The organism is Streptomyces sp. CS113, from assembly GCF_002188365.1.
Lineage (GTDB): Bacteria > Actinomycetota > Actinomycetes > Streptomycetales > Streptomycetaceae > Streptomyces > Streptomyces tendae.
This window is the reverse complement of the sequence record NZ_KZ195574.1, coordinates 8,543,926-8,659,268: the sequence shown is the minus strand read 5'-3', so window position 1 is coordinate 8,659,268 and position 115,343 is coordinate 8,543,926. Positions and strand designations below refer to the sequence as shown.

General features: G+C 71.8%; 91 protein-coding genes and 3 pseudogenes. 39 read left to right on the top strand and 55 right to left on the bottom strand.

The features are described from left to right. Window positions 1-71 precede the first annotated feature (71 nt). The 4 genes and pseudogenes from B9W62_RS39110 to B9W62_RS39090 all read right to left on the bottom strand — a co-directional run bounded on the left by B9W62_RS39110 (window position 72) and on the right by B9W62_RS39090 (window position 2,869). The gene (locus tag B9W62_RS39110; RefSeq protein ID WP_087811629.1) at window positions 72-827 is read right to left on the bottom strand and encodes a class I SAM-dependent methyltransferase; all 756 of its coding nucleotides are present in this window, start codon (window positions 825-827) and stop codon (window positions 72-74) included. A gap of 651 nt (window positions 828-1,478) precedes the next feature. Continuing rightward, window positions 1,479-2,072, bottom strand: a complete 594-nt coding sequence (locus B9W62_RS39100; protein WP_087811628.1) for a hypothetical protein — start codon at window positions 2,070-2,072, stop codon at window positions 1,479-1,481. 189 nt (window positions 2,073-2,261) lie between these two features. Further along, window positions 2,262-2,396: pseudogene (locus tag B9W62_RS41075) on the bottom strand (IS5/IS1182 family transposase); the annotation flags it as partial. 101 nt (window positions 2,397-2,497) lie between these two features. Then, window positions 2,498-2,869, bottom strand: a complete 372-nt coding sequence (locus tag B9W62_RS39090) for a MerR family transcriptional regulator (RefSeq protein WP_087811627.1) — start codon at window positions 2,867-2,869, stop codon at window positions 2,498-2,500. 168 nt (window positions 2,870-3,037) lie between these two features. On the opposite strand from B9W62_RS39090, the gene B9W62_RS39085 reads away from it, so the two are divergent. Beyond that, window positions 3,038-3,970, top strand: coding sequence for an alcohol dehydrogenase catalytic domain-containing protein (locus B9W62_RS39085; RefSeq protein WP_087811626.1), 933 nt, complete (start codon window positions 3,038-3,040; stop codon window positions 3,968-3,970). A 500-nt stretch (window positions 3,971-4,470) separates the two neighbouring features. Here the strand turns inward: B9W62_RS39085 and B9W62_RS39075 are convergent, their stop codons facing one another. After that, on the bottom strand, window positions 4,471-5,067 hold the full coding sequence (locus B9W62_RS39075; protein ID WP_087811624.1) for a TetR family transcriptional regulator: 597 nt from the start codon (window positions 5,065-5,067) through the stop codon (window positions 4,471-4,473). A gap of 107 nt (window positions 5,068-5,174) precedes the next feature. Here B9W62_RS39075 and B9W62_RS39070 point away from each other — a divergent pair, with 107 nt between their 5' ends. The 6 genes from B9W62_RS39070 (at window position 5,175) to B9W62_RS39040 (ending at window position 12,882) form a co-directional block, all read left to right on the top strand. Further along, entirely contained in the window at window positions 5,175-6,080 is a 906-nt protein-coding gene (locus tag B9W62_RS39070) for a carbon-nitrogen hydrolase family protein (protein ID WP_087811623.1), read from the top strand. Beyond that, complete coding sequence (locus B9W62_RS39065) at window positions 6,077-7,444, top strand: APC family permease (RefSeq protein ID WP_087811622.1); 1,368 nt, start codon at window positions 6,077-6,079, stop codon at window positions 7,442-7,444. The genes B9W62_RS39070 and B9W62_RS39065 overlap by 4 nt, the downstream gene beginning before the upstream one ends. Before the next feature lie 279 nt (window positions 7,445-7,723). Further along, a complete protein-coding gene (locus B9W62_RS39060; RefSeq protein WP_087811621.1) occupies window positions 7,724-8,293 on the top strand; it encodes a hypothetical protein in 570 nt (189 codons plus the stop codon). A gap of 157 nt (window positions 8,294-8,450) precedes the next feature. Beyond that, window positions 8,451-9,026 carry a hypothetical protein gene (locus B9W62_RS39055; RefSeq protein WP_087811620.1) on the top strand — a complete coding sequence of 192 codons (576 nt, stop codon included), beginning with the start codon at window positions 8,451-8,453 and terminating at the stop codon, window positions 9,024-9,026. A 488-nt stretch (window positions 9,027-9,514) separates the two neighbouring features. After that, window positions 9,515-11,149 (top strand): ribosomal protection-like ABC-F family protein, encoded by a 1,635-nt coding sequence (gene abc-f, locus B9W62_RS39045; RefSeq protein WP_087811618.1) that lies wholly within the window; start codon window positions 9,515-9,517, stop codon window positions 11,147-11,149. Window positions 11,150-11,229: 80 nt separating this feature from the next. Beyond that, window positions 11,230-12,882 carry an ABC-F family ATP-binding cassette domain-containing protein gene (locus B9W62_RS39040; protein WP_087811617.1) on the top strand — a complete coding sequence of 551 codons (1,653 nt, stop codon included), beginning with the start codon at window positions 11,230-11,232 and terminating at the stop codon, window positions 12,880-12,882. Between the two features lie 140 nt (window positions 12,883-13,022). Here B9W62_RS39040 and B9W62_RS39035 read toward each other — a convergent pair whose 3' ends face one another. Further along, entirely contained in the window at window positions 13,023-13,814 is a 792-nt protein-coding gene (locus tag B9W62_RS39035; protein WP_087811616.1) for a GNAT family N-acetyltransferase, read from the bottom strand. A 279-nt stretch (window positions 13,815-14,093) separates the two neighbouring features. Here B9W62_RS39035 and lanA point away from each other — a divergent pair, with 279 nt between their 5' ends. The 3 genes from lanA to B9W62_RS39020 all read left to right on the top strand — a co-directional run bounded on the left by lanA (window position 14,094) and on the right by B9W62_RS39020 (window position 18,918). Further along, a complete protein-coding gene (lanA, locus tag B9W62_RS39030; RefSeq protein ID WP_087812317.1) occupies window positions 14,094-14,255 on the top strand; it encodes an SCO0268 family class II lanthipeptide in 162 nt (53 codons plus the stop codon). A gap of 83 nt (window positions 14,256-14,338) precedes the next feature. Then, window positions 14,339-17,476, top strand: coding sequence for a lantibiotic dehydratase (locus B9W62_RS39025; RefSeq protein WP_087811615.1), 3,138 nt, complete (start codon window positions 14,339-14,341; stop codon window positions 17,474-17,476). Then, on the top strand, window positions 17,473-18,918 hold the full coding sequence (locus tag B9W62_RS39020; RefSeq protein WP_087811614.1) for a lanthionine synthetase C family protein: 1,446 nt from the start codon (window positions 17,473-17,475) through the stop codon (window positions 18,916-18,918). The genes B9W62_RS39025 and B9W62_RS39020 overlap by 4 nt, the downstream gene beginning before the upstream one ends. A gap of 65 nt (window positions 18,919-18,983) precedes the next feature. On the opposite strand, the gene B9W62_RS39015 is transcribed toward B9W62_RS39020, so the two are convergent. The 4 genes from B9W62_RS39015 to B9W62_RS39000 all read right to left on the bottom strand — a co-directional run bounded on the left by B9W62_RS39015 (window position 18,984) and on the right by B9W62_RS39000 (window position 34,381). After that, window positions 18,984-25,517 (bottom strand): type I polyketide synthase, encoded by a 6,534-nt coding sequence (locus B9W62_RS39015; RefSeq protein WP_087811613.1) that lies wholly within the window; start codon window positions 25,515-25,517, stop codon window positions 18,984-18,986. A 59-nt stretch (window positions 25,518-25,576) separates the two neighbouring features. Further along, window positions 25,577-31,555 (bottom strand): type I polyketide synthase, encoded by a 5,979-nt coding sequence (locus B9W62_RS39010; RefSeq protein WP_087811612.1) that lies wholly within the window; start codon window positions 31,553-31,555, stop codon window positions 25,577-25,579. Window positions 31,556-31,599: 44 nt separating this feature from the next. Then, entirely contained in the window at window positions 31,600-33,183 is a 1,584-nt protein-coding gene (locus tag B9W62_RS39005) for a PfaD family polyunsaturated fatty acid/polyketide biosynthesis protein (RefSeq protein WP_256976738.1), read from the bottom strand. A gap of 64 nt (window positions 33,184-33,247) precedes the next feature. Then, the gene (locus tag B9W62_RS39000) at window positions 33,248-34,381 is read right to left on the bottom strand and encodes an SDR family oxidoreductase (protein WP_087812315.1); all 1,134 of its coding nucleotides are present in this window, start codon (window positions 34,379-34,381) and stop codon (window positions 33,248-33,250) included. A gap of 407 nt (window positions 34,382-34,788) precedes the next feature. On the opposite strand from B9W62_RS39000, the gene B9W62_RS38995 reads away from it, so the two are divergent. Next, window positions 34,789-36,057 (top strand): wax ester/triacylglycerol synthase domain-containing protein, encoded by a 1,269-nt coding sequence (locus B9W62_RS38995; protein ID WP_087811611.1) that lies wholly within the window; start codon window positions 34,789-34,791, stop codon window positions 36,055-36,057. A gap of 580 nt (window positions 36,058-36,637) precedes the next feature. Here B9W62_RS38995 and B9W62_RS38990 read toward each other — a convergent pair. Next, the gene (locus B9W62_RS38990; protein ID WP_256976822.1) at window positions 36,638-37,594 is read right to left on the bottom strand and encodes an alpha/beta hydrolase; all 957 of its coding nucleotides are present in this window, start codon (window positions 37,592-37,594) and stop codon (window positions 36,638-36,640) included. Between the two features lie 66 nt (window positions 37,595-37,660). Between B9W62_RS38990 and B9W62_RS38985 the strand changes: the two genes are divergently transcribed. Continuing rightward, window positions 37,661-38,074, top strand: a complete 414-nt coding sequence (locus tag B9W62_RS38985) for a MarR family winged helix-turn-helix transcriptional regulator (protein ID WP_087811609.1) — start codon at window positions 37,661-37,663, stop codon at window positions 38,072-38,074. Between the two features lie 335 nt (window positions 38,075-38,409). Continuing rightward, window positions 38,410-38,742, top strand: coding sequence for a type II toxin-antitoxin system PemK/MazF family toxin (locus tag B9W62_RS38980; RefSeq protein WP_087811608.1), 333 nt, complete (start codon window positions 38,410-38,412; stop codon window positions 38,740-38,742). A 98-nt stretch (window positions 38,743-38,840) separates the two neighbouring features. Here B9W62_RS38980 and B9W62_RS38975 read toward each other — a convergent pair whose 3' ends face one another. Then, window positions 38,841-39,524, bottom strand: coding sequence for a TetR/AcrR family transcriptional regulator (locus tag B9W62_RS38975; RefSeq protein WP_087811607.1), 684 nt, complete (start codon window positions 39,522-39,524; stop codon window positions 38,841-38,843). Between the two features lie 451 nt (window positions 39,525-39,975). Here B9W62_RS38975 and B9W62_RS38970 point away from each other — a divergent pair, with 451 nt between their 5' ends. Further along, entirely contained in the window at window positions 39,976-40,902 is a 927-nt protein-coding gene (locus tag B9W62_RS38970; RefSeq protein WP_179235899.1) for an oxidoreductase, read from the top strand. 468 nt (window positions 40,903-41,370) lie between these two features. On the opposite strand, the gene B9W62_RS38960 is transcribed toward B9W62_RS38970, so the two are convergent. Together B9W62_RS38960 and B9W62_RS38955 are read right to left on the bottom strand one after the other, a co-directional pair. Beyond that, window positions 41,371-42,279 carry an alpha/beta hydrolase gene (locus B9W62_RS38960; protein ID WP_179235897.1) on the bottom strand — a complete coding sequence of 303 codons (909 nt, stop codon included), beginning with the start codon at window positions 42,277-42,279 and terminating at the stop codon, window positions 41,371-41,373. A gap of 252 nt (window positions 42,280-42,531) precedes the next feature. After that, window positions 42,532-42,915, bottom strand: a complete 384-nt coding sequence (locus tag B9W62_RS38955; RefSeq protein WP_256976736.1) for a TetR family transcriptional regulator C-terminal domain-containing protein — start codon at window positions 42,913-42,915, stop codon at window positions 42,532-42,534. Here B9W62_RS38955 and B9W62_RS38950 point away from each other — a divergent pair, their 5' ends adjacent. Beyond that, window positions 42,916-43,413, top strand: coding sequence for an SDR family NAD(P)-dependent oxidoreductase (locus tag B9W62_RS38950; protein WP_256976735.1), 498 nt, complete (start codon window positions 42,916-42,918; stop codon window positions 43,411-43,413). Window positions 43,414-43,427: 14 nt separating this feature from the next. After that, the gene (locus B9W62_RS38945) at window positions 43,428-44,177 is read left to right on the top strand and encodes an SDR family oxidoreductase (protein WP_087811604.1); all 750 of its coding nucleotides are present in this window, start codon (window positions 43,428-43,430) and stop codon (window positions 44,175-44,177) included. Window positions 44,178-44,252: 75 nt separating this feature from the next. Here B9W62_RS38945 and B9W62_RS38940 read toward each other — a convergent pair whose 3' ends face one another. After that, a complete protein-coding gene (locus B9W62_RS38940; RefSeq protein ID WP_179235895.1) occupies window positions 44,253-45,236 on the bottom strand; it encodes a tetratricopeptide repeat protein in 984 nt (327 codons plus the stop codon). Window positions 45,237-45,420: 184 nt separating this feature from the next. Between B9W62_RS38940 and B9W62_RS41070 the strand changes: the two are divergent. Beyond that, window positions 45,421-45,522: pseudogene (locus tag B9W62_RS41070) on the top strand (IS5/IS1182 family transposase); the annotation flags it as partial. Window positions 45,523-45,620: 98 nt separating this feature from the next. Here B9W62_RS41070 and B9W62_RS38935 read toward each other — a convergent pair. Next, entirely contained in the window at window positions 45,621-46,934 is a 1,314-nt protein-coding gene (locus B9W62_RS38935) for a hypothetical protein (RefSeq protein WP_087811603.1), read from the bottom strand. A gap of 188 nt (window positions 46,935-47,122) precedes the next feature. Here B9W62_RS38935 and B9W62_RS38930 point away from each other — a divergent pair, with 188 nt between their 5' ends. Then, entirely contained in the window at window positions 47,123-48,394 is a 1,272-nt protein-coding gene (locus tag B9W62_RS38930) for an alpha-L-fucosidase (RefSeq protein ID WP_087811602.1), read from the top strand. Window positions 48,395-48,451: 57 nt separating this feature from the next. On the opposite strand, the gene B9W62_RS38925 is transcribed toward B9W62_RS38930, so the two are convergent. The 3 genes from B9W62_RS38925 to B9W62_RS38915 all read right to left on the bottom strand — a co-directional run bounded on the left by B9W62_RS38925 (window position 48,452) and on the right by B9W62_RS38915 (window position 50,989). Continuing rightward, on the bottom strand, window positions 48,452-49,387 hold the full coding sequence (locus tag B9W62_RS38925; protein WP_087811601.1) for a MerR family transcriptional regulator: 936 nt from the start codon (window positions 49,385-49,387) through the stop codon (window positions 48,452-48,454). An 83-nt stretch (window positions 49,388-49,470) separates the two neighbouring features. Then, window positions 49,471-50,415, bottom strand: a complete 945-nt coding sequence (locus B9W62_RS38920; RefSeq protein WP_087811600.1) for an ADP-ribosylglycohydrolase family protein — start codon at window positions 50,413-50,415, stop codon at window positions 49,471-49,473. Between the two features lie 4 nt (window positions 50,416-50,419). After that, the gene (locus B9W62_RS38915) at window positions 50,420-50,989 is read right to left on the bottom strand and encodes a TetR/AcrR family transcriptional regulator (protein ID WP_087811599.1); all 570 of its coding nucleotides are present in this window, start codon (window positions 50,987-50,989) and stop codon (window positions 50,420-50,422) included. A gap of 90 nt (window positions 50,990-51,079) precedes the next feature. Between B9W62_RS38915 and B9W62_RS38910 the strand changes: the two genes are divergently transcribed. Continuing rightward, window positions 51,080-51,679: a TetR/AcrR family transcriptional regulator gene (locus tag B9W62_RS38910; RefSeq protein WP_087811598.1), complete on the top strand. Its 600-nt coding sequence runs from the start codon at window positions 51,080-51,082 to the stop codon at window positions 51,677-51,679. Between the two features lie 93 nt (window positions 51,680-51,772). Here the strand turns inward: B9W62_RS38910 and B9W62_RS38905 are convergent, their stop codons facing one another. Beyond that, window positions 51,773-52,636 carry a LysR family transcriptional regulator gene (locus B9W62_RS38905; RefSeq protein WP_087812312.1) on the bottom strand — a complete coding sequence of 288 codons (864 nt, stop codon included), beginning with the start codon at window positions 52,634-52,636 and terminating at the stop codon, window positions 51,773-51,775. A gap of 93 nt (window positions 52,637-52,729) precedes the next feature. Between B9W62_RS38905 and B9W62_RS38900 the strand changes: the two genes are divergently transcribed. Then, a complete protein-coding gene (locus tag B9W62_RS38900; RefSeq protein ID WP_087811597.1) occupies window positions 52,730-53,614 on the top strand; it encodes an aldo/keto reductase family oxidoreductase in 885 nt (294 codons plus the stop codon). A 69-nt stretch (window positions 53,615-53,683) separates the two neighbouring features. Here the strand turns inward: B9W62_RS38900 and B9W62_RS38895 are convergent, their stop codons facing one another. Then, entirely contained in the window at window positions 53,684-54,271 is a 588-nt protein-coding gene (locus tag B9W62_RS38895) for a TetR/AcrR family transcriptional regulator (RefSeq protein ID WP_256976734.1), read from the bottom strand. Window positions 54,272-54,366: 95 nt separating this feature from the next. Between B9W62_RS38895 and B9W62_RS38890 the strand changes: the two genes are divergently transcribed. Together B9W62_RS38890 and B9W62_RS38885 are read left to right on the top strand one after the other, a co-directional pair. Then, window positions 54,367-55,344 (top strand): NADP-dependent oxidoreductase, encoded by a 978-nt coding sequence (locus B9W62_RS38890; RefSeq protein ID WP_087811595.1) that lies wholly within the window; start codon window positions 54,367-54,369, stop codon window positions 55,342-55,344. Window positions 55,345-55,752: 408 nt separating this feature from the next. Next, on the top strand, window positions 55,753-57,918 hold the full coding sequence (locus tag B9W62_RS38885; protein ID WP_087811594.1) for a bifunctional glycosyltransferase/CDP-glycerol:glycerophosphate glycerophosphotransferase: 2,166 nt from the start codon (window positions 55,753-55,755) through the stop codon (window positions 57,916-57,918). A 50-nt stretch (window positions 57,919-57,968) separates the two neighbouring features. On the opposite strand, the gene B9W62_RS38880 is transcribed toward B9W62_RS38885, so the two are convergent. Beyond that, window positions 57,969-58,895, bottom strand: a complete 927-nt coding sequence (locus B9W62_RS38880; RefSeq protein WP_087811593.1) for a LysR family transcriptional regulator — start codon at window positions 58,893-58,895, stop codon at window positions 57,969-57,971. Window positions 58,896-59,052: 157 nt separating this feature from the next. On the opposite strand from B9W62_RS38880, the gene B9W62_RS38875 reads away from it, so the two are divergent. After that, on the top strand, window positions 59,053-59,796 hold the full coding sequence (locus tag B9W62_RS38875) for an SDR family oxidoreductase (protein WP_087811592.1): 744 nt from the start codon (window positions 59,053-59,055) through the stop codon (window positions 59,794-59,796). 97 nt (window positions 59,797-59,893) lie between these two features. Here the strand turns inward: B9W62_RS38875 and B9W62_RS38870 are convergent, their stop codons facing one another. From B9W62_RS38870 to B9W62_RS38845, 6 genes are all read right to left on the bottom strand, one after another. Continuing rightward, a complete protein-coding gene (locus tag B9W62_RS38870; protein WP_087811591.1) occupies window positions 59,894-62,158 on the bottom strand; it encodes an MMPL family transporter in 2,265 nt (754 codons plus the stop codon). A 164-nt stretch (window positions 62,159-62,322) separates the two neighbouring features. Further along, window positions 62,323-63,840, bottom strand: coding sequence for a sensor histidine kinase (locus B9W62_RS38865; protein WP_087811590.1), 1,518 nt, complete (start codon window positions 63,838-63,840; stop codon window positions 62,323-62,325). Next, window positions 63,837-64,541 carry a response regulator transcription factor gene (locus B9W62_RS38860; RefSeq protein WP_087811589.1) on the bottom strand — a complete coding sequence of 235 codons (705 nt, stop codon included), beginning with the start codon at window positions 64,539-64,541 and terminating at the stop codon, window positions 63,837-63,839. The genes B9W62_RS38865 and B9W62_RS38860 overlap by 4 nt, the downstream gene beginning before the upstream one ends. Window positions 64,542-64,589: 48 nt before the next feature. Further along, window positions 64,590-65,480, bottom strand: coding sequence for an ABC transporter permease (locus B9W62_RS38855; RefSeq protein ID WP_087811588.1), 891 nt, complete (start codon window positions 65,478-65,480; stop codon window positions 64,590-64,592). After that, a complete protein-coding gene (locus B9W62_RS38850) occupies window positions 65,477-66,406 on the bottom strand; it encodes an ABC transporter ATP-binding protein (protein ID WP_087811587.1) in 930 nt (309 codons plus the stop codon). The genes B9W62_RS38855 and B9W62_RS38850 overlap by 4 nt, the downstream gene beginning before the upstream one ends. Window positions 66,407-66,907: 501 nt before the next feature. Then, window positions 66,908-67,795: a helix-turn-helix transcriptional regulator gene (locus B9W62_RS38845; RefSeq protein WP_087811586.1), complete on the bottom strand. Its 888-nt coding sequence runs from the start codon at window positions 67,793-67,795 to the stop codon at window positions 66,908-66,910. A 188-nt stretch (window positions 67,796-67,983) separates the two neighbouring features. Between B9W62_RS38845 and B9W62_RS38840 the strand changes: the two genes are divergently transcribed. Continuing rightward, on the top strand, window positions 67,984-68,745 hold the full coding sequence (locus B9W62_RS38840; protein WP_087811585.1) for an SDR family oxidoreductase: 762 nt from the start codon (window positions 67,984-67,986) through the stop codon (window positions 68,743-68,745). A gap of 225 nt (window positions 68,746-68,970) precedes the next feature. Here the strand turns inward: B9W62_RS38840 and B9W62_RS38835 are convergent, their stop codons facing one another. From B9W62_RS38835 to B9W62_RS38820, 4 genes are read right to left on the bottom strand one after another with little or no spacing between them, the layout of a single operon-like run. Next, window positions 68,971-69,837, bottom strand: coding sequence for an ABC transporter permease (locus tag B9W62_RS38835; RefSeq protein ID WP_256976733.1), 867 nt, complete (start codon window positions 69,835-69,837; stop codon window positions 68,971-68,973). Next, on the bottom strand, window positions 69,834-70,679 hold the full coding sequence (locus B9W62_RS38830; protein ID WP_087812311.1) for an ABC transporter ATP-binding protein: 846 nt from the start codon (window positions 70,677-70,679) through the stop codon (window positions 69,834-69,836). Before B9W62_RS38830 ends, B9W62_RS38835 begins: the two co-directional genes overlap by 4 nt. A gap of 50 nt (window positions 70,680-70,729) precedes the next feature. Next, window positions 70,730-71,068: a transcriptional regulator gene (locus B9W62_RS38825; protein WP_087811583.1), complete on the bottom strand. Its 339-nt coding sequence runs from the start codon at window positions 71,066-71,068 to the stop codon at window positions 70,730-70,732. Continuing rightward, window positions 71,065-71,436, bottom strand: a complete 372-nt coding sequence (locus B9W62_RS38820) for a hypothetical protein (protein ID WP_306426471.1) — start codon at window positions 71,434-71,436, stop codon at window positions 71,065-71,067. The genes B9W62_RS38825 and B9W62_RS38820 overlap by 4 nt, the downstream gene beginning before the upstream one ends. Before the next feature lie 305 nt (window positions 71,437-71,741). Here B9W62_RS38820 and B9W62_RS38815 point away from each other — a divergent pair, with 305 nt between their 5' ends. Next, a complete protein-coding gene (locus B9W62_RS38815) occupies window positions 71,742-72,347 on the top strand; it encodes a dihydrofolate reductase family protein (protein ID WP_087811582.1) in 606 nt (201 codons plus the stop codon). Window positions 72,348-72,397: 50 nt separating this feature from the next. On the opposite strand, the gene B9W62_RS38810 is transcribed toward B9W62_RS38815, so the two are convergent. After that, window positions 72,398-73,036, bottom strand: a complete 639-nt coding sequence (locus tag B9W62_RS38810) for a TetR/AcrR family transcriptional regulator (protein WP_087811581.1) — start codon at window positions 73,034-73,036, stop codon at window positions 72,398-72,400. A 156-nt stretch (window positions 73,037-73,192) separates the two neighbouring features. On the opposite strand from B9W62_RS38810, the gene B9W62_RS38805 reads away from it, so the two are divergent. Next, window positions 73,193-74,161 carry a hypothetical protein gene (locus B9W62_RS38805; protein WP_087812310.1) on the top strand — a complete coding sequence of 323 codons (969 nt, stop codon included), beginning with the start codon at window positions 73,193-73,195 and terminating at the stop codon, window positions 74,159-74,161. A gap of 141 nt (window positions 74,162-74,302) precedes the next feature. Here the strand turns inward: B9W62_RS38805 and B9W62_RS38800 are convergent, their stop codons facing one another. Both B9W62_RS38800 and B9W62_RS38795 read right to left on the bottom strand, forming a co-directional pair. Further along, window positions 74,303-75,505 carry a serine hydrolase domain-containing protein gene (locus B9W62_RS38800; RefSeq protein ID WP_179235893.1) on the bottom strand — a complete coding sequence of 401 codons (1,203 nt, stop codon included), beginning with the start codon at window positions 75,503-75,505 and terminating at the stop codon, window positions 74,303-74,305. 104 nt (window positions 75,506-75,609) lie between these two features. Continuing rightward, window positions 75,610-76,254 carry a TetR/AcrR family transcriptional regulator gene (locus B9W62_RS38795; protein ID WP_179235891.1) on the bottom strand — a complete coding sequence of 215 codons (645 nt, stop codon included), beginning with the start codon at window positions 76,252-76,254 and terminating at the stop codon, window positions 75,610-75,612. 114 nt (window positions 76,255-76,368) lie between these two features. On the opposite strand from B9W62_RS38795, the gene B9W62_RS38790 reads away from it, so the two are divergent. The 4 genes from B9W62_RS38790 (at window position 76,369) to B9W62_RS38775 (ending at window position 82,570) form a co-directional block, all read left to right on the top strand. Next, the gene (locus B9W62_RS38790; RefSeq protein WP_087811579.1) at window positions 76,369-77,925 is read left to right on the top strand and encodes an acyl-CoA synthetase; all 1,557 of its coding nucleotides are present in this window, start codon (window positions 76,369-76,371) and stop codon (window positions 77,923-77,925) included. Between the two features lie 15 nt (window positions 77,926-77,940). Continuing rightward, the gene (locus tag B9W62_RS38785; RefSeq protein ID WP_087811578.1) at window positions 77,941-79,110 is read left to right on the top strand and encodes an acyl-CoA dehydrogenase family protein; all 1,170 of its coding nucleotides are present in this window, start codon (window positions 77,941-77,943) and stop codon (window positions 79,108-79,110) included. Window positions 79,111-79,171: 61 nt separating this feature from the next. Continuing rightward, the gene (locus B9W62_RS38780; protein WP_087811577.1) at window positions 79,172-80,527 is read left to right on the top strand and encodes an MFS transporter; all 1,356 of its coding nucleotides are present in this window, start codon (window positions 79,172-79,174) and stop codon (window positions 80,525-80,527) included. A gap of 96 nt (window positions 80,528-80,623) precedes the next feature. Continuing rightward, window positions 80,624-82,570, top strand: coding sequence for an alkyl/aryl-sulfatase (locus B9W62_RS38775; protein WP_087811576.1), 1,947 nt, complete (start codon window positions 80,624-80,626; stop codon window positions 82,568-82,570). Between the two features lie 58 nt (window positions 82,571-82,628). Here B9W62_RS38775 and B9W62_RS38770 read toward each other — a convergent pair whose 3' ends face one another. Next, window positions 82,629-83,078 (bottom strand): spore-associated protein, encoded by a 450-nt coding sequence (locus tag B9W62_RS38770; protein ID WP_087811575.1) that lies wholly within the window; start codon window positions 83,076-83,078, stop codon window positions 82,629-82,631. 171 nt (window positions 83,079-83,249) lie between these two features. Continuing rightward, window positions 83,250-83,612, bottom strand: coding sequence for a winged helix-turn-helix transcriptional regulator (locus B9W62_RS38765; protein WP_087811574.1), 363 nt, complete (start codon window positions 83,610-83,612; stop codon window positions 83,250-83,252). A 73-nt stretch (window positions 83,613-83,685) separates the two neighbouring features. On the opposite strand from B9W62_RS38765, the gene B9W62_RS38760 reads away from it, so the two are divergent. Continuing rightward, window positions 83,686-84,372, top strand: a complete 687-nt coding sequence (locus B9W62_RS38760; RefSeq protein WP_256976732.1) for an NADPH-dependent F420 reductase — start codon at window positions 83,686-83,688, stop codon at window positions 84,370-84,372. Between the two features lie 99 nt (window positions 84,373-84,471). On the opposite strand, the gene B9W62_RS38755 is transcribed toward B9W62_RS38760, so the two are convergent. After that, window positions 84,472-85,401: a LysR family transcriptional regulator gene (locus B9W62_RS38755; RefSeq protein WP_087811572.1), complete on the bottom strand. Its 930-nt coding sequence runs from the start codon at window positions 85,399-85,401 to the stop codon at window positions 84,472-84,474. Between the two features lie 121 nt (window positions 85,402-85,522). Here B9W62_RS38755 and B9W62_RS38750 point away from each other — a divergent pair, with 121 nt between their 5' ends. Beyond that, window positions 85,523-86,035: a DapH/DapD/GlmU-related protein gene (locus tag B9W62_RS38750; protein ID WP_087811571.1), complete on the top strand. Its 513-nt coding sequence runs from the start codon at window positions 85,523-85,525 to the stop codon at window positions 86,033-86,035. Between the two features lie 35 nt (window positions 86,036-86,070). Here the strand turns inward: B9W62_RS38750 and B9W62_RS38745 are convergent, their stop codons facing one another. Both B9W62_RS38745 and B9W62_RS38740 read right to left on the bottom strand, forming a co-directional pair. Next, the gene (locus tag B9W62_RS38745; protein WP_087811570.1) at window positions 86,071-86,976 is read right to left on the bottom strand and encodes an arginase family protein; all 906 of its coding nucleotides are present in this window, start codon (window positions 86,974-86,976) and stop codon (window positions 86,071-86,073) included. 74 nt (window positions 86,977-87,050) lie between these two features. Next, complete coding sequence (locus tag B9W62_RS38740) at window positions 87,051-87,821, bottom strand: SOS response-associated peptidase (protein ID WP_087811569.1); 771 nt, start codon at window positions 87,819-87,821, stop codon at window positions 87,051-87,053. A gap of 207 nt (window positions 87,822-88,028) precedes the next feature. Between B9W62_RS38740 and lepB the strand changes: the two genes are divergently transcribed. Next, window positions 88,029-88,694, top strand: coding sequence for a signal peptidase I (lepB, locus tag B9W62_RS38735; protein ID WP_179235889.1), 666 nt, complete (start codon window positions 88,029-88,031; stop codon window positions 88,692-88,694). A 111-nt stretch (window positions 88,695-88,805) separates the two neighbouring features. On the opposite strand, the gene asnB is transcribed toward lepB, so the two are convergent. Together asnB and B9W62_RS38725 are read right to left on the bottom strand one after the other, a co-directional pair. Then, entirely contained in the window at window positions 88,806-90,647 is a 1,842-nt protein-coding gene (gene asnB, locus B9W62_RS38730; RefSeq protein WP_087811567.1) for an asparagine synthase (glutamine-hydrolyzing), read from the bottom strand. Window positions 90,648-91,092: 445 nt separating this feature from the next. Continuing rightward, window positions 91,093-91,968 (bottom strand): PhzF family phenazine biosynthesis isomerase, encoded by an 876-nt coding sequence (locus B9W62_RS38725; RefSeq protein WP_087811566.1) that lies wholly within the window; start codon window positions 91,966-91,968, stop codon window positions 91,093-91,095. Window positions 91,969-92,462: 494 nt separating this feature from the next. On the opposite strand from B9W62_RS38725, the gene B9W62_RS38720 reads away from it, so the two are divergent. Beyond that, window positions 92,463-93,836, top strand: coding sequence for a serine hydrolase domain-containing protein (locus B9W62_RS38720; RefSeq protein ID WP_087811565.1), 1,374 nt, complete (start codon window positions 92,463-92,465; stop codon window positions 93,834-93,836). Here the strand turns inward: B9W62_RS38720 and B9W62_RS38715 are convergent. After that, a complete protein-coding gene (locus B9W62_RS38715; RefSeq protein WP_087811564.1) occupies window positions 93,811-94,689 on the bottom strand; it encodes a helix-turn-helix transcriptional regulator in 879 nt (292 codons plus the stop codon). The genes B9W62_RS38720 and B9W62_RS38715 overlap by 26 nt on opposite strands. A gap of 147 nt (window positions 94,690-94,836) precedes the next feature. Here B9W62_RS38715 and B9W62_RS38710 point away from each other — a divergent pair, with 147 nt between their 5' ends. Continuing rightward, window positions 94,837-95,790 (top strand): aldo/keto reductase, encoded by a 954-nt coding sequence (locus B9W62_RS38710; protein WP_087811563.1) that lies wholly within the window; start codon window positions 94,837-94,839, stop codon window positions 95,788-95,790. Window positions 95,791-96,268: 478 nt separating this feature from the next. Here B9W62_RS38710 and B9W62_RS38700 read toward each other — a convergent pair whose 3' ends face one another. Further along, window positions 96,269-97,138: an alpha/beta fold hydrolase gene (locus tag B9W62_RS38700; protein ID WP_087811562.1), complete on the bottom strand. Its 870-nt coding sequence runs from the start codon at window positions 97,136-97,138 to the stop codon at window positions 96,269-96,271. 511 nt (window positions 97,139-97,649) lie between these two features. On the opposite strand from B9W62_RS38700, the pseudogene B9W62_RS38695 reads away from it, so the two are divergent. Together B9W62_RS38695 and B9W62_RS38690 are read left to right on the top strand one after the other, a co-directional pair. Beyond that, window positions 97,650-98,881: pseudogene (locus B9W62_RS38695) on the top strand (methyltransferase). 93 nt (window positions 98,882-98,974) lie between these two features. Continuing rightward, window positions 98,975-99,928 carry an SDR family NAD(P)-dependent oxidoreductase gene (locus tag B9W62_RS38690; protein WP_179235887.1) on the top strand — a complete coding sequence of 318 codons (954 nt, stop codon included), beginning with the start codon at window positions 98,975-98,977 and terminating at the stop codon, window positions 99,926-99,928. A gap of 42 nt (window positions 99,929-99,970) precedes the next feature. On the opposite strand, the gene B9W62_RS38685 is transcribed toward B9W62_RS38690, so the two are convergent. Together B9W62_RS38685 and B9W62_RS38680 are read right to left on the bottom strand one after the other, a co-directional pair. Further along, complete coding sequence (locus B9W62_RS38685; protein WP_087811561.1) at window positions 99,971-100,771, bottom strand: nucleoside hydrolase; 801 nt, start codon at window positions 100,769-100,771, stop codon at window positions 99,971-99,973. Between the two features lie 241 nt (window positions 100,772-101,012). Then, complete coding sequence (locus B9W62_RS38680) at window positions 101,013-102,323, bottom strand: phytase (RefSeq protein WP_087811560.1); 1,311 nt, start codon at window positions 102,321-102,323, stop codon at window positions 101,013-101,015. Between the two features lie 519 nt (window positions 102,324-102,842). On the opposite strand from B9W62_RS38680, the gene B9W62_RS38675 reads away from it, so the two are divergent. Beyond that, entirely contained in the window at window positions 102,843-104,381 is a 1,539-nt protein-coding gene (locus B9W62_RS38675; RefSeq protein WP_256976731.1) for a PP2C family protein-serine/threonine phosphatase, read from the top strand. A gap of 19 nt (window positions 104,382-104,400) precedes the next feature. Here B9W62_RS38675 and B9W62_RS38670 read toward each other — a convergent pair whose 3' ends face one another. From B9W62_RS38670 to B9W62_RS38645, 6 genes are all read right to left on the bottom strand, one after another. Next, window positions 104,401-105,273 (bottom strand): ABC transporter ATP-binding protein, encoded by an 873-nt coding sequence (locus B9W62_RS38670; RefSeq protein ID WP_087811558.1) that lies wholly within the window; start codon window positions 105,271-105,273, stop codon window positions 104,401-104,403. Then, entirely contained in the window at window positions 105,270-106,259 is a 990-nt protein-coding gene (locus B9W62_RS38665) for an ABC transporter ATP-binding protein (protein WP_087811557.1), read from the bottom strand. Before B9W62_RS38665 ends, B9W62_RS38670 begins: the two co-directional genes overlap by 4 nt. 7 nt (window positions 106,260-106,266) lie before the next feature. Beyond that, the gene (locus tag B9W62_RS38660) at window positions 106,267-107,124 is read right to left on the bottom strand and encodes an ABC transporter permease (RefSeq protein WP_087811556.1); all 858 of its coding nucleotides are present in this window, start codon (window positions 107,122-107,124) and stop codon (window positions 106,267-106,269) included. Next, window positions 107,121-108,074, bottom strand: a complete 954-nt coding sequence (locus B9W62_RS38655; RefSeq protein ID WP_087811555.1) for an ABC transporter permease — start codon at window positions 108,072-108,074, stop codon at window positions 107,121-107,123. The genes B9W62_RS38660 and B9W62_RS38655 overlap by 4 nt, the downstream gene beginning before the upstream one ends. A 3-nt stretch (window positions 108,075-108,077) precedes the next feature. Continuing rightward, window positions 108,078-109,718, bottom strand: a complete 1,641-nt coding sequence (locus tag B9W62_RS38650) for an ABC transporter substrate-binding protein (RefSeq protein ID WP_087811554.1) — start codon at window positions 109,716-109,718, stop codon at window positions 108,078-108,080. Between the two features lie 82 nt (window positions 109,719-109,800). After that, window positions 109,801-110,943, bottom strand: coding sequence for a C45 family autoproteolytic acyltransferase/hydrolase (locus B9W62_RS38645; protein ID WP_087811553.1), 1,143 nt, complete (start codon window positions 110,941-110,943; stop codon window positions 109,801-109,803). Between the two features lie 111 nt (window positions 110,944-111,054). On the opposite strand from B9W62_RS38645, the gene B9W62_RS38640 reads away from it, so the two are divergent. Beyond that, window positions 111,055-111,951, top strand: coding sequence for a MurR/RpiR family transcriptional regulator (locus B9W62_RS38640; protein WP_087811552.1), 897 nt, complete (start codon window positions 111,055-111,057; stop codon window positions 111,949-111,951). 75 nt (window positions 111,952-112,026) lie between these two features. Here the strand turns inward: B9W62_RS38640 and B9W62_RS38635 are convergent, their stop codons facing one another. From B9W62_RS38635 to B9W62_RS38625, 3 genes are all read right to left on the bottom strand, one after another. Next, window positions 112,027-113,784: a lysyl oxidase family protein gene (locus tag B9W62_RS38635; protein WP_087811551.1), complete on the bottom strand. Its 1,758-nt coding sequence runs from the start codon at window positions 113,782-113,784 to the stop codon at window positions 112,027-112,029. Window positions 113,785-114,124: 340 nt separating this feature from the next. Then, window positions 114,125-114,634, bottom strand: coding sequence for a 2'-5' RNA ligase family protein (locus tag B9W62_RS38630; protein ID WP_087811550.1), 510 nt, complete (start codon window positions 114,632-114,634; stop codon window positions 114,125-114,127). A gap of 129 nt (window positions 114,635-114,763) precedes the next feature. Continuing rightward, on the bottom strand, window positions 114,764-115,270 hold the full coding sequence (locus tag B9W62_RS38625) for a GNAT family N-acetyltransferase (protein WP_087811549.1): 507 nt from the start codon (window positions 115,268-115,270) through the stop codon (window positions 114,764-114,766). Window positions 115,271-115,343: the final 73 nt, after the last annotated feature.

Below are 115,343 nucleotides of genomic sequence, written 5' to 3'. Positions count from 1 at the left end.
CGCACCGATGAGAGGGCGCAAGCGTCCAGCGAGCAACCGCGCGGTCCGGCCAGGGCCTGAGCGTCCGGTGTTCATACCTTCCCCGCGACCACCATGTAGTTCTCGGCCTCACGATCGAACGTGCTCAGTTCCGTTCGGAGTCCGGCCCGGTGCAGCTCGACTTCGAGTTCCTCGTACCGGTAGGGCCAGCAGGACAGCAGTTCCGAGCGGACAAGAACCAATCCGGTCGCATCAACTTGCGCGATCGCAATCTCGATGTGGTGCTCCTCCTCCCAATGCGGCGCAATCTCCCAGCGGTAGACCACGACGGCATCACGACCGTTGCGGCGGACGAGCCGGTCACTGATCTCCAGCCGGGAACCTTTGGCCCTTACGCTTTCCCATGTGCGGGATGTCAGTACCAAGCGGCCGCCGGGACGCAGAAGCCGCGACATCGACTCCAGAGCGGCACCCCTGCCTGTCGCACCCCTGGCATGTCCAAGCGAGTTCCCCACGCAGAACACCATGTCGAACGTGTTGTCCTGGAAATGATCGCGCAACTCTTCCCAGTTCGCCCGCACAGCCCGGACGGATGCCCCGAACTCCTCGGACAACTCGGCAGTCCGACGCACCATCGCCTCGCTGGCGTCAGTTGCGACAACCTGCATACCGCGACCGGCGAGGCCAACCGCAAACTGCCCGGTTCCGCATGAACAGTCGAGGACATGAGCGTTCGCGGGCAGGAGATTGAGAAGGTCGTCGAACGACGCAGCGAACCCGGCTGGCGGCAACTTCTCATCCGAGATCAGCCATTCGTACACCTCGGCAAGCGCGCCATACCCAGCCACAACTACTACCTCCGTCACACGGCAGACCACGGCAGGACGTCAGTCCATCAGCAGAACAAGCCGGGACACCAATGGTTTTCACAAGGTCGGCTCTGACGGTGATGGCGGGTGGCCAGTTGTCCGCCTGAATGGATGTCACCGACCGGTCGGCTGGGAACTGTCTCGTGAGACCCAGTGTCACCCGCAGGTTGCGGTGACAAAGTGCTTGTGCGCGGTGAAGGAACACCGCCGACGCCGCCTGGTCGGTCAAAGCCGAGCTGTACGCCGCACTGCGACATGACATTCGCGAGAGCCTGCCCAACCGAGTGCTTGAGCGCAAACACTGGGGAGAGCTGGCGTACTGTTTGGAAGGCTACGGCCGCGTCGACCTGTTCTGCATCGACGAAGCCGGGCTCGCTCCATGCGACTCGACCGCCGCAGCGCCGAAGTCCTCTTCCAGGACCTCACCGGCCCCGCGAGGGGAGGAACGCCGTTGCCATCGCCTCCAACGGCTTCTTCGCCGGCTGGGGCACACCCTTCACCGAGCCCAGACTCTGCGCCGCCATCGTCGACCGGCTCACCTTCGGCGGCACCATCCTCGAGACCGGCACCTAGCCTCACCGCCTCGCTCACAGCCGCGGACTCGCCCGCCAATACGTCGTTTCTTATGGTTCAGGTGGGTGCTTGAGTGGCCTGGGGAAAGCCCAGCTGGTCGAGCAGCGTGCTGAAGAGGTCTTCTGCGAAGGTCTCGTGTGAGCGAAGCAGCTCTTCAATCCTGGCTGTCTCAGGCGTGACGGGGACGCCAGCGGCTGCGGCCCAGGCAACGGCACCTTCGGCGTCGGCGAGTATCTCGGCGTCGAGTTCGGCGCGCTTGTGCCTGACGGCTTCGTGGAACTCTGGTGTGTCCAGCCACAGGAGTTGATCCTCGAGGTCTTCAGGCTCCTCGGCCAGAAGACTGGCGGCGATGTCCAGGTTGAGCCACGCCTGCCAGCGCTGCCCGGTGGTGTCCAGTCCGGTCACGAGAGCGAGGGAACTGTCGGACACCTCGGCGACGCAGGCCGGTGCGCTGCTCCACTCAACCAGGGCGGGCAGGTCCGCGTCGCCCCATGTCCCGGATTCCATCTGGAGCGTCTGCCAGCCGCCCGACCGTGACTCCCATGTCTGCACGGTTGCCTTGAATTCTTCTTCGTCGAGGCTGTCGAAGACGGGAGCTTCCAGCAGGGGGCGGTTGCTGCAAGCGAAGACCAGATGACCCGAGAATCCCACGGCAGTTCCTCCTTCGAGATGGTGAGCGCACCTTATGGGCTGCCGGTGACAACGCGGGTCTGGTCAGCGTCTGCGCAGTGGGCCAGGCTCATCTGCTGCGACGGCGATACCCGATGAGTGCTGCGGTGATGGCACCGAACGCGAGGAAGTGCTCGGCTTTGTGTGCGTAGCGGCGGTGCCGGCGGCGGCAGCCAGCCAGGACACGGTTCTCTCGACTACCCAGCGGTGGCGGCCCAGCCGCTGGGAGGATTCGTGTCCCTTGCGAGCAATGGGGTGGCGAATACCGCGCCCGCGAAGCCGGCGACGGAGGTGGTCGTAGTCGTACCGCTCAACGAGACCCGTCATCCTCGGATCACCGATCACGCCATAAGAAGCGACGTCTAGGGGTGTTGTCGCAGGGGGTTGGTTACGCAGCAGTGCCCTTCTCACTCTCCGGCGTCATCGAATCCGTCGCGCAGGGCTCGGAGTGCCTCCAGTTGCCGCGCGGTGCGGTCGTGAAGTTCTTGGAGGAGGGCGATGCGGCCGTCCAGGGCTCCTACGGCCTGGGTGTATTCGCTCTCGTCCAGTGCCTCGTAGGTCTCCGCGTCGCAGACCGCTCGCACGGTAGAGGTGATCTCGTCGAGGGTCAGACCGTAGTCGAGCAGAGTCCTGATATTGCGCACCCGGCGGGCGTCGCTGTCCTGGAACTCGCGGTATCCGTTGGGCAGGCGAAGTGAACACAGCAGGCCCGCTGCCTCGTAGTGGCGGATCTGCCGGGGTGAGGAACCGGAGATCTGCGCCAGCTCACCGATCTTCATGAGGTCGCTCCCTGTGGGCACGGCACGGTGCGCGCTTGACCTTGACACGGATGTCAACGTCTACCTTAACGCTCAGAAGAAACCGCGGCGAATAGCTCATTTCTCGCATAACGGGGTCGACGGTGGCTTCGTCGTCCCGAAGGCCCTGACAGCACAGGAGGAGACATCATGCTGAGCGTCGAGTTCGACCGTTTCGGCCCACCCGAGGTCCTGGAGGCGCGGGAGCGGCCGGAACCGCTGCCGATAGAGGACCGCGTCCGTGTACGGGTGCGGGCCCGCACCGCCAACGTCAGCGATGTGGAGCTCCGACGAGGCGACACCCCGCAACGACTCGAGGATCTCGGCCTCACCTTCCCCGCCGTACTGGGCTGGGACTTCGTCGGCAATCTCCTCGATCCGACTCCGACGCTCCCCGTCGGCTCCGCTGTGGCGGGTTTCGTCCCGTGGCTCGGCTCGGAAGTGGGCCGCGGCACCTATGCGGAGGTGATCAGCGTCGCGCCGCAGTGGGTGGCCACACTGCCGCCGGACCTCGACCCGGCACGTGCCGCCGTCTTCGCGATGAACGCCCTGACCGGCGCGCAGGCCATCGATCGAATGGGACCCCTTGACGGAGCACACATCCTGATCGTCGGCGCCGGCGGCCCGGTGGGCATGAGCGCCGCCACCGCGGCTACAGCTGCAGGGGCGCGCGTCTACGTCACCGGCTCGACGGCAGACGAGGCCCTTGCCGCTATGGGCTGCGCGGGAGTGATCCCTCGTGGCACGCCGGAGGAGATGGCCACCGCGGCCCGCGAGGAGGTGCCAGGTGGCATGGACGCGGTCTTCAACGCCGCAGTCGCGGGCCCCGGACTGATCCGCGCGGTGAAGGACGGCGGCGCCTTCGTCTCCATTCACGTCGCCGACAAGAACGAGTCAGAGCGCGGCGTCGCCGTCGAGAAGGTCGTAGTACAGGCCGATGCGCCTCGCCTGACCTCCCTGCTCACCCCGTCTCTCCTCGGCCGGACCCGCATCGAGACGCTCCCGCTCGGCCAGGCACGCAAGGCCCACGAACGCCTTGAGCGCGGTGGCCTTGGCGGGCGCAAGATCGTGCTGGTCTCGTAGGACCACCGTCTGCGCGGGAACGGAGAGCGGCAACACCGCGACGCCCACTTCACCCACGCATGCTGACGGGCCGGCCCCAGACAGCCGCCTGGCAAGGCATTCCCGAGGGGGAGCCGTCCAGGCGGCTGGCCACTGGCCGCTTGCAAGCAGAGGGCGTCCGAATGCATATGAACTCCGCTTCCTGACCTGGCGGCCGTCCCAACGCACGCACCGCTGACGCCGGAAGGGCGTCGCCGGCTCTGCGAGTGAGTGCACGCTGGACGCCCGATCGCGCATGTCGCGGCCGAGGCCGGCGTGTCACGGCGTTGCCTGGGCAAGTGGTACGCCCGCTGGACGGCGCACAGCGAGGAGCCCCGCTCCCGCCCCGCCCCGCCTGCGCGTGGGCGCCGTGCGGCGCCCGGAGTGCTCCTCCTGGGCAGGCCTCACTCGCTCGCGTGCCGCTCACTGGAGGAGACCGCGACGCGGTCGCCCAGATGCTGCCGCGCTCGGAGATGTTCCGGCTATTCGGACGCGCCGGTGACGAGGCGGGCCTGGTGCAGAAGGCGTTCCTCGATGTCCATGGCGGTGGCCGCGCCGGAGAGGACGTCGATGCCGTAGCCGTCCTCCAGCGCCACGAAGCCGCGGGCCAGGAAGGCGGAAGGACCGGCCAGACGGAAGTCCTCCGAGGCCGCGCCGGAGTCGAGGACCTCCTGGTACAGGCTCGTCTGCTGAGCGACGAACGCCCGCTGCCGGGTGGCCGCGGCTTCGACGCGGAAGGTGACCGGAAGGAGTTCGTAGAGCAGACGGCTCGTCTGCTCCGCCTCGCCCGGATAGGGAATGCCGGAGGAGATACAGGCGGCCAGTCGTGTCCAGGGCGTCGGAGCGGCGTCGACGGCCGATCGGCGCCGCCGGACGTACGTCTCGGTGCCCTGCTCGAACACGGCGGCCAGCAGGTCGTTGACGTCGGGGTAGTAGTACAGCACCGAGGCGGGCGTGAGACCGGCCTGGGCGGCGATGTCCCGCAGCCGCGCGTTGGTCACGCCTCGCTCCAGAACCGCCTGCGCCGCCGCCTGAACCAACTGGGCGCGTCGTGCGGCTTGGTTGCGGGGACGCGGCATGTCCTCATCCTCTCACGCGGCTCAGCAGGTCCCCGGACGACCTCTTGACACGTCCCGAGTTAGTTAATCAAACTTCGTTTAACTTACCTCGGAAGGCAACACGCTCCATGCACTCACCCCTCCCTCTCGCCCTCGTCCAAGCGCCCGCGCACCCGACGCAGGACCTCGACTCCTTCGCCTCCGGGCTGGAACGCCTGTCCCGGCAGCGACCGCAGGTGCGTCTCTTCGTCCATCCGGAGCTGCACCTGGCCACCCCCGCGCCCGGAAGCGGCCCGGCTGACGACGCGGCCGCACCGGAGCAGCTGGCCGAGCCTCTGGACGGACCGCGCGACCGGCGGCTGGCCGAACTGGCTGGGGACCTCGGCGTCTGGCTCATGCCGGGCAGCGTCTACGAACGGCGTCATGGACAGATCCACAACACCGCCCCGGTGTACTCACCTCAGGGACGCCGCGTCGCCGCGTATCGCAAGATCTGTCCCTGGCGGCCGTACGAGACCACCACACCCGGCACCGAGTTCGTCGTCTTCGACATGGACGACCACGGCCGCGTCGGTCTGTCGATCTGCTACGACGCCTGGTTCCCCGAGATCTCCCGCAACCTCGCCCACCTCGGCGCGCAGCTCATCGTCAACCTCGTCCAGACCCCCACCAGCGATCGGGAGCAGGAACTGGTCCTCGCCCGCGCCAACGCCATCACCAACCAGGTCTTCGTCGCCAGTGTGAACGCCGCCGCGCCCACCGGCCTCGGCCGCAGCCTCCTCGTCGACCCCGAGGGACGTGTCCGCACCCAGGCGATCAGCGCCGAGGAGTGCGTCCTCACGGACGTCATCGACCTGGGCGAAACCACCCGGGTCCGCACGTACGGCACGGCCGGCCTCAACCGTCCCTGGGAGCAGTTCCGGCCCGGCGACGCCCCCGTCGACCTGCCGCTCTACTCCGGCAGGATGGACCCCAGCACCTGGGGAGCCGGCCTCAGCGGCACATCTCGCGCGGAAGGCCGGGGACGTCCATGACACACAGCAACGGGACACCCGGTCGCCTGGTCCCCCGGCTCGGTCTGCTCTCCATCGTCGTCTTCGGCCTGTGCTACATGGCCCCGGCCATCGTCGTCTCCACCTTCGGCGTCATCGCCACCAACTCGGGCGGCATCGCCCCCACCGCCTACCTCGTCGCGACCGTCGCGATGGCACTGACCGCGCTGAGCTACGGCAAACTGGCCCGCGACCACCCGGTGGCCGGTTCGGTGTACACCTACGCGCGCCGGCTGCTCGGCTCCCGTGTCGGATTCCTCGCCGGCTGGGCCCTGCTCCTGGACTACCTCTTCCTGCCCATGGTGGCCTGGCTCATCCAGGCCCTCTACCTGCACGTCCAGTTCCCCGCACTGCCGACGTGGGGCTGGCTGGTGGCCGTCATCGCCGTCACCACGTGCGTCAACACCCTGGGTATCGTCATCGCCGACCGCGTCAACAAGGTCCTGCTGGGCCTGACCGCACTGGGCCTGCTGGCCCTCGCCGTGGTCTGCCTGCACACCGTGGCGGGCACGTCCGCGGCGGACGGGGCCCATGCCCTGTGGAATCCGGGAGCCTCACTGGGCACCGTCACCGCCGCCGCGGCGGTCGCCGCGTACTCGTTCCTCGGCTTCGACGCGATCAGCACGCTCAGCGAGGAGGTGCGCGACCCGCGGCGGACGGTTCCCCGCGGCATCCTGCTGACCGTGCTCATCGGTGGCGGTGTCTTCTTCGCGATCTCGCTCCTGCTCCAGTGGGTCCACCCGGGCACGTCCTTCCAGGACGAGTCGACCGCAGGCTACGAGGTGGCGGTCCTGGCCGGAGGCAAGGGCTTCGCCAACGTCGTCAACGCCATCACCCTCATCGGCGGCATGGCCTCGTGCGTCGCCATCCAGGCCAGTACCAGCCGGCTGATGTACGTCATGGGCCGCGACGGCGTCCTGCCCCGCCGCACCTTCGGCCACTTGCACCCGCGGCTGCGCACGCCGGTGTTCAACCTGCTGATCATCGCGGTGATCGGCCTGCTGGCCACCCGGCTGTCTCTGGAGACGGCCACGTCCTTCATCAACTTCGGTGCGTTCCTCGCCTTTACGCTCGTCAACGTCTGCGTGCTGGCGGCCTGGCGCCGCGCTCGCCGCGGGGGCAACCGACGGCCCGTCCTCACCCACGTCGTCGTCCCCGTCCTGGGCGCCGCGGCCGACATCTACCTGATCACCAAGCTGAACGGCGCCGCCGTACTCCTCGGCACGGCCTGGCTGGTCCTGGGCATCTGCTACCTGTGCGTGCTGACCGGTGGCCTGCGCAGGGAACCGCCCGAATTCCGTCTCGACGCGCAGGAGCGGACCGACGACATGGCCGTACCACGGTAGGGCAGTCCGCCGGCCGCTCCGTCCGGCACGGTCCTGAGCCAGCCGTGTGCCGGCGCGAAGGACACCGGAGGTGGACGCCCTCATCGAGACCCTGCTCGAAACTGCTCGGGCGCAGCGTGCCGAGCCGCAGCGGCTGTTCCCTGCCCATGGGTCCGCCGGACGTCGGCGGAGGCAGCCGTCTGGGTCAGCCGTGGTGGCGGCGCGGGCGAGGCCGGGCGAGGGTGGAGCAACGCTCGACACTCGTCCGCCTTCACCGCCACTCCTGCAAGGAGCATGCCCATGTCCGGACGCAATACCGTCATCCGCAGCCTGCACGACGTGGGCCTGGCCGCCTGGTTCGGCGGCTCTCTGATGGGCGCGGTCGGCCTCAACGGGGCGGCCGAGCACGAGGGCTCCACGGTTGCCGCACGGGCCCGGATCGCGTCGGTCGGCTGGACGAAGTGGGTACCGGTCAACGCCGCCGCCATCGGAGCGCACCTGTTCGGCGGTGGCGGGCTGCTCGCCGCGAACGCCCACCGCGTCAGAACCCAGCACGGCGTGGGCGCCTCCACCACCGCCAAGACCGTCGTCACTGCGGCCGCCCTGGCCGCGACGGCCTACGCCCGCGTCCTCGGCAAGAAGGTCGAGTGGGCCTCCTCCTCCAACCCCGACGACGCCGAGAAGGGGGCCCGGCACCCCATCGACGTGGGGAAGGCCCGGCGCCAGCTCGCCTGCGTGCAGTGGACGGTCCCGGCCCTCACCGGATGCCTTGTCGTACTCAACGCCCTCCATGGCGAACAGCAGCGCCCCCTCGAACAGCTCCACGGCATGTGGGAGCACGCCCGCTCCATGACTCCGCTCATCCCGTGAGCTGAATCTTTCGGGCACCGCCCCAGGGCTGCTGGTCAGGGCTGCTGGTCAGTACGACCCGGATTGCCGGGGTGGCCTGATCGCGGCCGGGCATCCGGGCGCGGGTACGCCGCGGCCGGGTACGTCGCCGGCAGCGACCTCACCGTAGGATGCGGGCATGTACATGCGGGGGCGCAGGCTCAGATTCGTAGCGGTTGCCGCGATGGTCGTGTTGGCACTGACCGGCTTCTCGTCGGGTGGTGACCGAGGAAACAGCAGCCAGGACGGCAGCGACGGGGGCGGTTGCAGCAGTTCCAGCCAGGACCACGACGGGTCGACGCCGCGTGGCAGCGACCCGCTCGGCAGTTCGTCCACCAGCTCACCCAACGGTGAACCTGACGACTCCGGGACGAGTAACGACCGCAGCGGTGACACCCCGCAGCCCACGCCCACGACGTCCCCCTCCAGCAGCACGGCCCCGCCCCTGAAGGACGGCACCGCCGTGCTCGTGCACTGCGCGAGCCTGGAGGACCCGTACGGCACCGTCGAGATCAGCAATCCGAACGGACGTGACGCTGTCCTGAACGTGAAAGTCAGCTTCGCGGACAGGAACGGAGCCGTTTTGATCGACACAGGCACTCAGGTTTCGGTCCCCGCGAAAGGCAAAACAACCTACCGGGTGCCCGCCACGTCGAGATACACGGACAAGATCGCCCAGTGCGAGGTCGACCCCGTAGCAACCGCCGTCTGGTGACCGGGCGTTGATGCAGCGCAGGTCGGGCGTGGCTCAGAAGAAGTGCTTGTCCAAGCTCGGACACGGCGCATTCAATGTTCTCGGGCGCGCACGGCTCGAAGCAGTACTGCGCCCGAATCGCCAACCGCTGCGCGCACCGGGACCGCACGCCCGGTGCCGCACCTTCGGTCTCATGGGCATGATCAGGCTCGACTGCAAGCGTCTGGCGTGAGCGCCGGAGCGAGGCCGCCGACGGCGAGAACCGTGTCGCGACCATTTCCTTGAGCGGCGGACCTCGCCTGCTACCCTGGATGATCGAGTAGACGTCTATCGAGGAGTCACAGACATGGTGGGTGACGACGACATCTCCGGATGAGATCCGGATATGACGGCCACCGGCCGGCGCCGTGGAGCGCTGCCGAGGTGGCCCGTCTCGTCGTACCCCTTTCCCATGTCTGCCCAGGGCAGAGGACCGTGCTCTGCCCCCAGTTTCTCCGAGGGTCTCTCTCATGTCCGACGCTGCCATCGTCTGTTCGAACCTGTCCTTCGCCTGGCCCGACGACACCCCGGTCTTCCACGACCTGTCCTTCTCCGTGACGCCCGGCCGCACCGGCCTGGTCGCCCCCAACGGCTCCGGCAAGTCCACCCTGCTCAAGCTGATCGCCGGTGAACTCGAGCCGCTCACCGGTTCGGTGTCGGTCAGCGGCACCCTCGGTTACCTCCCGCAGAGCCTGCCGCTGACGGTGGACCTCACGGTCGGCGAGGTCCTCGGCGTCGCCGAGGTGATCCGTGCGCTGGACGCCGTGGAGTCCGGCGACGTCGACGAGAAGCACTTCACCGTCATCGGCGACGACTGGGACATCGAGGAGCGCACCCGCGCCCAGCTCGACCGCCTCGGCCTGGCCGACCTCACACTGGACCGCGGCCTCGCCACGCTCAGCGGCGGCCAGGTCGTCTCCCTCGGCCTCGCCGCCCAGCTGCTCAAGCGGCCCGACGTCCTCCTCCTCGACGAGCCCACCAACAACCTCGACGCGGAGGCCCGGCACAAGCTGTACGACGTCCTGTCGGACTTCACCGGCTGCCTGCTCCTGGTCAGCCACGACCGCGCGCTGCTGGACCGCATGGAACGCATCGCCGAGCTCGGCAGCGACGAACTGCGCCTGTACGGCGGCAACTTCACCGAATACGAAGCGGCGGTTCGCGCCGAGCAGGAGGTCGCCGAGAAGAACATCCGCAGCGCCGAGCAGGACCTCAAGCGCGAGAAGCGGGAGATGCAGCAGGCCCGCGAACGCGCCGAACGCCGCGCGGGCAACGCCCAGAAGAACCTGAAGAACGCCGGTCTGCCGAGGATCTTCGCGGGGAACATGAAGCGGGGCGCGCAGGAGGCCGCGGGCAAGTCCGGCACGATGCACGCCGCCCGGGTCAGCGAGGCCAAGGCCCGCCTGGACGAGGCCGGCCGCGCGCTGCGCGAGGAGGCCAGGCTGAGCCTGGAGCTGCCCGACACCCAAGTGCCCGCCGGACGCAACCTGTTCCTCGGCGAGGGCATGCAGGTGCGGCTCGGTGACGCGGACGTGTTCGCCGCGAGCGGCGTCGACCTGTCCGTCCGGGGTCCCGAGCGCATCGCGCTGACCGGCCCCAACGGCGCCGGGAAGAGCACGCTGATGCGGCTGATCACCGGCGACCTCGTACCGGACGGTGGTGAGATCAAGCGCAACGACGGACGGATCGCCTACCTCTCGCAGCGGCTGGACCTGCTGGACGTGGACCGGACGGTGGCGGAGAACTTCGCCGAGTTCGCGCCGGAACGGCCCGAGGCGGAGCGGATGAACCTGCTGGCCCGGTTCCTCTTCCGGGGGCCGCGGGCGCATCTGCCGGTCGGTGTGCTCTCCGGCGGCGAGCGGCTGCGTGCCACCCTGGCCTGCGTGCTGTGCGCGGAGCCGGCGCCGCATCTGCTGCTGCTCGACGAGCCGACCAACAACCTCGACCTCGTCAGCGCCGGCCAGCTGGAGAGCGCGCTCAATTCCTACCAGGGCGCCTTCATGGTGGTCAGCCACGACGAGCGGTTCCTGGCCGAGATCGGGATCAGCCGCTGGCTGCGGCTGGCCGACGGGATGCTGAAGGAAGCGGCGGCCCCGGCGGTGTGAGCCGCCGACGTGTGACGTGGCCCGCATCCGAGGCCCTGCGCCCGGCGGGCCGACCACCGATCACTGAGGACGGACCGACCGTGCCCCAGCCCGCACTTCTCGCCCACGACCTCGTCCGTGTCCTGGACGGGCGCCGTGTCCTCGACGGCGCCTGTCTGACCGCCTCTCCCGGTCACCGCATCGGCCTGATCGGGGAGAACGGCGTCGGCAAGTCCACCCTGCTACGGATACTCGCCGGCGTGGACGAACCCGACTCGGGCGGTGTCACCCGCCCCGCCGACCTCGGATTCCTGCACCAGGAGATGCCCTTCGAGGCCGGCACGACCATCGCGGCCGTCCTGGACGAGGCGCTGCGCGAGGCCCGCGAGGACCTCGCCGAGCTGGACCGGCTCGGCGGGGAACTCGCCCGGGTGCCCGAGGACGCCCCCGGCCACCAGGCCGTCCTCGACGCCTACGGCAAGCGCCTGGAACAGGCCCAGGACCGGGAGGCCTGGGACGCCGACCGCCGCGCCGCCCTGGTCCTGGACGGCCTCGGCCTCGGCGCCGTGGACCACGACCGCACGCTCGGCTCGCTCTCCGGCGGGCAGCGCGGCCGGCTCGCCCTGGCCGCGCTGCTCGTCCGGCGGCCCTCGGCGCTGCTCCTGGACGAGCCGACCAACCACCTCGACGACGGCGCCGCCGCCTTCGTGGAGGAACAGGTCCGCTCGCTGCCCGGAGCCGTCGTGCTCGCCAGCCACGACCGGGCGTTCCTCGACGCCGTCTGCACCGACCTGATCGACCTCGACCCGGCGGTGGACGGCCCCGTCCGCTACGGCGGCAACTACAGCGCCTACCTGTCCCAGAAGCACGCCGAGCGTGAGCGCTGGGAGCGGCGGTACGCCGAGGAACAGCAGGAGCTGGAGGAACTGCGCACGTCGGCGGGGGTGACCGCGCACCGGGTAGCCCCGGACCGGGGCCGCACCGACAACGAGAAGATGGGCTACGGCCACCGGGCGGGCCGCGTCCAGGCCTCGGTCTCCCGCCGGGTGCGCGACGCCACCCGGCGGCTGGATGAACTGCAGCGGGTCCAGGTCGCCGAGCCGCCACGCCCCCTGCGGTTCGCTGCCGGTGACCTGGCGGCCCGGGCGGAGGAGGGACCGCAGCCGCTGATCGCCTTGCACGGCGTACGGGTACCGGGGCGGCTCGCGCTGGACGGGCTGGAGGTGGCCGCCACCGACCGGCTGCTGGTCACGGGCGGCAACGGGACGGGCAAGTCGACGCTGCTCGCCGTGCTCGCGGGGCGGCTGACGGTCACCACGGGCGAGGTGCGCAGGCACCGCCTGCTGTCGGTGGGGCTGCTCACCCAGGACACCGTCTTCGAGCGGCCGGAGCGCACGGTCCGCGACACCTACGAGGCGGCGCTGGGCGCGGCCCGGGCCGAGAAGGTGCCGCTGGTCTCGCTGGGCCTGCTGCACGAGGCGGACCTGGACAGGCCGGTCGGGCGGCTGTCGGTGGGGCAGCGCCGCCGGCTGGCACTGGCACTGCTGGTCGCCCGTCCCCCGCAGCTGCTGCTGCTCGACGAGCCCACCAACCACCTCTCCCCCCGGCTGTGCGACGAGCTGGAGGACGCGCTGGCCACCGGGCCGGGCGCGATCGTGGTCGCCAGCCACGACCGCCGGCTGCGCCAGAGGTGGACCGGCCGCGAGATCCGACTGGTCACGGCGCACGACCCGGGACGGAGGGCGACACCCTGACCCAGCGGGACATCGACGTCGACGACCTCCTGTCGGCCTGCCGCGACTTCTCCGAACGGCTGCTGCGCGCACGCACGCGTCGCCGAGCACGGGCGCGGGCGCGGGGCACTGATCCCCTGAAACACCGTGTCGCAGAGGGCCTATTGGCGCGCTTCCCGCTCGGCCTTGAGCCTGTAGAAGTGCATCGGCGAGTTCGGCTCGAAGCCGATGCGCGGGTACACCGGTGCTCCGGCGACGGTGGCGTGGAGAGTGGCACGGGAGAGTCCGGTGGCGCGGCCGCCCTCGTGCAGCGCCTTGCGCGTCACCGCCTCCCCGTACCCTCGACGCTGCCAGTCGGGGTCGGTCGCGACGAGCACGACGAACAGGCGGCCCGCCGCCTCCACCGTCGCGGCGCACGCCACCGGGTCGCCGTCCCGCAGGGCCAGATAGGCGTACACCCCTTCCTTCCACAGCGCGGAGCCGGCGATGCCGTCGCGGCAGTCCTCCGGAGCGAAGCCGTACGCGCGCGCGTTGAGGTCGGCGTAGGCGAGCAGCTGCTCGTCGGTGACCACCCGCTCGAAGACAAGGTCCGGGTGGTGGGGGTCGGGGACGGGCAGCAGGTCACCTGCCATGCCGGTGCCGGGGAAGGCGTGGGCCAGACCCGCGCGGTCCACCGCCTCCTCCAGCGCCGTGTGCGCATCGGCGGCGAGGAGGTCCTCGAAGAGCCACAGGAAGCCCGGCTGCCGCTTGGACCGCATGATGTCCGCCGCCTGGCCCAGACGCTTCTCCAGCGTGGCCGCGTCCACCCCGGCCTCCTGGGTCAGGGTGATGGCGTTCCAGAAGACGAAGCGGCAGTCGGCCCAGCGGACGGCGATGCCGGGGAGGTCTCGTACGTCCGCGTCGGAGTCCCGGTCGAGCACCATGGCCCGCCAGGCCGTCGCCAGCTGTTGCATCGATTCGACCGCACCTGCGATGTCTGTCACCGTGCTCCCTCACCTTGTCTCGTGGGCGGTTCCCGTGCCGCTGCCGCCCTGTCCCTTGCGGAGTCCCCCGCTCCGTCCCTCTTCGTCGGCAGCGGCAGCGGCAGCGGCAGCGGCAGCGGCCGGACCCTTGATCAATGGCTCGATTTCGTCTACCGACTGTCAGTGGCTTGAGCAAGGGTGACGCATGTCCGTGCCCCGACCGGGGCCCTGGCATTCGAGTCCGTGCACCCCACCATCCAAGGGAGAAGCATGCGCACCGAGATGATTCTGTCCCACGAAGCCCCTGAGCTCGACCTCGATCTGGATCTGCGCGTCTCCGACATCCCGGAGCAGGCCGAGTCGTTCGGCCAGGGCACCTTCACCTCGCCGAGCAGCTACGCGATCGGCACGCGCTGCCCCATCTGTTGCTGACGGACTGAGGCCCCCTCGGGGCCCTTCCGAGCGGGGCGGCCCGAATCCGCCCCGCTTTCCGCACGACGGCGAGGAGCGCACACGTGGCGGAGTCCGCAACCCACCAGGCATCTGCGGCCTTCGAGGTACGGGAACCCCTGCTTGTCCGATCGGCGAGTCGGCCGCGCGGCGCCGCTCTGCCCACGGTCGACGCGGCCGACCCGGTTTCCGGGGCGCGACAGCTCGCCTCCGATCCCCTGCTCAGCCAGGCGGTCCGGGTCGCCAGCGGCTCGCTGGCCCACAGCCTTGCGCGTCTGACCAGTGACGAGGGCGCCTCCGCCCTGGGCCGCAAGCGGACCGTGAGCGCCGCGCGAACCCTGACGCGCTACGCCCGCCGCGCCGCGGCGCGCCCCACGCCGTTCGGCCTGTTCGCGGGTGTGGGTACCGCCCGGTTCGGTCCCGTGGCCAAGGCGCAACCGGGCACCGGAGAGGTCGCGGTCCGGCTCGACGGGGCGTGGCTGCGCCGCCGGGTACTGGCCTGGCTCACCGAGCCCTCCGTCCGCCGGCGTGTCGACGTCGTACTCAACGACCTGTGCTTCGTGCGGGACGGACGGCTGTATCTTCGCACCGGTGGACAGGAGCAGTCGGTGCGCGACAACGCGCTGGTCGGTGCCGTACGCGAGCGGGCGCACACACCCGTTCCGTATGCCGAGCTGCTCGTCTCGCTGACGGAACGTTTCCCCGCGCTGGACGCCGAACGGCTCGACCGTCAGCTGGCCGGACTCCTGCAACACGGCTTCCTCCTCACCTCGATCACCCCGCACCGCATCGACGCCACGCTGCTCGACGGCATCGAGGCCGTGCTCGACGCGGCGCTCCCCGCCGACGCGCAGGCTCTGCGGGACATCCGGGCGGCCTGCGCACGGCACGAGGAGGACCCTCCGGGGCTGGGCGGCGACTCCTGGCAGCGGGCCCTGGACGAGGTCCGCCGCCTCGACGTCCCCGGTACGGACAGCGACGCGCACGCCCGGCCGCCGCTGCACGTGGACCTGCACATACCCGGCGAGTTCGTCGTACCGGAGGCGGTCGGCCGGGAGGTGTGCCGGTACGCGGCCGCGATCTGGGCGATCACTCCGCAGTGGTCGACGCTGGCGTACATGCGGGACTATCGCGAGCGCTTCATCGAGCGGTACGGCACCGCCTGCGCCGTACCGCTGGGGGAGCTGGTCGACCCGCACCGCGGACTCGGCCTGCCCGCCGAGTACAGCGCGGAACCGGTGTACGCACGCAGTGGCCCCGGTGACGAGGCGGACGGTCCCAGACGGGCGATGATCGGCGAACTGCTCCAGGAGGCCGTCCTGTCCGGCGGCGACCTGGTGCTGACCGACGACGTCGTACGAGGTCTCGCCGAGGTCGCCGGGCACGATCCCACCGCCACACCGCCGCCCAGTCTCGAACTCTGCTTCCAGGTGCTCTCCGAGAGCACCGCCGCACTGGACCGCGGCGACTTCCGGCTGCTCGGCAGCCCGCACATCGGCGCCTGGACGGCGGGCGCGACGGCGGGCCGGTTCGCGGCGGCGGCCGACCTCACCGACGCACTCGCCCGGCTCGCCGCCGACAGCGCCGACGATGCGGTGATCACGGCCCAGGTCGAGTTGATGCCCCAGGAGCCGCGCGGCCTCAACATCGTCCAGGTGCCCCGTCTGCTGCCGTACCGCATCCCCGTCGGCGTACCCGACGACCGGGACGACCCCTGCTGTCTGGACTGGCGCTCGCTGCTCGTCGCCGCCGGTTCCGACGGGCTGCGGCTGCTGCACCCGGAGAGCGGTCGTCCGGTCCGCCCGGTGCTGCCGCACATGCTGGCCCTGGACACCCAGGCCCCACCGGTGGCCCGGTTCCTCATGGATGTCGCGACGGCGCGGCCCCGGGTGTGGTCGGGCTGGAACTGGGCCGGGCATGACGCTCTGCCGTATCTGCCGCGTGTCCGGTACGGACGAGTGGTGGCGATGCCCGGGCGCTGGCTGCCGGGCCGACGGCTGCGCGACGCGGCCAGGGCTCAGGGCGCCGGGGCGTGGGAGCAGGGCCTGGACGCCTGGCGTCGGCGCCTTGCCGTACCGGACCGGCTGCACATCGCGCGCAACGACCAGATGTACCCCGTCGACCTGCGCGACCGCTGGGACCGGGATCTGCTGCGCGCCGAACTGACGGCGGCACATCCTCGGTTCGTCCTCTACGAGGATCTGACGGCCGACGGTGCGGGGCTCGGCTGGAACGACGGTCACAGCACGGAGATCGTGGTGCCCCTCGCGGGGACCCGGCGAACCGCCGGGCGCGCGGCGCCGGATGGTGCCGAGCGGGCGCAGGAGCGGATCGCCCCGCCCGTCCGGCTCGCCCCCACCGGTATCCATCTGCCCGGCGAGGACTGGCTGTTCGTCAAGTGGTACGCCGAAGCGCCTGCCCACGATGCTCTGCTCACCGAGCATCTTCCGGCCTTGCTCGCCGAGGTCGAGGACGAGGACGACGTCGACCGCTGGTTCTTCCTGCGGTACCAAGACCCCGAACCGCACCTGCGGCTGCGGTTCCACGGCGATCCCGCGGCGCTGAACGGCCGGGTGCTGCCCGCGGTCAGCCGTGTCTCACGGGCCCTCGTCGGGAGCGGAGCCCTGCGGACGATGGCCCTCGACACGTACCGGCCCGAGAGCGACCGCTACGGTGGCGAGGCCATGCAGGAGGCCGCCGAGCGCTTCTTCCGGACCGACAGCCTGTCGGCGCTCGTGCAGTTGCGCGCCCTGCAAGGTGTCGCGCGGACCCTCCCCGCCGCCGTGCTCGCCGGGCTCGGGCACGCGGTGCTGCTGGAGTCCCTCGGGGACTGGGACTGGTGCGGCTGGGTCGACCGGATGTTCACGAAGACCCCGGAGCACGAGGTCTACCAGCGACACCGCGCGGTCGCCGACCGGCTGATCAGGCGGGGCGACGCGGTGTCGTCGGCCGCGGAGGCGCTCGGGGCTCCGTCGCTCGGCGCGCTGTGGTCACAGTCGCCCGAGCCACGCGCGTACGGGCGTTTGATCCTCTCCGCTCCGGAAGCCGACCGCGACGAGGCGCTGCTGTCGCTCCTGCACATGCGGCACAACCGCCTGTTCGGCATCGACCGGGCGGCCGAGGCCCGCGGGTACGCGGTGCTGCGCGGCGCGGTACGGACCCATGTCGGCCGGGGGCGGCACCTGAGCGGAAGCGGACGATGAGCGGCACCGCCGAGGACGGGACACGGGAGCACACCATGAACGGGGACACCGGGGGCGCCGGGACACAGGAGTACACCATGAACGGGATCACCGAGGGCGGCGGGAGCCGGGAGCACCCGGTCGGCCGGCCCTCCCAAGACCTCCGAGAGCGGGCCGGCGCCGTTTCCGCCGAGGTCCTGAACCGGCTCGCTGATCCCGCCGCGACGATGGCGGCCACCCGCATCCCCGCCCACGCCGCGGACGACGGGGTGGCCGAGCCGATCTGGGCCGAACTCACCCTCGGCAGTGGCAGTCCCGGTCTCGCGCTCGCGTTCTCGGGCGCCTCCCGGGACGCGGCGCGTCAGGTGCCGCGTGCCCACGCGTACCTCACGGCGGGAACCCGCGCCGTCTCGGGTGGGCCCGGCGTCGCTGGCGGGATCTTCAAGGGGCCGGGGGCACTGGCGTTCGCCGTGCTGCTCGCTCACCGCACCACCGGTGGCTACGTCTCCGCGCTCCAGCGCTTCGACGCCTACCAGCGCGATCTCGTACGGACCGTCCTGCCGCCCGTCGAGGACGGGCCGCTGCCCACCATCGGGCATTACGAGGTGGTCCGTGGCCTGACCGGTGTCGGCCGCTATCTGCTGGCCCGCGCGGAGAGCTGCGAGGAGCCGCTGACCGCGGTGCTCGACTACCTCGTGCGCCTGTCGCTCGGCACCGTGGAGCACCAAGGCGCGGACGTGCCGCGCTGGTGGGCCCTGGACGCGCCCCGGATCGGCTCCGAGGCGGCGTTCCCCGGAGGCCACCTCAACCTGGGTCTCTCGCACGGCGTCGCCGGTCCGCTCGCCCTGCTGGCCCTGGCCTGGGAGCAGGGTGTGCGGGTTCCGGGGCAGCATGAAGCCGTGGAAGCGACGGTCGATCTGCTGCGTACCTGGGCGGTGACGGACTCCTACGGCCTCTTCTGGCCCGGCTACCTCTCCTTCGCGCAGTGGCAACGGGGGCCCGCCGCCTACGACGGCAGCGCGAAGTGGCCCGCCTGGTGCTACGGGGCTCCCGGAGTCTCCCGGGCCCTGCAACTGGCCGGACGGGCGCTGGGGCGGACGGACTTCTCGGACCTGGCCCGCGCCTCGGTGGACCGGCTGCTGGTCCTCCCCCGGTCGGCGTGGGGCATCGACGACCATGCGCTGTGCCACGGCTGGGCCGGGACCCTGCATCAGCTCGGCCGGCTCAACGAAGCGTGGCGGGAGACCCGGCTGGACGAACTGCGGGACGGCATCGCCGCGGAGATCGTCTCCGCCTTCGACCCCGCGCTGCCTTTCGGACTGCGTTTCACGATGACGAAGGTGCCCTTCGGTTCGGATGTCTCGGGCTATCTCGACGGTGCCGCCGGTGTCGCGCTCGCCCTGGACTCGTACGCGGTGGACGGCACACCGGCCGACTGGGACATGCCGCTGCTGCTGGCATAGCCCGTGCGGCGTTCGGTCAGCCAGTCAGTCGATCGGCAGGTCGGTCGGTCGGTCGGCGGTACCGTTCAAAGGACGCGCAGCCCGAGTCCGTGGGCGCGGTACACGCAGGTGTCGTCGCCCCACAGCGTGGCCTCGGCGACGGCCCAGCGACCCGTGGCGTCCTCGCCGACCGCCACGATCTCCATCTCCACGGTGATCAACCGGGTTTGCGGAGTGATCTGCCCCCGGTACGTCCAGGTCACCTCCTGGCCGAGCATCACCGGCTCGAACCGGGGCGACGGCATGCCGTCGGTCAGCCCTCGTTCGATCATGTAGTACCGCAGGAGTTGGCACATCGCTTCGATGCCGAGGGATCCCGGCTGCACGGGGTCCTGGAAGAAGTGCGCCTTGAAGAACCACTCCCCCGCGTCCACGTCCTTCTCGGACCGCAGTCGGCCCAGACCCGCGCTGCCCGCGTCCGGCCAGTAACCGGTGATCCTGTCGAGCATCAGCAGCATCGGGCCCGGCAGGCGCGCCGGGCCGTCGAAGCAGGCTCGCGGACGCGTCGTGAGGTCGACCGTGTGGTCGCACGGAGCGGTGAGCGCGGCTCGGTCGGCCGCGGTGACGGGGAGACCCGGCTGCTGTGCGAAGGCCGCGCTCGGAAAGAACCCGAACACCGTCGACAGCTCGAAGACCTCCCGGCCGTCGGCGGAGCAACGGACCGTGAACGACTCGATGATCATGTCGCCGCCGCGCGAGACACTGGTCAGCTCGGCGTGGGTACGCACGACCCTCGTCGCGTCGGTGACCACGCCGGTGAGGGTTCCGCGGCCGTCGAGGTTGCGGAACAGCAGGTCGACATCACTGGTCAGGGCGCTGCCGACGTAGGTGGCGAGCCAACCGCACGGCTGGAGGGCGATCTCCATGAGGACGGCGAACGGCATCGTCCCGCCGTCGTTCTGCTCGAAGTACCAGGCGTGGTCGGGGACGTCGTATTCGGCGACGACCCGGCTCCCCTCCCGCATCCCGTTCGGCGGCCCCTCCACCTCCACGATCCGGCTCATGAAGTGGTACGGAGGGCCCGGAAGACGTGCGCACCTGCGGGTGCCGTCGAAGCGCGCGTAGGCCGGGCCGAAGGCCTCACTGGGCCTGCCCCACGCGCAGGCGAGCAGCGAGGCGTAGTCGAAGGCGAAGCCGTCCACCACCGCGACCGCCGAGGGCTCTCGGTGGGTCAGCAGGCCGCCGAGCGAAGCGATCGGTACCGGAGTTCCGCCGGTCTGCTGGGCGGGCGGGCCGAGTTGGCGCCAGTGGGTCAGCGGCCAGTCCGGTACCAGCCGGAGTCCGACGTGCCGGCCGTGGAAGGCCCTGCATCCGTCGACGGTGCCCAGCACGTCCGCGTACAGGGTCGGCACCGGTCCGGCCGACACCCCGCGCACGAACACCTCGTACACGATCCGTCGGCTGTCCGGAGTGGCCTGACCGCGGCACTCGGCCGTGCTGGGGGCGCCGTCGACGGGTTCGAAGCGCCAGCCGTCCCTGTCCACGGTGAAGCCCAGGGCGGCCAGGTAGAAGGCCATCGCCTGCATCCCGCCCTGGAGCATCAGGGTTCCCGGCATACAGGGGTCGTTCTTGAAGTGCCCGGCGAAGAACCAGTCGTCCGGCGCGACGGGCGTCTCGGCACGCAGGTAGCCGCGGCCCCAGGGCCCGCCCGCCGGGTCGAACGCGGTGATCTCGCCCAGCAGCCGCAGTCGGCCGCTGTCGATGCGCGGCGTCCGTACGTGGGTCGCGGCCCGCTCCCACCCGGGCCCGAAGCAGTCCGCGGGCCGCCCCTCGGAGAAGGCCAGCACCCGGTCCGCGTCGAAGGAGCCGTACGTGCACCGGACGGCGGGAGGGTCGGTGGGGAGGCCGGGGCCGGGCGGGTCGGCGGCGGGGTCGCCCTGCACCCCGGCGCTCCGGGCGAGTTCGTCCCGGGTGAAGAACCCCGCCTGGGCCTTGCGGACGCTGAGCCGGAGTTCTCCGTCGACATGGCAGTCGTAGTGGAAGAAGAAGAGCCGGACACCGTCGTGCTCGGCGTGGCCGTCGATGTGGATCTCGTAGCGCAGGGTCTCCCCCGCGCGCGGAGGGCTTCCGTGGTAGGTCAGTTCGCAGCCCAGCAGCCGGTAGGCCCGCTCGCCCCGGTTCAGCAGGTCGATGCCGAGCCAGCTGATGAGGAGGAGGTCCGCCTGGCCGGCCTCGACCATCAGGCCGCAGGGCATCCGTCCGGTGGCGTCGAGGTACCAGCTGTCGAGGGTGACGTCGGTCTCCGTCCAGATCGTGCCCTGCTGGTTCGCCGACCCGGGTGCGAGGAGTGCCGCCGGTTCGGCGTCGATGCCGGTGACGCGGTCGGCCAGCAGCATCGGCGGCTCCGGCATCCGGGTCTGCACCGGGTAGGCGTCCTGCGGGGCGAACCGGGGTCCGAAGAGGTCGGAGATCCGCCCGGAGGCGAGGTGTTCCAACTGGGCCCTGTCGAACGTGGGCCGGGGCACGGGCAGTGACCGGCTCGGGCCGGTGGCGGGCGGTGCGGCCGGCGGCGTCACGGGCGGGGTGCGCGGTGCGTCCGACCGCTGCCGGGAGTCCGTGGCCGCGACCGGCGCGGCGCGCCCCAGGGCGGCGACGGACTGCTCGGTGAGCCGCAGGAAGCGCTCGTGCAGCCGTGTCTGTTCGGCCATGGCGTCGCGGTGGAGTGCCGTCACCCGCAAGGCGTGCCGGGCGGCGAGGGCCCGGCGGTCCGCGGCAGCCGGGGCCTGCCCGGCGCTCGCGCGGGGTGCGACGACGCCCGGTGCCTCAGACGCCGGGGCGGCCCGGCCGGGCACGGGAGCGGGGGCGGGAGCAGGTACGGGAGCCAATCGTGGTGCTTCGGGCAAGGTCACCACGGAGTGGCCGAGCGACGACGGCAGCCGCGGTTCGCGCAGGACCGGTACCTCCAGCGTCGGACCGGTTCGCCCGGCCCCGGCCTCCGGGGCCCGCCGCAGTTCGGCGAAGAGCGCGTCGGCCCGCACCGGCACGCCCGCGACCACGAGTTCGGCCACGGCCAGGCACAACTGCCGCAGGCCCCTGCCGTCCGGAGCGTCCAGGGCCACGGCCACGTGCTCCCGGTCCCCGAGCACCCGTTTGATCCACCCGGTGCACAGGCCGCGCGGTCCTTGCTCCACGAAGATCCGGACCCCGTCGGCCCAGGCCCTCTCCACCGTGCCGGCGAAGTCGATCGTGCCGAGGCCCTGGGCGGTGATCGCCTCGGCGGCCCGCTCGGCCGTCGGGAGGTACGCCCTCCGGTCGGCCGCACTGTAGAACCGCACCCCGGGGACCTCGCTGGTGGGGCGCAGGTGGAGGCGGCGCCACGCGTCGCGGACCTCGGCCAACTCCGGTGCGTGGGCGGCGAGGTCGTAGTCGATCGCGAGGGCGTTGCCCGCTCCGAGCCGGTTCACGGCGGCCGCGCAGGCCCGTGCCTCTCCGCCGACGACGCACAGCCCGGGTGCGTTGACCGCCATCAGGTGAACGGCCGGTTCCCGCGCGATCTCCTCGCCGACGCGTTCGAGGGGTGCGGTCACCAGGTAGCTGGACCACCGGGTCCCGGTCACACCGGCGCGTTCCCACGCCCGCCGCACCGCACGGAGTTCCCCGGTCAGCTCCCGGGTGAACAGGCCGCTCTCGCGGGCGGCCGCGTACAGGCCCTCGGCGTCCGGCCAGGCTCCCAGGGCCACCAGGGCGGCGGTCTCGCCGGAGGAGTATCCGACGGCGGCGTCGGGGCGCAGGCCGAGCAGTTCCCGGCACAGTTCGGTGTGGACCGTGGCGAGCCGGGCGGCGCTCCGGATCTGTTCGAGTGTCGTCGGCGCGTCGCCCGGATCCACGGGTCCGGCGGCGCTGCCGTGCCTGGCCCGGACGGTCTCGCCGAGTGACGGCAGGGCGAGCATCAGCTCGCGTCCCATGCCCGGGTACGCGGCCGATCCGTTGGTGTACACGAACCCCGTCTCGCCGGCCACCGGGGCGTCCCGGTACCGCACACCGCCGGGTTTGACGCCACCGCCGGTGAGCCAGCGGCGCGCGCTCTCCACGGCCACGGGGAGTCCGGCGTCGTCGTCCACGACGAGTGCCAGGCGAGCGGGGCCCCGCGAGGACTCCGCTCCCGCCTCCAGCGCGGCCAGCACCTCCTGCCGGTCGCCACCGGAGAAGACGTGCAGCCGCGGCACGGCGCCCCCGGCCCGGGGCAGCACGTCTGCGGCGCGCAGCCGGACCCGGACGGAGGGGGCCTCCAGCGGCGTGACGACCGCCTCGGCGGTACGCAGGCCGGGGCGCGGCCGGGCTGGCTCGCCCGGGCGGGGCTCCGCACGGTGCGGGAGTGCGGTCGCCGCGACGGCGACGGACAGCAGCCCCTGCGCGGCGTGGACCTGTCCGAAGACCGAGGCCGGGTCGATCGTGGCCGCCGGGTCGTCCCCGACCAGCAGGTCGGCCTCGCCGTCGCTCTCCTCGTCGAGGAGGGCGAGCACCGTGTCGCCGTCCCGGCGGGCGGCGGTGAGCGGCTTCAGCACCAGGACGACGGCCGCGTCCCCGGTTCCGGTGTCCCGGCCGAGTTCGCCCAGGGCCGCCCGGTGCACCGCTCCGCCGGACAGGTCGGTGGCTCCGACCAGCGCGGCGTCGGCCTCGTCCGCCCTGATGGCCCGGGCGGCGAGGGCGAGTGCCACCAGGCCGGACGCCTCTTCCGCCGACACCGCGAAGCCGGGCCCCGCCAGGTCGAGTTGGGTGTTGATCCGGTTGGCCACGAGGTTGGGGAGGGTGCCGACCACTCGCTCGGCCCCCAGGGAGGAGACGAAGGCGTCCTGGGCACGACCGAGGAGAGCGGAGTCGGGGTCGCACCCGGCCTGCTCCGCCCAGTGCGGCAGTCTCCAGCGTGCGCCACCGCGCGCCACCTCGGCGTCCACTCCCGCCCCGATGAGCACCATGGTCCGCTCGCGGGGCAGCAGGACCCCTCGCACGGCCTCACGAGCGGCTTCCAGTACCAGCAGTTGCTGGGGCGAGGTGCTCCGCAGGGCCGACGGGGGAAAGCACAGGTCCGGAAGCGATACGTCGATCTTCGTGGTGGGACCGCACCGCTCGCCGTCCAGGACCGCGCGCCGGAAGTCCTCGCTCCCGGACCCGTCGCCGGCCCGTGCGCCGACGGCCACGATCGCGATCGCGGAGGTCTCCGTCGGGACGGCGGATTCCCCGGCGGCCTCCCGGACCGGACGGAACGGTCCGGGTGTGCCTGCCTTGTGCGCCCCCGAGTCGCCGTCCCAGGCGTCGACGATCAGATGGGCGTTGGTGCCGCCGAACCCGAACGCGCTGACTGCGGCCCTGCGCAACCCCTGCCACGGCTCGGGTTCGCCCAGCACCCGCAGCGGTGTGCCCTCGAGGTCGGCGAGGGGCCGGTCGGCCCCGAGGGTCGCCGGACGGATGCCCGCACGCATCGCCCCGAGCACCTTGAGCAGGCCGCTCACGCCCGCCGAGGCCAGCAGGTGACCGACGTTGGACTTCACGGAGCCGATGGGGACGTCGCGGGCCGCCGCGAAGGTCCGTGCCATGCTCCGGGCCTCCACGGCGTCCCCGACCGGGGTGCCCGTGGCGTGGCACTCCACGAGCGAGACCGTTTCCGGTGTGACGCCCGCCGCGGAGTACGCCAGCCCCATGGCCCGCTCCTGCCCCTCCTGAGCCGGGCTGAGCAGGCCGCGGCCGCGGCCGTCGTTGGACAGCCCGATGCCCCGGATCACCCCGAGGACGGGCGCCCCGGCCGCCAGCGCGTCCGCGAGCCGCATCAGGGCCACGAACCCGGCGCCCTCGCCGTGCAGCAGACCGTCCGCGTCCCGGTGCAGGGGGCGGCTGCGACCGGACCTGCTCACGGCCGACAGACCGCAGAACCCCACGTGCAGGAACAGGTTGTCGACGCGGTTCACCGCGCCGGCGAGCATCAGGTCGGCCGTGCCGTCGTGCAGGCGGTCGCACGCGAGTTTGATCGCGTACAGCGAGGAGGCGCAGGCGGCGTCGAGCGCGAAGGCGCCCGCTCCCAGTCCGAGGGCCCGGGCCGCGAAGTGGGCGGGCAGCCCGGCGGAGAAGCGGTTGCGCGCGTCGGGGCGCGCGCGGCGCGCGCCGGTCAGCAGGGCGTCCCGTACGTGCGGTTCCTGGGCGGACAGCCAGACGTGCTCGGCGTAGGCCGACCCGGTGCTCGTCGGGTAGCAGAGGTTGCCCAGTACCAGACCGGCGCGCTCGCTGGGCCCCTCGTAGCCGGACTCCCCCAGTGCCTGCCGGGCGCCGTACAGCACCCAGTGGAAGAGCGGGTCCAGTGCCAGGATCCGTTCCGGGTCGACGAGGAAACCGCTCGGGTCGAAGACCCCTTCGAACCCGCGGACGTAGCCTCCGATGTCGGTCCAGGTGCGGTCGCGGTGGTCGTCGACCGTGCCCATGGCCCAGCGGTGGGGCAGCCGCCACCGCTCCTCCGGGACCGCCGACAGGCTGCACCGGCGTGCCGCGACGTTGGCCCAGAAGGTGTCCGGGTCCAGCGCGTCGGGCAGCACACAGCCGCGTCCGACGACGGCGATCGGTTCGAATCCCATATTGCTCCACTCCACGAGGCGTACGCATACGGAGGAACGGGGGCGCGCGGCGCGCCCGTTCAGTCGGGACGGCGTACCAGCTCCACCCCGAGCAGCTCCACGCGAAGGGCGCCGTCCGGGTCGAAGAGGGCCGCGTCGCACCGTGCCCCGGTGTCGTGCACCTTCCGGGCGCGCACCACGCACCTCAGGCTGTCCGCGGCGGGGCCGCGCCGGTGGACGCGGTACTCGGCGACGGCCATCGGCAGGCACGCGCTGCCCAGGGCGTGGTCCGCCCACACCAGGGCCAGTTGCAGCGCACCGTCCACCGCCGCCGGATCGGTCTGCCAATGGGCACCGGCCCAGCCCAGTCCGGCGACGCCCACGACGGTCGCTTCCGCCCCGTCGGCACCGACGCCGCGCAGGGTGCGCAGTGCCCGGAACCGTGGCCCGTGGAAGAGGACCCGTCCGTCGTAGGGGGCGGGGCGCTCCGTGCCGTCCCCTTCCCCGGGGCCGGCCCACGGCTCCTGTTCCGAGGGGGGCGCCTCGAAGTCCAGTACGGCGCGGAAGTGCGGCGCCGCGTCGGCGTCCCGCAGCTCCGCCTCCAGACCCGACGGGGGGCCGACGAGGCGGCGGTGTCCGTGCACGGTGAACCGGTGCCCCCCGTGCGCCAGCTTCGGCAGGGTGACCTTGTCGAGCACCCGCACGTCGCGCAGGACCGGCCCTGCGGATGTGGGGCGCCACGCCCGGGCCGCGCCCGTGAACCAGTCGAGGACCATGGCCAGGGGCAGGACCGGTTCGTGGGCGACGCGATGGTCGGCCAGGCAGGGGTGCGTGGCGGACGTGACGCGGACGTGGGCCGTGGGCGGGTCGCCGGCGCCGTCCGACGGCACGTCCCCGGCCCCGGCACCGGCACCGGCACCGGCCACCAGGATGATCCGGCCGTCAGTGGCCGGGGCGCCGAGTTCGGCGGTGAAGGCGGCGGCACCCCGCTCCGGGGGGATCAGGTCGACGCCCGACCGGGCGAAGTGGTCGGCCAGAGCCGGAGTCACCATCCCGCCGCGCCAGGGACCCCACGCGATCGACTGCACCCTGCGGTCCGGCCGCCGGGCGCGCTCGGCCGACGCCACGTGGTCGAGTACGGCGTTGGCCATGGCGTAGTCGCACTGTCCCGCGTTGCCGAAGGTCCCGGCCACCGAGGAGAACAGGCAGATCGTCCCGACCGGGTCGTCGGCCGTCGCCGTGAGCAGGGCCCGCAGGCCGTCGGCCTTGGTGGACATCACCCGGTCGTACTGCTCGTCCGTCTTGTCGCGGATCCGCTTGTCGGCCAGTACGCCGGCGCCGTGCACGATCCCGGTGACGGGGCCCCACGTCTCGCGCACCTCGCGCAGCGCGGCCGCGAGGGCCGCACCGTCCCTGACGTCCACCGGCAGGTACCGGACCGGGGAGCCGGACTCCTCGAGAGCGGTGAGTGTCGCCCGCACCTCGCGCGCGGCCAGGATCGCCCGCGCCCGCGCGGTGATCTCGGCGGGGCGGGTGCCTTCGGCCCGCCGCTCGCCGAGCAGCCGCACGAGTGCGGCTTCGTCGGTGGCCGCGGACGCCCCCGCGGGCTCGTCCACCAGTTCCGTACGGCCCAGCAGGGCGATGCGCGGCCGGTGGGTCCGGGCCAGGTCGGTCAGGGCGGCCGCGGTGACCCCGCGCGCTCCCCCGGTGGCCACGATCACCGACTGCGGGCCGATCTCCGTCGCGGCCGTGCCGGGTTCCACCGGTGCCTCGACGGCGCACGGCACGAGGCGGGTTCCGTCGGCGCGCAGGCCGGCCTCCGGTGCCGGTCCGCCCGCGAGCAGTTCCGCCACGATCGCCTCCGCGACGGCCTCGGCGTCCCGGCCGCCGCGCTCGCAGTCGATCGCCTTGACGCAGGCGTCCGGCCACTCCCTCGCCGCGGTCCTGGTCAGGGCGGCGAGACCGCCGAGCCACGCGCGGTCGGGTTGCCTGCCGTCCAGCCCGAAGTCGCCCCCGGTGTCCTGGACGGTGACGAATGCCCCACCGGCGGCCTCCATGCGCGGCGCGACCGAGCGTGCCGTGCGGAAGGCCTCGCGCAGGATCCGTGCCCCCTCCTCCGGCGATCCGAGGTCGGCCAGCCCGCCGAGGTACACGACAGCGCCCGCGTCGTCGGGCACAGCTGTCACGGCCTCGGCCCGTACGCCGCGGCCGGTGAGTTTCCCGGCCACCAGGCCGGCGGTCCCGGAAGGACCGCCGATCACGTACACCGGGCCGTTACCGAGTCCCGCCATCTCCAGTCCGGGGGCGGGCGCCTCCACCGTCCGCAGGGTCAGGCGCCTCAGTTGCGCCGGTTCGGGTTCCCGGCTCACGACGGGGGTTTCGGCCTGGGCGGGGGACGGCGCGCCGGCGGGAGCGGCCGCGTTCGTCAGGGCGTCCACGATCTCGCGCAGGGTGCTGAGTCTGCCGAGCGCGGCGACATCCCCGGTCGGCAGGTCACCCACCCGTTGCCGGACGACCGAAAGGATCTCCACACGCTTGATGGAGTCCACGCCGAGGTCCGCGTCCAGCGCCATGTCCGCGTTGAGCATCGATACCGGGTAACCGGTGCGCTCGGCCACCACCGAGAGCAGGAGTTCCTCGAAGCGGGCCGGGTCCGCGGCCGACGGCGGGTCGGCGCGGGCCGGGGCCGGTGCGGGCTCGGGCGTGCGGGCGGGTGCTACGACGGACGCCGCGGTGGGGGCGGGGAACGGGGGCAGCGGGTGGGGAGTCCGCGGCGTCGCGTCGGGCGCCGCGGCGGGCGCCCGGTCTGCGGGAGCGGAGGTCGGGACCCCGGTGTGCGGCACGGCCGCGAACTCGGTGGACGCGGGTGGGGCGGGCGGGGCGGGTACGTCCTCCCGCGGGGGCGCGCCCAGCATCGCGGCCAGGGTCGTCTCGGTCATCCGCAGGAACGCCATGTGGCTGTCGGCCAGCATGCGGTGGCAGGCAGCATGGGCCTCCGCCGCGTGCCGCTGCACGCTCTCGACCATGGCCAGCCAGTGAGGGTCCGCCGGGAGCGCCGGATCGATCGGCTCCGGCAGGGGTGGGGCGGCCGGTGCGGGGTCCGCGGCGAGTACGGGTTCCCGGGCCGGGGCGAATGGGCCGCTCGGCGCCGGCTGCGGGACGGGCGCGAGCGTCGCGGCCGGCCCGGGCGCCGGTGGGGTCCGGGGCGGATTCGGTGGGGGCAGTTCGGCCGCTCCGCCCTCCGGGGGATAGGGCTGCCCGTAGTTGGCACCGCTGATCTGCACGGTCATGCGCGGTTCGCGCTCCTTCACTGCTGTCCGTGACGGTCCGTACGGCGCCCACAGGAAGCCGTAGTCCAACTGCGCACCGCGCACCGCGAGTCGGCCGAGCGCGCTGTGCAGGGTGGTGACCGCGTCCTGTCCCCGGCGGTCCAGGGCGACGGCGGCGTGCTCGCGGTCCCCGAGGACGCGTCCGACCAGGCCGGTCAGCGCGGCCCCTGCGCCGACCTCGACGAACGTCCGCACACCCGCGGCGTGCATCGCCTCGACCTGCTCGGCGAACAGCACGGGTGAGGCCAGGTGGGCGGCGATCCTGCGGCGTACGTCGTCGGGGTCTCCCGGGTACGGTGCCGCGTCCGCGTTGCCGTACACGTCGATGACGGGTGCCGTGAGTGTCGTGTCGCGCAGGAACGCGGTCAGTGGCCCGGCCGCCGAGGCGACCAGCGGGGTGTGGAAGGCGTGCGAGGTCTCCAGCCGGCTCGCGGCGATGCCCCGGGCGAGGAACTCCCGTTCGGCCGCCTCGATCGCCCCGCTCTCGCCGGAGACCACGAGCTGGTCCGGAGCGTTGTGGTTCGCCGGCCACACGTTCTTCACCCCGGCTTCGGCGAGGACGGCCGCCACCCGCTCGCGGCTCGCGGCCACGGCCAGCATCGCCCCCGGGCTGTCGGCCGCGGCGCGCATCAGCTCGCCCCGTCTGCGGGCGAGCGCGACCAGGGAATCGGCGTCCAGCGCTCCCGCGGCGTGCAGGGCCACCAGTTCGCCGAAGCTGTGGCCGCCCACGCAGTCCGGCCGCAGCCCGAGGCCGCGCACCACCTCCAGGAGGGCCAGGCTGTGCACGGCGAGCGCCGGCTGGGCCCACTCGGTGGCGTTCAGCAGGGCGGCCTGCGCCTCCCGCTCCGCGTCGCCGAAGCCGGGGGGTGGGAACACCACGGCGTGCAGGGCGCGGTCCTCGAACCGGCGGCCCGCCAGGCGGTCCCAGACGGCCTGGGCGGCGGGGGCGTACATGGCGAGGGCCGCGCCCATACCGACGTACTGGGCCCCCTGCCCCGGGAAGAGGAACGCCACCTTGCCGACGGCGGGGTCTGCGACGCCGTAGTGCACCCCGCCGGGAAGGGAGAACGCGTCGTGCGGGCGCTGCCGGATCGCCGGAGCGGACTGCGCAAACCTGTCGTGCAGGTCGTCGATGTCGGTCGCCGGGACGGCCAGGCGCGCCTCGTCGGCGGGCCGGAACCCGGTCTGGCTCTCCCTCGCGATCTCGGCGAGCGGGCGGTCCCGGTCGAGGGTCCGCATCCGCTCCAGGAGGGCGGCCGGCGAGGACGCGCTGAGGAGCACCAGTTCCGTGGGCGCGCACCGGCTGCGCCACGCGTGACGGCCGGGCCCCGCCGACGGTACGTACTCCTCCAGGGTGACGTGGAAGTTGCTGCCTCCGAAGCCGAAGCTGGACACCGAGGCCCGGCGCGGACGACCGGGCGGGCGCACCCATGGGCGTGCCTCGGTGTTGACGTAGAACGGGCTGTCCCGCGTTCGCACCACGGAGGCGGGCCGCTCGACCTTGATGGTCGGCGGCAGGACCTGGTGGTGCAGGGCCATGACCGTCTTGAGCAGTCCGGCGGCGCCCGCGGCGCACTTGGTGTGACCGATCTGGGACTTCACCGAGCCGATCGCGCACCACTGCCGGTCTGCACGCCCGCTCTCCTGGAACACCGTGCGCAGCGCGGCGAGTTCGGCGGCGTCCCCGGCCTTCGTACCCGTTCCGTGCGCCTCGACGAGTTCCACGGTGCCGGGGTCGTAGCCCGCCTGCTCGTACGCGCGCCGCAGGGCCCGTGCCTGGCCCTCGGGCAGGGGTGCGTAGATCGCCGTCCCCTTGCCGTCGGACGAGCTGCCGATCCCCCGGATCACGGCGTGGATCCGGTCGCCGTCCCGTTCCGCGTCGGACAGCCGCTTGAGGGCGTACATCACGACGGCTTCGCCGAGCATCGTGCCGTCGGCCTCGTCGGAGAAGGGGCGGCAGTCCCCGGTGGGCGACAGCGCGGGTGTCTTGGAGAAACACAGGAACATGCCGATGTCGTTCAGGGTGTCGACACCCCCGCTGACGACCAGGTCGGCGCGGCCCAGGGAGAGTTCCGCGACCGCGGTCGACAGGGCGGCGAAGGAGCTGGCGCACGCGGCGTCGGTGGTGTGATTGGTGCCGTGCAGGTCGAGCCTGTTGGCGATGCGTCCCGCGACGACGTTGCCGAGGAGCCCGGGGAACGTCGACTCCTGCCAGGGCGTGTAGTGGTCCTGGATGGCGTCGCACACGGACTGGGCCTCGGCCTCGGGGACGCCCTGCTCCCGCAGGGCCTTCAGCCACACGGGGCGTTGGGTCCGCCCCTGCATGTGGCTCAGCAGCTCCAGCGAGGCCGCGCCGAGGATGACGCCGACCCGGTCGCGGTCCACGCCCGACAGCCCGCCGGCGTCGGCGAGGGCCTGGTCGGCCACCATGAGGGCGAGCAGCTGGCTGGTGTCGGTGGCGGGAAGGGTGGCGGGTGGGATGCCGTAGGCCAACGGGTCGAAGCCGACCTCGGGCAGGAAGGCCCCTCTGCGCGCGTAGGTCTTGTCCGGCGCGGTGGGGTCGGGGTCGTAGTGGTCCTCGACCAGCCAGCGCGACGGCGGCACGTCGGTGATCAGGTCCCGGCCGGAGACCACGGTCCGCCAGAACTCCGTGGGGTCGGTCGAGCCGGGGGCCAGGGCCCCGATGCCGACCACGGCGACGGGAACCTGTGGGGGGTGGGTTTCGGACACGGGCTCCCTTTCGTCGGGGGGTGTCTTCCGGGCGGGGAGCGCGGTCACGCGAGCCTGCGCGGCGGGTACGCGAAGGCCGAGGCGGGGACCGGGACGCCGTAGGTGCGCAGTTGGTGCGCCCGGGTGACCACGGCGGCGCCTTCGAGGAGGTTGAGCGCGATCTGCACCACGGTGCGGTTGTTGGGCTCGGCGAGGAAGCCGCCCGCGGTCCACCGGTTGAACGCTCCCATCGCCGGGCCGCACCAGATCTGGTAGTCCGTGCGCCGGCCGGTGTCGCCGTCGATGGCCCAGCGGCTGGAGTTGCCCAGATACCAGCGGAAGACCAGGGCCATCCGGTGCTTGGGGTCGCTCTCCGCCCGCGTGATCTGTGCGGGGTCGCGTGCCGCCCAGAAGCGTTTGGTCCGTTCCCACACCTCGTCGACGGAAGCCCCCAAAACGTCCCGCTCCAGCTTGGCCCGCACCGGGGCGGGGATGTCCGCCAAGGACGGGTGCGCCCGGTAGGCGGCGTAGAGCTGGGAGGCCCTGGGGGCGAACATGGTGCCCCGGCGCAGCACCTGGAGCGTGACGCCCATCTCGAACATGTCCGCCGCCGGCGCCATGGCCACGTCGGCGACGTCCGCCTCGGCGAGCAGCGCCTTGGCGTCGTCCGAGATGCCCGCCTCCGTGGCCGTCTGGTTCACCGACCCCGTCACCACGTAGGCCGCCCCGAGCGCGAACGCCGCCGCCACCGCGGCGGGCGTCCCGAGCCCTCCACCGGCACCGACTCCGACCTGGCGCCGGTAACCGAAACGGCGGGTGATGTCGTCGCGCAGCATCAGCACGCGGGGCAGCAGGGAGCCCAGCGGTCGGCCGTCGGTGTGACCGCCGCTGTCGGCCTCCACCGTGATGTCCTCGGCCACCGGTACGTGCCGGGCCAGTTCGGCCTCCTCGGCACTCAGCTCGCCGCGCTCCACGAGTCCGCGCAGGAGGTGGGACGGTGCGGGTGAGAGGAACTTCTCGGCCACCTCGGGCCGGGACACCTTGGCGAGGACCCGCGTGGGACGCACGATCCGTCCGTCGCCGTCCCGGCGCAGTCCGCGGACGGCGCACAGCACCGCGGCCGGGGTGAGTTCCAGGTAGGCCGACAGCGACACACACGGCACCCCGTGCTGGAGCAGGAGCCGCGCGGCCCGGTGCTCCAGTTCCGGTTCGGCCGGCGAGTGGATGAGGTTGACGCCCCAGTTGGTCCTGCCCCGGAGCCGGTCGGCCAGTTCGCGCACGGCCCGCTCGACCTCCGGCAGTGCGAGACCGGCCGCGCCGAAGAAGCCGAGCATGTCGGCCTGCGCCATCGCGGCGACCATGCGCGTCGTCGCGATGCCGTTCGCCATCTCTCCCGCCACATAGGGGAAGCGGACGCCGTGGGCTTCGCAGAAGGTGCGCCCGCCGAGCCACTCCGGATACAGCGGCGGCAGCGTCCCGACGACGTCGTCGGCCGGCCGGGGTCCGAAGGCCAGGCCGAGGTCCCGGCGGGTGCTGTCGGTGACGATGTGCACGTGCTCCCGGATCCGCCGGGTACCGGCGGTGATCGCTTCGGGTGAGAACACCGGCGGATGCGTGCCGGCGGTGCCGGGCCGGGCGGGAGCGGACAAGGGCGGGCTCCAAAGGGTGTTCATGCGGGTGGCGGTCGTCGGGGCACTGAGGCCGGGCTCGGCCTCAGTGCCGAGCCTCCCCCGGCACCGTCTGTGGAGGTGCCGGGTGTGTCGGGCGGAGACCGGACAACAGGTAGTCGACGTCCACCCGGGTGACTGACCGGGGAACTCCGAGCGCGGTGCGCACCCGGGTGTCGTCGTAGCGGCGGAGGTGGCTCAGGTAGGGCGTGATGCCCGGGTAGAAGTCCATGGAGGCCTCGAGGGCGGACACGTCGTCGGGGCGCTTCTCGACCAGCCGGGTCCGCAGCGGCGCGAGCCGCTCCATGAGTTCGGTGACGGCGGCCACCGGCACATCGTGTTCGTGGACGACGTGGTAGGTGTCGACGCGTCCGGACGGTTCCCGGTCCGCCAGGCGCACCATCGCCCTCGCCGCGTCCTCGACGGGCATCATGTTGAGGTGGCCGTAGCGTCGGCCGGGCAGCCGGGCGACGGGCAGGTCGGCCCGGGCGCCGCGTGCGTCGGCGAGGCCGGCGGCCCGCAGCGCGTCCCCCACCAACTGGTCCATGACCTGTAGCGGATGCCGGGGCAGTTCGGGGTGCGGTGGCAGGTTCGTGACCAGGATGCTCGGCCGCAGGACGACGACGGGTCTGCGGTGGGTCCGCGACCATGCGTGCACCAGGGTCTCGGCCTCGTACTTGGACCGCTCGTAGGCGTTCTCGAAGCCGTGGGTGTCGTCGAGTTCGTCCTCGTAGACGACTCCCTCACGTCGCGCTCCGGCCACGAAGGCGGTGCTGACGTGGTGGACCACCGGCCGGCGACTTCCGGCGGCGGCCAACTCCAGTACGGCTCTGGTGCCTTCGACGTTCACGCGGCGCAGCGAGGCGAGGTCGCCCTCCAGGTTGATGGAGCCGGCACTGTGGAAGATCGCGTCGAGGACGTCGGCCAGTTCCCCGTACCGCGCCGGGGGCAGTCCCATGCGCGGTCGGCTCAGGTCGGTGGGTACCACCCGTAGCCGGGTGGGCAATTCCGCGGTCAGCCGCTCGGGCGCGCCGGTCACCTCGAAGAACCGTCTGATGCGGCCGAGGGCCTCTCCGGAAGCGCTGTGGGTGAGCAGGGTCAGTGATCCGTGCCGTTCCAGCAGGCACCGCAGCAGTCGCAGGCCGAGGAAACCGGTGGCCCCGGTGAGGGCGATGTTCACGACGGTGACTCCCCCGCGCCACGCCATGGGGAGGCGAGTGGGTGTGATCGCTTCCGCGCCATCGACTCGCCCGCCTTCATCCCCGGCTCCCCCCTCGGACGCTCCGACGCCCATCGAGGACGGTGCCAGCTGACGGGTGCCCCGGGAGTCCATTCCGTTCATGCTCATCCTCGAAGGCGTCGCGCCGACGCGGAGGTTGACGAACAGCCGCGCGAACTCCTCGTCCGACCGCGTGAAGGGACCTTCAGACGCCGCAGCCGTGGAGGGAGGCCGCCCTACCTTGTGCTTCGACCCGCACACCGGCCGTTCGAGCGACCGTCCGCTGCGGCCCCGCTCCGTCCGTCGGTCGGTCCTGTCCTGTCGATGGCGACCACTTCGCGGCTCCACCGGACCGCCCCGACCGGAAGATGGTGACCATGTCCGCCGACGTGCGTACGCACCCGATCGACCGCGCGTACCTCAGGCTGGAGGAGGCCCATCCCGGGGCCCGCTGGGACACCGGGGGCGTCGCGTGTCTCAGTGGCCGGCCGCCGAGTCTGCACGAGTTCCGAGCTCACGTGGACATGCTCCTGCCGAGACTTCCCATGCTCACTCACCGGTTGGAACGTACCGTTCGACCTCCCGTGTGGCGTCCGGACGAGTCCTTCACGCTTGAACGCCATGTGCATGAAGTAGTGACGGCCGGCCCTGACGCACCGCAATCCCCTTTGGAGACCGCCCTCGACGCCCCGCTGCCCCGCGACGCACCACCCTGGGGGCTGTGGCTGGTACCCGGCGAGGAGCCCGACGAGTACGCCGTGTGCTACCGGTTCGAGCATGTGTGCCAGGACGGAATCGCCGCCGCCCTCGCCTTCCGTACCCTGCTGCTCGGTACCGGTGAGTCGGCCGTCCGGCCGCTGCCCGGCCCGCGAGGCCACGGGGAGAACGTGCGCAGGACGGTCAGGGCACTGGGTTTCGCGGCGAAGTACGCCTTCGACGTTCTTCCCCGGCCGGGGCGACGGCCTTCGACAGCCTTCGTACCCAGTGGACGGCGGAGACTGCTGCGGGCTCGGATGCCCGTCGAGAGGCTGCGCAGGGTCGGGACGGCACGGGGGGTGTCGGCGAACGACGTCCACCTCGCGGCCCTGGCGGGCGCCCTGGGCAGGTGGTCGGAAGCGGCCGGTGTTCCGCTGCCGCGCGTGTCGGCGCTGCTGCCCGTGGACGCACGCCGGCACGACGAGGAGCAGACGTGGGGAAACCGCACCTTCGCCGTCCCGGTACGGCTCCCGCTGGCCGAGACCTCACCGTCGCGACGGCTCGAACTCGTCGCGGCGGCGACCTCCGCGGTGAAGCGGAGGCCACGACGGCAGGCCATCCACGACCTGGTCCGCCACATGCCCGCCCGGCCCACGGCCTGGTATATGCGGCGGATCACCTCACCGAACGTCACCCGGGTGATGGCCACCACCGTGCCGCTCGCCGACGGCGCCTCGCTGGGCACCACCAACGTCACGGGCGCCGCCCTGCTCCCGCTGCTCCTACCTGGTCATCTCTGCGGTGTGGGACTGGCCTACTTCGGTGACTGGGCCGACGTCTCCTTCACGGTCGACCACGCGCTGCCGCACGGCGAGCGGTTGCCCGGCCTGTGGACGGACGCCGTGGAGGAACTGGAACAGTGCCTCACTTCGGCAGCATGAGCGCCCGTCGCGGGGGGGGGGGCCGGTCCGGTGACGACCGCCCTCGGTCGACGGCGATCTCCAGGTCTGCGGAACCCCCGGGTGGATCGCATGCGCTCCGCAGCCGCGGGTGGAGGCCAACGGCTCGCGAGCCGGGCCGGGCCCGACGAACGCGAGTCGTTTCGCGGCTTCAACCGCCGTCCCTCGTACGCCTGTACCACGCACCGGGCTTGCAGTTGCAGGCCAAGTCCGCCCGAGCCTGAGCTGGTTGGCAAGGCGACTGTGCGATGCGGGGGATCGAAGGTGCCCAGAGCAGCAACGAGGCGTCTGTCTCAAGGGCGGGGCACGCCGTGACGGCACCGATCGGCGCCAGGAGCCATCCCTCGACGGCCATCCGCCTCAAGGAGCTTGCGGGTCCCGACCTTTACCGTCGCAATGCCTTCCGGCGCACCGGTCTGCCGACGGTCGCAGCCCTCAGCGACATCAAGAACCGCCGTCGTACGTTCCCCGGAGGGCCACAGCAGCGGCCCGCCGATCGAGCTGGGGACGACCTCGGCGCGTCCATTGCTCTGACCGGGGAAGGTTCGCCGGTTCGGATGCCTTACAGGTTGTTCGCATAGAAGGTGGCGAGTCGTTCGACGGCGGCGTCGACGTATTCGGGTTCGTCGTACATCTCGTAGTGGCCGGCGTCGTCGATCACCATGAGGTCGACGGGGTTGGGGGCCAGCTTCCACAGCTGCATGCCGGTGTCGTAGGAGCCGGTGTTGCCAATGCGTCCGGCGAGGATGACCTGGAGTGGCTGGGTCATGAGCCGATCGGCCAGGTGGAACGCGTCGTAGCCCAGCAGGAGGGAGTCGCTGCGCAAGAGGCGCCGGTTCGTGGAGTGTTCGTTGCCGCCGCGCTCGGTGCGGTAGTAGGTGACGGCTTGCGTGGTGTCGATGTCGGTCAGCCCTGCTGTTGTGGCGTCCTCCAGGGTGTCGGGCAACCAGTTCACCCGGGTCGTCTCGCCGGAGCGGGCCTCTTCGGTCCGTGCGTCCGCGAGGGCGTCGAGTGCCGCGGCCGGACCGTCGGGCGAGAAGCTGCGGAACGCGGCGCCGATGTTGACGGGGACGACCGTGCCGACCGCCTTGATGCGGTGGTCCGTGCGGGCGGTGTGCACGGCGTAACCGCCACCGGCGCAGATGCCGAGGACGCCGATGCGCTGCGGGTCGATGCCGGGGGTCGTGGTGAGCGCGTCGATGGCGTAGGAGATGTCCTCACCTCGGCGGTAGGGGTCTTCGAGGTCGCGGGGCTTGCCCTCGCTCTGCCCCTGATGCGCGGGGTCGAGGACGAGCGCCGCGATGCCGCGGCCGGCGAGGCGGGAGGCGTAATTGGCGCCGATCTGCTCCTTCACGCTGCTGCCCGGAGTGGAGAGCACCACGGCGCGCAGCGGTGCGCTGCTGTCGGCGTCGTCGGGCAGGTGAAGGTCCGCGGCGAGGTTGATGGGACCGCGCGGGATCGTGAGGTGCTTGAGCATGCCTGGCTTCCTTCGTGAGACCGTTGTTCCATAGGAGTCCAGTACAAGACAATGTATTGTACGATTTAAAACTAATACGAAACTGTATCACATGGATGGAGCGGTCGCATGACAGTCGACGGGGCGCAGCTGTGGACGCTGAACCAGCGGCTGCTGGGCGTTGTGATGGATGCCTGCACGGAGGAGCTGAACGCGCTCGGGTTGGAGACGAAGGAGTTCTTCGTCCTGGCCGAGGTGGAGGCGTCGCCGTACCCGGCCGAGATCGCGACGGCACTGCTGCTCCCCAAAGCGAGCGTGACGGTCTACGTCCGTAACCTCGTCGCCAAGGGGTTCATCCGGCGCGAGATCGACGACGCGGACCTGCGGCGTCACCGGCTCGTACTGACCGCCGAGGGCACGGAGGCACGGGATCGTGCACTTGCAGCCCTCGCGGCGGAGTACGACCGCAGGCTGGCGAAGATCACCCCGCGGGACCGCACCGAACTGCATCGCATCCTTCAGGAGATGCTCTCGCCCGCATGAGCCCATGGCCACGGGCGGTTCGCCTGCCCGGTCAACTATTGCTCGCCAGATGCCGTCCAGGGTGGCCTTCCCGGCCTACTCGGCGATGGTCCAGCAGGTTCCTGCGCGGCAGGTTCGACGGTAGCCCGAGCGTCAACTCCCCGCGCGGCAACGGGGTTCGACCCGCTCGCACCCCTCGAACGTCTCCTACCAGTGGGCAGGGTCTACTACGCTGTAGCCTGCGACCACTGCATGATCCCGGTCTTCACACACCGATGTTCAACGGTGGCGGCACCGTCTCCACAGCACGTCAGGGTCGCGCTGCATCTGCCTGCCGTTCTGTGTCAGGAGGACATGTGCAACGTGGCGAAGTGTGGTGGGCCGAGTTCAACGAACGGCGGCTGGTCGTACTGCTGTCGGGAGACGACGAGTCCGGTATCCGAGTGATGCAGGTTGTCGCTCCGGCGGGCGTCGACATCAGCGGTCTGGGCGTCGAAGTGCGCGTTGGCGCCATGGACGGACTGCCCCGTGAAGGGGTGCTGCGGCTCGCGTTGCCGCGTCCAGGGTTCACCCCTTGCACATGGGTGACCACCGTGGCCCGAGACGACCTGATCGAGCGGGCGGGCGTCCTGTCCTCAGCGAAGCTCAGCGAGATCGAGGAAGCCCTCCGTCTCGGCGGACTCGCGTAGCCGAGAAGGGACGTCGGGACCGCCCTGCTACTGGGGTCACTGATTCGTTCGGCGACTGAGGAGGGCGGGCGAGGAGTAGGCGTCACCGTTCCTGCAGGTCACCGCGGACCGGCGTACTCGCGTGCGATGGTGCCTGCGGTGAGGGTGGCCAGCATCTCCTTCAGGGCAGTCACGAAGTCCAGCTTGAACGCGGTGAGCGAGGGGTCGGCTTCGTAGGCGGCGAGCATCGCCGGTGAGGGCCGCGCGTGTGTCCACACGGCACCGATGGCCATGATCATTCCTGCGGTCAACTGCGGTGCGCTGGCGCCCAGTTCAGGAAGGTACTCGCGGGCCGACGCCGCGATGTCGGCGACGTTGGCCACGGCAGCGCGCTTATGGCGGGCGGCCACCTGCGGTGAGACATTGTGTTCCAGTACGCCCGCCTGCGCGCTCAGCAGATCGCACAGGACCCGGCGCTGGGCCAGGGAGCCCGCGATCACGGCGGCGAACTGCTCCGTACGTCGGCTCACCGGAGCGTCCTGGTCGATGCCGGCGTGCGCAAGGGCGGGCAAGTCGGCCACCCACTGCTGCCAGGCGCGGTCGAGCAGCTCCAGCAGGATCGCCTCGCGCGACTCGAAGTAGCGCAGCACATTGGACTTCGCCAGGCCGACGCGGCGGCTCAGCTCGTTCAGGCTGATCTCGGCGATGGGCATGTTCTCGAGCATGGCGGCGGTGGTGTCGAGGATGGCCTGGCGCCGTATCTCACGCTGCTCCTCACTGCGTGCGCGCTGGAAGTCCGTCATGCCCCCATGCTACAGACTGGCGGTCTTTTGACATCAGACCGCCGGTCTTCTACGTTGGTCGCAGGGAAACAGACCACCGGTCTGAAAAGGGGGAACAGTCTTGGGCGGCGCACTAGGACCGGCGCCCTTCATCGACAAGGTCCTCAACAGGGGCTGTCCCGACGTTGTCCACCTGCCCTGGGCGGACGACCTGCTCCGGCACGGCGGCAGTCCGGGGTCCGGGAGAAGCACCGCGGCGTGACGCATGAAGGACGGCCTGGCGGCCCAGTGCCGCCGGGGCCTTCGGCAGCAGGCGCATGCGCCTGCACATGCGCCTGCACAGCGTTCGGGTCCTCGCCGAAGCCGTCCTCGCCGAGGACTCCCTCGGCATGCTCTTCCAACCCGGGTCACGGCCCCGCCGAGCGACGCATGGCCGAGCACGAGATCAATGAATCCAAGGAGCGTGACAACGATGAACCACTGGACTCCCGACGACATCACCGATCAGACCGACCGCACGGCGCTGATCACCGGCGGGAACAGCGGGATCGGACTCGAGACCGCCCGCGTGCTGGCCCGGCACGGAGCCCGCGTCATCCTGGCCGGCCGCAGCCAGACCAAGCTGGACCAGGCCGCGGAGGCTGTGCGCGCCGCGGCCCCCGGGGCCCGGACGGACACCCTCGTGCTCGACCTCGCCGACCTCTCCTCCGTCCGCGACGCGGCCACCCGGATCGCCGAGACCGAGACGGTCGACCTGCTCTGCAACAACGCCGGCGTGATGAACCTGCCCGAGCGGCGGACCACCCGCGACGGCTTCGAGATGACGGTCGGGACCAATCACCTCGGCCACTTCGCCTTCAACGCCCAGGTCTGGCCCGCCGTGCGCCGCTCGCCGGCACCGCGGGTGGTCACGGTCAGTGCCATCGCGGCACGGTGGCCGATGGGCAGGCTGGACGATCTGATGAGCGAGAAGAGTTACCGCGCCATGGGTGCCTACGCCAAGTCCAAGCGCGCCAACATCGTCTACACCCTGGAACTCGCGCGCCGCACCGCAAGCAGCCCCGTCGAGGCGCTCGTCGTCCACCCGGGGTCGGCGATGACCGGTCTTCAGCAGCACGGCAACGGCGCCCTGAGCCGCATGGTCACCCCGATCGCCGCCCGCCTGCTGATGGGCTCGGCCGAGGGCGCGGCTTGGCCCTCCCTGTACGCGGCGACCAACCCGTACGTCCGGTCGGGCAGCTTCATCGGTCCCGCCGGACGGGACCAGACCTCCGGCGCGCCCAAGCCGGCCAAGCTTCCCAACGGCGCCGACGACCCCGCGGAGGGCAGGCGACTGTGGGCGGCGAGCGAGCAGCTCACAGGTGTCCCCTTCGGCCTCGAGACCGGGGCCGCCATTTAGGGTCCGTCGACGTGACCTGCCCGAACGCTAGGGCCGCCCGTGGCAGACGCCGACCACACCCGCTTCCGCCGCTGTGCGCTCGACGGGTTCTTCCCCCGTGGCCCCGCAGCAGGTCCAGGTCTCCTGCGCGACGGTAGCTGCCTGCCTTGGGGCTACGGCGCCCCGCACGCTCGATACGACTGGCCGCGCAGCACGCGGCACGCGGGTTCGTCGGCGGTTGACGGCGTGATGACCGAGGTGCTGGCGAGCCCGAGGCCTTCCTTGCCGGAGGCTGGCCGCCACCGCGAGTTGGGCGGTGTCCGGGGCATGATCGCCCGAGCCGAGGACGATCGGTGTGCGGCCGGGATGTTCCACCGTGGCCGTCCAGCCCTCCGGCACCGTGGCGTCGGCGGCCGTCATACCGGCAGATCACGCCACGGAACTGCGGTCCGGACCCGGAACAGGATGCCGTTCACCACCGTGCGGTGGTCACTTCACCGGCGCGCCTGCGAGCGCGTCCAGGACGTCAGCAACCGGGGTGGGATTCAGGGGACCGACGTGTGACGCCCTGGGGAAGTTGTGCACGCGGAAACTGTTACCGGGTGTGGACGCGTCGGCTTCCGCGATCATTCTGTCCTGGAGCGCGGTGGCGATCGTACGGTCCTTGCCGAAACGCAGGTAGGTACGGGGAACGCGTCCCCAGGTCCCGGGCCGGCCGACCGCTCGGCCCGCATAGGCGGCGACGGGTTCGTCGGTCTGCATGCCCGCCAGTATCCGGCGGAAGTCGGCGTCGGGGTAGTCCGCGCAGATCATCTCCTTCAGGAGGGCCAACTCACCGCTGACCCCCGTACGGAAGTTCAGCCGCAGCACCCCGAGCCGGTCCGGGTCCCCCACCGTCAGCTCCACCGGGCTGACGGCGTCCGCGTTCTCGGGTGCCGCTGTGCAGGCGTCCGCCGTGGGCAGGACGCGGCTGGGGCAGAAGGCCGCCATGTAGCAGATGTGGTGCAGCAGATGCGGGACGGCGTCGCCGACCCGGCTGACCGACACGCCGCCCAGGCTGTGCCCGACCAGCACCACCGGGCCGTTGCGTGCGGCCTGCCGCACGATGCCCGTGACGCGTGCCTCGTAGTCGTCCAGCCCGAGCCCTTTCAGCGGAGAGGGCTCGACCGCCATCGCTGCGAGGTCCTGCCGCTGGTACGACTCCGCGACGAAAGCCTCCGCGCCGTGCCGCGGCTGGTCCACCATGACGACGCGGTGGCCGCGCAGCACCAGCTCCCGCGCAATCGGCACCCAGAACGCGCCGGCGCTGTGGGTACCGTGCACCAGCACGTACGTTACGAGCCCGCGGCGCGGGGCCGCAGCGGCCGGCGAGGTGCCGAGCCCGGGAGCCAGTGCCATGCCCCCCACCGCGAGTCCCAGCCCACGCAGCGCCGTCCGCCGGGTGGCACCCTTTCGTTCCTCATTCGTGTCATCCATCATGAACACCACGCTATGAACGGCCCGTTCCGCCCACCAGCGGTCCAGCACCCCCACCGGGGTGGACCCAGAACCACCCTGCCCTGCGGCTCGCATCACTTGGGTCGGCGCCGCGAACGTCCGCGGGCGAGCACATCCTCGCTGCAACCGTCGTCCAGATGCTCCCGGGTCCGGTCAGGCCCGCAGACCGTCCACCGCCGTGTCGATCGCTGCCAGGGCAGCAGCTCTGTCGAGTCCCGCCCTCGATACCAGCGAGAGACCTTGGACCAGGTAGAGCAGCAGGAGCGCCTGGTCCTCGGGGCGGGCCTTGTCCGTGACCTCTCCGGCTGCCTGAACGCGGCGCAGCGCGTCGGTGACGATGTCGGTGAACCGGCGGTACGAGCGGGTGACGATCTCCGTGGCTTCGCTGTCCTGGGGGACCAGTTCGGCGGTCGTATTGCCGACGAGGCAGCCCTGCGGCACGCCCACGTCGGAGACGAGTTCGTCCAGTCTGGCGGGATGGATCAGGATCTCGCGCAGGGCGGGCAGGAGCGGGCCGGTGTCGAGCGTGGCGGTCAAGTGCCGCTCGTACACCTCCCAGTAGAGCCTGACGGCTTCGAGGTAGAAGCGCCGCTTGTCGCCGAATGTCCCGTAGAGGCTGCCGCGCTCGACGGCGAGCGCGTCGACGAGGTCCTGGACCTGCTCGCGGAGAAGATGGCCGCGGGCGGCGGCGGCAGCATCGTCAACGTCAGCTCCACCGCGGCCGGCCTCGGCATGCCGGGCATGGCCCTCTACGGCGCCACCAAGGCGGCGCTGGAGTCACTGACCCGCACCTGGGCGGCGGAGTTCGCCGCCTCGAACATCCGGGTCAACGCCGTCGCTCCGGGCCCGATGCGCACCTCGAAGGTGGTCGCGGCGATGGGACCGGACATGGGCGGCATGGGGCTGACCACCGCGCTCAAGCGCACCTCCGACCCGGCCGAGGTGGCCCAGGTGATCGCCTTCCTCGCCGGCGACCGGGCCAGTTACATGACCGGAGCGATCGTGGCCGCCGACGGCGGCCGCACCGCGATCTGAGAAGGGAGACGACGATGGATCGCCTGGTGGGAAAGCACGCCCTGATCACAGGGGGAACGAGCGGCATCGGCCTGGAAACGGCTCGCGAGTTCCTCGCCGAGGGAGCCGCGGTCGCCATCACCGGCCGCTCACGGGAGAGGCTGGACGCCGCGGCCCGGCAGTTGGACGGCCCGGTGCTCACCATCGCCAGTGACGCCGGCGACGTACCCGGCCAGGCGGCGCTCGCGGCGCGGCTCCGGGACGAATGGCCGAAGCTCGACATCCTGATGAGCAACGCCGCCGACGTCACCCATCTCCCCATCGAGGCGTGGACCGAGGAAGCTTTCGACAGACTCGTCGCGACCAATCTCAAGTCGCCGTTCTTCCTGATCAGGGATCTTCTGCCGCTCTTCTCACCGCAGTCCTCGGTCATTCTCGTCGGCTCCGTCTCCGCGTACGTCGGACACGAGAACGCGACGGTCTACGGCGCGGCCAAGGCGGGTCTGCTCTCCTACACACGCGGGCTGACTCACGAGCTGAAGGACCGGGGCATCCGTGTCAACGGGCTGAGCCCGGGCCCGACGATCACCAACGTGTTCGCGTCCCTCGGTCCCGAGCGCCGGGACGCCCTCTACGAGGAGCTCCGGCAGACCGTGCCCCTCCACCGGCTGGGCACCGCGACCGAGTTGGCGAAGGCAGCGGTCTACCTCGCCTCGGACGAATCCGCCTACACCGCGGGGACCGTACTGCGCGTCGACGGAGGCATCGGTCAACTCGCCTACTAGGCACTGTCCGGCGGATCGCGTGTCTAGGAACCAGAAGGGCATCCTGCCCTGGCACCGGTTGACACGACAGCCCTTTCAGTTCTTACGGATTCGGCGGGCTTTGGCAACGAGTCTGCGAGGCAGCTTCGGACCCGCACATGCGTAGTCGATCAGTAGGTCCCGGTAGGTGGTGTTTGCGAGTTCCGGCGCCAGGGCGATCAGGGCACTCAGGTCGTCGGACGAGCCGGAAAGGCGTGTGCGGTAGGCGGCGCTTGCCGCGCGCAGGGTGACTTCGTGAGGCTCGTATTCCAAGCCCTGATCGGCGAGGCACGCGGCTGCGGCGAAGTCGCCCTGCTCGGCGCGCACGTCGGCTAGGTCCAGGTAGAGGGACCAGTTGGCGGAGTCGAGGAGCAGGGCGCTTTCGAAGGCAGCAGCAGCCTGATCCAGGTCGCCCATCACACGCCATGTTGTCGCTCGTGCGACGGCCGTCCACATGACCCGATCGACGCCATCGGCGCGGTCACACAGCGCAAAGGACTGTTCGTACCGACCGCAGGCCCGCGGCAGCCGTGCCATGGCCGCCAACGACTCCGGCGCGGGATCCCGTTCGGACACCACGTCGAGAGCACGGAACCAGGGCGCGAACCGCTCCCGCATCTCGTCGGTGTCCAGGTCGTGACCATAGTCCAACGTCCGCAGACACGCCTCGGCCAGCGCCGCAGCGCTCACCGCGCCGAGAAAGCGCGCATCGCCGAACCAGGGGGCAGCGCCCCACGCCACGTCGGGCCGCACACCCGTGACCGAACCAAGGGCCATCACCGCGTCGTCCATGTCCCCTTCAAGGAACAAGAAGTACGCCTGCGCCAGCACAGCGCTCAAGGAGCCGTCCCCTTCGAGGCTCTCTTTCAATTCCGAGCGTCGGCCTTGCCACAACTGGGCGAGGGCCGCATAGGGCTCCGGAGCTGCCGGTGCCGAGGCTATTGCTCCCACCAGAAGCTCCACGGCGCCCACCGGGCTTCCGCCGCAGTGCGCCATCACACCAGCGAGACTGACTCCCGCCGCCACTGACTGATTCGACATCGCCAGAGAATACCCGTGGCCAGGCGCGCAAAGCGACGATCGGATCAGGAGGGGAGAGCCCCTTCTCGACGCCACGCCAGGTCCTGCCAGTTGCTCACTCGTTGGACCAGCATGGGGCGGGGTGATCTGACGATTGCTGAGTGGGTCCGGCCGGAGCCGCACCTGCCGGCATCGGGACGGCGGGCTCAAGAACTCCCGAGCCGTCGCCACCCGCTACGGCAAGAGGGCCTACGTCTGCCATGGCACCGTCACAGTTGCGACGGTCCGCTTATGGTTCCGCCCGTGACCCGCCGGACAGTGCCTAGCCCTCCGCGGTCGTCTTCGTCCACACGCAGCGCTCGATGCCCGTACCTGTGTTCCCGCGGCTGCGGTACGCGGCCGACCTCACGTCCCCTGGCACAGGCTCCGGACCTCTCCCAGCAGAGCCTGGTAGCCCTCTCCGTAAGCGGCTACCGCCGCGTACACGGCGTCGAGGGCCGCCCGGAGCGGGTCGGCTGCCGCCGCGTCGAGGAGTGCGGGGAGCGCCATGTGGGGCTGGGACATGCGCAGGCCGGGGTCCGGCTCTCCGTGCGTGATCCGCACGATGTGTCCCACGTCCCCGCCCGACCGCGGTGCCGGTGGAGTGGGAAGACGCGCGGGCTCCGCCGCCCCGGCTGCGGCTGCGGCTGCGGCGGGACCGACGATGCGGCGGGACGGAGCGGGGCGGACCGGCGACGGTCGTCCGTCGTGAGGAGCCGGTGGCCGAAAGGGAGGCCGCTCGGGCGGGACGGCCCGGCCGACGGTCCGGTCCGGTACCTGCGGATCGGATGACAGGGCCCGCCAGGCCTGGTCCGGGTCGTCCAGGGGCGGCGGCAGCGGACGGCCCTCGACCAGGGCCGCGAGTCCCGCCGCGACCCATGCGAGCCGGTCAAGGCCGGCGACCTCGCAGGCGCGGCGCGCGGCGAGCCGGGCCGTCGCGCGCTGCGTTGCCGGACCGGCCTGGTCGATGGCATGCACGAGAGCCGGATCGAAGCGAAGCAGACCGCGCACGTTGCCGCCGACTTCGCGCAGGGCGCGGCTCGGCAACTGCCCACCCCATTCCCACCGTTCGCGGGCCAGCCGACGCTGCTCAGCGACTCGTTCCTGGGCGAGGCGGGCCAGCCGTTCGGCCGCGGCGCGTTCGACCGGCGACGGCGGAGCGGGTTGTTCACGGGCGTAGCCGTGCCAGTACGCGGCGATCGACGAGGTCTGTTTCACCATCCGGTCCGGCGCAGGTTCGGCCGGCCAGAACTGCAACAGATAGCAGTCCACTTGCTGTTGCCCGGCCGGCCGGGTGTCCTGCCGGCGCGCCTCGTCCATGCCCCGGGCGCAGTAGCGCACCCGATAGTCGATCTCTTGCAGGCCGAGCGACCGCGCGGCCCCGCCTCCGCATTCCACGAGAGCGGCGCCGGCCGACGCGGGACGGAAGGAGACCTCCACGACGTCCTCCCACACCGGGTCCAGGCGGGGAGCCCGGTCGTGCACCTCGACGCTGAAGCCGACATTCCCCGTGTGCAGCCCCGTCTGCAACCACAGCGCACCGGGTACCGCCGCTCCGCACAGTCCGGAGGTCTGGCCGCCGAACGCCTCCGCCAGACCGGGGCCAACGGCGTCCGGACCGCTTTCGACGTAGATCTGGCTGTACTCGACACGGACCTCGCCCGTGACCGGCCTCTGCACCCTTGCCCCCCACACGACAGGCCAATCTCCGCCGCACTCCCGCAGACACGACGGCCGGGTTCCAAGGCTACGGTGTCTCCCGGACGAGTACCGCGGCTCACGTGACGAGGGGGTCGCGAGGGCCGTCGTGTCCGAGCCCCGGGCTCGCCGGCACGTGTCCGTCAGGAGAGAGGCGAGGACGGTCCACCATGACCATGCAACCCTGGTTCGCCGAAGCCAAGCTCGGCATCTTCGTGCACTACGGCATCTACTCGGTCGAGGGCGTGCCCGAGTCCTGGGCCCTGTTCGACCAGGTCATGCCGCACGAACAGTACATGCGCCAGCTGGACGGCTTCACCGCGTCCGGCTTCGACGCCGCCTCCTGGGCGCGGCTCTTCGCCCGCGCCGGTGCCGGTTACGCCGTCCTCACCGCTCGGCACCACGACGGAGTGGCCCTGTGGGACACGCGGTTGGGCGACCTGAGCGTGGTCCGTCGCACCCCGGCCGGCCGCGACCTGGTCGCCGAGTACGTGGAGGCGATGCGTGACGAGGGCCTGAGAGTCGGCCTGTACTACTCGCACTCCGACTGGAACCACCCTGACTACGCATCGGTTCGGCACCCCCGGCCGCCGCACCCCGAACTGGTCGACAGCGCCTACGTCTCCCCCGCGCCGGGCGCCGAAGACCCCTGTGCCTGGGACCGCTACCTCGACTACCGGGACGATCAGGTACGCGAGCTGCTCACCCGGTTCAGGCCGGATCTGCTGTGGTTCGACGGTGAGTGGGAACGCTCGGGCGACCAGTGGCGGATGTCCGAACTGGCGCGGACCGTCCGCGACCTGGCTCCGGACACGGTGTGCAACTCGCGGCTGCTCGGCCACGGTGACTACGCCACGCCGGAGCAGGGACTGCCGGTGTCCGCACCGCGGACGCCCTGGGAGTTGTGCCTCACCGTCAACGACTCCTGGGGATACCGGCCGTACGACGCGAACCACAAGAGTGTGGGGCAGCTCGTGCGGTACTTCGCCGAGACCATCGGCATGGGCGGCAACCTCCTGCTCGGTGTCGGGCCGCGCGCGGACGGCAGCATCGTCGAGGATCAGGCTGAACGGCTCGAAGGGCTCGGCGACTGGATTCGGCGGCATTCCGCTGCCGTGCACGGGAGCGTCGCGGGTCTGCCACCGGGGCACCACTACGGACCGAGCACGCTGTCTCCCGACCGCCGTACGCTCTATCTGATCTGCTTCGACCCTCCGAGCGAAATGGTCTGCGTCCGGGGTTTGCGCAACGCGGTACGCCGGATCAGCGTCCTCGGGACCGGCACGGAACTCGCTCACCGGCGCACAGGAGGCCTGCACGACGTTCCCGGGGACCTGTGGGTCGACGCGCCCGCGACCGGGGATCTCGCCCCGCACGGCACCGTCCTCGCCCTCGAGCTCGACGGAGAACTGGAGTTGTACACCGGTCAGGGCCGCGACTGACCACGGTCTCACAGGCTGCGCAGCACCCTCGTCCTGGACATTGCCTCGGCGCAGCCCTCAAGGGCCCGCGCGCCGACGGCTGGACGAAGAAGAACCACCCGGCCCCTCGGCCGGCTGCTCATCAACCGCCCCCGGTGCTCCGAAGGCCGGTCCGTTTGTCGCGTGGGCGGCGTTCAGCAGCTCCATGGCGCGTTCCATGCACCGCACGCGGGCCGGGGAGAAGTCGTACGGCATCTTGCCGATGGCTTGCAGCGCGCTCATCACCGGCTCACCGTCCTCCGGATCCGCTGTCTCATCGTGCTGGTGGGCGAAAAGCTCATCCGCGGATTCGTCGAGCCCAGCCTCCTCGATGGCCGACCCCACAGCGAGCTCGTGGGCGCACCACTGCGCGGCGATCTCTTCCACCCGGGGGTCGTCGGGGTCGACGCTGTCGTCGAGGGCGGTCTCGGCCTCGGTCAGGCGATCGTCCTCGGCCCGCAGGCCGGGATGGGTGGCCAGGACGATGAACCGGTCGGCCTGAACGGCCGCGCCAAGGGGTCCGAAGATGCGCTCGGTGACCAGGAGGGTGTCCAGATCCGACTGCCGCAGGGCGCCGGCCGGCAGATGGCGCACGCGGCCGGTGACGAGGGGGGAGAGCAGACCGAGGGGGTTGCCGCTCTCGCGCCAGTTGCGCACCGCGGCCCGCTGGCGTTCGATGGCGGCTGCCTGGGCGGCCAGGGATTCCTCCAGGCGGGCGAGGGACTGCTCGATGTCGGTGGTGGGCTCGAAGGTGGTGCGGATGTCCTCCAGGGCAATGCCGGCGTCTGCCATTTTGCGGATCCACAGCAGGCGGATCATGTCGTCGTAGCCGTAGCGACGGCGGTCGTCGGCGCCCCGTTCCGGCTCGGGAAGCAGCCCGATGGCGTGGTAGTGGCGGATGGCCCGGGGGGTCGTCCCGGCGAACGCGGCGGCATCGCCGATCTTGACCCGGCGGGGAATCACAGGAAAGTGCATGGGGGCCTCTCGACGTCTCACTCACCAGCCACTGGACCACATGCCGTTACGGCATGTGCAACCTGCCTCCGGCGACGCGGCCCTCAACGACGGCCTTCCTCGAGGAGGCGGTTCGCGAGGTGGAGCAGGTCTGCCAGGCGCAGCACCCGCCCGTCGAAGCCGGGGAGGGGGACGTGCAGCGGCTCGGTCCAGCGGACGGGGATCGCGCCCAGCCCGTAGTACGCCCCCGCCAGGGCTCCCGTCACGGCGGCGACGGTGTCGGTGTCGCCGCCGAGGTCGATGGCCGCGCGGAGTGCGTCTTCGAAGTTGGTGGTGGTGCGCAGGGCCCAGACGGCGGAGCCCAGGCAGGGCCAAACGGCACCGTTGAACTCGGTCGCCCGGTCGGGGTGCCAGTCCGGCGAGAGGACGGTGGCGTAGCGGCCGCGGTGGTCGGGGTGGACCAGCGTCAGGATGTCGGCGAGTTTGGTGAGGGGGTCGGTGTGCCCGTCGAGCATCAGGCGGACGAGTTCGTGGAGGATCGCGGTGCCTTCCCAGGCCGCGCGGTCGCCGTGCGTCAGGGCGGCGATGCGACGGGCCGCGTCCATGGTGGCTTGTGGGCCGGCGGCCGCGAAGTAGACCGCGGAGGTCGACGCGCGCATCAGCGAGCCGTTTCCCGCTGCTCGTTGGCTGACCTGGAAATGGATCGCGGCGGCGAGGTCCCACGGCATGCCGTTGGTCAGGACGTCCTCGGTCTGCAAGCCGATGTCCTTCGGTTCCGACGCCGCCCAGCGCTGGAAACGGGCGAAGATGTCCGGCAGGTCCAACCTCTCCTGTTCGAGGAGCGACTCCGCGACCAGGACGGCCATCTGCGTGTCGTCGGTCGCCTCGCCAGGGTCCCAGCCGCCGCCTCCGCCCATCTCGCCACCGGCGGCGGACGTGGGGAACCGGGCAGAGAACGCTCCCTCGGGGCAGAACTCGAACGGGCCGCCCAACGCGTCACCCACCGCCGAACCGACGACCGCGCCCGCGGCGCGCTGGATTCGCTCCATGGGCTCAGGCTATCGGCGGGGCGGCGCGCAGGCCGTCGATGATCACGGTGAGCATCCGCAGGCGGCGTGCGCTCCACGCCGGCCTGTCCTCGGCCCGCCAGAGGCAGGATCCCAGCAGCAGGACGTCCTCCGCCTCGGCGTCCGGCCGGACCTGGCGCGCTTCCTTCCCGGCCTCGAGCAGCAGGTCCAGCGCGGCGACAGCGGGCGGGCGGTCCTGTCCTCCCCCGGCGCGTGCGGCTGCCTCGACGGCCACGGCCGCCCCGTGCCCGCTGCGGCCGTAAGCGGTGAGGTGCTCGAACCACAGGCGCAGCGCCTCCAGCGGCTCGTACGTGGCCAGCAGTACCACGGCCGTATCGGTGAGCGCGTTCATCTCCTCCTGGTGGACGGCGACCAACAGGGCCTCCCGGCCGGGGAAATGGCGGTACATGGTCCCCTGACCGACACCGGCCGCCCGCGCGACCGACTGGAGGGGCGCCGAGGGGTCGGCGGCGAGGACCGCGCGTGCCGCCGCCAGGATGCGCGCGCGGTTCTCCCGGGCGTCCGACCGCGGCGCGCGTCCGGTGGGTTGCGTCATCCGGTGCCTTCCGTTCCGTGCCCTGGAGGGGCCATGGCCATCCTCATATACTTGCTAGTCAGATGACAAGTATGTTGTAGCCTGGATGCCATGACCACCACTCGCCGCACTCAGGCACAGCGCCGCGCGGAGGCCGAGGCAGCGCTGCTCAGGGCCGCCGCCGAACTGATGGACGAGCAGGGTGTGCGCGCCCTGACCCTGGCGCGCGTGGGCGAACGGGCCGGTTACAGCCGGGGACTCGTCACCCACCACTTCGGGTCCAAGCAGGCCCTCGTCGCACGCCTGGCGCACACCGCCCAGGCGGGATTCGTCCCCGGCCTCGACGGCCTGCCGCCCGGCCTGGACCGGCTGCTGCGCCTCATCGACGGGTACGTCCGAGAACTCGGCCGTATGAACGTGCTGAACCGCGTCTTCCTGCTGCTGTGGGCCGAGGCCGCCACGTCTCCCGACCTCGCCCCCGTCTTCCGTGAGCGGAGCGAGGCATTCCGCGCGGATCTGCGCGAGGACCTGACCGCGGGGATCGCCGAGGGCACGATCCGCCCCGACGTGGCCCCCGACGAGACGGCGACCGCCCTCTTCGCACAACTGCGCGGGATCGGTATGCAACAGCTGGTCGATCCCGCCCACATCGACACCGAACGGCTGCGCGCACACGTCACGGAACACTGGCGCAGGGCGCTGGTCCCCTGAAGCGTCGTTGCGGCAGGCCGGGGTTCCGCGCCCTTCCCGCACTCGTCCCGCACGGTCAGGCCGTGTGTCGCGACGACGCCCGGCGAGGACGCGTCACAGCCGTGTGGCCGTGCGGACCAGCCCGGCAAGGGCGAGGGAGCGGCTGTGCGCGGGCCACGCGATGTGAGTGACGACGGGCGGCGCGTCGGTCAGGGGGACTGCGGTGTGCTCGGTCCACAGCCACGCGCGGGCCGAGTCGGGGAAGACGGCCACGGTGCGCCCGAGGGCGATCAGCTGGGCCAGCTGCGTCTGGTCGTGGATCTCGGGGCCCGGGCCGGGTGGATACGCGCCGTGGCGGGACCAACGGGCGAGAGGCAGATCGGGGATGTCGCCGACGTCGGCCAGGGACAGGGTTTTCCGCGCGGCCAGCGGGTGCCCGGCGGGCAGGACGGCGATCTGGCCCTCGGTCATCAGTTCCTCGCTGTCGAACCCCGCAAGGGAGTTGAACGGCGCGTGCATCAGCGCCACATCGGCACGGCCGTCGCGCAGCATCCCTTCCTGCTCGCACGTGCCGCTCGGCAGCACCTCGACGTCGGCGGCATCGGGCTCGGCCGCATAGGCGTCGAGGAGCTTGTGCAGCAGCTCGTGGGACGCGCCGGCCTTCACCGCCAGCACCAGGCGGTTGCGGGCGCCGCCCGGACGGTCGGCACCACCGGCGCGACGGGTTCGGCGAACGGCCGCAGTGGTCGCGTCGAGGGCCGCGCGCCCCTCGTACAGGAGCATCTCTCCGGCACCGGTCAGGGAGACACCGCGACGGTTGCGGGTCAGAAGACGTACGCCGAGGCGTCGCTCGAGCTGCTGGATCGACCGGGACAGCGGTGGCTGGGCCATACCGAGGCGCTCGGCGGCACGACCGAAGTGCAGCTCCTCCGCGACAGCCACGAAGTACCTCAGCTCACGGGTCTCCAAGGTGTCCATGGCCACAGCGTAACTCTGTGATACCCGCCGGGTATCACAGGGCACTGCACCGGTATTGGATGGGCAGCTCGTCCGCGAGCGAGCATCGACGGCATGAGCGAAACCACGAACACCCCCTCCACGTCACTGCCGGGCGGCACCTGGCCCCTGGGCGATGTGACCGTCACGCGCTTCGGCTACGGCGCCATGCAGCTCGCCGGTCCCGGGGTCATGGGTGCGCCCGCCGACCACGGCGGCGCGCTCGCCGTACTGCGCGAGGCCGCCGCCCTCGGGATCACCCACATCGACACCGCCGGAGCGTACGGGCCGCGTGTCACCAACCAGCTGATCCGTGAAGCGCTGCACCCCTATCCGGCGTCGTTGCACATCGTGACCAAGGTCGGTGCGGTCCGCGACCGACAGGGCGGTTGGATCCCGGCCCGGCGGCCGGCGGACCTGCGCCGTGCCGTCCACGAGAACCTCGAAGACCTCGGCCTCGATACGCTCGACGTGGTCAACCTCCGGCTCGGTGACGCTTCGGGCCCCCGGCCCGGCTCGCTCGCCGAGCCCTTCGAAACCCTCGTCGAACTCCGGCGGCAGGGCCGGATCCGGCACCTCGGAGTGAGTAACGCGACCGCGGAACAGGTCGCCGAGGCGCAGGAGATCGCACCGATCGTGTGCGTGCAGAACATGTACAACCTCGCCCACCGCCAGGACGACGAGCTGATCGACGAACTCGCCGGCAAGGGCATCGCCTACGTGCCCTTCTTCCCACTCGGCGGCTTCACCCCGCTACAGTCCACGGCGCTCTCCGCCGTGGCCACCCGGCTGGATGCGACGCCGTTCGCGGTCGCCCTGGCCTGGTTGCTGGAGCGGTCGCCGAACATCCTGCTCATTCCCGGCACCTCGTCTGCGGCCCACCTGCGCGAGAACGTCGTCGGCGCGGGACTGCCGCTCTCCGGCGAGGACCTCGCCGAGTTGGACAAGATCGGCCAGTAGCAGGTCGAGCGCCTCGCAGCGCCAGGAGATGCGACGGCCCTGGAGACGGCCCGCGGGCGCGGCCGGTCCTCACGGGTGCTTCTGAGGTCGCAGGCCGTCCAGGAAGATGTCCAGGAGGCGGTCGGCCGTGACCGTCGGGCCGGACTGGTGCGCGACGGTGAAGATCCCGATCAGACCGGCCGCGGTCTCCTCGGCGGTGACGTCGGGGCGGAGGTCTCCGGCCGCGCGGCCCGCGTCGAGGATCGTCGTTATGGCGTTCAGGAGTTCGTCCCTGGTCCGGGCGTGGCCGACCGCGCCGGACTCGATCAGGGCCGGCAGGGTGTCGAGCATGCCGTTCTTCGTCGCGATCCACTCGCCGAAGAGGTCCATCCAGCGTCGCATCGCGACGGCCGGTGTCTCGTCGGCGAGCAGGTCCCGGGCGCCTTTCGTGAGGCGGACGACTTGGTCGCGGTAGACGGCCTCCACGAGGGACTCACGCGTCGGGAAATGGCGGTAGAGCGTCCCGATCCCCACACCGGCCTCGCGGGCGATGGCACGCAGCGACGTCTCGCCGCCGGGTGAGGCGAGCACACGTGTCGCGACTTCGAGCAGCTGATCGCGGTTGCGGGCGGCGTCGGCCCGTGTCGCCCGCGGCTTAGGACTCGTCAAACGGATCACGCTCCGGTTATGCTGGATTCCATAACCGGAGCATAGTCCGTTTCGGCTGGCTCCACGAACACGGGGATCGACGAACACAAGGAAACGGGTAGGACATGCGACAACACCGAGACGCGCTGCGGGGCGACACGAGCAGGGCCGTCCTCCTCGACTCGTTCGGCGGCCCGGAGGCCCTCGCTCTCAGGGAGGTGGCCCGCCCCCGGGCGGGCGACGGGCAGATCCGTGTCCGTGTGACGGCAGCCGGGCTCAACCCGATGGACTGGTTGGTGACCGCCGACGCCGAGACCGCGGCGCGGTTCGGTCTGAGCCTGCCCTGCGGGTTCGGGACCGACTACGCCGGAACCGTGGACCAGGTCGGCTCCGGCGTGAGCGGCTACGCGGTGGGAGACCGCGTGTTCGGGGCGGCCCTGTCCAGGGCGGTCGCCGACCACGTCGTCGTCGACGCGGACGGGAACATCGCCAAGGGCATCGCCCACCACACCCCGGACGGCGTCGACGACCGCACCGCCGCCACACTCGCGATCGCGGGCAGTACCGCGTGCGCCGCCCTCGACGTGCTCGGCCTCGGCCCCGGCGACACGGTGCTGGTCGGCGGCGCGGGCGGTGGGGTCGGCGTGTTCGCGGTCCAGCTCGCGCGGATCGCGGGCGCGCGCGTCATCGGGACCGGCTCGCCGTCGTCGGCGGAGTACCTGCGAAGCCTCGGGGCCGAACCGGTCGCGTACGGCGAGGGCCTGGCCGACCGGGTGCGGGACCTCGGTGCGGGCACTGTCACCGCGGCCCTGGACCTGCACGGCACGGAAACGGTGCACGTCGCGCGCGAGTTGGGGGTCCCTGACGACCGCATCTGCACCATCGCGGGCCAGGTCGACGGCGTTCCTGCCGCCAACGGCGCCAACGCCGCTCCCGACGCCCTGGAGAACATCGCGCGCCTCGTCGCGGCAGGCGGCCTGCGGGTACCCCTGGACGCGACCTACCCCGTCGAGGACATCCGCGCGGCAGTCGAGGCCCAGGCGGCCCGCCACGTCCGCGGCAAGGTCGTCATCGACCTCACCTCTCCACCCCGACCCCTGTAGCGCGCCGGAGGCAGCGGGGGTCGGCTCAGCCCGCGCGGCAGCGCGCAGGAGGTGCCGGCCCCCTCCCCCGGAACGCGACGCGCTGGTCGTCGAATTGGGCAGCCATTCCCTGTTCGCGACCCGGTCCCCCCGGTACGCGACGTGCAGACGCGATCTGGTCGGCCTCGGCGAACCGCCGGTCCGGCCGGCGTGGAGCGTGAGCCCAGGTCACACGCCATGTGACGTTTGTCACGGGCCTGATCCGCAACGGCACGCCCGGCCATTCGGTCCTCGACAGTGTGTTCCGCTTGCCGGAGCCACTGTCGTCCCTGCGCGCTCGTCGGCCGGAGTGCGGCGAAGGCATGATGCGCCGTCACGGTCCGAGCGCGAGGCCGGTTCACCGTCGTCTCACCGCTCTGGATTGCCTGCATGGATCTTCGCATCAGCATCGTCGTCCCGGTCCACGGCGTCGAGGCCCTGTTGCCCGAGTGTCTGGACTCCCTGCTCGCACAGAGCGGCGCGGAACTCGAGCTCATAGCCGTCGACGACGCCTCACCCGACGGGTGCGCCGCGATCCTGGACGCCTACGCGGCGCGGGACGAGCGCCTGCGGGTGGTGCACCTGGCAGCGAACAGGGGCCTGGGAGGCGCACGGAAGGCCGGCCTGGAGCAGGCGACCGGCGACTACGTGTGGTTCGTCGACGGTGACGACCGGCTGATGGACGGTGCGGTCGAGGCGGTCGCGCAGCGGCTCGCGCAGGTGCGCCCCGATGTCCTGGTGACGGACTTCGTGCGCGGTTATCCCGACGGCCGGGTGGAGCCGAACACCTGGCGGCGCCAGATCGCGGATCCGCCGCCGCCGGAGGTGTTCACCCTGGCCGAGAAGCCGCAACTGCTGAACATGATCATGTCGGTGTGGAACAAGGTGGTCCGGCGGGAGTACTTACTCACCCTCGGCGTCGAATTCGGCGACGGCTACTACGAGGACATCTCTGTCACGTACCCGTTGCTGCTGGCCGCCGAACGGATCAGTTACCTCGACCGCCCCTGCTACTACTACCGCCGCGAGCGCGAAGGCGCCATCACCCACAGCAGCTCGCCCAAGCACCTCGACGCGTTCGGTCAGTACGACCGGATATTCGACTTCATCGACGCGTCCGAAGGACGCACTGCCCCCGGGTTGCGCCGCCGGGTCTTCGACCGCACCGTCCTGCACGGCGTCACCGTCTACCGGACTCCGGGTCTGGTCCCCGGCGGTCTGCGCGGAGCGTTCTTCGACCGTCTGACCGGCCACTTCCGCGATCACCGACCGGACGGCTACTCCTTCCCGGGCGGTGTGCGCGGCCTTCAGTACCGCTGCGTGGCACGCGGCGCCCGCGGGGCCTTCCACCGCATGGACGACGTCAACCGGCTGCGCACCCTGGCCCGCGGCGTACCGGCGCGGGCCAGAAGGGCCGTACGCGGTCTGCTGGGCGTTGCGCGACGCGGCGCCTACCGGGCATTCCTCCGCCTGCCGATGAACGAGAACCTCGCCGTCTACGCCGCTTACTGGTACCGCGGATACGCGTGCAGTCCCGCGGCCGTCTACGAGAAGGCGAGGGAACTGGCCCCGTCCGTGCGGGGCGTGTGGGTCGTGGCCGACAAGGCCGCCGGAGCGGCGCTGCCCGAGGGCGTGGACTGGGTCGTCGCGAACACCCTGCCCTACCTCAGGGTGATGGCAACCGCCAAGTACCTCGTGAACAACGTCAATTTCCCGCACACCATGACCAAGCGGGCCGGCTCGGTCCATGTGCAGACACAGCACGGTACGCCCCTCAAGCACATGGGCCTCGACCTGAAGGGCAGTCCCAGCGCCGGTGACATGGACTTCGAGCGGCTCCTGGAGCACGTGGGCCGCTGGGACTACCTCGTCACCCCGAACCCGCACACCACGACCGCCTTCGCCGGCGCCTACCCGGGGCGTTACGAGGTGCTGGAGACGGGCTACCCGCGCAACGACCGCCTGGCCGCGGCCACCGCACAGGACCGCGAGACCGCTCGCGCGGCGCTGGGCGTACGCGAGGGCAGCCGGGTTCTCCTGTGGGCGCCGACGCACCGGGACGGCGTGACACCGTCCCGGCGTACGGAGGAGCTGACCGCTCTCGCCCGCGAACTGGGCGACGCCTACACGCTGTTGGTACGCCGCCACTACCTGGAGACCGACACGGGGATCCCGCCGGTCGACCAGGGTGCGCGCATCCTGGACGTGTCGGGGCATCCGTCGGTCGAGGAGTTGTGCCTGGCCGCCGACCTGCTCGTGACCGACTACTCGTCGCTGATGTTCGACTTCGCGGTGCTGGCCGACCGCCCCATCGTGCTGTACGTCCCGGACTGGGAACGCTACCGCAGGGAGCGTGGCGTCTACTTCGACCTGCTCGCCGCGCCACCCGGCGTGGTCGCCACGACGGTGCCCGAACTCGCGCACGCGATCAGCAGCGGCAGGACCGGGGAGGCCGAGGCGACCCGTCTGCGCCGGGCGTTCCGGGAACGGTTCTGTCCGCACGACGACGGGCGGGCGTCCGAACGCGTCGTGCGCCGCGTGTTTCCGGTGGCCTGACGCGGCGCGGGTCCTCCGCACCTCGCAGCAGCACGTCCGGACGGGCGACGTCAGTCTTCGCGCACGAGGAAGCTCTGCGCGGACTCACGGAAGTGGGCGACGAGCGGGTTGGCGTCCGCGCGGCGCGTGGCGACCACCACCTGGCAGGGTTCGACTCCCTCGACGGGGACGGTGGCGAGGTCGCCGCGGAGTGTGACGCGACGGTCGTCGGCCGGCACGAGGGCGATGGCCCGGCCGTCGGCGACGGCTTCGAGCTTGTCCTCGAACGTGTCCACCAGCATGGGACCGAGTGGAGCCGGGCTGCCGTCCGGACGCGGGTCGAGCCGCCAGAACCCGGTCCACTGCGCCGCCATGCCGGCGCAGGCCACGAGGGGCTCGTCGGCGAAGTCGCCCGGGGTGACCGACTCCTTCCCGGCGAGCCGGTGGGCCGCGGGCATCAGCAGAGCCCGGGGTTCGTCGTACAGGACGGTCACGTCCAGACCGTCGTCCGGGATCGGCAGCGGTGTGCGGACGACCAGCGCGTCGATCCGGCCCTCGGGCAGGGCGCGGGCTTCGTCCCAGTCCAGGTGGCGGGTGCGGACGTGGGCGTCGGGGTGACGGCGCCGCAGGTCCCGCACCGCGGGGGTGATGACGAGGTCCTCGACGTATCCGACGGTGACCGTACGCGGCGGGGCGGCGGCGCGGGCGCTGAGCACCGCCCGGTGAGCCGTGTGCAGGAGCGTCTGTGCCTGCGGGAGGAAGGCCGCGCCGGCCGCGGTGAGGCGGCTGCCCTGGCTGGTGCGCTCCAGCAGGCGCACCCCCAGAGCGTCCTCCAGCCGCTGGATCTGGCGGCTCAGGGAGGGCTGGGCGACGTGCAGTGCCGCGGCGGCCCGGGCGTAGTGCAGATGCTCGGCGACGACGGTGAAGTACCGCACCAGTCTCAGATCCAGGTCGGGGCCGGAACGGGGCGACGTGGTGGGCGGCTCTTCGTCGGACATACCGGCAGCGTACCCGTGATGCAGCTCCTGCATCACGGGGTGCGGAACGGGTCTTGGACGCCCGGTTCGGACGGTTGTTGACTCGTTGGTGTCCGGCAGGGAGGGACCGCTCGGACGGAACCAACAGCCGTTGTCTCAGAGGGAGTGTGTGTCCGACATGGGCAAGTACGAAGGCAAGCGTGTGGTGATCACCGGTGGCAGCAGCGGTTTCGGACTGGCCACCGCGCATCTGCTCGTGGACGAAGGGGCACGTGTGCTGATCACCGGACGCAATCAGGCCGCTCTGGACGCCGCCCGCGACCGGCTCGGCCAGAGGGCGGTCGCGGTCCGCAGCGACGCCGCGTCGCTGCCCGACATCGACGCGCTGGCCGACCGGGTGAAGGCCGAGTTCGGCACGGTCGACGCGTTGTTCGCCAACGCCGGCGTCAACGGCTTCGCGCCGTTCGAGGCGACCAGCGAGGAACTCTTCGACCAACTGCTGACCGTCAACGCCAAGGGCCCCTACTTCACGGTGCAGAAGCTCGCTCCGCTCCTGGCGGAGGGCAGCGGCGTCGTACTCACCACATCCGTGGCGAACGTACTGGGACTTCCCATGCTCAGCGCGTACGCGGCCGGCAAGGCGGCGCTGCGCTCCATGACCCGCAGCCTGGCCCGGGAACTGCTCCCCCGCAAGATCCGCGTCAACGCGGTCAGCCCCGGCCCGATCGACTCCGGAATCCTGGAGAAGTCGATGCCCCGGGAAGCGGCCGATCAGGCCAAGGCACAGATGGCGGCCGACAACCCCATGCTCCGGATGGGCACGCCCCTCGAAGTCGCCCGGACCGTGCTGTTTCTCGCCTTCGACGCCACCTACACCACCGGCGCCGAACTCGCCGTGGACGGCGGCGGCTCCCAACTCTGACCGTCCGGCAAGCGCGGCATCCTCGTCGTGTTCTCCCCACTCGGGGCGGAACCGGGCCGCTCGCAGAGGGACTGCGAGCGGCCCGGCCGGTGGGGTGTCAGACCCTCATGGACTCCTTGCGGTCGTCGTCGCCGGACGTGTCGTGGGGGGCCGGCACGCGCCTCGTGAGTGCCTCGCCCTCGACGTCGACGCGTGGGAGCAGCCGGTCGAGCCGGCCCGGCAGCCACCAGGCGCGCTTTCCGAGCAGGGCCAGGACGGCCGGCACGAACGCCATACGGACGACGAAGGCGTCGAAGAAGACGGCACTGGCCAGGCCGAAGCCGGCCATCTTGACCATGGACTCGCCGCCCGTCATGAAGCCGCCGAACACCGCCATCATGATCAGTGCCGCCGCCGCGACGACCCGGGCACTGTGCCGGAAGCCGGTGACGACGGCCTGGCCCGGCTGCTCGCCGTGGATGTGGGCCTCACGGATCCGGGAGACGAGGAACACCTGGTAGTCCATGGCGAGGCCGAAGACGATGCCCACCAGGAAGATGGGCATCGTGCTCATGATCGGGCCGGTCTCCTCGACACCGAAGAAGCCCGCCCCGTGGCCCTCCTGGAAGACCGTGACGATGGCGCCGAGGGCCGCGCCCACGGACAGCAGGAAGCCGAGTGCGGCCTTGACGGGCACGAGGATCGAGCGGAAGACCACCATCAGGAGGAGGAAGGCGAGGCCGACGACGACCGCGAGGTAGGGGACCAGGGCGTCCTGCATCTTCCGGCCCACGTCGATGTTCAGCGCGGTGGTGCCGGTGACCTGGAACTCGGCACCGGTGGCCGACTCGATCGCGGGACGCTCGTTCCGGATGGTGCGCACCAGGTCCTGCGTCTGCTCGCTGGCGGGCCCGGTCGAGGGGACCGCGGAGACGACCGCGGTGTCCTTCGCCTCGTTGAAGTGCGGCGGTGAGACGGAGACGATTCCCTCGGTGCCGGCGAGACGGTCGGCCACGCCGGTCACGGCGGCTGCCGGGTCGTCGGCGCCCTTGACGTCGACGACCACGGTCAGCGGACCGTTGAAGCCCGGTCCGAATCCGTCGGCGAGAGCATCGTAGGCGCGGCGTTCCGTGGTCGTGGTCGGCTTGGACTCGGCGCCCGGCATGCCCATCCGCAGGTTCAGCGACGGTACGGCGAGCGCGCCGAGGCCGGCAACGGTCAGCAGCAGCACCGCCACCGGCCGTCGGGTCACGAACCTTGCCCAGCGCACACCCCAGGGTGTCCTGGCCGTGCCGGCCGGGGTTGCCTCCTTCCTGTTATTGCCGAAGCGGCCCGGGCGCCTGGTGCGGGTGCGCCGGCGGCCCTTGCGGTCCCGACGCGAGAGAACGGCGTCGGGCCAGAAGCCCAGGAGCGCCGGCACCGCGGTCAGGGCGATCAGGACGCCGACCAGGACGGTCCCGGCGGAGCCGACTCCCATCTTGGTGAGGGTGGGAACGCCGACCACGGAGAGGCCCAGCAGGGCGATGACGACGGTGAGCCCGGCGAAGACGACCGCGCTGCCGGCCGTGCCCACGGCCAGGGCGGCCGCCTCCTGCGCCTGGTGGCCCTTGGCCCGTTCCTCGCGGTAGCGGGACACGACGAACAGGGAGTAGTCGATACCGACGGCGAGACCGAGCATCATCGCCAGTTCGCCGACCGTGGAGGAGAACCCGAGGGCGCTTCCCAGCGCTGTGATCGCGGCCAGGCTGATGCCCACGCCGAGAACCGCGGTGAGCAGCGGCAGACCGGCGGCGGCGAGCGAGCCGAAGGTGATGAGCAGCACCACCGCGGCCACGAGGATGCCGAGGACTTCGCCGATGCCCTGGGCCGGCTCGGTCTCCAGTGCGGAGCCGCCGACCTCCACGGTCAGCCCGTTGTCCCGGGCCTGCTCGACCGCCGCGGTCAGTGCCTCCTTGCCGGCTTCGGAGAGGTCGTCGGCCGTGGTCCTGTAGGTGATGGTGGCGTACGCCGTGGAGCCGTCCTCGCTGACCGCGCGGGTGTCGAAGGGGCTGGTGGCCTCGGCGACCTGCGGCCCGTCGGCGACCGCGTCGACGAGGGTGTCGATGGCCGATCGGTTGGCCGTGGACGTGACCCGCTGCCCGCCCTCGGCGACGAAGACGACACGGGCTTGCGCCCCGTCCGCCTCGGTGCCGGGGAAGCGTTCGTCGAGCAGGTCGAACGCCTGCTGGGACTCGATCCCCGGCAGGGACGACGAGTCCTCGGGTGCCTCCGAGGAGTTGACCGCGCCGAGGAACACGGCGGCCAGGACCGCCACCCACACCAGCACCACGGTGCGGCGCCTTCGGAAGGCCCAGTGGGCCACCCGATGCAGGAAAGTTGCCATGAAGGGACATCTCCAATTCTGAGGATCGGGAACACTCGGTCTCCCGCACGGGGCGTCTCACCCCTGGCCCCGGGGCGTCGGCAGCCCGGGACAGGCATGCCGAGGTGTCCGCGAGACCGACGAGAGGGTCTTCGGTGGTGTCGGGGTGGTGCGGTGGGGGGGCTTCAGCTACCGGTGTCGGTGTGCAGCGGCAGCAGGATGCGGAAGGTGGCTCCCTGGCCGGGGGCGGTACGGACGTCCACGCGGCCGTGGTGAGCGGTCACCAGGGAGTGGACGATGGACAGGCCGAGCCCGGCGCCTCCGCTGTGAGTGCGGGTTCGGGCGGTGTCCGCGCGGTAGAAGCGGTCGAAGACATGGGTGGCCTGCTCGGCCGTCATTCCTGGTCCCTCGTCGCTCAGCTCGAGGACCGCCCGGTCTCCCAGCGTCCCCACCCCGATGCGTACCGGTGTGCCGGACGGGGTGTGGGCGATGGCGTTGCCGACGAGGTTGGAGGTCACCTGGCGCAGACGGGACTCGTCGCCGAGTACCGGGGCGACACCGGGCGGGCCGCCGTCCGGGCCGGTGAGGGTGACGGGACGCTCGGGAGCCAGCGCCCGCAGGTCGTGCAGCGCGTCGGCGGCCAGTGACCGCAGGTCCATCGGGGTGATCTGGAGCGGCAGGTGCGCGTCGGCGGTCGGTTCCTCGGCGAGCCGGGCGAGCAGCAGCAGGTCCTCCACGAGGCGCACGAGCCGGGCCGCCTCGTGCTCGATCCGGCTCATCGCGGAGTCGACGTCCTCGCGTCGCGGCATGCCGCCCATCCGGTAGAGCTCGGTGAAGCCCTTGATGCCGAACAGGGGGGTACGCAGTTCGTGGCTGGCGTCCGCGATGAAGGTGCGCATGCGTTCGTTGGTGGCGGCGCGGGCGGCGTCGCCGGCTTCGATCCGGTCCAGCATGCCGTTGAGCGCCGCGGACAGCCGGCCGAGTTCGGTGCGGGTGGTGACCGGTCGGGGGACACGACGGGTGAGGTCGCCGCCCGCGATGGCCGCCGCGGTCGTCTCGATGCGCCGCAGCGGTCCGAGACCGGCCCGCAGCGCGAACCAGGCGACGACACCCAGCAGGACGAGAACGAGGGAGTCGATCACCAGCATCCACACGCCCAGATGCCGCATCGTCGAACGGACCTCCGCCAGCGAACCGGCCACGACCACACTGCCGTTGTCCGCGGCCGGGCCGGCCACCGGCGTCCCTGCGGGGCGCAGCGGCATGGCGACAACCCGCCACTCGCCGTCGTCCTCGGCCGGGACCGTGAAGGGGCGACCGTCGCGGGCCGCGACCGCCTCGGAGTCGAGCGCGGAGAGCTCCGGGGGGACGCTCTCCGTGGCCAGGCGCAGCGTGCGCCTGGCCCGGCCGTCGGCGTCGAGGTACGCCACCTGGACATCGCCGACCAGCTCGCGCTCCGCCGTGTCGGGCGCCACCGAGGGCGTCCCGTCCGGCGCGTCGGCGGGGACCGGCAGCCGCGCGGCCGCGGTGGTGATGGTGCGCAGACGGTCGTCCAGCTGCTGCGTCAGTTGCCGTTGCAGCAGGGTGACGAGCAGGGCGTTGCTCGTCAGCAGGGCGGCGACGACCAGCAGCAGGCTGATGGTCACGACCCGTCCGCGCAGCGACACCCGGCCGAGGGACCAGCGCGAGGCCGTGGCGCTCATGCGCGTGGCCTGCGCAGGACGTAGCCCGTGCCGCGCACGGTGTGGATCAGCTTCGGCTCCCGGGTGTCGATCTTGCGGCGCAGATAGCTGATGTAGGAGGCGACGATGGAGTCGTCGCCGTTGAAGTCGAAGTGCCACACCTGGTCCAGGAGCTGCTCCCTGGACAGGACCTGCCCGGCGTTCTCCATCAGCACCCGGAGCAGACTGAACTCGGTCGGGGACAGTTGCACCTGTCGGCCGCTCCGGGTCACCTGATGACTGCCCGGATCGAGTTCCAGGTCGTCCACGACCAGGAGACCGTCCGCGCGGCGGCCGCTGGTGCGGCGCAGCACGGCCTGGATGCGCAGCACCAGTTCCTCGAGGTTGAAGGGCTTGGTGACGTAGTCGTCCCCGCCCGCGCGCAGGCCGCTGATGCGGTCCTCGGCGGCGTCCCGGGCGGTCAGGAAGAGGATCGGCGGGTGTGTGCCGTGTCGGTCGGCGGGATGTTCTCGCAGGCGGCGGGCCACCTCGAAGCCGTCGAAGTCGGGCAGCATCACGTCCAGGACGATCAGGTCGGGCCGCTCCTCGCGGACCGCGTGGAGGGCCTGCGCGCCCGTTTCGGCCGGGACCACCTCGAAACCCGCCAGGTGCAGGCTGGCGGACAGCAGCTCACGCAGCGTGGGCTCGTCCTCCACCAGCAGCAGTCGTTGTCTCACCGTCATGGCACCCGTCCCCGGTCGGTGGCCTTCTGCCTTCACTGTCGCGCCCCGCTAGGCGTCGCGCTTGCGGAAGACGGCATGGGCCGCCCCCATCATGACGGCCACGCACCCGGCCATGACGCCCAGCCCCGCCCACGGGGTGAGCAGGTCCGGGTCCTGGTAGGAGGTGATGATCTGCCCCCCGGCGATCGGCGGCCAGTACGTCGTCACCCAGTCGCCGAGCCCGCCGGGCAGCGCCGGGGCGAACGGCTGGACGATGAGCATCACTCCGAACAGCGTGGTCACCGTCGCCGTGGTGGAGCGGATCACGGTGCCCAGGGCGAGTCCGAACAGCCCGGCCAGTGCGAGGTAGAGCCCTCCGCCGAAGATGCCTCGCAGTGCTCCTCCGTCGGACAGCGCCAGATGCGGAGCGCCCGCCCCGGACAGAGCCGCCTGCCCGATCAGGAACCCGGTCAACGAGACCACCAGCCCGGTCGGGAACGCCACGGCCACCAGCACCACGGCCTTGGAGGTCAGCACCCGCCCGCGGTGCGGAACGGAGGCGAGGGTGGAGACGATCGTGCGCGCGCCGTACTCCGAGGTGATGACCAGACCGCCCAGCAGGCCCAGGGTGATCTGCGCGATCAGGTAGCCCCGCAGGCTGGTGGCCAGCGGATCGAAGACGGCCTGGTCCGCGGGGCTCAGGCCCGCGAACTCGTCACCCGCCGACGAGCCGTTCAGCGCGGCGAGCCCGGCGCAGAAGGCCAGGGTGCCGAGCAGCACGTAGAGCGTCGACCGCATCGTGCGGATCTTGATCCACTCGGCGTGCAGACAGTGTGCGAAGGTCGCCGCCCCGCCCGCCTCGCGCTCGCGGCGCGGAACCGCCCGGAGCCGCCGGGCGGGCAGCCGCCCGGGCCTGAACCTCGTGGGCGCGGATTCCGGGCGCACGGTGGTCTGCCTCATCGGCCCGTCTCCTTCTCCGGTTCCGTCCGCTCCGTGCGGTACTCCACGGCCTCGCTGGTCAAGTCCATGAACACCTTCTCCAGGGACACCTGGCGCGGGGTGAGTTCATGCAGCTCCACGCCGCTCACCGACGCCAGCGCGCCGATCTCCGCGGCTTCCAGCCCGCTCACGACCAGCGTGTCGCGGTCCTCGACCCGTACCTCGACGGCACTGGCCAGCAGCTCTCGCAGCACCTCGGCCTGCGGGGTGCGGACCAGCACCTCGCGTTCGGAGTGCGCGGTGATGAAGTCCTTCATGGTCATGTCGGCGATCAGCATTCCGCGGCCGATCACGATGAGGTGGTCGGCGGTGAGCTCCGTCTCGCTCATCAGATGGCTGGACATCAGCACGGCGCGTCCCTCGGCCGCCATCCTCCGCATCAGCGAGCGGATCCACACGATGCCCTCCGGGTCCAGCCCGTTGAGCGGCTCGTCGAAGACCAGCACGGGAGGGTCTCCCAGCAGGGCGGCGGCGATGCCCAGCCGCTGGCGCATACCGAGGGAGTAGGTCCCCGCGCGGCGTCGGCCCACCTTCTCCAGGCCGACTTCCGCGAGCACCTCGTCCACCCGGGCCCGCGGGATGCCGTTGCCGGCGGCGAGCGCCATCAGATGGTGGAACGCGGTGCGGCTGGGCAGCACGGCGCCCGCATCCAGCAGGGCTCCGACCGCCTTCAGCGGCGCGGGCTGTGCCGAGTAGGGCCGCCCGGACACGGTCGCCGTACCGGACGTGGCGGCGTCCAGTCCCAGGATCATGCGCAAGGTCGTCGACTTGCCGGCGCCGTTGGGTCCCAGGAAGCCGGTCACTTCTCCGGGACGCACGGCGAAGGTCAACTCGTCCACGGCGACGACTTCGCCGTAGCGTTTGGTCAGACCTCGTACTTCGATCATCGCAACTCCCGACCCGGTGGTGCTGTGCGGGCGACGGTCACCCGCACGCCACCAATGTGGCCGCACAACCTGAGCCGCATCTGGACGAACATGAAAGCCTCGTCCGAGCCCCGGCCCTCTGACGTGGCCAAACACCGACGGCAGCGGCCGAAGGCCCCAGACTTCACATGAAACTCCCATGTGGCCCCGCTGCCGGCCGCCCGGGCGCTCCCGCACCACCCTCCCGTGCCGGGGAACACGTCGGCCGCGTGGGCCCGTTCAGACGGAGACCACGAGCTTTCCTCGGGTGTGTCCGCGCTCGGCACGCGTGTGGGCGTCGGAGATCCGCTTCAGGGGGGTAGGCCCGTTCGATGCGTACTGTCGGGCCTCAGCCGCGGTGCGGTGCGCCGGTGGTGAACCGGTCGAGCTGCTCGGCGGCGTCTCGCGCAAGATGCTCACGCAGGCACTCCGGCGGCCGGCCGGTGTCTGGCCCGAGCTGAACGGCCTGATCAGCAACGGACGTCATGCTCCCCGAGAACTTGACGTACCCCGCCTCGCTGAAGGTGGCTCACCGGAAGCCACTGGGGTGTCGGCGGACTCGGGGTGGGACAGTCCGGCTAGCAGCCGTAGTTTCTCGTCGCTGTCGCTGTCCTTGTCGGGGTAGTACACGACGAGGATGACGTCGTCGACGGGGAGTTTGTCGCGGTGGAGGCGCAGGTCGCCGACGACGGGGTGGTGGACGGTGGTGCTGCCCCCGTCGAGACCGCGGACGTCGTGACGGGCCCACAGGGTACGGAACCGCTGACTGGACAGTGCGAGTTCTCCGACGAGTTCGACGAACCGGGGGTTGTCGGTGTCGTCCCCGATGGTCGTGCGCAGGGCGGCGACGAAATCGGCGGTGGCCTTCGGCCAGTCCTGCTGGAACTCTTGTTCCTCCGGGTCGAGGAGAAGAGAGCGAAGCCGGTTCTCCCCAGGCCGCAGGCGGGGGGAGAGTGCGACGGCCATCGGGTTGGAGGCCAGGACGTCGAACGCGCGCCCTTCGACGAACGCGGGAATCGGAAGGTGGGCGAGCAGCTCGTGCACGCGTGCCGGCACGTGCTCGGGCCGCTTGCGCCGCGGCGCTCTGGGGCGTGCCGCGGTGAGGCCGAGCAGATACGTGCGTTCGACGTCGTCGAGCCGCAGGACGCGCGCGAGTGATTCGAGGACCTGCGGCGAGGGGTTCTTGTCACGACCGCGTTCCAGACGCAGGTAGTAGTCGGGACTGATTCCGGCGAGCAGAGCGACTTCCTCCCGGCGCAGACCGGGCACGCGGCGGTTGCCGCCGGGCGGGAGCCCTGCCTGGGCCGGGGTGATCAGCTCACGCCGGGCACGGAGGTAGTCGCCGAGCCGGTTGCCGGATTCGTCCTTCATACCGACACCGTAATGCGGTGCGTGGACGCGAGGGGGGCCCTGACAGGACCAGGGAAGACGGGGGAACTGCCACGTCCGCCGGACTCCCGCAAGGCTTACGGCACCACTGTTCGACGAGGACAGAGGACCTCACCGTCTGAACCACGGGGCTGCACTCCGTCGGAGCCCCGGACTGAAGGGAAGAGCTCGTGGACCTCTCCAACCGCACCGTTCTCATCGTTGGCGGAACCTCCGGCATCGGCCGAGAGCTGGCCGGCCGGTTCGCCGCCGCGGGCAGCATCGTGGCCGTCGCCGGCCGCAGTCCGAGAGCGCTCTCGGAACTCGCCGAAGAGGGCTTGGGCACCTTCGGTGTAGACGTCACCGACAGTTCTTCCGTCGCATCCTTGCGTGACGCCGCGCTCGCCCGGTATCCCGGGCTGGACACCGTGGTGACCATGTCGGGTGTCATGCTCCTGGAGGACCTGCGCGACCCCGCGCACTTCGAGGCGGCCGGCACGACGATCGACACCAACCTGCTCGGCACCATCCGGGTCATCGACGCCTTCACCCCTCACCTGGTCCGCCAGGGCGCCGGCACCTTCGTCACCGTCTCCTCCGGCATCGCCTTCCTGCCGTTCCCGCCCATGCCCAGCTACGCCGCTTCCAAGGCCGCGGTGCACGCGTACTCCGAGGCCCTGCGCGCGCAACTCGACGGCACCGGTGTGGGCGTCGTCGAGCTCGTCCCGCCGGCCGTCGCCACGGCGGGACAGGAAGAGGTGAATCCGCACGCGCTGCCGCTCGAGGACTTCGCCACCGAGGTCATGCGCCTGCTCGCACAGGACCCCACCCCGCACGAAATCCTCGTGAGGGGCGTCCTCACGCACCGCTGGGCCGAGCGCGACGGCACTTATCACGACCTCGTAGCCCAGCGCTCCCGTGCCCTGGCCATGCTCCCCGGCCGCACCGGCTGACGCTCTCCTCCCTGCGATCGCGCTCGGGCCAGCCAGGATGGCGCACGATATGAGCGCAGTTCCGGCCCTTCACGACGGGTGTCCGGGACACGAAGGACTTCCTGACGGCGGCTTGCGGCGCGGGCCGGGCGCGTCTCCGGGTCGTCGCCGCCGTCCGGCACGTCGACGAGCCCTTGACCGCGTCCGGCCCTTGCGGTGGTGCACGACAACGAAGCGTCGATCCGCCTACGCGGACAGCGCCCCGCTCTGTTCCGCCCTGCGGTGGCGCGCGCTCAGGCGGGAACCGGACTCGCGGCGGGCGGCGCGGCGCAGCAGCGGGACGGCGAGGAGGAAGCCGAGGACGGTCCAGGCGGTCAGGACGAGGGCGACCAGGGGCAGTTCCCAGGAGCCCGCCGCCTCGGCGGTTCGTGCCGCGTCCGGCAGCAGCGCCGCCCGCAGGCCCTGCGCCATCCACTTGAGCGGGAAGAGAGAGGCGACTTCCTGGACCGGCACGGGCAGGGAGGTGATCGGGAACACCGTCCCGGACGTGACCAGCAGTCCCATCACCGGCAGCATGATGAGTGCCAGCGCCTCGCGCGGGTTGGGCAACACGGCCCCGATCGCCGCTCCCAGCGGCACGACGGCGAGCAGCCCGAGCACCGTGACCCACAGCAGCGTCAGCCAGCCGGCCGGCCCGTGCGGCAGCGGCCCGTCCACGAACACGGCCGCCGACAGCAGGAGCAGCGCCAGCGTACCGAGCGCCGTGACGACCACCAGCACGCACTTGGCGACGAGGTAGGCCCGGATCCCGCCGGGCGTGGCGCGCAGCCGCAGCAGGGCGCCCTCCTCTCGCTCGGTCACGAGGATCTGCGGAAGGCTGACCAGCCCGATCTGGAACAGCAGGTAGGCGGCGAAGCCGGCCAGGACCAGATGGGCCATCGGCGTCCGGGTGCCGGGCACGTCGTCGCCGACGAATCCCGCGATGACCAGCGCGACGACCACGTTGGTCAGATGGCCGGACAGCTCCTTCGGACTGCGCAGCAGCTGACGCAGTTCGATGCCGCCGCGCCGGAGTCCGGCACGCCGGCGCCCCGTCATGTGTGTTCCCTTCATGCGGCCCGCCTCTCCCCCGCCGGGCCGTCGGCCGCCCGGTGCACCATGTGCAGGTAGGTGTCCTCCAGCGTCGGGCGGCGGACCTCCAGGCCGGGGATCGGCCCGTCCGTGTCCCGGTGGAGTTCCCAGACCAGCCGTGACGGGTCCGCCGTGCGTTCGCGCCGAGGCTTCCCGTCGTCGGCCGTCCAGCGGACCTCGGCCTCCGCGGCGGCCCGCCGGGCCAGTTCGGCCGGGGTGCCGCAGGCGCGGATACGGCCGCCGACCAGCATCGCGATCCGGTCGGCGAGCCTCTCCGCCTCCACCAGGTCGTGGGTGGTGAGCAGCACGGTGACGTCCTCCTCGCGTGCCAGCCGCTCGACGAGGAGGTGGAACTCGTGCCGCGCCTCGGGGTCGAACCCGGTGGTCGGCTCGTCCAGGAAGAGCAGTTCGGGGCGGCCGACGATGCCGAGTGCGACGTCCAGCCGCCGGCGCTGGCCGCCGGAGAGCCGGTTCACCTGCCGCCCGGCCTGCGCGTCGAGCCCGACCAGCGCCAGCAGCTCGGCCGGATCGCGCGGGTCGGGGTAGTACGTCGCGAAGTGCGTGAGCAGTTCGGCGACCCGCCAGCGGGGGTGGTCGCGCCAGGACTGCAAAACCAGCCCGATCCGGGCGCGCCAGCCGTCGGGACCCCGCTCCGGGTCGGTGCCGAGGACGCGGACGTCACCGGCGGTACGTCGTCGGAAGCCCTCCAGGATCTCGACGGTGGTGGTCTTCCCTGCGCCGTTGGGCCCCAGCAGGGCGAACACCTCACCGCGACGGATGTCCAGGTCGACGCCGCGCAGGACGTCGACACCGCCGTACGTCATGGTCACGCCCCGCGCCTGGACGACGCCCTGTTCGCACGTGTGCCGCCGCGTCACCGTGCCGCCTCCGACGGATGCGGGAGCGCCGGCGCCGGTGGGCCGGCGCCCTCGACGATGGCCCGGAGGGCCGCGACATGCCCTTCGAACGCATCGCGCCCCCGGTCCGTCAGCCGTACGTTCGTACGCCGCTTGCGGCCGCCGCCCTCCTTGCGGAGCTCCAGGTATCCGGCCTCCTCCAGCGTGTGGAGCTGCTTCGAGAGGGCGGAGTCGCTGAGCGAGAGGCTGTCGCGCACGAAGGCGAACTCGGCCCATTCGGTGGCGGCGAGCAGCGCGACCACCGACAGCCGGGTGGCGGGGTGGATCAGTTCGTCGAAGCCGGCGGGAACGCTCACCGGCCCGCCCCCTCGCCGACCGGCCTGCGGCCTCGGCCGCGCAGGGAACTCGTCGACCACCGGGTCACCGGTCCGACGAACAGGACGAACACGGACGCCGAGACCGTGGCCTGGATCAGCGCGCCCGTGATCGGCTCCAGCGGCTCGACCAGCCGGCCCGACAGCACGACCGTGCCGCCGGTCACCACGGCGCCCGAGACGAAGCTCGCGAACATCCGCCAGTCGCAGCGGGAGCGGTGCAGACGCACCCGGCTCCTGCGGTGCTGGGTCCGGGCCAGCGCGCCCAGCACCAGGAGGTACCCGGCGAGCGCCGGCCAGATGGCCCACGTGGACAGCTCGAGTCCGGTGACGAGCAGGAAGACCCACATGCTCGCGGCCGTCGCGTAGGTGGCGCCGGGCCCCCGGACGCCGAGCGCTCGACCTCGTCGTACACGCGCTCCTGCGGCACCCGAATGCGTTGCAGGTCCCGCCATGCCTGTTCCGCGTCGACCGGTGTGCTCACGGCCACCGCCTCCCCGTGTGTTGTCCCGTCCCGCCGTACTTTCCTGCTGGGAAAGTTACCTTTGACTTTCCCGGTAGGCAAGTCGTACTCGGCACCGGAACCCATGGCTGACGGCCTGCCGATGAGTTTGCGGTGGTCGCGCCGTCTACCCCTCGACGAAGGGAGCGCACCATGCGCAAGGTCATCGTTTGCACGTTCCTGACGCTGGACGGCGTCATGCAGGCCCCCGGCGGTCCGGACGAGGACGCCGAGAGCGGCTTCCGGCACGGCGGCTGGCAGAAGCCGGTGGACGACGACGAGGTCGGCACGGCCATCGCGGGCTGGTACGAGCATTCCGACGCGATGCTGCTCGGCCGCAAGACCTACGAGATCTTCGCGGCGTACTGGCCGACCGCCGATCCCGGCAACCCGTTCACCGATCGGATGAACGCCATGGACAAGTACGTCGCGTCCCGGACCCTGACATCCGTCGAGTGGCGGAACTCCGCCCTGCTGGAGGGCGACGTCGCCGATGCCGTACGCCGGCTGAAGGCGACCGACGGCGGCGACATCAACGTCGTGGGCAGCGGCGACCTGGCCCAGACCCTGATGCGGCACGACCTCGTCGACGAGTACCGGCTGACCATCCACCCGGTGATCATCGGCACCGGCAAGCGGCTGTTCGCCGACGGCACGATCCCCACCGCGCTGGAGCCGGTCAGCGTCTCGACGACGAAGGGCGGCACCGTCGTCGGCGTATACCGGCCGAACGGCAAGCCCAGTTACGACAGCTACTAGGGTCTACCGGCACGGTCGACGCAGACCGAGACCGGCACGTTGCGCGGGCGTCAGCTCGCCCGCTCCGCACCCGCGGTCGCGCCCATGGACATGATTCCGCGCAGGCCGTTCCGGAGCACCTCGACGTCGACCTCGCCGAACAGCGCCTGCTGGGCGATGAAGCCCTGGACCGCACCGATCAGGGTGCGTGCCATGTGGTCGGCGGGGATGTCGCCCCGGACGAGCCCCGCCTGCTGATAGCTCTCGACGAGTTCCGTCCAGCCTTGACGCAGATGACCGAAGCCGTCCCGGAGGATCGCGGCGAGCTCGTCGTTGCGCAGGGTTTCGGACCACACCTGGAGGATCAGCCGGGCGAAGGACTGCCCGTCCCCCTGGGAGAAGCCGGCCGGGCCCTCGTACACCTGGTGGAGGGCGCGGCCGACGATCACGTCCGGGGGCGGCGGCGGGGTCTCGCGGGAGGCGTCCTCGAAGGCGGCCCGGACGGTGGCGAAGCACTCCAGGGCGATGGCCCCGATGATCTCTTCCTTGCTGCGGAAGTACCGGTAGACCGCGCCCGCCGACAGGCCCGCCTCGCGCAGCACGTCCTGCATGGACGTGGCATGGAAGCCGTTGCGGGCGAAGCAGCGGGCCGCGCCGTCGAGGATCTGACGGCGGCGGGCGTCGAGGTGTGCCTGGGATACGCGAGCCATGGCCTCAAATTAAAGCGAACGTTCCTTCTTGACAAGCGCCGAGCGGCGGAGTGACAGTGGGCCTCATGCAAAACGAACGATCCTTCTCTTTGAATCGAGGGTCCCGCCGTGTCCGCTGCAGCCCCCGCCCGGCCGTCCCTGCCCGCGGCCCGGCAGATGCTCATGGTGCTCGTGATGGTGCCGGTCGTGATCGCCCTGGCCCTGTGGGCGTTCGCGTGGCCCAACGCCCGGATCGCTCCGCACGACCTGCCCGTCGGTGTCGCGGGCCCGGCTGCCGCCACCGCGCCCCTTCAGCAGCAGCTCGAACACCGGGAAGGAGCATTCGACGTCCACCGCTACGCCGACGAGTCCGCCGCCCGCGACGCGATCGGGAACCGGCACGTCTACGGCGCCGTGGTCGTCACCCCGCAGGGCCCGAAGCTGCTGACCGCGAGCGCCGCGGGCCCCGTGGTCGCTCAGCTGCTGAACGATGCCGTCTCGCGCCAGGCGCCGCCCGGAACACAACTCCGGACGGATGATGTCGTGGCCGCGCCCGAGGCCGACCCACGCGGCTCCGTCCTCGGGTCGAGTGCGCTGCCGCTGGCGCTCGCCGGTGTCGCCGCGGGATCCCTGGTGACCCTGCTGGGGCTGCGCGGCGTACGCGCCGCCACCGCGCTGGTCGGGGCCGCCGCCCTGGTCGGGCTGGCCGCGGCGGCGATCGCCGACAGCTGGCTGGGCGTGCTCACGGGCAACTGGTGGGCGCAGGCCGGAGCGCTCGGGCTGATGGCGCTGGCCGCCGGTGCCGCGGTGGCGGGGTTCGCCGCTCTCCTGGGGCGGGCCGGCATCGGCGTCGGCGCCCTGCTCGTCGTCCTGCTCGGCAACCCGTGGTCCGGCGTGACGTCGGCACCGGAGCTGCTGCCCGAACCGGTCGGCACCATCGGTCAGTTGCTGCCGCCGGGCGCGGGCGGCACCCTGCTGCGCTCCGTGGCGTTCTTCGACGGCAGCGGCGCGGGCACGGCGATCGCGACGCTCGGCACGTGGGCCGTGCTCGGTCTGCTCGTCGTGATACTGGTCGGCCTGCGCGGCCGCAGGACCCCGGCGACCGCGGAGCGGCACGCGGCACCGGTCCCGGCGCCGGTGTCCTGAAGCCGGGCGCACCCCGGTCCGGCGCCCTTGAGCGGCCGTACGCCATCCGCTGTAGCGGACGGGTGGCGTACGGCCTCGTCGAGCGCGTGCCCTCGGAATGCGAGCGACCCGGCCCGGCGAGGTGCCGCGGTCCCGCTGCGGTCAGTGCCGGGCCGCACCCCGCCCGTTGAGGTGCAGGCCGATCGAGAGGAACGCCTGCGCGAGGGGGACCTGGGGGACGGCCGGGGAGATCACCTGCGAGGCATAGTGGATGACGACCAGGTCGAGGGCGGGTGAGACGAACAGGCGCTGGCCGTGGATGCCGCTGGCCATGAAGGATCCGTAGGGGTCGTTCAGGATCCACCAGAGGTCGTGGTACGAGAGGGTGGCCGGCGAGTCGGGCGGCGCCGCCGGAAGGCGCACGCGGCGCGGGTAGCCGTCGGGGACGCCCGCGACGAGGGCGGTCACCGCTTCCGGCACGATCTGGCGGTCGCCGACGGCTCCGCCGCAGCGGACGAGTTCGCCGAGGCGGGCCACGTCGCGCGCGGTGGCGCTGAAGCCTCCGCAGGCCGCCTCGGCGCCGTCCGCGTCGACGACGTAGTAGGCGTCCTCCTCCGCCCCGATCCGGGACCAGATCATCTCGGACATCAGTGCCGAGGTGCTGAGTCCGGTGACCCGCCGCAGTACCTCGGCGAGTGCCTCGACGTTGCCGTTCTCGTAGCGGAACTCGGTTCCGGGCTCGCCCGTGGCCCTGGCGGTGGCGAGGTGCTCGCGGATGGTCGCGGGTCCCGAGTAGCCGGACGGGCGCAGCCGCGGTGCGAGGACGGCGAAGTAGCGCTGTGCCTCCAGGGCCTTGTCGTACGGGCGTCCGGCGTAGCTCATCCGCGTGCCCATGTGCAGGAGGTGGTCGACCCGGGCTTCGCCGAAGGCGGTGCCGGAGAGTTCGGGCACGTACGCGGCGACCCGGGTGTCGCGGTCGAGGTGTCCCTCGTGGGCGAGGGTCGCCGCCAGGAGACCGAGATAGGACTTGGCGGCCGAGGCGTTGAAGTGCGGGACGTGGGCCTCGTAGCCGTGCAGGTACTGCTCGTGGACGAGCCTGCCCCGGTGCAGGACGAGCAGGGCGTCCGTCTCGGCCTCGGCGAGCAGTTCCGCCAGGGTGAGGGTGCGACCGTACGAGCCGGTGACGCCGAGGTCGTCCAGGGCGCCGGACGGCGACGCGGGCAGCTCACCGGGTCGGCCCGGGCCCCGCCAGACGCGGCGACTGGGCATGATCTCCCGGCCTGCCGTCGTGTGGCGGCGCGCCCAGGCCGGGTCGGTGAATCCTCGTGCCCAGACGAGGTCGGCCAGGGAGTCCGTACCGGTCACAAGTCGCTCCACTCGTTCGGGATCAGCTCATCGCGCGTTCGATACCGTACACACCGTTCGGAAATAGCGGAAGCGTCGGTCCGGCCGCACGTGGCCACCCGTGACTACCGGGGCCCGGAGCCCCCGCCCCCGGGAAGGTCGACGGCGCCGGGCGCGTCCACCGGGGTCAGCCCCGTGGCCCAGACCCTGCCGTAGACGGAGAGGTCCCGCAGGTGGGCGGTGATCTGCTCGGCCGTGTAGCCCGTGTCGTTCTCGACCCACCAGCTCAGCACCGAGATGAGTTCGCCGGTCCAGGCACGGGCGACGATGCCCAGCGGGATCCTCGGCTCCACACCGAGCTGCTCCGCCCGGTCGCGGAAGGCCAGCTCGGCGTGGGAGCGGATGAGTTCGGTGAACTCCCGCAGCGCCCGTCCGTCGCCCTCCCCCCGCAGGATCACCTGGTACACGCCTCGTTCCTGGGCGGCGTGTTCGAAGATGTACTTGACCGGCAGACCCGTGAAGCCCTGGGCGTGCGCCTGGCGAACGGCCGGCAGCAGGCGCTCGCGGTCCTGCGCGAGGTCGCGGACGATGCCGACGAGCAGGTCCTCCTTGTCCCGGTAGTGCGCATAGAAGGTGGCCCGGCCGATGTCGGCCCGCTCGGTGATCTCCTCGACGGTGATGGCCTGGAACCCCTTGTCCAGCACCAACTCGACCAGCGCCTGGCGGAGCGCGGCGCGCGTCCGCCGGACGCGGCGGTCTTCGGGCTTCATGTCCACTTCGATTCCTTCTCGTCCGGACCGTTGACCCGACCCTAGCGTTGCCCGTACCTTGCCCGACAACGTGCTTGTTATTGAACACGGTGTTTCAGAACTCTGGAGGCGACGATGAACCTCGGGCGGTACGTGCGCCGGACAGCCGGGCACCACCCGGACGCGGAAGCAGTCGTCTGCGGCCCTGTCCGGCTGACGTATGCGGAACTCGACGACCACAGCGACCGGCTGGCGGCCGCGCTCACCGGGATGGGCCTGGGCCGAGGGGACCGCGTGGCCACGCTCGCGGCCAACCGCGCGGAACTGGTCGTCACGGAAGTGGCGCTCTACAAGGCGGGACTGACCCGGGCGCCGGTCAACGCACGCCTCGGTGACGGCGAAGTCGCCCACCTCCTGCGGGAGTCGGAGGCCCGCGTCCTGCTCACCGATGCCGCGCACCTGGACACGGCCCGGCGGGCGGTGCCCGGTTCGGACGTGAAGACCGTCGTCGGCTACGACGGGCCCGCGGACCTCGGCCCCGGCTACGCGGAGATCCTCGCCGCCGCCTCCCCCGAGCCGGTCGACGTGGAGTGCGCCGAGGACGACATCGCCGTCCTGCACTTCACCTCGGGCTCCACCGGGAAGCTCAAGGCAGCCGTGCAGACCTACGGCAATCGGCTGGCCCTGCTGCGCAAGTCGGTGATGAACCAGGCCACTCGGGTCGGGCCGGGCGACCGGCAGATCCTCGCCGGACCCGTCACCCACGCCTCCGGCATGCCGCTCATGGGCATCTTCTTCGCCGGCGGATGCGCCGTCGTGCTGCCGCGCTGGGATGCCGCGGAATTCCTCGCCACCGTGGAACGGGAGCGCGCCACCCACGCGTTCCTCGTCCCAACCATGGTCAACACGGTCCTCGCCCTGGACAACGCCCGCGACCACGACCTCTCCAGTCTCCGCCATCTGCTCTACGGCGCGGCACCCATGTCCCCTGCCCGGGTCCGGGCGGCCTGGGACCTCTTCGGCCCCGTGCTGTGCCAGGGCTACGGCTGCGGGGAGACGACCTCCGGCGTGCTGTTCCTCTCCACGGAGGACCACCGCCGTGCCATCGAGGGCGACGACGAGGAACTGCTGCTGTCCTGCGGCCGGCCGCTGGCCGAGGCCGAGGTACGGATCGTCGACGACGGCGGCGAAGCGGTGGCGGACGGCGAGATCGGCGAGATCGCGGTGCGCGGACCCGATGTCGTCCGCGGCTACCACAACGAGCCGGAACTGACCGCGCGCAGCTTCCGCGACGGCTGGTTCCTCACCGGAGACCTGGCACGGCGGCGCCGGGACGGATACGTCTTCATCGTCGACCGCAAGAAGGACATGATCATCTCGGGTGGTTTCAACATCTACGCCGTCGAGGTCGAGTCCGTCCTGCACCAGCATCCCGGCGTCTTCGAGGCCGCGGTCGTGGGAGTGCCCGACGAGCAATGGGGCGAGGCGGTCAAGGCCGTCGTCGTCCCGCGGGCGGGAGTCACGCTCGACGCGGAGGAACTGATCGCGTTCTGTGCCGAGCACCTGGCGCGCATGAAGAAGCCCCGCTCCGTCGACGTCGTCGCCGCGTTGCCCCACAACCCCAACGGCAAGATCGACCGCCGCGCCATCCGCGACACCTACTGGTCCGGCGCCGAGCGCCGTGTCCACTGAACAGGGAACCACTCCATGCCCTTCACCCTCACTCCCCGCTACGACGACAACCCCCGCCTGGAGGACCTGGTCGGCCGGCTGCGCGCCTATCTGACCGACGAGCTGCTCCCGTACGAGCGGGCCCACGGCATCACCCCCGAGAGCAAGCTGGACCGGCCCACCCTGGAAGGCGTCTGGAAACGCAGCGCCGAGCTCGGCTTCTACGGCATCAGTCTGCCCCCGGAACTCGGCGGCCAGGGACTGAACTTCACCGAGCTGTGCGCCCTCAAGGAGGAACTCACCGCCTCCGGTGCCGCGTTGTCCCACTCGGTCCTCGGCGACATGGGCGGACCGCTGCGCGTCGGCGCGATCCTCGCGTACGCCACCGACGAGCAGCGCGAGCGCTACCTGCTCCCGGTCGTCCGGGGCGAGCGCGCCTGCTGCTTCTCCCTCACCGAACAGGACGCGGGTTCGGACGTACGCCGGATGAGGACCACCGCGACGCCGGACGGCGACAGCTACGTACTGAACGGGCACAAGGTCTTCAGCTCGGCCGCCCCGTTCGCCGACTTCGCGGTCGTGGTCGCCCGGATGGCGGACAGCGAGGAAACGTACAGCGCCTTCCTCGTCGACCTGGACACGCCCGGCTGCCGCGTCCTGGACGGCGCCGTGCCCATGTCGGGCCAGCAGATGGAGGGCGACCTCGTCTTCGAGAACTGTCGCGTCCCCGTCGCGAACCTGCTCGGGGAGATCGGCCAGGGGCTGCGCATCGGCATCGGCCGCATCACCCTCAACCGGCTGCTCCACTGTCCGTCCCTGATCGGCGCCGCCCGGCGGGCCTGGGACCTGTCCGTCGACCACGCGAAGACCCGCGTCGCGTTCGGACAGCCGCTGCTCTCGCTCCAGGCCATCCAGCACAAGCTCGCCGACATGGCCACCGACCTGTACGCGGCCCGGTCGATGGTCCTCGCCACCGCCGCGAAGGCCGACCGCGGCGAGAACATCGCGGTGGAGGCCAACATGTGCAAGCTGTTCACCGCCGAGGCGTGCTTCCGCACGGCGGACCAGGCCGTGCAGATCCACGGCAAGGACGGCCTGACACGCGGTCACGAGGTGGAGCAGATCTTCCGCTCCCTGCGCATGTTCCGGATCGTCACCGGCACGAGCGAGATTCACAAGAACGCCATCGTGAAGGCACTCGTCTGACCCCGGCGCCACCGGCGGTCCGCGCCCGCCGGTGTCCGCCCCGCATCCGCAGGAGTCACCCATGGCAGCCCGATCCTCCGCGCCCCCCGTCGACCGTTCCGCCCGCGGTTCCGCCCGCCGTTCCGCCGACCGTCCGCACGACCGCCGCCGCGCCTGGCTGGTGACGGCCATGATCGTCACCTTCATGGTCATCAACTTCGCCGACAAGTCGGTCCTCGGCCTCGCCGCCGTCCCGATCATGGACGAGCTGCACATCAGCAACAGCACCTACGGGCTGATCTCGAGCTCCTTCTACCTGTTCTTCAGTCTCTCCGGACTCGTCGTCGGGTTCTTCTCCTCGCGCATCTCCAGCAGGACCATGCTCTTCGTCATGGCGCTGCTGTGGGCGGTCGCCCAACTGCCCGTGCTGGCCGTGGCGGCGGTCCCGACGCTGATCGCGGGGCGCGTCCTGCTGGGGGTCGCGGAAGGCCCGGCGGCCTCGATGTCCATGCACGCGCTGTACAAGTGGTTCCCGCCCGAGCGGCGCGGGCTGCCCTCAGCCCTGCAGATCGGTGGCGCCGCGATCGGCACCCTGGTCTCCGCGCCGGTACTCACCTGGCTCATCACGGACTTCGGCTGGCGGTCGGCGTACGCCGTCCTCGCCGTCGTCAGCCTGCTGTGGGCACTGGTGTGGTGGCGGACGGGCCACGACGGACCGTACGACGAGGTACGCCCACCTCGAGCCGACTCCGACGGCCCGCGTCCGGTGAAGCGTCTGCCCTACCGCAGACTGCTGCTCACGGGGACCGTGGCGGGCTCCGTCGCCAGCGCCTTCGGAGCGGCCTGGGCACTCGCGGTGGCCCACGCGTGGCTGCCCGCCTACCTCAGGACCCAGCTCGACCTGAGTCCTCACGCGGTGGCGACCACCATCAGCGCCATCTCGGCCCTCAGCCTCGTGCTGCTGCTGACCGTCTCGCCGCTCGTGGACGCCCTCAAGGCGCGCGGCGTGTCCAGCCGCTGGTCCAGCGGTGCGGTACAGGGGGCCGCGGTGTGCGTCGCCGGGTGTGCCATGGCCGCCTTTCCCTTCACCGACGGCGCCGTCGTCCGGCTGCTCCTGGCCGGGGTGGCCTTCGGCACGGTCGCCGTCGCGATCCCCTTGCACTACGTGACCGCCGCCGAGGTCGTTCCCGCGGCCCAGCGCGGTGCCGTCTTCGGCATCGTCGCCGCGACGGGCACCCTCCCCGGGCTGATCGCCCCCTTCGTCACCGGCCGCCTCATCGACACGGCGGACACCCCGTCCGCCGGCTACTCGACCGCGTTCCTCATCGCGGCCGCGGTGATGCTGCTGGCGGGCGCCTCGGCGATCGCCGCCATCCGGCCGGAACAGGACGCCCGGCGGCTCGGCCTGCACGCGGAACGTGCCCCGTCCCCGGACTGACGGACGACGGACGGACGGCACCGGACGTCCTCGCCCCGTCCCCTCCCTGTTTCGGCAGTTCCACCACGCGACCTACCTCGAGAAGGGTGCGCACGCATGACCTCGATGAACCGGCGCGGCTTCGTCGCCGCCGCCGCGGGCGCCGCCGCGGCGACCGTGCCTCTCACCCCGCAGACGTCCGAGGCGGCCCCGGGCCCCGGGGCCGGCGGCACGCCGTCCCCCACGCACACCGGCGACCTCCCCTACGACGACCGGAGCGATTTCGCCGACGCCGACCGCGGCTTCGTCGCCGCGTACGACGGTGGGCCGATCACCACGTCCGCCGGCACCGTCGCCTGGGACACCGAAGCCCACCGCTTCCTCGCAGACGCCGGGGAGACGCCGCCCGCGACCGTGGATCCGAGCCTGTGGCGCCAGGCCCGACTCCTGTCCCGCCAAGGGCTCTACGAGGTCGCCGACCGGATCTACCAGATCCGTGGCCTGGACCTGGCCAACATGACCGTCGTCGAGGGCGACACCGGCATCGTCGTCATCGATCCGCTGACCTCCGCGGAGACCGCGGCCGCGGCGCTCCGCCTCTACCGCGCGCACCGCGGGAACCGCCCGGTCAGGGCGATGATCTACACCCATCCCCACGTCGACCACTTCGGCGGCTGCCGGGGCGTCCTGCCCGACAGCACCGAGGGCGTGCCCGTACTCGCGCCGCGGGGCTTCATGGAGCACGCGGTCAGCGAGAACGTCTACGCCGGTCCCGCCATGTCCCGCCGTGCGGGGTACATGTACGGCAACAAGCTGCCCGTCAACGCCGCCGGTCAGGTCGGCTGCGGCCTCGGGCTGGCGGTGTCCACCGGCACCATCGGGCTGATTCCGCCCACCCGGTACGTCGAGGCGACCGGGGAGGAGGTCACTCTCGACGGGGTGAGGATCCGCTTCCAGATGACCCCGGGTACGGAGTGCCAGGAGGAGATGAACCTGCTCCTCCCCGACCTGCGAGCGGTGTGCATGGCCGAGAACGCCACCCACACGATGCACAACATCCTGACCCTGCGCGGCGCCCAGGTCCGCGACGCGCACGCATGGGCGGGATACCTGACGGAGTCCATCGGCCTCTGCACGGGCGCGGTCGACGTGGCGTTCGCCTCCCACCACTGGCCGACCTGGGGCAACGACGCCATCGTCGCCCTGCTCTCCCGGCAGCGAGACCTCTACGGCTATCTGCACGACCAGACCGTCCGCCTGATCAACAAGGGCCTCAACGGCACCGAGATCGCGGAATGCCTCCGTCTCCCGCCGCAGTTGGAGCAGGTGTGGGCCAACCGCGGCTACTACGGCTCCCTCAGCCACAACGTCAAGGCCGTCTACCAGCGGTACATGGGCTGGTTCGACGCCAACCCCGCGCACCTGTGGGAACATCCGCCGGCCGAGGAGGCGCGGCGGTGGGTCGAGTCACTCGGCGGGCAGGCCGCCGTGCGCGACCGCGCCCGGCACTACAGCGACCGGGGCGACCTGCGCTTCGCCGTGACGCTGCTCAATCACGCCGTCTTCAACGATCCCGGCGACACCCGGGCGAAGCGGCAACTCGCAGCCCTGTACGGCCGGTTGGGCCGGGCCGCGGAGAACGCGGTGTGGCGCAACTTCTACCTCACCGGTGCCCAGGAGCTCATGCACGGGGTCGGGTCGGTCCCCAAGCCCACCACGGGGCCGGATCTGCGCCGAGCGCTGACGGTCGGACAGCTCATCGACGGTCTGGCCGTGCGGGTCGATGGACCCGAGGCGTGGTCGCTGCGCCTCGCCATCGACTGGCACATCGGCGATGCCTACTGGCATCTGCGGCTCGTCAACGGTGTGCTCACCTCGACCAGCGACGCGGACCCCGGCCCCGACGCGGGTCTGACCATGACGATGACCAGGACCCAGCTGCTCGCGGTGCTCGCCGGCCAGGGCACCGACGGGATCACCATGACGGGTGACGCGTCGCAGCTGGCACGGCTCCTGTCCGTCCTGGACAAGCCGGATCCCCGCTTCCCCGTGGTCACTCCGTGAGTGAACGCGGGACGGGTGGACTGCCGCGTCGAGTGACACGGCAGTCCGCCCGTGGTGGTCACCGGACGGTGGTGACCCGGTGTTCGGCGCGGGCGGCGCAGTTGGAGCCGGTGATCTGGACGCTGACGTTGCCGATGCTGCCGCCCCAGTCCACGCAGTGTGCCTTGCCGTAGACGTAGGTGGGGCCGGCGTACGAGGTGTACTTCCCGTAGTCCTCGTCGTACGCCTCGGTGTCGGGTACGTAGATCCACGCGGACATGTCCGTCGCGGTGCCCGGCGTGCTGCGGATGGTCGCGACGCAGTTCTTGCCGTTGGTGGCGTTGTAGGTGAGGTAGACGGTGCCGCGCGAGCCGACGGCGGCCGAGTTGACGGTCTTGTAGCCGCTGCCGCAGACCTTCTCGGCCGTGGTGTTGGGAGCGGCGGACGCGGGTGCGGCGAACGCCGTCGCGGTACCCAGGGCCAGGGCCGCCACGGCGGTGGCGGACAGGACGGGGCGCGTAATGCGCATATTTCCCCCTTGCGGTCGTAGGAGCTGTTTGCTCCTGTCTGGTGTGACCACGGGCAGCGGGGATTGGTTGTGCTCCGGATGCGTCTTTTCCGTCAATTCACCGGAGACAGGCGGATGTTCGAACGCACAGGCGCCCTTCGCGCCGCGAACCGTCTGGCAAGGGGGACGAGGTCACTGCGGGTCGGACGCGCAGGCCGCTTCCTGTGCGGCCACGACCTCGTCGCCGTACTCGAAGGCCCAGGCACCGACGGCGTCGATGGGCGCCAGCAAGGTCCGGCCCAGAGCGGTGAGCCGGTACTCGACCCGTGACGGTGCGTGCGGGCCGGCCTGGCGGTCGACCAGCCCGTTGGACTGCAACCGCCGCAGGGTCTCGGTGAGGACCTTGGAGCTGATGCCCCCGATCCGCTCCCGTAGTTCGACCGGACGCCTGGGGCCGTCCCGCAGCGCCCAGAGCACCACGGCGTTCCAGGTGTTGGAGAGCAGGTCGAAGGCGAGGCGGGCACGGCAGTCGGCGAGGAAGGCGTCGGTCGTCACGTACCAAATGGTGCCCGAACCGCCTTCTAACGTCGGTGTGAACGACCAAGCCGGCACGGAGAGGGAACGTGTGATGAGAATCGGTGTACTGGGAACGGGCAACATGGCCGACGCGCTCGCCACCCACTGGGTGCGCGCCGGGCACCGGGTGGCCATCGGGGGACGGGACGCACACAAGGCGGAGCGGCTCGCGACCCGCATCGGAGGCGGCGCGAGGCCGGCCAGTCTGCGCGCTGCGGCCGAGTTCGGTCAGGATGTGGTGCTGGCCGCGCTGCCCTACGGGGCGGGAGCGGACGTGGCACGGGACCTGCGCGCGGCTCTGGAGGGCAGGGTGCTGCTCGACTGCTCCAACCCGGTCGGCCCGGGCTTCCGGCTGCTGACGCACGGAGGCCCGTCAGCCGCGCGGCGACTGGCCGCGGCGGCGCCGGGAGCCCGCGTGGTCAAGGCCTTCAACCTCTGCCACGAGAACGTGTGGCGCATGCGTCCGCCCGTCTTCGACGGACGTCCACTGGCCGTGCCGGTCTGCGGGGACGACGAGGCCGCCCTCGCACGTGTACGCGAGCTGGTGCGGGACGTGGGCGGCGAACCCGTTGCCGGCGGCGGTCTGGACCGTGCGGGGCTCCTGGAGGCGACCGCCGCCCTGTTCATTTCCCTGTGGGTCGGCGAGGGGGCGGACGCGCAGGCGATCGCGCCTCCTCTGGCCTATGCGGCCGGACCGGACCAGCAGCGGACGGAGGGCGGTTCGATGGCTTTCCGTTAGGGGTTCCTACGGGGCCGCTCGATGACCGTGGTGGCGGCCGGGCCGGTGGGGCCTGCACACTCCTCGCCGCTGACCGGCCTGAATCCGTCCCCGGCGGCGTCAGGGGCACGCCCAGTGCGGCACCCACACGTCACCGGATGTCCCGGGTACCGCCGCGCGCAGGTAGCCGCGCAGCGCGGTCAGCACCGGGTGCCGGTCTCCGGTGCGGAACAGCAGGGTGTGCGGGTAGACCGGTGTCGGGTCGCGCAGGGGGATGCGTCGCAGGTCGTGGGTCTGGGGCCACAGGTAGCGGTCCCCGGCGCCGACGAGGGTCGCGAGGGAGGCCGAGTCGGCCAGCGCGTCCATGAGGGCCTCGTCGCCGAAGTTGGGGCCGAGGGCGTCGATGCTCAGTCCGAACTCCTCGGACAGCGCATCGTAGAACGCCGACCACTCCGTGCCCGGTCGGATCCCTGGGACCCAGATGCGGTGCGCCGCGAGGTCGGCCGGCCTGATCGCGGGAGCGTTCGCCAGCGGGTGGGCGGGCCCGACCAGGAGTTGCAGGGGGGCGTCCGAGGCTCGTTCGGCACTGATTCCGGCAGGGACCTGGTCGGCCGGCAACGCGCGGAAGGAGGCGTCGACCGTTCCTTCCAGCACGGCCTGGGCCGCCTGGGCGGCGTTCTCCCGGCCCAGGGTGACCGCGTCGAGGCTGGTGTCGGGGCGGGAGCGGTAGAAGCGGTAGACGGCCTGGGCCGGGGCAATGCGCCGGTTGAGGACGTCGACCCGCAGGGGCCTGCTCCCCGGCCGCATGGCCTGTTCGGCCAGTTCGACGGCGGTCAGGACCTTCCTGGCGTGGGGCAGGAAGATCTGTCCGTCCAGGCTCGGCCGAGACCCGCGCGAGGTCCGCACCAGGAGTGCGACTCCGAGGTGTCTTTCCAGGGCCGCGACGCGCTTGGACACCGCCTGCTGGCTGATTCCCAGTGCGTCGGCTGCCGCCTGGAACTGCCCGCTGTCGGCCACCACCACGAACGTCCGGACCGCGTCGACATCCATACCCGGATCGTATCGGCACAACCAGAGGTTGTGGCCGGTGGTCCGGCGGTTGTTTGCCCGGGAGATCACGGCGTTGGTTCACTCGAACCGATCACACGACGGTTGTTCCGGGGAGGACGACATGGACTTTGCGCAGAAGGTGCGGCGGGCGATCGGCATGGCCGAGCAGATCAACACGCTCGCGTATGCCCAGCAGGAGGAGATTCGGGAGCGCTGGAGCGAGCTCACGGGGCAGGAGGTGGACGAGACCTTTCACCTGATCCCGCCCGTCTACACCGACCACGGGGTGAACATCCGGGTGGGCCGCAACGTCTTCGTGAATCAGGGCTGCCGCTTCAACGACGTGGGTGGGATCGAGATCCATGACGACGTGATGCTCGGTCCGGACGTCAGCCTGATCACCTCCGGGCACCCGCTGGACCCGGCACGGCGGCGTACCGGGATCACGTCGGCCCCGATCCGGATCGAACGCAATGTCTGGATCGGGGCGTCCGCCGTGGTCCTGCAAGGGGTCACCATCGGCGCTGATGCCGTGGTCGCTGCCGGTGCCGTCGTGACCCGTGACGTCCCCGCCCGAAGCGTCGTCGCGGGGGTACCGGCGGCGGTGATCAAAACCCTCACCGCAACAGGCTGATCGCGGCAGGCGCCACGGGCCCGTGCCGAGAGGGCTCAGTCGGTGGTGAAGGCGGCCACCACCAGGTCGGTCAGAAGGACGCCCGCACTGCCGTCGGGGTCGAGGTCGGGGTCGTAGATGGTGACGTTGAGCCCGGCGCAGCGCGGGGACCGGACGAGCGGGCGCAGCAGGGCGGTGACTTCGCCCGGGAGCAGGCCGTCCGGGTCCGGGCTGTCGACCGCGGGCATCACCGAGGGGTCGAGGACGTCGGCGTCCAGATGGACCCAGAAGCCGTCGACGGCCGCCGCCTCGAGCTCGGCGGCGGTCGCCGCGCCCAGGTCGGCGGGGTCGGTGCGGCGCAGGTCGGAGACGGTGGTGACGGGGACCTTCAGCCCGCGCAGTTCGGCGACGTCCTCGTCGTCCACGAACGCGTCCCGGGTGCCGAAGAGCCGGACGTCCTCGTCCCGGAGGTAGGGACGCAGTCCTTCGAGGTCGGTCAGATCCTCCTGCCCGCGCCCGGTCGCGAGGGCGAGTTCCTCACCACCGGCGGCACCGATCCGGTCGGAGGTGCCCGGATGACGGAAGTCGGGAGAGGCGTCGACCGACACCAGGCCGTACCGGCCGAGACGGCGCAGGGCCAGCGCGGCGCCGAGTTGGATGGAGCAGTCCCCGCCGAGGACCAGGGCGAAGTGACCGGCGGACACGTGCGGCTCGATGCGGTCGGCAAGGGTGCGCGTGTAGGCGGCGAGGGCGCGTGCGTTGAAGACGCCGTCGCCCTCCTGCCAGTCGCCGCGGTCGTAGCGGGGCGGCACGACGACGCCTCCTTCGAGGGCGCCGAGCCTGCGTACGATCCCGTTGTCCCGCAGCGTCCCGGCCAGCTTGTAGCAGCCGGGGACGGTGCCGGGGGCCGGCGGGCGCAGGCCCAGGTTGGAGGGGGCGTCCATGACCATGATGCTTCGCATGGCGTCATCCTTGCCGTCGCGCGGGCGTTCAACCGGTCTTTCGCGACGCGGCGGTCGTTCGTGGCGCCCGCGGCTCAGTCGGGCGGAGCGGCTCCCGTTCCCGGGCCGGTGACCGCCTCGACCAGTTGCGGACCGTTGTTGCGGACGTTGTTGACCGCCGCGGAGACGGGGCGGGCGTCGAGCCGGCCGCCGGCGGGCTGCTCGAGGAGGTCGCGCAGTGCGCCGGTGTCCCGGTGGGAGGGATCGAGCCAGACGTCGTAGTGCTCGTCGGCGACGGTCAGCGGCATGCGGGGATGGACGCGTCCGGCGGCGTCGGTGGCATCGGTGGTGATGATGGTGCAGGTCGTCAGCCAGGCCGACGGGTCGTCGTCGTGCCCGGCGTCCGGGTCGCGCCAGTACTCGTACAGCCCCGCCAGGGCCATCACCCGGTCGTCGGCGGCGTGGATGAAGTAGGGCTGCTTCCGGGTCCTTCCCGTCTCCGGGTCGTCGATGCGCTGCCACTCGTAGAAGCCGTCGGCCGGCAGGAGGCAGCGGCGCCGGGCGAACGCGGTGCGGAAGGCCGGTTTCTCGTGGACCGTCTCGACTCGGGCGTTGATCAGCCGGGCGCCGATCTTCGTGTCGCCGGCCCAGGACGGCACCAGACCCCAACGCAGCCTGCGCAGGTGCCGTGCCGCCGGAGCGCCGGCGGACGCGTCGCGCGGGGTGCGTTCGAGGACGGCCCACACCTCGTCGGTCGGCGCGACGTTCCAGCTCGGCGCCAGGGGATCGCCGAGGTCCGGATCGGCGATCCGGAACTGCCGGGCGAGGTCGTCGGGACTGCGGGTGGAAACGTACCGGCCGCACATGAGACAACTGTCGCTCACTCTCGGCGCTCTCGGCGACCGCACGGACCACGTGTCGCACGACCGGACGCCTCCGCCGCGTCGCGCACACCGCTTCCTCCGCCCCGTCGCGCACACCGCTTCCTCCGGAGCGCGGAAGGTGCCTTTCCGACCGGGACCGTCTAATCTCTGCTGGTCCGCCCGCCGGGGCGGTTTCGGGGAGGGGCATTCATGCGGCAGCGGGCAGCGGGCGGGCGGCTGAGAGTCGCGGGCTGGGTGTCGGTCCCGCTCGGGCTGGTCCTGGTGCTGGGAAGCATCGGCTACTTCTTCGCGCGTCACCAAGGGGTCACCGTCCAGAGCGAGTCGATGGAGCCCACGTATCGCCAGGGCGAGCACCTGGTCGTCGAGGACATCGGCGCGGACGAGATACACCGAGGCGACGTCGTACTCGTCCGTGTGCCCGGCCAGTACCGGGGCGCCCCCGTCCTGCGGCGGGTCATCGGGACGGGCGGTGATCACGTGGAGAGCGACGGGGACCGGGTCACGGTGAACGGCCAGCCGCTGGACGAACCCTACGTACGGCGCGACGAGTTCACCCACGGAGCCGCACCGTACGACGTGGCGGTGCCGAGCGGGCGGTTGTTCCTGCTGGGCGACAACCGGGGGAACTCGAACGACTCGCGCTTCTCCCTCGACGAGCAGTCGGGCAGCGTAGCGGCCTCCGGGGTTCTCGGACGCGTGCGGGACGGGTCCGTCGTACCGCCGGTGCTGCTGACCGTCGGCGGGCTCGGGATCGTGCTCGCCCTGGTCGGGACCGGGCTGGGAATCGGCGGGTACGCGGCCCGGCGCGCGTCCCGGCGACCGCTGGCGCCTGCGCCGCCCCGGTCCCCGCTCTGACGAGGCCCGCACCGCGACGACACGGCCCCACCGTGGCCTCGGGCGGCCGGGCCGGCTCGCGTCGGCGGCGGCCGACAACCGCTGCCACCGTCCCCGCCCGAAGCGAGTCGTTCAGGTCAGGTCGAGCTCCGGCTGGTAGAGGTCCAGCCAGAGGGCGAGGTCGAGGGCCCGTTCCAGGCCCCGCCGGTCCGCCTGGCCGCTCATCGGCGCCTCCCGTTCGGCGGCGCGCCGCAGGCGGTCGGGGTCGACGAGGTCGAAGACGGGGTGGCCGGTGCGGGTGAGCAGATCCTTGGCCTGGTCCTGGAGGGCCACGGCGTACTTGGGGTCCTGGGTGGACGGGTAGGGGCTCTTGACCCGGTCGTAGACGGACTTCGGCAGCACGTCCGCGGTCGCCTCGCGCAGCAGGGTCTTCTCCCGGCCGTCGAAGGACTTCAGCGCCCAGGGGGTGTTGTACACGTACTCGACGAGCCGGTGGTCGCAGAAGGGGACGCGGACCTCCAGGCCGACGGCCATGCTGGCGCGGTCCTTGCGGTCCAGCAGGATGCGCACGAAGCGGGTCAGGTGCAGATGGCAGATCCGCCGCATCCGGTACTCGAAGTCGCTCTCGCCGTCCAGGCGCCGGATGCCGGCCACGGCGTCGCGGTAGCCGTCGGCCACGTACGCGGACAGGTCCAGTTTCGCCGCCAGGTCGGGGCGCAGCACGTCCGTGTCCTCCCCCATGTGGCGGCTCATGGATACCAGCCAGGGGAAGGTGTCGGCGCGGCGTGCCGCCTCGTCGAAGAATTGCAGGTAACCGCCGAAGACCTCGTCGGCGGACTCCCCGGACAGCGCCACGGTGGAGTGGTCGCGGATCGCCCGGAAGAGCAGGTACAGGGAGGCGTCCATGTCGCCGAGGCCGGCCGGCAGGTCCCGGGCGCGGACGACCTTGGCGCGGATCTCGGGGTCGGCGAGGGCCTGGGCGTCCAGGACGATGTCCTGGTGGTCGGTGCCCGAGGCCCGGGCGACGTCGTGGACGAAGGGGGTGTCGGGCGTGCCTCGGAGTTCGTCGGCGACGAAGTTCTCGGTCTGTCCCGCGAAGTCCACGGCGAAGCTGCGTACCTTCTCGCCGTGTTCGCCCAGTTGCCGGGCGGCGAGCGCGGTCATCGCGGAGGAGTCCAGTCCGCCGGAGAGCAGGGTGCAGCGGGGCACGTCGGCGACCAGTTGGCGGCGCACGATGTCGTCGAGGAGCGAGCGGACGTGTCCGACCGTGGCGTCCCTGCCGTCGGTGTGCGGGCGGGTCTCCAGCTCCCAGTAGCGGCGCTGGTGCACGCCCGCGCGGTCGACCGTGACGACGGTGCCGGGCTCGATCTCGCGGATGCCGTCCCAGACGGCGTGACCGGGCGTCTTGATCATGGTGAAGAGTTCCCGCAGCCCGTCGAGCCGGACCCGGCGGCGGGCCAGCGGATGGGCGAGGATCGCCTTGGGCTCGGAGCCGAACAGCACGCCGTCCGCGGTCGGGTGGTAGTAGAACGGCTTGATGCCCATGCGGTCACGGACCATGACGAGCTTGTTCTCCCGGCCGTCCCAGAGCGCGAAGGCGTACATGCCGTTGAGGCGCTCGGGGAGGGCGTCGCCCCATTCGAGGTAGCCGCGCAGCACGGCCTCGGTGTCGGAGTCGGTGGCGAATCGGTGCCCGCGGTCCGCGAGTTCACGGCGGAGTTCGGTGAAGTTGTAGGTCTCGCCCGAGTAGACGAGCGCGACCGTGCCGTGGGGGGTGTCGGCGCTCATCGGCTGCCGGCCGCCGGGCAGGTCGATGATGGCGAGCCTGCGGTGGCCGAGCGCGGCGGGTCCCTGCGCCCAGACGCCGCGGTCGTCCGGTCCGCGGCAGGCCATTGTCTCGGTCATCGCGTCCAAGGCGGCCCTCTCGGTGCCGAGGTCGCGGTCGAAGGAGACCCAGCCGGTGATGCCGCACATACGCTACCTCCCGCGTCCGGCGCGCCGGTCCACCGTGCACGACCAGTCGTTTTGCGACTGCGAGCAGATCGACGGCGAGCCAGTTGTATCTACCATCTACATTTCGAGCGTGCGTCACGGGAGCAGACGGGGTCAACGTGGCGGTAACGGAGGGAACGCAGACCATCCCTCTTTTTCGGCCACCCTTTGCGGTCGCGATACCTTCCGTCGCCCGCGGGCAGGGCGTCTGCCGCGTGGAACCGGCCACGCGCAAAGTCTTGGCCAACCCCCGATCGACGACGCCCTGAGGGGACAGCCGGCACCGGGCAAAGGGTCGGGTCCGAAGGCCACGGAGCGCGTGGCGGCACTGGGGGCCGGCGGCTCACCGCGGCTCCGAGCATGTTCCGACGTGGCGTCGAAGCCACCGCGGGTCAAGGGCGACGGAGGTGCATTCCGCCGGGTCTCGTCATCCGGCGATCGGTACGGCGTTGCCGGAGACGTGGACGCGGGCGCCGTGCGGGTCCGTTCGCACGGTGAGGTCGCTGGGCCGCCCCATGTCCTCGCCCTGCCGGATGGTGACGACACCGGACGCGGGCAGTGCGCCGACCGTACGCAGGTAGCCGCCGAACGCGGCCGCGGCCGCTCCGGTCGCCGGGTCCTCGACCACGCCGCCCACCGGGAAGGGGTCTCGCGCGTGGTACCGCTGCTCGTCCTCGCGCCAGACCAGGTGCACGGTCGTCCAGCCGTGCTTCCGCATGAGGGTGGCGAGCGCGTCGAAGTCGTAGTCGAGGTCGGCCAGTCGGGCCCGGGAGCGGACGGCGAGGATCAGGTGGTCGTTGCCTGCGAAGGCGACGTGCGGCGGCAGCTCGGGGGCGAGGTCGGCGCTGTCCCAGCCAAGGGCGGACAGCGTCGCGTCCAGCTCGTCGGTCCGCGCCGGCCGGGACCGGGTCGGCACGCTGGTGAGAGTCGCCCGCACCGCGCCGTCGGTGTCCGTCGCCGTGGTCACCCGGATCTCTCCGGCAGGCGTGTCGAAGACCAGGTCACCGGGGCCCAGGCGTTCGGCGAGCGCCACCGCCGTCGCCACGGTGGCGTGGCCGCAGAAGGCGACCTCGGCGAGCGGGCTGAAGTACCGGAGTGTGAACCGTCGCCGCTCCTCGTCGCGGGTGGTGACGAACGCCGTCTCCGAGTATCCGACCTCGGCGGCGATCGCCCCCATGCGGTCCGGTCCGAGCTGCGCGGCGTCGAGGACGACACCGGCCGGGTTGCCCCCGTCGGGGCGGGAGGTGAAGGCCGCGTAGCGCAGCACGTCGACGTCGGGCGAGGAAGTGGTCATGGCCTCCATGATCCCGCTCGGGGCCCTGGAATCCAACGAGAATTTTCTCTAACGCGGATGACTCACCGGCGCGCGTCGCACGCCGGAATTCCGCCATGTGTCCCGGCGCGCAGGTGACCACCTGCCCCCAGGTGTACGTCCGGCGCCCGGCCGGCCCGCCGGCGGGCGAGGTACGACGCGGGTTCGTCCCCGGCCCAGCCGCTCCCCCATCTCGTACTTGCCCGCGACGCGCGTGGCGCGCTCCGTCCGCGCCTCCGGTGCGGTGCCGTCGGAATCCTCGTCAACGATGGTCAGTCTCAGGAATCACCTCAGGGGGACGAGGCCGGTTCCCCGCATCGACGGGCCGGGACGAAGGCCTCCCGGCAGGGGGGTACCCCGACGGCCGATCCGGATGGCTGCCCCATGGCGCCGCCACCACGACGACGGGCACCGTCGAGGGCACAGGGCGGCGGGAGTTGAGACACCGCGCCGCAGTCATGACTCCGAGGGCCGAGGGAGTACACGTGATCAGGCAACGGCGTGCGCCGGCCGGCGCACTCGCACTCGCACTCGTCCTGGCGATCGGCGCCGCTCAGGCCGCGCTCCCGGGAAGCGCCGCCGCGACCACGACCGCCAGCACGGCCGCGGAGTCCGGCACCTCCGTCGACCACACCCGCCTGCAAGCGCTGCTGCATCGGCTGACCACCGTCGACGGCGCGCCCGGAGCCCTCGCCGAGGTGCGGGACCGGCGCGGAAGCACCGTGCTGACCAGCGGTGTCAGAAACGTGAGGAGCCAGGCACCGGTGCACCGCGACAGCAGGTTCCGGATCGGCAGCATGACCAAGATGTTCACGGCGACGGCCCTGCTCCAGCTCGTGGGAGAACGTCGTGTCGACCTCGACGCCCCGGTCGAGCGCTACCTGCCGGGCGTCGTACGCGGACACGGCAACGACGGTCGCGCGATCACCGTCCGCCATCTGCTCCAGCACACCAGCGGTCTGCCCGACTTCCTCGACCACCTGAAGCCTCAGGAGATCGTCAAGGACCCTTTGGTGCGTCACGACCCCCGCGAGCTACTGGCCATGGCGCTCGAGCACCCGCCCGTCTTCGCGCCGGGCACCGGCTGGGACTACTCCAACACGGGATACCTGTTGGTCGGCATGGTCATCGAGAAGGTGACCGGGCACCCGTACGGCGCGGAGATCCGCGAGCGCATCATCGAACCGCTGCGCCTGTGCGAGACGTACGTGCCGCGCGTCACGGCGGTCCCCGGCCCGCACCCACGTGGATACGCCCAGCCGGGCGAGGGCGCGCCACTCCTGGACGTGACGAGGATGAGCCCCTCCGTCGGGGGTGCCGCCGGCTCCATGATCTCCAGTGGGACCGACGTCAACCGCTTCCTGGGCGCCCTCCTGCGCGGCGAGCTGCTGCGCCCGGCCGAGCTGCGGGAGATGATGACGACCCGTTCCACCGGCAGCGCGGACGGCCGCGCCTACGGTCTGGGCCTGGAGAGCAGGCCCCTGTCCGGCGGCGGTCTCTACTGGGGGCACACCGGGGACTTCCTGGGCTACGAGACCATGGCCGGCGCCACGGTCGACGGCAGGCAGGCGACCGTCATGGTCAACCTCGGTCCGGGGAGTTCGGACGCACAGAGCGACGACCTGGAGGCGGCCCTCCGCACTGCGCTTTCCGCAGGTGCGGCCCAGCCGAGTCGCGCGCCGAGTTCGGTGGCGGCTGCGACGACGGCGGCGCTGAGGAGGGCGAGTTCGGCGTCGGTCCGCCTCACCGGGCCGGACGCGGACGGCGCACCGCAGGCCACCCCCTGCCCGTTCGATCCGCGCGTTCATCAGCCGCTACGCGCACACGCCGTCGTCAGTCCCGGTCGGCCAGGCGTTTGAGCCGGTCCTCGGACGGGGTGCCGGGCTCGGCGGTGTAGATGATCAGGTCGTGCACGGCTCGGCCCGGCAGGGGTAGGTCGAGGGACTGGAAGGCCAGTTCCAGGTGGCCGGCCTCGGGGTGCCGGAGCCGTTTGACGCCGTCGTGGCGCATCAGGACGTCGTGCGCGGACCAATGGCTGCGAAACTCCGGGCTGAGTGTGGACAGCTCGCCGACGAGTGCGCGCAGTGCGCGGTCCCGGGGCTCGCGCCCGGCCTCGGCGCGCAGCAGGGCGGCGGTGGCGGCGCCGGCGGCGTCCCAGTCGACGAAGAAGTCATGTGCACCGGGGTCGAGGAAGATGTAGCGGGCGATGTTGGGGCGGCCGCGCCGGTCGATGGTGGCGCTGCCGAACATCGGTGCGAGCAGGGCTCGGGCGAGGGGGTTGCCGGCGACGATGTCCGTGCGTCCGTTGCGTACGAACGCCGAGGACGTCGTCATGGAGTCGAGCAGCCACTGGGTCCGGGGCGGGACCCCGACATCACTGCTACGTGACGGTGGCCGACGCGACGGCGTGCGACTCGCGTGCCGCGACGAACGGGCCAGGTCGAACAGGTGGGTGCGCTCGTCGTCGTCCAGTCGCAGGGCGCGAGCGACCGCGTCGAGGACACCGTCGGACACGCCGGCGATGTGGCCCTTCTCCAGCCGCGTGTACCACTCCGTGCTCACGCCGGCGAGGACGGCGACCTCCTCGCGCCGCAGCCCGGCGACCCGGCGACGGGCGCTGGTCGGCAGTCCGGCCTGCGCCGGGGTGATCCTGGCGCGTCGGCCGGCGAGGAAGTCCCGGATCTCGCCGCGGTTTCCGGGCTGCTGCTCCATGGCATTCAGGGTAACCGCTGGTCACGGCGCGAAAGGGGTTGAGGTTGTACCCCCCATGGACGCGACCTTCTCCGGTCCGCCGAAGCGCGTTCTCCTGGGGCTCGAGAGTCCGACACGGATTTCGAGAACGAACAACGGAGCCAAGACTTGACGAGCAAGGCGCTGACGGTGCCGGCGGTGGCGTTGGGCACATGGGCCTGGGGGGACAGTGGCGAGGCGGGCGACGGCTACTTCGGCAGTCGGCTGAGCGAGTCCGGCCTGCGGGACGTCGTCGACAGGGCGCAGTCGAACGGGTTCACCTTGTGGGACACCGCCGTGGCGTACGGCATGGGCCGCTCGGAGACCGCCCTCGCCAAGGCACTGACGGGCTGTCATCGCAGCGAGTACCAGCTGTCGACGAAGTTCACCCCGCAGCTCGCGGGCGACGGCGACGATCCGGTCGCGGACATGCTGGAGCAGAGCCTCGACCGGCTGAGCACGGACTACGTGGATCTGTTCTGGATCCACAATCCAGCCGACGTGGCGCGCTGGACGCGGTCGCTGATCCCGCTGCTCAGGAGCGGCAGGATCAGGCATGTCGGCGTCTCGAACCACAACATGGAGGAGATCGCTCTCGCCGATCGGATCCTCGGCGAGGCCGGCTTCCGTGTGGAGGCGGTCCAGAACCACTTCAGCCTCCTGTACCGGGGCTCCGAGCGCGCGGGCATCCTCGACCACTGCCGCGAGCACGGCGTGCGGTTCTTCGCCTACATGGTCCTCGAGCAAGGAGCGCTGACCGGCAGGTACAGCCCGGCGCGTCCGATGCCGGAGGGAAGCAGCCGGGCAGCGGTGTACAACGGCGTCCTGCCCCGGCTACGGGCGCTGACGGACCGGATGGAGGTGATCGGCAAGGAGCGAGGCGTGTCCGCCGCAGAGGTCGCCGTCGCCTGGGCCGTCGCCAAGGGGACCACCCCGATCGTCGGGGTCACGAAGGCGGATCACGTCGACGGGGTGGTCCGAGCGCGCGGCGTCGGGCTGGCCGAGGAGGAGGTCGCGGAGCTGGAGGCACTGGCGGATGCCGCGGACGTCGACACGCGCGGCTGGTGGGAGCACGAGATGTAGCTGACCGACTCGGGCCGCCGCGTGATCAGCTCCTTTTCAGGAGGGCGTGCCCGCGCGGGCGGCCAGCGGCCGGACCCGCCCGGACCCACCCGTCGCCGCGCTCGCCGCCGTCGGTCGAGGCGGCGGGTCAGGCACGTGTCCGCACCTCGCCGCCTCCCTGCCGGTGCTCACCGGCTGTGACACCACGGCGCACTTCGAGTGCGGACCGCGGCTGCTCCGGGACGGACTGCGTGCCGTCCGGCGATGAGGGACGCGGGGGATCCTGAACCCGGCGGTGATGACGAACGGCGCGGCCGCCTGGTCCGGGAGCGCCACGCTCCGGTGCACCACGGTGCCCGTCTCCCGCCGCCACATCCCGGGGCTCGCCTCGCCACGGGACGCTCCGGCCATGCCGCCGAGTCCGTCGGGAACCCGGCGGCGAGCGGGCCGCACCACTGCGGCGAAGGCGAGCGGGGCGAGCCACCGGTCCGCGGTCGGCCTACGAGGCGCCGTCGAGGACCTGGCGCAGGCGATGCGCGAACTCGTCCGGCTTGCCCGGGTATCCGAACTCCGCGTCGCAGAAGCCACTGTGATGGCTCGGGAACACGCTCACCCGCTGTCCGAGCAGTGCGGCGGTCGCGACGGAGGTGCGTCCGGTCTGCACGTCTTGGGACTCCTCACCCACGGCGATCACGACGCGGGTGGGTGCGGCGGCGAGCAGGCCGGCATCCGGCCTGTAGCCGCTGACCGCCCATGACCGGTCGGACAGGAGCGGATCGTCGCGTGAGCCGTCGTCCTGCGTCGGCAGCCCGAAGGCGGCGGGATCGGGCTCCGGCTGGGCGAAGTAGGCGTCCGTGAACTCCCCCGGCCACGAGGTCATGGCCACGAAGGCCGCCATACCCGCTCCCCATCCCCGCTTCTCGTAGGCCTCCCGGACCGCGGCCCGCGCCCGGACGGCCGCGGGACCGTCCGGGGTGAGGGTGATGAGCGGCGGCTCGTGCGCGACCAGCGTCGTCACGTCCGCGGGGTACTGCGCCACGACCGCGAGCGCGGTGATCGCTCCGCCGCTGCTGGCGAACATCTCGACCGGCCCCGCCCCGAGCGCCTCGATGACGGCGTGCACGTCGTCGGCCTGGGTCTGCGGTGTGTGGTCGACCCGCCCGTCCTTGCGGGTGCTGCGACCGAGGCCGCGCGGGTCGTAGGTGGCCACGGTCCGCTCGGGGAAGCGCGCGGCGAGCGCGGCGAAGCCGGCGGCGTCCATGGGCTGCCCGATCATGAACAACGGCGGGCGTCCGTCTGTGGGCGGCAGCGGCCCGCGAACGTCGTAGACGAGGTCCGCGCCGGCCGTGCTGAGCGTGTGAGTCTCCATGCCCGTACAGACCGGCCCCGCCCCGGAAACTCATCGCCGCGGTGATCGCAGGGCGGCCGCGCATGTGACGGGCGCCGCGCGTCGCCGGATCGCGGCCGCCGTACTCAGGGTGTCGGGCCGTCGTCGGGCCTGTCCGACGCAGCGTCGGCGCCCCGGCCGGCCGGCAGCCGCGGCGTCTGCTGCGACGGAGACCCCGGTTCGGTGTGGCAGCCGCTCAGGTACTGGTCGAGCTCGAGCGAGGCGCGGGCAGGCACCGGCCCGCCCGGAGGGTTTGGAAGAACGGCGGGACCTGTGCCAGTCTGCGTGCCACTCCTCCAGAAGGGCTGACCCTGATGCTCGGCATGGTCGTCTGGGACCTCCGCTCGCGCGCTTCGACGCCAGAGCGGTAACGACTCCCTGCTTCACCGCACACGCCTGTCACCGCCGTTGTCCGGACAGGCGTGGCTTCGGTCTGCTCCTCGTCGAAGTGCTCTTCGTGCCCCCTTGCACGTTCGACCACGAGGAGTACGTGGTGTCCATCATCCGCTGGACCGAAGACCGCACACCCCAGTCCGCCCGGTGGCATTCCGAGAACGCCACCCCCCTGCCCAGGCGCACCGTCGTCGCCGACGACCGGTCGAGGGCCGACGACGCCTACCGTCTGGCCTGCGAGGGAACAGCGCTGCTCTGGCGGGGCGACTTCCACAACGCCCGGCAACTCCTGCGCGCGATCGGCCGCCGCGTCGACCGCGGAGCGCCCGCGTCAGGTGCGTCCCCGAGCCATTCCTTCCACCTCCACCGGGGTCACAGCCGCCACCGCGCCCGAGTCCTCGGCAAGGTGTTGGTACTGCTGGAAGACGACTACACCCTGGCGCTGCGCCGGGCCCCCGATGTCCGCCGGGCATGTCTGGAGGCCTACGGTCCGCCGAAGGGGCGCACAGCGGTCTCGCTCAGGGAACTGCTGGGAGTGATCGGCGCCCACCAGTGGCGCGTAAGGGAATCGACGTGCCGGCGCTGGGCGCCCGCATCCACCCCCACTACGGTGTCTTCGCGCCGGTCAGGGGCGAGTACGTCGACCTGGTCGCCCGCGCACCGCTGCCGTCGGCGACCCGGCGGGGCCCCGCCACCAGTACGGCATTCGACCTCGGCACCGGCACGGGGGTCCTCGCCGCGGTGCTGGCCGGCCGCGGAATCAGCCGCGTCGTGGCCACCGACGTCAGCTCACGCGCCCTGATCTGCGCCAGGCAGAACATGGACCGGCTCGCGTTGGCCGACCGCGTCGAGGTGTCGGGTCCCGGTCTGTTCCCCGAGGGCCGTGCCGACCTCGTCGTGTGCAATCCGCCTTGGCTTCCCGCCCGGCCGACCGGCCCGATCGAGCAGGGCGTCTACGACCCGGACAGCACCATGCTCCGCGGCTTCCTCACCGGACTGGCCGGGCACCTGCGCCCGGGTGGGGAGGGCTGGCTGGTCCTGTCCGACCTCGCGGAGCACCTCGGCCTTCGCACACGGCGGCAGCTGCTCGACGCCGTGCACACGGCGGGCCTCCACGTAGTGGGCAGGATGGACACCAAGCCCCGGCACCCTCGTTCCCAGGACGCCACCGATCCGCTCCATGCGGCGCGCAGCGCGGAGACCACGTCCCTCTGGCGTCTGGCGGCACGACCGGCGAGCCGGGCAGCGGCGTCGACAGGGCGGGGCGTGTCGGGGGCGGGAAAGGCCGCGGGCCTCGGAGGGGTGTCGGAGATCTGTCGGCGGCGGGCGTGACCCGTCGGCGATATGTCGGTGGCGGCTGCGACCTTGGGCGGGTCGGTGCTCTTCCTGAGCACGCTTCGTCCAGAGCGCAAGGAGTCTGTCATCGTGTCTTCCGCATCCCGGAGCCGGGCGTGGGACGTGCACCGCCTGCCGTCCGCGCAGGGCAGGAGTTTCCTGGTCACCGGAGGCAACGCCGGGATCGGCTACTTCGCCGCGGAGCAGTTCGCCGCCACCGGCGCCGTCGTCGTACTGGGCAGCCGGGACCGCGCGAGGGCCGACGCCGCCATGGCCTCGATCCGCTCCCGCGTCCCCGGCGCGCGGGTGCGGCACCTCCCGCTGGACCTCGCCGACCTGGGGTCCCTCAGGACCGCCGTGGACAGGCTGGACCTCGATCGTCTCGACGCGGTGGTCCACAACGCGGGGGTCGCGCTCGACGACCCGCCGCGTCGTGAGACCGGGGACGGTCACGAGCTGATGTTCGGCACCAACCACCTCGGCCACTTCGCGCTGACCCAGTGGCTGGCCCCGCTGCTGTCCGCGGCGCCGACGGGCCGCGTCGTGACGGTGGGGAGCTTCGCGGCGCGGTCCGAGCGCCTGGACCTGGACGACCCGCAGTCGACCCGGGACTACCGGCCCAAGCGCACCTACGGCCGGTCGAAGCTGGCGCAGATGTGCTTCGGCTTCGAACTCGACCGCCGCCTGCGTGCCGTCGGCAGCACGGTGCTCAGCGTGGTGGCCCACCCCGGCGGCGCACTGGACTCCCTGACCCCGTCCCGCCCGCCGGTGTGCGTGACGACCTCCGGCGAACGGCTGCGCGCCGTGCCCGCCGGTCTCGTGGTGCAGGGCAAGGACGCCGGAGCGTGGCCCGTCGTCCGTGCCGTCCTCGACCCGGAGGTGCGGGGAGGGCAGCTGTGGGGGCCGCGGGTCTTCGGCCTGCGCGGCCTTCCGAAGCGTGAGGCCGTCCCGGCCCACATGGCCGATCCGGCTGTCGCTGCCCGCCTGTGGGCCGTCAGCGGTGAGCTGGTCGGCACCGACGACCCGCACCTCGGCTTCCGGTAGACGGCGGGCAGCGCCCCCGGCGGTCGTCCGGTGGCCGACCGCCTACGCGGTGGTGGCCGACGTGGTTCCGGCCCGCTCGATGCGGGCGACGATCTCCTCGGCCGCCTGGTCCAGTTCGGCATCGACGACGAGCCGGACGTGGCCCGACGGGTCGCGGTGGAAGGCGGTGACGCCGTCGTCGACGGTGACCGTACCGGGCTCGGTCCGGTACAGGTCGGGGCGGAGCATCGACAGGGCGGTGATCGGGTCGTGCGGGACGCTCCAGCCTTCGCCGGTGAAGCCGGTCCAGGCGTCGATCTCGCGGGCGAGCGCGACGCCGTACGGGCCGGCGGCGCGGATGCGTTCGATGCCGTCGCGGCCGATGCGGACCCGCCGGGTGGTCTCGATACCGGTGATCACGGTGGGGATGCCGGCGGCGAAGACGGCACGGGCGGCGGCGATGTCACTGACGATGTTGTGCTCGGGCTGGGCGTCCGGCCCGAAGTGACCGCCCATGAGGTAGAGCGTGCGGACGGCTTCGGCGAAGCCCGACGCGCGGGCGATGGCGCGGGCCAGGTTGGCCTGCGGGGCGTTGATGCCCCAGGACCAGGAGTCGGTCGGGGTCACCGGGCGGCCGCCCTCGAAGTACGGCTGCGGCGCCGTGCCCCAGGCGAACTCCTTCAGCCCGGCGAAGGAGCCCAGGTTCCACGGGCCGCCTACGAGGAACGGCACCTTGCCGGAGGTGAAGAAGGACGCCAGCTGGAACGAGGTGACGCCGCGCGGGGAGAGGCCGTCCGCGAACAGGTCGTGGTACCAGCGCATCGCCTTCACCCAGCCGTCCGTCGTGACGGCGGGCGAGAGCATGTCCTCGCCGGTGATGCCGGAGCCGCCGCCGAGGGACTCGACCAGCGGTTGCAGGCCGTAGTACGCGTCCGTCTGCTCCAGGATCAGGTGCGCTCACGGGGCTCACCCCACGGCGATCTCACGCGGCTCACCGCACGGCGGGCTCGCGCCGTGCGGTGAGCGGGCGGTTCCCCGGTTCCGGCGATCGCGGGAGCACTCGCGCGGGCGGCTCCGGTGCCGGCCCGGGCCGGCACGGAGGCCGTCAGTCGTCGAGCGCCTCCAGGACGTCGGCGAGGTCGACGAACTTGAACCCGGTGGCCTCCCGGTCGCCGTCCTCCGGAGCCGTGTGACCGTCCTGGACGACGAGCAGGCCGTTCGGGTACCTGCTGCCGAGGGGCTCGGCGAGCACGTCCGCGCCGTCGCACTCCTCGGAACCGTCCAGCGACCCGGACGCGGCACTCACCCGGAAGCCTCCCTCGTACTCGTAGCCGTCGGACCGTTCCCGGTCGTAGGCGACGAAGGTGTCGTCGCCCTGGCTGGAGGCGAGCAGGTAGCCGTCTCCGTCGTCCTGCTTCAGCAGGGTCAGGCCCTCGACGTCCGCTGCGACCCGGACACCGCCGAAACCGGGGTCGTCACCCGCCACGCACGCGTCGGTCGCCTCGTCGAAGGTGGCCGGCACGCCGTACTCGCGGACCTTGTCCTGAAGGACGGGAGTGCCCTTGAGATCGGCCGGCAGGCGCCAGATGCCCACGTCCTCCTGCCCGGCGAAGAGCGTGCGCGTCTCCGGGTCGACGACCATGCCCTCGACCTGCGGGCCCTCGCCGGGGGCGGCGCAGGGGGACCACTTCGTACCGTCGGGCATGGTGAAGGCGGCGGGCAGGTTCAGGGTGCGGACCTTCCGGTAGGACACCGTGCCCCGGCGCGTCGTGGTCAGCTCCAGCAGCGCGACGCGGGTGGTCGCGTTCTGGCTCACGAGCGCGTAGGACCTGCCGGTCGCGGAATCGGTGTACGTGGCCAGACCGTAGGCGGTGCTCTCCCCGTTGACCTCCTCCTGCGAGTCGGAGAAGATCCACGGCGCCGAGGCGTCCGTGACATCGGTGAGCGGGGCGTCCGACCGGGCACCGTCGACGCGGTAGATGCGCAGCTTGTCACTGCCACGGTCGCTGACGACCGCCAGGTCCGTGGCGCCGGGACCCAGGGACGCCCCGTGCACCAGGTCGACGTTGTTGAAGCGGCCGGGGGCGTCGTCCGCACCGGGCGCCGCGGGGGCGGGGACCGACTGCACCTGCCGGGCGTCGAGGTCGTAGACCCGCAGGCCGCCCTCCTTGGCCGTGGCGATGACCAGGCTCGCGTCCGGGTCGCTGGAGTCGCGCCAGATCGCCGGGTCGTCGGCGTTCGCGTTGCCGCCCGCGTCGTCGTCGAACAGCGCGGCGGTCTCGGCCCGGGGAACGACCTCGGGCGGTGCGGCGGGCGCCGCGGCCCGCGCCGAGGGTACGGCCGCGGCGGCCGCGGTCAACACCAGGGTCGCCGTCGCCGCGACGACACGGGAACGGCGGCTTGTGAACGCGTGCACGGGCTGTCTCCTTCGTCAGGGAGCGGCCGGGACCGACGTGCCTGCGACGCCGGATCGCGACCGCACCCACCACTGGGACGACGTCACATGATCGAGAACGCAGGCGGAGGGCGCGCGTCACCCCGGCGGCCCGCTGACGACGTGTACATGGCCGCGGGGTGAACCGGACGGCTCTGCCCTCCAGTCGACCGGCCGAGCCCGGGCCCATGGACGCCGGCTGTGCCAGTCGCGCCGTCCGCCCGGGTCCGCCGCACGGCCCATCCCCGGTGGTCCACCCCTTCTCCTGTGCCGAGACTGTTCGTCACTGCCCGCTGCGCCCCGCTGGAGGCCCGAGCCCCCATGGATGACCTCCCCGCGGCGCCCGACGCACGTGCCCGTCTGGAACTGAGAGCGATCAGGGAGCTGCTGAAGTCCCAGCGTCGACGCATCCGATCCCATGCCCGTGCCCACCCGTCCCCGTTCACGCAGCAGGGCCGGCCAGGCGTTCCGCCGGGCACCGGGCACCCCACGGGACCTGAGGTGCTCGACGCCCTTCCCGTGCCGGCCCTGCTGCTGACTCCCGTGTCCGGCGACGACGGGGACGTGGTCGAAGTCCACTGCACGAGCCACAACGCGGCAGCGGTCGCCTACGCGGCCGAGCGGTTCCCCGACAGCCCGGCCCCCCGGTGGTCGGGGCCGGTGTCGTTGTACGAGCGGTTTCCGTCCCTGTCCCGGACCCCCGTTCCCCGGATGATCAGCCGCGCGCACCACGACCGTGAAGTCCAGGGGCCCGAGGCCGTCGAGTGGGTCGTCGACGGAGCCTCGGGACCGGTGAGGCTCATCGCCGAGGTGCGCGTGAGTCCCTGCGGTGACCGACTGCTGCTCACCTGGGAACGCGGACACCACCTCCTCATGGCGGCCGCGGCGCAGCGGCTGGTGCGCACCTGCTGGGCGGAGTGGAACCTCGGAGACGACGGCGTCGAGCCCTCCCGAGGGTTCCGCCAGGCGCTCGGGCTGCCGGCGGACTCCCCCCTGCCCACCCTGTCCGACCTGGCCGGTGCCGCCACGCCCGACACCCTGCCGGGCCTGTACCAGATGCTCTACGAGGTCATCCTGCGCAAGCGGACGGCCGACTGTTCCCTGCGGCTGCGCCGGACGCCGGGCCGGATCACCCGCATGACCGCCGAGCCCGTACGGATCGCCCCCGGCGGTCTGGTCTGGGGAATCCGCGCCGTGTTCACCGACGTCACGGCCGAGCGGCTGCGCCGGAAGACGGCGGACCACGCCGAGCGGGAAGCACGCCGCCAGCGCCGGCACGCCGAGACACTCGGCGAGGTCGCGGAGGCCCTGCGCGAGGCGGTGCTCCCCCAGTTCCACGACGAGCTGGCCGCCTTCGGCCTCCAGGCGGCGGTCGTGTACCGGCCCGACGCCCGTGCGGCCGGAGTGGGAGGAGACTGGTACAAGGCCCGCAAGCTGCCCGACGGGCAGCTCCTCGTCGCGCTCGGCGACGCCCGGGGGCACGGACTGGCCGCGGTCACCCTGATGGCGAAACTGCGTTATGCGCTGGCCGGACTCGCCTACACGGAGCAACCCGTCGAGCAACTGACGTACTGGCTCAACGAGAGCGCCTGCGCGGACGGCATCGAGTCCACCGCCACCGCCGTCATCGCCCGGTACCACCCCGAGCAGTCGCTGCTGCGCTGGACGTGCGCCGGGCATCCCAACCCGGTGCTGCTCCGCGACGGACGCGCCACACCCCTGCCCTCCCCCGCCGGCGGACCGGGACTCCCCCTCGGTGTCCTGCCCGGCACGGCCTACGCCGCCGCCGCGGCGCCGCTCAGGACCGGGGACGTCGTCCTCATGTACTCGGACGGCCTGACCGAACGCCGCAACAGCGACCCGGACCAGGACACGCTGCGCTTCCTCGACGCCGCCGCGCTCTCCTTCCGGGCGACAGCCCCGGGCCCGGGCCGCGACGAGCTGCACCGCTACGCCGAAGACCTGGTGGCGCGCCTCGACGGCCCGCACCGCACCGACGACGCCACTCTCCTCGTCCTGCGGCGGACCACGCCACTGTGAGCGTGGCGCGCCGACTCCTTCAGTCCCGCACCTTCCCGGAGTCCTGACCTCCCGCAGAGGCGGCCGCGCGGTCCCGTAGCGCGTCTGCCGGATCCCAGCCGCGGCGGGGAACCGAGTCCAGCAGCGCCCGGGTGTACTCGTCCTCGGGTGCGGTCAGCAGTCGCTTCGTGGGGCCCTGTTCGACGACGGTGCCGCGCCGCATCACCACCGTCTCGTCGGTGACGTGCTGGACCACGGCGAGGTCGTGGCTGATGAAGACGAGGGCCAGACCGGTGTCCTGCCGGATGTCGACGAGCAGGCGCAGGATCTGCGACTGGATGGACACGTCCAGCGCGGCCACCGCCTCGTCCAGGACGAGGACCCGCGGGTTCACGGCCAGGGCCCGTGCGATGGCCAGCCGCTGCTGCTGCCCGCCCGACATCTCGTGCGGGCGGGCGGCGGCCTCGCGGGGGCCGAGGCCGACCCGGTCCAGGAGTTCCCCGATCCGTGCGTCCGCGTCGGCCGCGCCGTGCAGGCTCAGCGAGGTGGCCAGGCACTGGCGTGCGGTCAGCCGGGGGTCGAGTGAGAGGTACGGGTCCTGGAAGACCATCTGGATCTCCCGGGCCCGGGCGAGCCGGGCGGCGCGGCCGCGGCTTCGGCCCGCCGTCCGGTCCCGCCCGTCGACGCAGATCGTTCCCGCGTCGGGCCGGACGAGTCCGACGAGCATGCGGGCGACGGTCGTCTTGCCGGAGCCCGACTCGCCGACGATGCCGACGGACCCGCCCGTCGGCAGGGTGAACGACACGTCGTCCGCGGCGACCAGACTGTCCCCGCCGGGGAGTCGGTAGGTCTTGCGCAGCCCGTCGGCGACGAGCAGCGGCGGGGCCGGGGGTACGGCTTTCGGGCTGGTCACGGGTTGTTCCTCGCAGTCGCTCCGGCGGTGGCTGCCGCCGCTTCGGGCAGTCGGCGGCAGGCGGCCTCGCCGCCGTCGGGAAGTTCGGTCGCCTGTGGGGTCCACGCCTCGCAGGCGGGCTCGGCCTGCGGGCACCGCGCGGCGAACGGACAGCCGTCGGCTCCGTCCGCGAGCGACGGGGGCCGGCCGGGGATGGGCCGCAGGGGGCGGGAGACGCCGAGTTCGGGTGAGCAGTCGAGCAGTCCGCGGGTGTAGGGGTGGCGGGCGTGGTCGAAGAGGCTGTGCCCCGGCCGGTGTTCCACGATGCGGCCCGCGTACATGACGTACACGCGGTCGCAGTACGCGGCGGCCAGGTGCAGGTCGTGGGTGATGAACAGCATGCCGGTCTCGTGCCGTCGCCCCAGGTCGCGCAGCAGGGCGAGGATCTCCGCCTGGGTGGTGACGTCCAGGGCGCTGGTGGACTCGTCGGCCAGGATCAGGTCGGGGCCGGCGGCCAGTGCGCCGGCGATGACGACGCGCTGGAGCATGCCGCCGGACATCTCGTGCGGGTACTGGCGCAGGCGCCGTGCCGGATCGTTCAGGCCGACGCTGTCGAGGAGTTCGACGGCGCGTTCGCGGGCGGTGCGGCGGTCGTGGCCGCCGGTGTGCACGAGGCGTTCGACGAGGAAGTCGCCGACACGGTGGACGGGGTTGAGGGCCGAGCGCGGGTTCTGGTGGATCATCGCCACGCGCCGGGCCCGGTGCTCGCGCAGCGCGGTGCCGGGCATCGTCAGTACGTCGGTTCCGGCGACCGCCACCCGCCCGTGCGCCGCGGCGTCGTCGGGCAGCACGCGCAGTACGGCCTTGGCGGTGGTGGACTTGCCGGAGCCGGATTCGCCGACGAGGCCGACGACTTCGCCCGCGGCGACGCGCAGGGACACGTCGGCGAGCAGTGGCCGGGCGGTGCCGGGCAGGTGGACGGTGAGTCGGTCGATGTCGAGCAGCACGGGGTGGCTACCTCCTGGTTCCGAGCCGGTCGGCGAGGTGCACCCCGGCGACGTTGAAGGCCACGACGACGGCGGCGATGGCGGTGCCGGGCACCAGCGCGGGCAGCAGCGCGCCCTGCACGATGGCCGACTGCCCCTCCTGCACCATCAGTCCCCAGTCGGAGCTGGGCGGCTGGGTGCCGAAGCCGAGGTAGCTGAGGGTGGCCAGGCTCATCAGTGCCTCGCCGAAGAGGACCACCAGGTATCCGGCGATCGACCGGGCGAGGTTGGGCACGAGGTGGCGTACGCAGATCCGTGCGCCGCCCATGCCCTGCACCCGGTAGGCGTCGACGTAGGGCTTGGCGCGCTCGGCCAGGGCCACGCTGCGGGTGTACTTGGCGATGGTGGGCGCGAAGGCGAGGCCGAGGCCGAGCACCGAGGTGGTCATGCCGGTGCCGAAGACGGCGATGATCAGTACGACGAACAGCAGCCCGGGGAACGCGTACATCACGTCGGTCAGCCGGGAGACGAAGGCGTCGATCCAGCCGCCGCGCCAGGCGGCCAGGGTGCCCAGGCTCACCCCGATGACGGCGGCGAGCGCCAGCAGCAGCACGGGAGCGACGAGACTGGTGCGGGCGCCGTACAGCACCCGGGAGAGCAGGTCCTGGCCGGAGGCGTCGGTGCCGAGCAGGTGCTCGCCGCCGGTGCCGACCAGGGAGGACGACAGGTCGACGGCGTCGGGGGCGTACGGCGCGAGCAGCGGGGCGCACACGGCGGCGAGGACGACCAGGGCGAGGAAGCCGGCGGCGACGAGCGCGGCGACCGGGCGCCGGGGGCGCCGTACGGTCCGGGGCGGTGCGGGGGCGTCGGCGGGTACGGCGGTCATGCGGCGCTCCTTGCGGCCTTCAGGCGCGGGTCGAGCAGCGGGTGTGCGAGGTCCACCAGGGTGGTGACCACGACGTAGCAGGTGACCATGAGCAGCAGGACTGCCTGGGCGACGGGGAAGTCGTGGCTGTTGATGGCGCCGACGAGCAGGGAGCCGATGCCGCTGAGGCCGAAGACGGTCTCGATGGCCACGGTCCCGGCGAGCATGCCGGCGGTGACCAGGCCGCACATGGTGACGATCGGGCCGAGGGCGTTGCGCAGCACGTGGCGTCGGACGATCTCGCGTTCGGGCAGGCCCGAGGAGCGGGCCACGGCGACGTGGTCGGCTCCGTCGGCGTCGACGACGGCCTGCCGGGTGACCCGGCTGACGACCGCCAGCGCGCCCAGGGCCATGGCGGTGGCGGGCAGGGTGAGGTGGTGCAGGGTGCCGACGAGTCCTTCTCCGCTGCCGGTGACGGGGAACCAGCCCAGTTGCACGCCGAACAGCGCGACCAGGGCGATGCCGCCGACGAAGGAGGGCACGGACGCGGCGAGGGTGGTGGCGCCGACGACGGCCGAGTCGATCCAGCGGCCCCGGTTGAGTGCGGCGAGCGCGCCGGCGCTCACGCCGAGGACCACGAAGAGGACGGTGGCGTAGGCGACGAGTTCCAGGGTGGTGGGGAAGCGGGCGGCCAGGAGGTCCGCGACCTCGTCGCCGTACTGGAAGGAGCGTCCCAGGTCCAGGTGGAGGCAGTCCCACAGCCACCGGCCGTACTGGACGACCAGCGGTTCGTCCAGGTGGTACTGCTCGCGGACGGCGGCCAGGCGCTCGGGCGTGAGGGTGTCGCGACCGCCCGCCAGGAAGACCGCGGGGTCGCCGGGGGCGGCGTAGATGGCCGCGAAGATGACGAACGACGAGGCGAGGAGGGTCGCGAGGAGGCCGGCGAGTCGTCTGCCGATACGGACGATCATGGCTCAGCCCTTCTTCGCGCCGAGCGACGCGGCCCACGGGTGGTACAGGTAGGCCATCGAGGCCGGCGGGCCGGTGAGCTGGTCGCTGAGGGCCAGGGCGGTGGGGGTCTGTGCCACGGGGATCCAGACGGCGGCGTCGGCGAAGCGGCGCTGGATGTCGACGACCAGGGCGGCTCGCTGGGCGTCGTCGAGCGTCCGCTTGGCCTGTTCGACCTTCTTGTCGTAGGCGGCGCTGTGGAAGCCGACCCAGTTGTTGGAGTCGCCGGACACTCCGTTGTCGTAGAAGCCGACGGGGTCGCTCTTGGAGATGTACCAGTCGGCGACGAGCACGTCGATGTCGGCGCGGGCGGACTTGTCGCCGTAGAACTCGCCGTACTCGGCGGAGGGCACGGTCTTGATCTGCGCCTTGAGTCCGATCTGCTGGAGGGCTGCGCGTACGCCGTTGGCGATGACGAGGCGTCCCTGGGTGCTGTCGGTGCCGATGACGATCGGTCCGTCCGGCTTGTGCTCGGCGTTCTGGACGAGCTTCTTGGCCCGGGCGATGTCGGCGGCGGTGGGTGAGGCGGGGGCGCCGGTCAGGTTCTCCTGGGCGGCGGAGAAGGCGGACTTCTCGTAGCCCCAGGCGCCGGAGCCGACGGGAGTGGCCCAGGGCTGGGCCAGGCCGCCGTAGCCGGACTCGGCTATGCCGGTGCGGTCGAGGCTCAGGGAGAGGGCCTTGCGGATGTCGGGGTCGGCCAGGCCGCCGCGCTCGGTGGGGATGAGGTCGAGGGTCGCGGTACTGGGCCCGAAGTGCAGGTCGATGCCCTTCTTGCCGTCGAGGGCGGCGGCCGTGCCGACGGAGTCGGTGTAGGCGCCGTCGGCGGCTCCGGTGCGCAGGGCGTTGACCATGGCGCTGTCCTCGGCCCAGCGGAAGACGACCTTCCCGGTCAGTGGCTTGTCGCCCCAGTAGTCGTCGTAGCGCTCCAGGGTGACGGAGTCGCCCGACTTCCAGGAGGCGAGCCGGTACGGGCCGCTGCACGCGTCGGCCTGGCCCGGTGTGCCGAAGTCCTTTCCTTGCTCCCGCACCCGCTGCTGCTGGTAGACGAGTCCGGCGTCGCCGGCGAGCGCCTTGGTGAACAGGGCGTCGGGCTCCTTGAACCTGATGGTGATCTGGTGGGCGCCGGTCTTCTTCATCGACGTCACGTTCTCGAACTCGTCGGCCTCGGACATGTCCGGGTCCGCGTGCCGGCGCAGGCTGAACAGTACGTCGTCGACGGTCATGGCGGTGCCGTCGTGGAAGGTGACACCCTGGCGCACGGTCAGGACCAGGGTCTTGGCGTCCGGCCGCCCGGCCTTCTCCACGAGCCACGGCCGTACGGTCATGTCGGGCTGCAACTGGTACAGGCGCTCGCACACGTTGGTGAGCACCGTGCGGCCCGCGCTGCCGCCCTGGGTGTCGAGGTCCAGGGAGTCGGGCTCGTCCTCCAGCAGCCAGTCGACGCTGTCCACCGCGCCGGTGGCCGCGGCCGTGGTCGGGGTGAGCTCCAGCTGGGTCACGTCACGGCCCGTGTCCCCGGACCGGCCGGTGTCGGCGCCGCTGCACGCGGTGGCGAGTACCGTCAGGCCCGCCATCCCGAGGGCGGCGATCGAGGTCTTCAACTTCATACGGTGGCTCCTGAGCGGGAAGGGTGGTGCGGAGACTTCTCGTTTCTGCGGGGGTGGGGCTCCCGGTGACCTGCGGTCCGGTCTAACGGGGGGCGTGGGGGCCGTCGTAGAGGTTCCAGGGCAGGTGCTGGTAGTCGCGGTCGCAGGGGGTTCCTGCGGTGACGTGGTAGTCGCCGGAGGTCAGGTCGACGCAGGAGGAGACGAGGGTCTGCCACTGCCGTACGGGCGACCTGCGCGGGTCGGGGTGCGTGCACAGGGACTCGGGGAAGCCGAGGTGGTCCGACATGGCGTGCTGGATGGTCTTGCGGGACTCGTCGGGGCCCGTGGAGTCGCGCAGCCGCCGCAGGCCCTGCTCGGCGCGGGGCACCCGGACCAGGGAGTCGGCGGCCAGCGGCCGGTAGTCGGCGGCGAGGGCGGCGGGGATGCCGGCCTGGTAGTGGTTGCCGTGCACCAGCAGGCCGTCGGTGGGATACATCCAGCGGTGTCCGGCCGGGGTGGTCTCCACGTCGATGGCGAAGCCCTCCCGGCAGGTGAGCAGCGCGTTCCCGGCGATGTGGGCGCGGGTCCGGCTCAGCACGCGCAGGGCGTCACTGATGGTGGACTGGTCCAGCACGCTGCGGCGGATCACCGTCTGCGGCAGGCCGACGGTGTCGTCGAAGCGTCCGCCCAGTCCGTTGGCGTTGAGCGCGATGCCGGCCGAGTTGGCGCCCTGGCGGCCGATCTGTCCGGCCTCCACCTGCATGACCAGGGTCGGCTTCGGGGGCTGGACGACACGCAGCATCACGACGGTGCCGGCCACCGCGGCCCGCCAGTCCCAGTTCTGTCCCGCCCACACGTGGCCGTCGCCGCTCGCCGGTCCGTGCACCGCGAAGGAGGTGCAGCCCTCGGCGGCCTCCTCGTCCTCGGGCAGCCGGCTGAAGGTGGAGTCGTAGATGACCTCGCCGCGCGCGTTGAGCGCCAGTATGTCGAGCAGGCCGACACCTGCTCCGTCGGCTATCCCCTGCATCTCCTCGACCAGTTCGGGTGCGTGCTCGCGCACCGGCTCGAGCCACAGCTGGGCGCGGGCCGTGACCTGGTCCCAGGGCAGACCGGACGCCTCTCCGAAGGCTTCGGTGTAGTAGGCGATGGCCTCACCGATGCGGGAGCGCACCGCTTCGCCGTACTGCCGCCCGCGTTCTTCCGGTGTCCCGGAGATCTCTATGACCGGCAGGGGGGCGTGGTGCATGACAGGGCTCCTCGGGGGGCAATGGTGTTGTAACATCCATTCCAAAGATGAACATCATTGGAACAAGTTGCTCAGAGCGTAACCACGAAACCGAGGAAGTCAAGAGGCGTAATGGACGTTCCAGAGGCCGGCAGTGTGGGTCCGGGCGGGTTGGCCCGGCTGCGGACCGCGATCCGAGATCTGTGGGAGGAACTCTCCACGTCCGAGCGCACCGTCGCCCAGTACCTCGCGAGTGCGCCCGCGGAGCAGATCATGTTCGCCAGCGCCCAGCAGTTGGGCACCGCCAGCGGTACCAGCAATGCCACCGTCGTCCGCACCCTCCAGCACTTGGGTTACGCCGGACTCCCGGCCCTCAAGAGGGAACTCGCCGCGGACTTCACCGCATCACAGGCGCCCGAGGTCCGCCTCAGGCAGCGCATCTCCCACGTGGGCCAGGACCTGGAGAGCATCTGGGGCGACGTGTTCGACGAGGCGCAGGAACGCATCGAGCAGGCCAGACGCCTGACCAGTACCAAGTCCTTCGAACGGGCCGTCGAAGCACTGGCCTCGGCCCGCGAGGTGCTCTGTTACGGCGTCGCCGCGTGCGAGGTCGGGGCCCGCCACCTCACCCTGTCCCTGGGCCGGCTGGGGCGCCGCTCCCGGTTCAGCGGAGCCACCGGCTTCGCCTTCGCCGACGATCTGCTGCCGCTGTGCCAAGGCGACGCGGTGGTCATCTTCCAGCCGGCCCGGCACCTGCACGAACTGACCGTGCTGGTGGAGCGGGCGCGAGCGGTGGGGGCCGCCATCGTCCTGATCACCGACGAACTCGGCGAGCCCTTCGGCGACCGCGTCGACGCGGTACTCACCGCGCCGCACACCCCCACCGGCAACACCAACGAGTCCCTGACCGGGCTCCTGGTCGCCGACGCCCTGCTGCTGGCGATAACCACCCTGGACGAGACGCGCGCCGTCGAGCACTCGCATCAACTGACGGCCCTGCGGGAGCGGTTGGTGCCACCCCATCGGTGACGCGAAGGAGCCGACGGCCCCCCTGGGCGGCCGTCGGCTCCTCGGGCCGGGGGCGTCGGCGCCCCCGGGGTCAGGTCAGTTCTCGTTCACCAGATCGTGCGCCGGCACGGTCACGGTCCGGGCGTCGGGCTTGCCGCCGAGCACGATCTTCCGCAGCGCGCTGTTGTTGTCGACGCTGGTCTCCTTGAGCCGCTTCTCGGGGTTGGCCAGCACCTGGATGTAGTACGTGCCGTTGGGGACGTCCGTGATGTCGAAGGACTGGCCCGGCAGGTCCTGGGAGTACGTGTCACCGGACCCGACGTCGAGCACCTCGCGGACGGAGATGGAGTTCTCCTCGCCGCAGGCGGTGGCCAGGTCGGTGTTGTACGGGTGCCAGTTGGCGTTCTTCACCGTGTAGTCGATCGCGTCGGTGTTGGCCAGGCAGAAGGCCTCCTTGCCGCTGCGCACGGCCTCCTTCTTGTCCGCCTTCAGCAGCCGGTAGCTGGCGAAGTCGGTGAAGTGCCAGTGCACGTGCCCCGGACGCGGGTCCCACTCCATGGTGCCGGTCGGGGTGTAGCCGACCTGCTTGCCCTTGGCGTCGTAGAAGTACTGGTAGGCGTCCATCTTGGCCTTGCCGGGCGACCGGAAGCCGTCCACCACCAGTTGCGCCGGACCGGCGTTCCACACGTTGGCGCTGAAGGCCAGGTAGTCCTTGCCGGGGATGTCCTTCTCCCCGTCGGTGACGACGATGCCGTAGGCCGGCAGCGAGCGCAGGTCGGGCTTGGGGACGTCCGGTACGGAGGGCTTGCCGGCGGGTCGCTTCGCCAGTGGCTGGAGCGCCGGGGCCTTGCGCGAGCCGTCGGTCTGGCCGCCCTTGTCGCCGACCGGCATGGAGCGGGCGGCCTGCTTCTTCTTCAGCGCCCACGGCAGGGCGGGCGGCGCCGCCTTGAGGGGTCCGTGGCCCACGTTGTACGAGGGGCCCGCTCCGCTGGTGGCCGGCGCCGCCGCCTCGGCGGGAGTCGGGGCGTGCCCCGGCCCGTGACCCGCGTGCGCGGCCGGAGCCTGCTGGGCGGTTGCGTGGCCGGCGTGCTCACCCGCCGTCGCGGACCGGGCCGCGGGCGCCCCTGCGGCACCTTCGTCGTCCTCGTAACTCCGTTCCACCACGGTTACCTTGACGGTCGCGGGCTTGTTCGCGATGCCGAACAGGTCGCGGTACTTCTTGGCGACCGAGACCTTGGCGGTGTAGGTCCCGGGCGCCAGCGTGGCGGGCTCGGTGTAGGAACCCGCGTAGGTGTTGGCCGCCCAGCCCTTCTCGACGCCCCAGACCGAACCGAGGGTGAACGGGTTGGTGGGGCAGCTCTCCGGATACTTGGAGGTGGCGGGGGCGTCGGGGCGCACCCGGCCGCTGGCGTTGTTCGGGCAGAAGTCCTCGGTCCGGCTGAGGACCTTCTTGCCCGCCTTGTCGGTGACCGTGACCTCCGCGAAGCCGGGCAGTCCGGAGAAGTCCTTCACCGTGCCCTTGGGCAGCGTCTTGGCCTTCGTCTTGCCGCCCTCGTACACGGTCTGGGTGATGGTCACCGGGTCCTTGTAGGACGTGCGGGTCACCTTCAGCTCCAGCGGCCTGCCCTCGGCGGTGAGGTAGGTGCCGAGGTCGAGGTAGACGCCCGGGTCCTCCTTCCAGGAGGTGAGCGTCAGTGAGTTGGTCGCGGCGATGAGGCTCAGCTTGGGTCCGGTCGCCGCCTTCGCCGGCTCCGCGGTCGCGGCCACGAGTCCGGCGGTCACGGCCATGGCGGCGACCGCCGTGGTGCCTGCGAGCAGTGGACGCCGCAGCCGGGTGGTGCGCGTTCTGGTCATCTGTCCCTCGTCCTTCAGGTGCTGGGGGGTGCGGTGGGAAGGAAGCAGACGGGCACATGCTGTGCCCGCGCTGTGAGAGGGAGCGGTCGGATGCCCGGTTGTCCAGAAGGCGGAAACCGGGAGGAGGTTGGCCGGATCGCTGCGTTGTGGATGAAATCAGGCTGAAGTCGTGGATGCGGGCCGCGTGGGGGCGGGTGGTGCGGTATATGGGCCCAGCCCGCGGACCGCCTGCGCCCGGGCAGTCGGGCGGTCGAGCAGTCGGGCAGTCGGGCAGTCGGGCAGAGCCGACATCCGCCCCCGTGCCGGGCTGTTCCGGCCGCGGCCCGACCGGAGGGAAGAGCTAGGGGGTGAGCGGCAGTTCGGCGAGGCTGTGCCAGCCCGTGCGGGTCAGGCCGACCACGTGCAGGGCGGTTACTTCCGTGGTGATGGGCAGGGCGGCGGCGGTACGGCGGTCGATCTCGGCGGCGGCCCGCGGGGTCACGTCCAGGGCGACGGTGAGGTGCACCGGCGGGCGGGGGCCGAACCGGCCGCCGTAAGGGACCTGCGCCGGGAACGCCGTGCGCACGGCATCGGCCACCCGGTCCAGTTCGGGCACCGGGACACCGACGAACCCGCCGTTTCGTTCGACCGCGGCCAGCCTGACGGGGACGGGGCCGACGGGAAGGACGGCCCGCAGCCGGTCCACGTCCGACCCGTCCACCTCGTCCGCGGGCAGCCAGGGATAGAGCAGCGCGGCGTGGGCGGGCACACCAGGCCGCACCGCCAGTGCGTCCACCTCGGCGGCCGACCTCAACACGGCCTCGGCGTCCGGCAACAGCGCCAGTACGGCCGTCGTACCCGTCCGCGCCATCTACTGCCCCTTCCCGCGCCCCGTGTCTTTCCGGTCGAACCGACCCCTACGCCGTCCGAACGGTCCCGGCGGTGACGGTCCCGCGCGGCACGGTGCGGGCACGTGGGTGTTGTCGTCGCGCACCGACCATCAGTCGTTGGCCCGGGGCTGGAGGATGCGCTGGTACCAGGTGCCCGGCCTGCCGCCCAGATCGGCCGGGGCGGCAGGGCCGACCGGCACGAACTCGGCCTTGGCCAAGACCTTCCGGGACGCCGCGTTGTCGTGGGAGGCGGCCGCCCGCAGGGTGCGCAGGCCGTGCGTCACCGACGCCGTCCGGCACAACTCCCGGACGGTCGCGGTCGCCACGCCGCGGCCGGCCACCCGCTCCGCGACCCGGTAGCCGAGTCTGGCGGTGCCGTCCTCCAGGTCGTACAGGTTGAACCGGCCGAGTACCTCGCCGTCCTCGGCGACGAGCACGTAGAAGGCGCAGACACCGGCCTCCTGTTCGGCCAGCAACGCGTCGTACCCGTCGGCGAACCGGTCGAAGTAGTCGTCACCGCGGTCGGACACCGCGGCAGCGAAGTAGGCGCGGTTCGCCAACTCGAAGGCCAGGACGGCCGGCGCCTGGTCGGCATGCAGCGGGATCAACTCGGGCATGGCCCGACTGTACCCGGAGCGCGGGCGGCGGCCGGTCCGGGGCAGGACGCCTTCATTGGCTCGGCTCGGACAG

Coding starts and splice junctions, on each gene's coding strand:
- B9W62_RS39090 (WP_087811627.1), bottom strand. CDS start 2,869: ATGAAGATCGGTGAGCTGGCGCAGATCTCCGGTTCCTCACCCCGGCAG.
- B9W62_RS39085 (WP_087811626.1), top strand. CDS start 3,038: ATGCTGAGCGTCGAGTTCGACCGTTTCGGCCCACCCGAGGTCCTGGAG.
- B9W62_RS39075 (WP_087811624.1), bottom strand. CDS start 5,067: ATGCCGCGTCCCCGCAACCAAGCCGCACGACGCGCCCAGTTGGTTCAG.
- B9W62_RS39070 (WP_087811623.1), top strand. CDS start 5,175: ATGCACTCACCCCTCCCTCTCGCCCTCGTCCAAGCGCCCGCGCACCCG.
- B9W62_RS39065 (WP_087811622.1), top strand. CDS start 6,077: ATGACACACAGCAACGGGACACCCGGTCGCCTGGTCCCCCGGCTCGGT.
- B9W62_RS39060 (WP_087811621.1), top strand. CDS start 7,724: ATGTCCGGACGCAATACCGTCATCCGCAGCCTGCACGACGTGGGCCTG.
- B9W62_RS39055 (WP_087811620.1), top strand. CDS start 8,451: ATGTACATGCGGGGGCGCAGGCTCAGATTCGTAGCGGTTGCCGCGATG.
- abc-f (WP_087811618.1), top strand. CDS start 9,515: ATGTCCGACGCTGCCATCGTCTGTTCGAACCTGTCCTTCGCCTGGCCC.
- B9W62_RS39035 (WP_087811616.1), bottom strand. CDS start 13,814: ATGCAACAGCTGGCGACGGCCTGGCGGGCCATGGTGCTCGACCGGGAC.
- lanA (WP_087812317.1), top strand. CDS start 14,094: ATGCGCACCGAGATGATTCTGTCCCACGAAGCCCCTGAGCTCGACCTC.
- B9W62_RS39020 (WP_087811614.1), top strand. CDS start 17,473: ATGAGCGGCACCGCCGAGGACGGGACACGGGAGCACACCATGAACGGG.
- B9W62_RS39015 (WP_087811613.1), bottom strand. CDS start 25,517: ATGGGATTCGAACCGATCGCCGTCGTCGGACGCGGCTGTGTGCTGCCC.
- B9W62_RS38995 (WP_087811611.1), top strand. CDS start 34,789: ATGGTGACCATGTCCGCCGACGTGCGTACGCACCCGATCGACCGCGCG.
- B9W62_RS38985 (WP_087811609.1), top strand. CDS start 37,661: ATGACAGTCGACGGGGCGCAGCTGTGGACGCTGAACCAGCGGCTGCTG.
- B9W62_RS38975 (WP_087811607.1), bottom strand. CDS start 39,524: ATGACGGACTTCCAGCGCGCACGCAGTGAGGAGCAGCGTGAGATACGG.
- B9W62_RS38970 (WP_179235899.1), top strand. CDS start 39,976: ATGAACCACTGGACTCCCGACGACATCACCGATCAGACCGACCGCACG.
- B9W62_RS38960 (WP_179235897.1), bottom strand. CDS start 42,279: ATGGCACTGGCTCCCGGGCTCGGCACCTCGCCGGCCGCTGCGGCCCCG.
- B9W62_RS38945 (WP_087811604.1), top strand. CDS start 43,428: ATGGATCGCCTGGTGGGAAAGCACGCCCTGATCACAGGGGGAACGAGC.
- B9W62_RS38940 (WP_179235895.1), bottom strand. CDS start 45,236: ATGTCGAATCAGTCAGTGGCGGCGGGAGTCAGTCTCGCTGGTGTGATG.
- B9W62_RS38930 (WP_087811602.1), top strand. CDS start 47,123: ATGACCATGCAACCCTGGTTCGCCGAAGCCAAGCTCGGCATCTTCGTG.
- B9W62_RS38925 (WP_087811601.1), bottom strand. CDS start 49,387: ATGCACTTTCCTGTGATTCCCCGCCGGGTCAAGATCGGCGATGCCGCC.
- B9W62_RS38920 (WP_087811600.1), bottom strand. CDS start 50,415: ATGGAGCGAATCCAGCGCGCCGCGGGCGCGGTCGTCGGTTCGGCGGTG.
- B9W62_RS38915 (WP_087811599.1), bottom strand. CDS start 50,989: ATGACGCAACCCACCGGACGCGCGCCGCGGTCGGACGCCCGGGAGAAC.
- B9W62_RS38910 (WP_087811598.1), top strand. CDS start 51,080: ATGACCACCACTCGCCGCACTCAGGCACAGCGCCGCGCGGAGGCCGAG.
- B9W62_RS38905 (WP_087812312.1), bottom strand. CDS start 52,636: ATGGACACCTTGGAGACCCGTGAGCTGAGGTACTTCGTGGCTGTCGCG.
- B9W62_RS38900 (WP_087811597.1), top strand. CDS start 52,730: ATGAGCGAAACCACGAACACCCCCTCCACGTCACTGCCGGGCGGCACC.
- B9W62_RS38890 (WP_087811595.1), top strand. CDS start 54,367: ATGCGACAACACCGAGACGCGCTGCGGGGCGACACGAGCAGGGCCGTC.
- B9W62_RS38885 (WP_087811594.1), top strand. CDS start 55,753: ATGGATCTTCGCATCAGCATCGTCGTCCCGGTCCACGGCGTCGAGGCC.
- B9W62_RS38880 (WP_087811593.1), bottom strand. CDS start 58,895: ATGTCCGACGAAGAGCCGCCCACCACGTCGCCCCGTTCCGGCCCCGAC.
- B9W62_RS38875 (WP_087811592.1), top strand. CDS start 59,053: ATGGGCAAGTACGAAGGCAAGCGTGTGGTGATCACCGGTGGCAGCAGC.
- B9W62_RS38870 (WP_087811591.1), bottom strand. CDS start 62,158: ATGGCAACTTTCCTGCATCGGGTGGCCCACTGGGCCTTCCGAAGGCGC.
- B9W62_RS38865 (WP_087811590.1), bottom strand. CDS start 63,840: ATGAGCGCCACGGCCTCGCGCTGGTCCCTCGGCCGGGTGTCGCTGCGC.
- B9W62_RS38860 (WP_087811589.1), bottom strand. CDS start 64,541: ATGACGGTGAGACAACGACTGCTGCTGGTGGAGGACGAGCCCACGCTG.
- B9W62_RS38855 (WP_087811588.1), bottom strand. CDS start 65,480: ATGAGGCAGACCACCGTGCGCCCGGAATCCGCGCCCACGAGGTTCAGG.
- B9W62_RS38850 (WP_087811587.1), bottom strand. CDS start 66,406: ATGATCGAAGTACGAGGTCTGACCAAACGCTACGGCGAAGTCGTCGCC.
- B9W62_RS38845 (WP_087811586.1), bottom strand. CDS start 67,795: ATGAAGGACGAATCCGGCAACCGGCTCGGCGACTACCTCCGTGCCCGG.
- B9W62_RS38835 (WP_256976733.1), bottom strand. CDS start 69,837: ATGAAGGGAACACACATGACGGGGCGCCGGCGTGCCGGACTCCGGCGC.
- B9W62_RS38830 (WP_087812311.1), bottom strand. CDS start 70,679: ATGACGTACGGCGGTGTCGACGTCCTGCGCGGCGTCGACCTGGACATC.
- B9W62_RS38820 (WP_306426471.1), bottom strand. CDS start 71,436: ATGTGGGTCTTCCTGCTCGTCACCGGACTCGAGCTGTCCACGTGGGCC.
- B9W62_RS38815 (WP_087811582.1), top strand. CDS start 71,742: ATGCGCAAGGTCATCGTTTGCACGTTCCTGACGCTGGACGGCGTCATG.
- B9W62_RS38810 (WP_087811581.1), bottom strand. CDS start 73,036: ATGGCTCGCGTATCCCAGGCACACCTCGACGCCCGCCGCCGTCAGATC.
- B9W62_RS38805 (WP_087812310.1), top strand. CDS start 73,193: ATGCTCATGGTGCTCGTGATGGTGCCGGTCGTGATCGCCCTGGCCCTG.
- B9W62_RS38795 (WP_179235891.1), bottom strand. CDS start 76,254: ATGAAGCCCGAAGACCGCCGCGTCCGGCGGACGCGCGCCGCGCTCCGC.
- B9W62_RS38790 (WP_087811579.1), top strand. CDS start 76,369: ATGAACCTCGGGCGGTACGTGCGCCGGACAGCCGGGCACCACCCGGAC.
- B9W62_RS38785 (WP_087811578.1), top strand. CDS start 77,941: ATGCCCTTCACCCTCACTCCCCGCTACGACGACAACCCCCGCCTGGAG.
- B9W62_RS38780 (WP_087811577.1), top strand. CDS start 79,172: ATGGCAGCCCGATCCTCCGCGCCCCCCGTCGACCGTTCCGCCCGCGGT.
- B9W62_RS38775 (WP_087811576.1), top strand. CDS start 80,624: ATGACCTCGATGAACCGGCGCGGCTTCGTCGCCGCCGCCGCGGGCGCC.
- B9W62_RS38770 (WP_087811575.1), bottom strand. CDS start 83,078: ATGCGCATTACGCGCCCCGTCCTGTCCGCCACCGCCGTGGCGGCCCTG.
- B9W62_RS38760 (WP_256976732.1), top strand. CDS start 83,686: ATGAGAATCGGTGTACTGGGAACGGGCAACATGGCCGACGCGCTCGCC.
- B9W62_RS38755 (WP_087811572.1), bottom strand. CDS start 85,401: ATGGATGTCGACGCGGTCCGGACGTTCGTGGTGGTGGCCGACAGCGGG.
- B9W62_RS38750 (WP_087811571.1), top strand. CDS start 85,523: ATGGACTTTGCGCAGAAGGTGCGGCGGGCGATCGGCATGGCCGAGCAG.
- B9W62_RS38745 (WP_087811570.1), bottom strand. CDS start 86,976: ATGCGAAGCATCATGGTCATGGACGCCCCCTCCAACCTGGGCCTGCGC.
- B9W62_RS38740 (WP_087811569.1), bottom strand. CDS start 87,821: ATGTGCGGCCGGTACGTTTCCACCCGCAGTCCCGACGACCTCGCCCGG.
- lepB (WP_179235889.1), top strand. CDS start 88,029: ATGCGGCAGCGGGCAGCGGGCGGGCGGCTGAGAGTCGCGGGCTGGGTG.
- asnB (WP_087811567.1), bottom strand. CDS start 90,647: ATGTGCGGCATCACCGGCTGGGTCTCCTTCGACCGCGACCTCGGCACC.
- B9W62_RS38725 (WP_087811566.1), bottom strand. CDS start 91,968: ATGGAGGCCATGACCACTTCCTCGCCCGACGTCGACGTGCTGCGCTAC.
- B9W62_RS38715 (WP_087811564.1), bottom strand. CDS start 94,689: ATGGAGCAGCAGCCCGGAAACCGCGGCGAGATCCGGGACTTCCTCGCC.
- B9W62_RS38700 (WP_087811562.1), bottom strand. CDS start 97,138: ATGGAGACTCACACGCTCAGCACGGCCGGCGCGGACCTCGTCTACGAC.
- B9W62_RS38685 (WP_087811561.1), bottom strand. CDS start 100,771: ATGCTCTCGCCCGCCGTCACGACGGACGGCTGGGTGAAGGCGATGCGC.
- B9W62_RS38660 (WP_087811556.1), bottom strand. CDS start 107,124: ATGACCGCCGTACCCGCCGACGCCCCCGCACCGCCCCGGACCGTACGG.
- B9W62_RS38655 (WP_087811555.1), bottom strand. CDS start 108,074: ATGATCGTCCGTATCGGCAGACGACTCGCCGGCCTCCTCGCGACCCTC.
- B9W62_RS38650 (WP_087811554.1), bottom strand. CDS start 109,718: ATGAAGTTGAAGACCTCGATCGCCGCCCTCGGGATGGCGGGCCTGACG.
- B9W62_RS38645 (WP_087811553.1), bottom strand. CDS start 110,943: ATGCACCACGCCCCCCTGCCGGTCATAGAGATCTCCGGGACACCGGAA.
- B9W62_RS38640 (WP_087811552.1), top strand. CDS start 111,055: ATGGACGTTCCAGAGGCCGGCAGTGTGGGTCCGGGCGGGTTGGCCCGG.
- B9W62_RS38635 (WP_087811551.1), bottom strand. CDS start 113,784: ATGACCAGAACGCGCACCACCCGGCTGCGGCGTCCACTGCTCGCAGGC.
- B9W62_RS38630 (WP_087811550.1), bottom strand. CDS start 114,634: ATGGCGCGGACGGGTACGACGGCCGTACTGGCGCTGTTGCCGGACGCC.
- B9W62_RS38625 (WP_087811549.1), bottom strand. CDS start 115,270: ATGCCCGAGTTGATCCCGCTGCATGCCGACCAGGCGCCGGCCGTCCTG.